At 43.2% G+C, this 115,343-nt stretch carries 81 protein-coding genes (1 of these 81 running past the window's edge); 32 read left to right on the top strand and 49 right to left on the bottom strand.

What is annotated here, in order from left to right; genetic code table 11:
- Nucleotides 1-584: 584 nt before the first annotated feature.
- Nucleotides 585-1,730, bottom strand: a complete 1,146-nt coding sequence (locus tag NBH14_RS16615; protein ID WP_250817664.1) for a DUF4934 domain-containing protein — start codon at nucleotides 1,728-1,730, stop codon at nucleotides 585-587.
- Nucleotides 1,731-1,880: 150 nt separating this feature from the next.
- Entirely contained in the window at nucleotides 1,881-3,572 is a 1,692-nt protein-coding gene (locus NBH14_RS16620; RefSeq protein WP_186960191.1) for a hypothetical protein, read from the bottom strand.
- Nucleotides 3,573-3,711: 139 nt separating this feature from the next.
- Here NBH14_RS16620 and NBH14_RS16625 point away from each other — a divergent pair, with 139 nt between their 5' ends.
- Nucleotides 3,712-5,001 carry a 3-keto-disaccharide hydrolase gene (locus NBH14_RS16625; protein WP_128135060.1) on the top strand — a complete coding sequence of 430 codons (1,290 nt, stop codon included), beginning with the start codon at nucleotides 3,712-3,714 and terminating at the stop codon, nucleotides 4,999-5,001.
- 62 nt (nucleotides 5,002-5,063) lie between these two features.
- Here NBH14_RS16625 and NBH14_RS16630 read toward each other — a convergent pair whose 3' ends face one another.
- The 9 genes from NBH14_RS16630 to NBH14_RS16670 form a co-directional block, all read right to left on the bottom strand.
- The gene (locus NBH14_RS16630; protein WP_186960192.1) at nucleotides 5,064-5,435 is read right to left on the bottom strand and encodes a Spy/CpxP family protein refolding chaperone; all 372 of its coding nucleotides are present in this window, start codon (nucleotides 5,433-5,435) and stop codon (nucleotides 5,064-5,066) included.
- Nucleotides 5,436-5,543: 108 nt separating this feature from the next.
- The gene (locus NBH14_RS16635) at nucleotides 5,544-7,139 is read right to left on the bottom strand and encodes a beta-N-acetylhexosaminidase (protein ID WP_186960193.1); all 1,596 of its coding nucleotides are present in this window, start codon (nucleotides 7,137-7,139) and stop codon (nucleotides 5,544-5,546) included.
- A gap of 175 nt (nucleotides 7,140-7,314) precedes the next feature.
- Nucleotides 7,315-8,169, bottom strand: coding sequence for a sugar phosphate isomerase/epimerase family protein (locus NBH14_RS16640; RefSeq protein ID WP_186960194.1), 855 nt, complete (start codon nucleotides 8,167-8,169; stop codon nucleotides 7,315-7,317).
- Between the two features lie 21 nt (nucleotides 8,170-8,190).
- Nucleotides 8,191-9,705 (bottom strand): glycoside 3-dehydrogenase, encoded by a 1,515-nt coding sequence (locus NBH14_RS16645; protein ID WP_186960195.1) that lies wholly within the window; start codon nucleotides 9,703-9,705, stop codon nucleotides 8,191-8,193.
- Nucleotides 9,706-9,748: 43 nt separating this feature from the next.
- Nucleotides 9,749-11,146, bottom strand: a complete 1,398-nt coding sequence (locus NBH14_RS16650; RefSeq protein WP_186960269.1) for a sugar porter family MFS transporter — start codon at nucleotides 11,144-11,146, stop codon at nucleotides 9,749-9,751.
- A gap of 7 nt (nucleotides 11,147-11,153) precedes the next feature.
- Nucleotides 11,154-13,133 (bottom strand): hypothetical protein, encoded by a 1,980-nt coding sequence (locus NBH14_RS16655; RefSeq protein WP_222622121.1) that lies wholly within the window; start codon nucleotides 13,131-13,133, stop codon nucleotides 11,154-11,156.
- Between the two features lie 248 nt (nucleotides 13,134-13,381).
- Nucleotides 13,382-15,115, bottom strand: a complete 1,734-nt coding sequence (locus tag NBH14_RS16660) for a RagB/SusD family nutrient uptake outer membrane protein (RefSeq protein ID WP_186960196.1) — start codon at nucleotides 15,113-15,115, stop codon at nucleotides 13,382-13,384.
- Between the two features lie 11 nt (nucleotides 15,116-15,126).
- Nucleotides 15,127-18,519: a TonB-dependent receptor gene (locus NBH14_RS16665; RefSeq protein ID WP_186960197.1), complete on the bottom strand. Its 3,393-nt coding sequence runs from the start codon at nucleotides 18,517-18,519 to the stop codon at nucleotides 15,127-15,129.
- 263 nt (nucleotides 18,520-18,782) lie between these two features.
- Nucleotides 18,783-19,838 (bottom strand): FecR family protein, encoded by a 1,056-nt coding sequence (locus NBH14_RS16670; RefSeq protein ID WP_186960198.1) that lies wholly within the window; start codon nucleotides 19,836-19,838, stop codon nucleotides 18,783-18,785.
- Nucleotides 19,839-20,204: 366 nt separating this feature from the next.
- Here NBH14_RS16670 and NBH14_RS16675 point away from each other — a divergent pair, with 366 nt between their 5' ends.
- Nucleotides 20,205-20,768, top strand: a complete 564-nt coding sequence (locus NBH14_RS16675) for an RNA polymerase sigma-70 factor (protein WP_186960199.1) — start codon at nucleotides 20,205-20,207, stop codon at nucleotides 20,766-20,768.
- A gap of 731 nt (nucleotides 20,769-21,499) precedes the next feature.
- Nucleotides 21,500-24,301, top strand: coding sequence for an outer membrane beta-barrel protein (locus tag NBH14_RS16680; protein WP_186960200.1), 2,802 nt, complete (start codon nucleotides 21,500-21,502; stop codon nucleotides 24,299-24,301).
- Nucleotides 24,302-24,391: 90 nt separating this feature from the next.
- Here the strand turns inward: NBH14_RS16680 and NBH14_RS16685 are convergent, their stop codons facing one another.
- Together NBH14_RS16685 and NBH14_RS16690 are read right to left on the bottom strand one after the other, a co-directional pair.
- Nucleotides 24,392-25,678: a Gfo/Idh/MocA family protein gene (locus NBH14_RS16685; RefSeq protein ID WP_048317262.1), complete on the bottom strand. Its 1,287-nt coding sequence runs from the start codon at nucleotides 25,676-25,678 to the stop codon at nucleotides 24,392-24,394.
- 107 nt (nucleotides 25,679-25,785) lie between these two features.
- Complete coding sequence (locus tag NBH14_RS16690) at nucleotides 25,786-26,379, bottom strand: rhomboid family intramembrane serine protease (RefSeq protein WP_186960201.1); 594 nt, start codon at nucleotides 26,377-26,379, stop codon at nucleotides 25,786-25,788.
- 96 nt (nucleotides 26,380-26,475) lie between these two features.
- On the opposite strand from NBH14_RS16690, the gene cls reads away from it, so the two are divergent.
- Complete coding sequence (gene cls / locus NBH14_RS16695) at nucleotides 26,476-27,915, top strand: cardiolipin synthase (protein ID WP_186960202.1); 1,440 nt, start codon at nucleotides 26,476-26,478, stop codon at nucleotides 27,913-27,915.
- Here cls and rsmD read toward each other — a convergent pair.
- From rsmD to NBH14_RS16710, 3 genes are read right to left on the bottom strand one after another with little or no spacing between them, the layout of a single operon-like run.
- Entirely contained in the window at nucleotides 27,912-28,460 is a 549-nt protein-coding gene (rsmD, locus tag NBH14_RS16700; RefSeq protein ID WP_009859705.1) for a 16S rRNA (guanine(966)-N(2))-methyltransferase RsmD, read from the bottom strand. The two genes, cls and rsmD, sit on opposite strands and share 4 nt — an antisense overlap.
- On the bottom strand, nucleotides 28,448-29,275 hold the full coding sequence (locus tag NBH14_RS16705; protein ID WP_186960203.1) for a DUF3822 family protein: 828 nt from the start codon (nucleotides 29,273-29,275) through the stop codon (nucleotides 28,448-28,450). The genes rsmD and NBH14_RS16705 overlap by 13 nt, the downstream gene beginning before the upstream one ends.
- A gap of 10 nt (nucleotides 29,276-29,285) precedes the next feature.
- On the bottom strand, nucleotides 29,286-29,912 hold the full coding sequence (locus NBH14_RS16710; RefSeq protein WP_186960204.1) for a hypothetical protein: 627 nt from the start codon (nucleotides 29,910-29,912) through the stop codon (nucleotides 29,286-29,288).
- A gap of 94 nt (nucleotides 29,913-30,006) precedes the next feature.
- Here NBH14_RS16710 and NBH14_RS16715 point away from each other — a divergent pair, with 94 nt between their 5' ends.
- From NBH14_RS16715 to NBH14_RS16740, 6 genes are all read left to right on the top strand, one after another.
- On the top strand, nucleotides 30,007-31,422 hold the full coding sequence (locus NBH14_RS16715; RefSeq protein WP_186960205.1) for an ATP-dependent DNA helicase: 1,416 nt from the start codon (nucleotides 30,007-30,009) through the stop codon (nucleotides 31,420-31,422).
- Between the two features lie 129 nt (nucleotides 31,423-31,551).
- Entirely contained in the window at nucleotides 31,552-32,370 is an 819-nt protein-coding gene (locus NBH14_RS16720; RefSeq protein ID WP_186960206.1) for a DUF8457 domain-containing protein, read from the top strand.
- Between the two features lie 13 nt (nucleotides 32,371-32,383).
- The gene (gene rsmI / locus NBH14_RS16725) at nucleotides 32,384-33,088 is read left to right on the top strand and encodes a 16S rRNA (cytidine(1402)-2'-O)-methyltransferase (RefSeq protein ID WP_009859710.1); all 705 of its coding nucleotides are present in this window, start codon (nucleotides 32,384-32,386) and stop codon (nucleotides 33,086-33,088) included.
- 19 nt (nucleotides 33,089-33,107) lie between these two features.
- Nucleotides 33,108-33,980 (top strand): Cbp1 family collagen-binding glycoprotein adhesin, encoded by an 873-nt coding sequence (locus tag NBH14_RS16730; protein WP_128135043.1) that lies wholly within the window; start codon nucleotides 33,108-33,110, stop codon nucleotides 33,978-33,980.
- Nucleotides 33,980-34,672 carry a YjjG family noncanonical pyrimidine nucleotidase gene (locus NBH14_RS16735; protein WP_186960207.1) on the top strand — a complete coding sequence of 231 codons (693 nt, stop codon included), beginning with the start codon at nucleotides 33,980-33,982 and terminating at the stop codon, nucleotides 34,670-34,672. The genes NBH14_RS16730 and NBH14_RS16735 overlap by 1 nt, the downstream gene beginning before the upstream one ends.
- Before the next feature lie 582 nt (nucleotides 34,673-35,254).
- Nucleotides 35,255-35,584: a hypothetical protein gene (locus NBH14_RS16740; RefSeq protein WP_186960208.1), complete on the top strand. Its 330-nt coding sequence runs from the start codon at nucleotides 35,255-35,257 to the stop codon at nucleotides 35,582-35,584.
- Nucleotides 35,585-35,651: 67 nt separating this feature from the next.
- On the opposite strand, the gene NBH14_RS16745 is transcribed toward NBH14_RS16740, so the two are convergent.
- From NBH14_RS16745 to NBH14_RS16760, 4 genes are all read right to left on the bottom strand, one after another.
- Entirely contained in the window at nucleotides 35,652-37,232 is a 1,581-nt protein-coding gene (locus tag NBH14_RS16745; RefSeq protein ID WP_186960209.1) for a peptide chain release factor 3, read from the bottom strand.
- Nucleotides 37,233-37,318: 86 nt separating this feature from the next.
- Complete coding sequence (rfbD, locus tag NBH14_RS16750) at nucleotides 37,319-38,179, bottom strand: dTDP-4-dehydrorhamnose reductase (RefSeq protein ID WP_186960210.1); 861 nt, start codon at nucleotides 38,177-38,179, stop codon at nucleotides 37,319-37,321.
- Between the two features lie 4 nt (nucleotides 38,180-38,183).
- Nucleotides 38,184-38,732 (bottom strand): DUF4924 family protein, encoded by a 549-nt coding sequence (locus NBH14_RS16755; protein WP_186960211.1) that lies wholly within the window; start codon nucleotides 38,730-38,732, stop codon nucleotides 38,184-38,186.
- The gene (locus NBH14_RS16760; RefSeq protein WP_046146539.1) at nucleotides 38,729-39,655 is read right to left on the bottom strand and encodes a Mur ligase family protein; all 927 of its coding nucleotides are present in this window, start codon (nucleotides 39,653-39,655) and stop codon (nucleotides 38,729-38,731) included. Before NBH14_RS16760 ends, NBH14_RS16755 begins: the two co-directional genes overlap by 4 nt.
- A gap of 95 nt (nucleotides 39,656-39,750) precedes the next feature.
- Here NBH14_RS16760 and NBH14_RS16765 point away from each other — a divergent pair, with 95 nt between their 5' ends.
- The 4 genes from NBH14_RS16765 to NBH14_RS16780 all read left to right on the top strand — a co-directional run bounded on the left by NBH14_RS16765 (nucleotide 39,751) and on the right by NBH14_RS16780 (nucleotide 47,574).
- Nucleotides 39,751-40,581 (top strand): MBL fold metallo-hydrolase, encoded by an 831-nt coding sequence (locus NBH14_RS16765; RefSeq protein ID WP_186960212.1) that lies wholly within the window; start codon nucleotides 39,751-39,753, stop codon nucleotides 40,579-40,581.
- 125 nt (nucleotides 40,582-40,706) lie between these two features.
- On the top strand, nucleotides 40,707-43,028 hold the full coding sequence (locus tag NBH14_RS16770; protein ID WP_186960213.1) for a glycoside hydrolase family 20 protein: 2,322 nt from the start codon (nucleotides 40,707-40,709) through the stop codon (nucleotides 43,026-43,028).
- A gap of 95 nt (nucleotides 43,029-43,123) precedes the next feature.
- Nucleotides 43,124-44,983 carry a sensor histidine kinase gene (locus tag NBH14_RS16775; RefSeq protein ID WP_186960214.1) on the top strand — a complete coding sequence of 620 codons (1,860 nt, stop codon included), beginning with the start codon at nucleotides 43,124-43,126 and terminating at the stop codon, nucleotides 44,981-44,983.
- A gap of 104 nt (nucleotides 44,984-45,087) precedes the next feature.
- The gene (locus NBH14_RS16780; RefSeq protein WP_250817666.1) at nucleotides 45,088-47,574 is read left to right on the top strand and encodes an alpha/beta hydrolase family protein; all 2,487 of its coding nucleotides are present in this window, start codon (nucleotides 45,088-45,090) and stop codon (nucleotides 47,572-47,574) included.
- A gap of 112 nt (nucleotides 47,575-47,686) precedes the next feature.
- Here the strand turns inward: NBH14_RS16780 and ahpF are convergent, their stop codons facing one another.
- The 3 genes from ahpF to NBH14_RS16795 all read right to left on the bottom strand — a co-directional run bounded on the left by ahpF (nucleotide 47,687) and on the right by NBH14_RS16795 (nucleotide 51,181).
- On the bottom strand, nucleotides 47,687-49,237 hold the full coding sequence (ahpF, locus tag NBH14_RS16785) for an alkyl hydroperoxide reductase subunit F (RefSeq protein WP_186960216.1): 1,551 nt from the start codon (nucleotides 49,235-49,237) through the stop codon (nucleotides 47,687-47,689).
- A 314-nt stretch (nucleotides 49,238-49,551) separates the two neighbouring features.
- A complete protein-coding gene (gene ahpC, locus NBH14_RS16790; RefSeq protein WP_009859723.1) occupies nucleotides 49,552-50,118 on the bottom strand; it encodes an alkyl hydroperoxide reductase subunit C in 567 nt (188 codons plus the stop codon).
- A 160-nt stretch (nucleotides 50,119-50,278) separates the two neighbouring features.
- Nucleotides 50,279-51,181, bottom strand: a complete 903-nt coding sequence (locus NBH14_RS16795; RefSeq protein ID WP_186960217.1) for a cation diffusion facilitator family transporter — start codon at nucleotides 51,179-51,181, stop codon at nucleotides 50,279-50,281.
- Nucleotides 51,182-51,285: 104 nt separating this feature from the next.
- Here NBH14_RS16795 and NBH14_RS16800 point away from each other — a divergent pair, with 104 nt between their 5' ends.
- On the top strand, nucleotides 51,286-51,588 hold the full coding sequence (locus NBH14_RS16800; RefSeq protein ID WP_128133855.1) for a DUF4884 domain-containing protein: 303 nt from the start codon (nucleotides 51,286-51,288) through the stop codon (nucleotides 51,586-51,588).
- Between the two features lie 2 nt (nucleotides 51,589-51,590).
- Here NBH14_RS16800 and pflA read toward each other — a convergent pair whose 3' ends face one another.
- The 5 genes from pflA to NBH14_RS16825 form a co-directional block, all read right to left on the bottom strand.
- Entirely contained in the window at nucleotides 51,591-52,319 is a 729-nt protein-coding gene (pflA, locus tag NBH14_RS16805; protein WP_186960218.1) for a pyruvate formate-lyase-activating protein, read from the bottom strand.
- Between the two features lie 7 nt (nucleotides 52,320-52,326).
- Nucleotides 52,327-54,567 (bottom strand): formate C-acetyltransferase, encoded by a 2,241-nt coding sequence (gene pflB, locus NBH14_RS16810; protein WP_186960219.1) that lies wholly within the window; start codon nucleotides 54,565-54,567, stop codon nucleotides 52,327-52,329.
- Nucleotides 54,568-54,850: 283 nt separating this feature from the next.
- Nucleotides 54,851-55,438 (bottom strand): ATPase, encoded by a 588-nt coding sequence (locus tag NBH14_RS16815; RefSeq protein WP_186960220.1) that lies wholly within the window; start codon nucleotides 55,436-55,438, stop codon nucleotides 54,851-54,853.
- Nucleotides 55,431-55,652 carry a hypothetical protein gene (locus NBH14_RS16820; RefSeq protein WP_128133852.1) on the bottom strand — a complete coding sequence of 74 codons (222 nt, stop codon included), beginning with the start codon at nucleotides 55,650-55,652 and terminating at the stop codon, nucleotides 55,431-55,433. Before NBH14_RS16820 ends, NBH14_RS16815 begins: the two co-directional genes overlap by 8 nt.
- Before the next feature lie 693 nt (nucleotides 55,653-56,345).
- On the bottom strand, nucleotides 56,346-56,975 hold the full coding sequence (locus NBH14_RS16825; RefSeq protein ID WP_186960221.1) for an HU family DNA-binding protein: 630 nt from the start codon (nucleotides 56,973-56,975) through the stop codon (nucleotides 56,346-56,348).
- Between the two features lie 412 nt (nucleotides 56,976-57,387).
- Between NBH14_RS16825 and NBH14_RS16830 the strand changes: the two genes are divergently transcribed.
- The 13 genes from NBH14_RS16830 (at nucleotide 57,388) to NBH14_RS16890 (ending at nucleotide 70,830) form a co-directional block, all read left to right on the top strand.
- Nucleotides 57,388-58,701, top strand: a complete 1,314-nt coding sequence (locus NBH14_RS16830) for a putative porin (protein ID WP_186960222.1) — start codon at nucleotides 57,388-57,390, stop codon at nucleotides 58,699-58,701.
- A 35-nt stretch (nucleotides 58,702-58,736) separates the two neighbouring features.
- Nucleotides 58,737-59,957, top strand: a complete 1,221-nt coding sequence (locus NBH14_RS16835) for an imelysin family protein (protein ID WP_186960223.1) — start codon at nucleotides 58,737-58,739, stop codon at nucleotides 59,955-59,957.
- Nucleotides 59,958-60,049: 92 nt separating this feature from the next.
- Nucleotides 60,050-61,456 (top strand): di-heme oxidoredictase family protein, encoded by a 1,407-nt coding sequence (locus tag NBH14_RS16840; protein WP_186960224.1) that lies wholly within the window; start codon nucleotides 60,050-60,052, stop codon nucleotides 61,454-61,456.
- A 19-nt stretch (nucleotides 61,457-61,475) separates the two neighbouring features.
- The gene (locus NBH14_RS16845; protein ID WP_186960225.1) at nucleotides 61,476-62,711 is read left to right on the top strand and encodes a porin; all 1,236 of its coding nucleotides are present in this window, start codon (nucleotides 61,476-61,478) and stop codon (nucleotides 62,709-62,711) included.
- A 14-nt stretch (nucleotides 62,712-62,725) separates the two neighbouring features.
- A complete protein-coding gene (locus NBH14_RS16850; protein WP_186960226.1) occupies nucleotides 62,726-63,433 on the top strand; it encodes a hypothetical protein in 708 nt (235 codons plus the stop codon).
- Between the two features lie 21 nt (nucleotides 63,434-63,454).
- Nucleotides 63,455-64,606, top strand: coding sequence for a Rid family hydrolase (locus NBH14_RS16855; protein ID WP_186960227.1), 1,152 nt, complete (start codon nucleotides 63,455-63,457; stop codon nucleotides 64,604-64,606).
- 25 nt (nucleotides 64,607-64,631) lie between these two features.
- A complete protein-coding gene (locus NBH14_RS16860; RefSeq protein ID WP_128133845.1) occupies nucleotides 64,632-65,324 on the top strand; it encodes a hemerythrin domain-containing protein in 693 nt (230 codons plus the stop codon).
- Nucleotides 65,325-65,334: 10 nt separating this feature from the next.
- On the top strand, nucleotides 65,335-65,943 hold the full coding sequence (locus NBH14_RS16865; RefSeq protein WP_186960228.1) for a response regulator transcription factor: 609 nt from the start codon (nucleotides 65,335-65,337) through the stop codon (nucleotides 65,941-65,943).
- A 103-nt stretch (nucleotides 65,944-66,046) separates the two neighbouring features.
- On the top strand, nucleotides 66,047-67,192 hold the full coding sequence (locus tag NBH14_RS16870; protein ID WP_186960229.1) for a Rid family hydrolase: 1,146 nt from the start codon (nucleotides 66,047-66,049) through the stop codon (nucleotides 67,190-67,192).
- A 142-nt stretch (nucleotides 67,193-67,334) separates the two neighbouring features.
- On the top strand, nucleotides 67,335-68,027 hold the full coding sequence (locus NBH14_RS16875) for a hemerythrin domain-containing protein (RefSeq protein ID WP_186960230.1): 693 nt from the start codon (nucleotides 67,335-67,337) through the stop codon (nucleotides 68,025-68,027).
- Nucleotides 68,028-68,033: 6 nt separating this feature from the next.
- Nucleotides 68,034-68,648 carry a LuxR C-terminal-related transcriptional regulator gene (locus NBH14_RS16880; RefSeq protein ID WP_186960231.1) on the top strand — a complete coding sequence of 205 codons (615 nt, stop codon included), beginning with the start codon at nucleotides 68,034-68,036 and terminating at the stop codon, nucleotides 68,646-68,648.
- A gap of 151 nt (nucleotides 68,649-68,799) precedes the next feature.
- Nucleotides 68,800-69,366, top strand: a complete 567-nt coding sequence (locus NBH14_RS16885) for a DUF3575 domain-containing protein (RefSeq protein WP_186960232.1) — start codon at nucleotides 68,800-68,802, stop codon at nucleotides 69,364-69,366.
- A gap of 15 nt (nucleotides 69,367-69,381) precedes the next feature.
- The gene (locus NBH14_RS16890; RefSeq protein WP_186960233.1) at nucleotides 69,382-70,830 is read left to right on the top strand and encodes a DUF3868 domain-containing protein; all 1,449 of its coding nucleotides are present in this window, start codon (nucleotides 69,382-69,384) and stop codon (nucleotides 70,828-70,830) included.
- A 78-nt stretch (nucleotides 70,831-70,908) separates the two neighbouring features.
- Here NBH14_RS16890 and NBH14_RS16895 read toward each other — a convergent pair whose 3' ends face one another.
- From NBH14_RS16895 to NBH14_RS16950, 12 genes are all read right to left on the bottom strand, one after another.
- Nucleotides 70,909-71,976 (bottom strand): NAD(P)H-dependent flavin oxidoreductase, encoded by a 1,068-nt coding sequence (locus NBH14_RS16895; protein ID WP_128133838.1) that lies wholly within the window; start codon nucleotides 71,974-71,976, stop codon nucleotides 70,909-70,911.
- A 142-nt stretch (nucleotides 71,977-72,118) separates the two neighbouring features.
- Nucleotides 72,119-72,937 carry a phosphate ABC transporter substrate-binding protein gene (locus NBH14_RS16900; protein ID WP_128133837.1) on the bottom strand — a complete coding sequence of 273 codons (819 nt, stop codon included), beginning with the start codon at nucleotides 72,935-72,937 and terminating at the stop codon, nucleotides 72,119-72,121.
- A 175-nt stretch (nucleotides 72,938-73,112) separates the two neighbouring features.
- Nucleotides 73,113-74,399, bottom strand: a complete 1,287-nt coding sequence (locus NBH14_RS16905; RefSeq protein ID WP_186960234.1) for a putative porin — start codon at nucleotides 74,397-74,399, stop codon at nucleotides 73,113-73,115.
- A 152-nt stretch (nucleotides 74,400-74,551) separates the two neighbouring features.
- Nucleotides 74,552-76,468 (bottom strand): beta-N-acetylhexosaminidase, encoded by a 1,917-nt coding sequence (locus NBH14_RS16910; protein WP_186960235.1) that lies wholly within the window; start codon nucleotides 76,466-76,468, stop codon nucleotides 74,552-74,554.
- Nucleotides 76,469-76,513: 45 nt separating this feature from the next.
- Nucleotides 76,514-78,397: an alpha-L-fucosidase gene (locus tag NBH14_RS16915; protein ID WP_186960236.1), complete on the bottom strand. Its 1,884-nt coding sequence runs from the start codon at nucleotides 78,395-78,397 to the stop codon at nucleotides 76,514-76,516.
- 24 nt (nucleotides 78,398-78,421) lie between these two features.
- The gene (locus NBH14_RS16920; protein WP_186960237.1) at nucleotides 78,422-79,921 is read right to left on the bottom strand and encodes a hypothetical protein; all 1,500 of its coding nucleotides are present in this window, start codon (nucleotides 79,919-79,921) and stop codon (nucleotides 78,422-78,424) included.
- 30 nt (nucleotides 79,922-79,951) lie between these two features.
- Complete coding sequence (locus NBH14_RS16925) at nucleotides 79,952-81,121, bottom strand: DUF4934 domain-containing protein (protein WP_186960238.1); 1,170 nt, start codon at nucleotides 81,119-81,121, stop codon at nucleotides 79,952-79,954.
- Nucleotides 81,122-81,194: 73 nt separating this feature from the next.
- Nucleotides 81,195-82,376 (bottom strand): DUF4934 domain-containing protein, encoded by a 1,182-nt coding sequence (locus NBH14_RS16930; protein ID WP_186960239.1) that lies wholly within the window; start codon nucleotides 82,374-82,376, stop codon nucleotides 81,195-81,197.
- Nucleotides 82,377-82,531: 155 nt separating this feature from the next.
- Nucleotides 82,532-83,299: a DNA-binding domain-containing protein gene (locus NBH14_RS16935; RefSeq protein WP_186960240.1), complete on the bottom strand. Its 768-nt coding sequence runs from the start codon at nucleotides 83,297-83,299 to the stop codon at nucleotides 82,532-82,534.
- Nucleotides 83,300-83,357: 58 nt separating this feature from the next.
- Nucleotides 83,358-84,221 (bottom strand): T9SS type A sorting domain-containing protein, encoded by an 864-nt coding sequence (locus tag NBH14_RS16940; protein WP_186960241.1) that lies wholly within the window; start codon nucleotides 84,219-84,221, stop codon nucleotides 83,358-83,360.
- Nucleotides 84,222-84,312: 91 nt separating this feature from the next.
- Nucleotides 84,313-85,977: a RagB/SusD family nutrient uptake outer membrane protein gene (locus tag NBH14_RS16945; protein ID WP_186960242.1), complete on the bottom strand. Its 1,665-nt coding sequence runs from the start codon at nucleotides 85,975-85,977 to the stop codon at nucleotides 84,313-84,315.
- Nucleotides 85,978-85,990: 13 nt separating this feature from the next.
- Nucleotides 85,991-89,068, bottom strand: coding sequence for a SusC/RagA family TonB-linked outer membrane protein (locus NBH14_RS16950; RefSeq protein WP_186960243.1), 3,078 nt, complete (start codon nucleotides 89,066-89,068; stop codon nucleotides 85,991-85,993).
- 621 nt (nucleotides 89,069-89,689) lie between these two features.
- Between NBH14_RS16950 and NBH14_RS16955 the strand changes: the two genes are divergently transcribed.
- Nucleotides 89,690-93,715, top strand: a complete 4,026-nt coding sequence (locus tag NBH14_RS16955) for a hybrid sensor histidine kinase/response regulator transcription factor (protein WP_250817675.1) — start codon at nucleotides 89,690-89,692, stop codon at nucleotides 93,713-93,715.
- A 39-nt stretch (nucleotides 93,716-93,754) separates the two neighbouring features.
- On the opposite strand, the gene NBH14_RS16960 is transcribed toward NBH14_RS16955, so the two are convergent.
- The 4 genes from NBH14_RS16960 to NBH14_RS16975 form a co-directional block, all read right to left on the bottom strand.
- Nucleotides 93,755-95,128, bottom strand: coding sequence for a Gfo/Idh/MocA family protein (locus NBH14_RS16960; protein WP_186960245.1), 1,374 nt, complete (start codon nucleotides 95,126-95,128; stop codon nucleotides 93,755-93,757).
- A gap of 82 nt (nucleotides 95,129-95,210) precedes the next feature.
- Complete coding sequence (locus tag NBH14_RS16965) at nucleotides 95,211-96,971, bottom strand: RagB/SusD family nutrient uptake outer membrane protein (RefSeq protein ID WP_186960246.1); 1,761 nt, start codon at nucleotides 96,969-96,971, stop codon at nucleotides 95,211-95,213.
- Nucleotides 96,972-97,003: 32 nt separating this feature from the next.
- Nucleotides 97,004-100,444 carry a TonB-dependent receptor gene (locus NBH14_RS16970; RefSeq protein ID WP_186960247.1) on the bottom strand — a complete coding sequence of 1,147 codons (3,441 nt, stop codon included), beginning with the start codon at nucleotides 100,442-100,444 and terminating at the stop codon, nucleotides 97,004-97,006.
- A gap of 121 nt (nucleotides 100,445-100,565) precedes the next feature.
- A complete protein-coding gene (locus NBH14_RS16975) occupies nucleotides 100,566-101,534 on the bottom strand; it encodes a FecR family protein (RefSeq protein WP_250817668.1) in 969 nt (322 codons plus the stop codon).
- 148 nt (nucleotides 101,535-101,682) lie between these two features.
- Between NBH14_RS16975 and NBH14_RS16980 the strand changes: the two genes are divergently transcribed.
- A complete protein-coding gene (locus NBH14_RS16980) occupies nucleotides 101,683-102,231 on the top strand; it encodes an RNA polymerase sigma-70 factor (RefSeq protein ID WP_186960249.1) in 549 nt (182 codons plus the stop codon).
- 4 nt (nucleotides 102,232-102,235) lie between these two features.
- Here the strand turns inward: NBH14_RS16980 and NBH14_RS16985 are convergent, their stop codons facing one another.
- Nucleotides 102,236-103,000 carry a glycerophosphodiester phosphodiesterase family protein gene (locus tag NBH14_RS16985; protein WP_010800688.1) on the bottom strand — a complete coding sequence of 255 codons (765 nt, stop codon included), beginning with the start codon at nucleotides 102,998-103,000 and terminating at the stop codon, nucleotides 102,236-102,238.
- Nucleotides 103,001-103,604: 604 nt separating this feature from the next.
- Between NBH14_RS16985 and NBH14_RS16990 the strand changes: the two genes are divergently transcribed.
- Nucleotides 103,605-106,601, top strand: a complete 2,997-nt coding sequence (locus NBH14_RS16990; RefSeq protein WP_250817669.1) for a SusC/RagA family TonB-linked outer membrane protein — start codon at nucleotides 103,605-103,607, stop codon at nucleotides 106,599-106,601.
- 18 nt (nucleotides 106,602-106,619) lie between these two features.
- The gene (locus tag NBH14_RS16995) at nucleotides 106,620-108,338 is read left to right on the top strand and encodes a RagB/SusD family nutrient uptake outer membrane protein (RefSeq protein ID WP_186960250.1); all 1,719 of its coding nucleotides are present in this window, start codon (nucleotides 106,620-106,622) and stop codon (nucleotides 108,336-108,338) included.
- A 151-nt stretch (nucleotides 108,339-108,489) separates the two neighbouring features.
- Here NBH14_RS16995 and purL read toward each other — a convergent pair whose 3' ends face one another.
- The 4 genes from purL to NBH14_RS17015 all read right to left on the bottom strand — a co-directional run.
- Nucleotides 108,490-112,176: a phosphoribosylformylglycinamidine synthase gene (purL, locus tag NBH14_RS17000; protein ID WP_186960251.1), complete on the bottom strand. Its 3,687-nt coding sequence runs from the start codon at nucleotides 112,174-112,176 to the stop codon at nucleotides 108,490-108,492.
- A 244-nt stretch (nucleotides 112,177-112,420) separates the two neighbouring features.
- Complete coding sequence (locus NBH14_RS17005) at nucleotides 112,421-113,632, bottom strand: DUF4934 domain-containing protein (RefSeq protein ID WP_186960252.1); 1,212 nt, start codon at nucleotides 113,630-113,632, stop codon at nucleotides 112,421-112,423.
- Between the two features lie 83 nt (nucleotides 113,633-113,715).
- Nucleotides 113,716-114,816 (bottom strand): DUF4934 domain-containing protein, encoded by a 1,101-nt coding sequence (locus NBH14_RS17010; protein ID WP_186960253.1) that lies wholly within the window; start codon nucleotides 114,814-114,816, stop codon nucleotides 113,716-113,718.
- A 341-nt stretch (nucleotides 114,817-115,157) separates the two neighbouring features.
- Nucleotides 115,158-115,343 carry the end of an RNA polymerase sigma-70 factor gene (locus tag NBH14_RS17015; RefSeq protein WP_186960254.1) on the bottom strand. It continues 414 nt past the right edge of the window, so 186 of the gene's 600 nt are visible here — the last part of the coding sequence; the start codon falls outside the window, past its right edge; the stop codon is at nucleotides 115,158-115,160.

Below are 115,343 nucleotides of genomic sequence, written 5' to 3' on the forward strand. Positions count from 1 at the left end.
GTACTACTTGTTGATATGTAAATCTTTCAAAGAACTTTCGCTTTCTTTTCGATTGCGGCTGCAAAGGTAAGGACTTTTTTTTAACTGCCAAATTTTTCAGAAGAAAAATTGAAAAGTTTTTTTGAGTCGCTGTGGCGGTTGGAATTTTGCTTAGAACATCTAACCTCATCCCCTTTCCTCAGGTTACCTCTTTCATCATGTTGGTGCGCCGTTCTCTCTCGAATGCGGGTGCAAAAGTAGTCGATTACTATATACGCTCCAAACTTTTTACCGATTATTTTTCATTTATTTTTTAACCGGAGACGCTGTAATATAATGTACGCACAAAGAAGCCTAAAAAATATTCCTCGCTAACCGGTACAACCCGCATCTTCCGATTCTACCATACGGTTACTTTAGGTTTTTGTCTACTTATTTCAGAACACGACTTCCCTTTCTTTTATTCATTCAATATATATCGAATGAATAATACACAATTATCAAATGAATGAAGCATATATGTGTTCTTTGCGTTTGATATATATCAAACGAATCACTTATACTGTAGCCGGACTGAGTTCGATACAGTTCTTAATGATTTTAAATCAGAAGTTTTTTATCTTAGCCAGCATAACCACAGGATTATCCTCTTCCCCTAAATGAGCAGCTATTTCTTTTAACTGACCTTTCAATTTACCTTTCCCTTCAATAAGTGATAAAGCATCCAAAGATACGGCGAAAGCAATCTCTTCATTTAAAGCACATACCGACAAATCTTCCTCACGATTATCAAAGTCTGCATTATGAATTATAGAATGATAAATCTTTTTTTCCTGCCTGTCATATATTAAATCAACAGTTGGCATTTTGTCATTCTTTTCGAAATCGCATTCCTTTTTCACCGTTTGCATAAAATAATAACGATCCGTCAAGACTCCCGGAAAAAGAAAGACTTCCGGCGTCATTGTCTGTACAGAAGGAGTCCTGACCATAAACGGACGAAGATCTCCGTTCGGCCGATGGGCATAGATAGTATCGGCTGAAGGTTCACTCAAAATCCAATCGCCCTGATAAGAAGATATAAAACTATTACCGGGAACACTTGCGTAAATCCCATCCACTGCACGCTTTACGATTACCGGAGAGATTCTCTTCCCGTATGGAAGCGCAATATCCGTCCAGCTTCCATCTTGTGTAGACAAAAGAAAGAACGTAGACGAAGAAGACTCGTTCTCAGGCGAATAAACATTCTGAGAAAGAAAATGATTTTCATCATAATCGTACAAGTTCGTGACAAGTGCACCCTGTTTATAAGGGATTGTCCTTTTATAATTGCCATCCAAATCATATACCTGGATTTTACTTGAAGGACCGTCATTCACAAACATCTCATCCTCTTCTTTATTCAAATGAACATTAAAAGGCAATATATACTCTTCCGGACCTTGACCTCTACGATTAATCTTCTTCAATCCTTTGCCAGTCGACCGGTCAAATATCAAAATTTCCCCCTGACGAACATTCGTCAATACCAAGATATCTTTACCGACATCCGTGATCTTGCCTTTGACAACAAATTCATCCGTCGTTTCCAACGGAATATATTCCACATCCATAAAATCCTGCAAAACCAGTTCTTTCTTTGGATAATTTGCCGTAACATCTACTGTGACAAGACTGTCTGATTTATCAACTCCGCATCCCATTAATATGAATAGAATAGCTCCCAACATAAGATTTCTACTTTTCATGTTTTCAGTTATATTAGTTATTAAACATAGACTATTTTATTTGGATTCGTAAAAGTAGAAACCGCCCCAAAGACCACCAAGGATTTGATGTCACAAAAATGTCACATTTTTAAGCATCTAATAAACAACATCATAGAGGAAATAAAAGTGTCAAAAGGTTTTGATGAACTTATCGAAATCCTGTGCGGATCCCTTCTCTTGAGTCAATTTTTCATACAAACGCTTACGTTTATTGGATATCGCCTGACTATTCACTGACAATAAAACAGCAATACGCCCTACCGGAATCTCCAATTTTACCAAATAACACACATTCAAATCCAACTCAGATATACGGGGATACAACATTCTTATCTTGCCAGTAAAATCTTTATACAATATATGATCTATCATTTTAATAACCTCCGCCCATTGTACTTCATCCAGTTTTTTCCATTCTGCGTACACTCCCCGATATAATTCGGATGTGAAAAATGGATGCGATGAATTTATCTTCTCCTGAACAGACGTTGTAAACCGGGAAGATTGTTCTGATAATTGGGCCATAACCGCTTCATACTGTTGTTCCAACTGCGTCACAACTGCATTTCGTTCTTCTAAATATTGTTGGCTGTTCAAGTATTGCTGTTCCTTACGACGCAAAGACTGGTTAAGCTGTTCCTCCTTCTTTTTCCTTTCTTTCCACAGATAAAAAATGATACAGACGACGAACAGCAGACAGCCAACGCCCCCCAAAGAGAGTTTATACAACTTGCCTGTCTTACGATCCGACTCTTGCCGATAATATTCCTTTTTCTTTTCAATCTCACGATAGTCATACAGTCGTTGTAACCTGGCAAGGGTCTCCATTTTGGTCAGGTTATCAATCGAATCACGAAATACGTTATATTGCTCCTGATAAAAAGCATAAGTCGGCCAATTATGCCGGGACTTTTCGAATTGCGCCAAATATAGATAGAGATCTTTTAAGGTATACGGATCTGTACTTTGACGACAGAAAGACAGATAATGATATGCCGAATCTTTCTTTCCCATTCTTAAATAAAGACTCCCCAACGCCAAGCTGACTAAACAGGAATCTTCAACAGTCTCTGCCCGATTATAAGCCATATGAGCGCAAGACACCCCTTTTTCATAATCTCCCATCCGTCCATACGTACCAGCCAATTCATTAAACATACAAAATTTATGTACATCCGAAGTATACTTCAATGCTTTTGTATAATTAGCGACCGCACTATCCAAACGATGCTCATTCAGATGAATCCGAGCCATATCCCTGAACACTAGCGATAGACGAACCATATCCCGGTTTTTCTCAAAATAGCTGACAGCTTTTTGCTGGAAATATGAAGCCTGGCTATACAATTCCTGATAAGTATACAATGTACCTAAATTAGCGCATATACGTCCTAAGAACACGTATCTTTCCAATTCAATTCCTAATTTATAAGCTCTCAAATAGTAATCCTGTGCCTGAATCGCATCGTTTAAATCTTGAAGAACAATTCCATAATAATAATATGCCTGCATCTTACGTTCAGGCAAATCATTCTTCTCATAATAACTCACTGCAATCTGTATCAAGGAATCTGAAGTATGTTTTATCTGCTTTCTATCTAGCACCGACGTATACAACAGACACCAAAGAGCTTGTTGCTGCTCTGATAATTCTTCCACCTGTTGAATACTATCCAACAATATCAACGTCTTGTCCGGTTCTTTCTCTATAGATTTTTCTACCACTCTCAACAAGGCAGTCACTTCACCCTTTTTGCTACCAAAAAACACAAAGCCGAGCAGAACCAATAGAAGGGAAAAATGTAGTATCCACTTATCCATAGGTATGATTTAAGGCATGCAAGATAAAACTTTATTTTCAGAAAGACAGTTACCCTCTTCGTGTATTTTTGCAGAATCTTTTAAATAACTTTTTTATCTTTGCAATTTATCATTATCATTAATTTAAACTTAATCTAAAATGGAATCAGTAGTGAAAAGAGTAACAGCCACAAGCTTATTGGCCTCTTGTGCAGTATCATTGGCCTTGTTTACCTCTTGTGCAGGTGTTGAGCAAAACACGCTTACTCCCGAAGAAGTTGCTGACGGATGGCAACTTCTTTTCGACGGAAAAACACTCAACGGGTGGAAAGACTATAACGGAACCACCCTGACACAACCCTGGCACGTAGTAGACGGATGTATCCAGGCTAAAGGTGACGGCAGCGATGCCAGCGGTTATATCGTAACCGACAAACAGTATGAAAATTTCGAATTGTCATGGGACTGGAAACTGTCTAAAGGCGGCAACAGCGGTATGCTTTATCATGTTGTTGAACGTCCGCAATTTGCCGTACCCTATGTAACAGGTCCGGAATATCAGTTGATCGACGAGCCTAACTTCCCGGAACCTCTGGAAGAATGGCAGAAACTAGGTGTCGATTATGCCATGCATTTGCCTGACAAATCCAAAATGAAGGTTAATCCACAAGGCGAATGGAACAATTCCAAGATTGTATTCGACAATGGCCATGTAGAACATTGGTTAAATGGACAAAAGATTGTGGAATTTGAAGCTTGGACAGATGATTGGTATGAAAAGAAAAACAGTGGAAAATGGGCAAATGCTCCTGAATACGGTTTGGCAAAGAAAGGTGTTCTTTGTTTACAGGATCATGGTTATCCCGCATCTTTCCGTAATCTAAAGATCAAAGAACTTCCCCGTAAAACAAAAGAAGTCAACCTCTTCAACGGTGTTGACCTGAAAGGCTGGGAAGCATACGGTACAGAATTATGGTATGTAAAAGACGGTTTACTGATTTGCGAAAGCGGTCCGGATAAAAAATATGGTTATCTGGCAACACGCGATTACTATGATGATTTCGACCTAACAGTAGAATTCAAACAGGAAGCCGACGGTAACTCTGGCGTATTTATCCGTTCTTTCATTGAAGAAGACGTAAAAGTAAACGGATGGCAGGTTGAAGTTGCTCCTAAAGGACACGATACTGGCGGTATCTACGAATCATACGGACGCGGATGGTTAGTCCAGATCCCGGATGAAAAAGAAACAATCCTGAAAGAAGGTGACTGGAACACCATGCGTATCAAAGTGCAGGGTGACAATGTACAGACCTGGTTGAATGGCGAAGAAATGGTTAACATCAATGATGAAAAAATCGGTGCCGGCCAGGGCCGCATCGCTTTACAGATCCACGACGGTGGTGGCATCAAAGTATTATGGCGTAACCTGAAACTGAAAACGTTATAATCAATTAATTACAAATAAAAAAATCCCCGGCGGAATGCTCTGCCGGGGATTTTTTATTTCTATCATCTGCGTCCATGTCCTTTTTTACGAGAGCTATCTGCTTTCTTCTGTTTTTCCTGATACAGTTTGTATTGTTCGTCTGTCAGGATCTTCTTAATCTGGGCCTCTTTTTCAGTACGCATAGTTGTCATCTTTTCCCGCATCTTTTCGCGGTCATCTTTTACAGCCTCACGTTCCTTATTCATTTGTTCCCGGAAATCAGCCTCAACCTTACGAAACTCCGCAGCTTGCTTATCATCGAGTTTCAATTCCTCGATCATTTTTTCACTACGTTGAGAGGGATCTCCCTTCTTTCCCTGACGATTACCACTTTGTGCAAAAACTGTTGCCGAACTAATCAGGATAACCAAAAACAATCCTATTACCTTCTTCATAAACTAATACTTATTACTAAATTAATATTTTCCTGTTTGTGAAGCGCTTCGATATAATAGACTTTGTTACATGGAAATAGTTTAATCGCTCTGCAAAAAAAATATTTTTTATTCAGTCGGCCCTATCACTATTCCTTCAGCAGCCCATTTATTCTTAAAGTAATCAAGAGATTTCAGGAAACGATTGTAATCTTTTTTATCCGAACCGCTCCATCCTGTTTCTGCATAAGCAGCAATACGCGGATAAGTCAACCGGTTCATGCTTTCAACCGTAGGAATAAATTCACCCCACATCTGACAACCAAGTCCCAACACTCTACTTTGTTCTTCAGGAGACAACCCTTCAGGAACCGGATTAAAAGCATAAGCCTTGGATAAAGGTATCGATTCATAATTGTAATCCACATAAGTATACTCATGGTAGGAATTTACCACATCATATCCTTTATCGATTGTTTTCTTGATAAGAGCCGGATCACCCTTCCAAAAATGAACGATCGTACCTTTTGCCAACTGCTGTTCTACTTCTTTTGTATCCTCTTCCGACTGATATTCATGCAGTTTATCTCCGGTAATCTCATTCCATCCCATCATTCGCTTACCTTTTGCCGCCAGCATATTGGAGATTTCATTTGTGAAATAGATCTGAAGTTCTGCCGGAGTCTTCAAACCTTTCTTTGCCATATAACTACGTATTGCCGGAGATGCTTTCCACTGATCGTATTTCACTTCATCCCCTCCGATATGGAATACCGGACTTGGGAACAACGCTATTACTTCATTGGTTACATCATCCAGAAATTGCAACACTTTAGGATCGGAAACATTCAGCACTTCATAATGCACTCCAAATTTTCCGGGAACTTTGATCTGCTTTCCGCTTGTGCCCAACCAGGGATAAGAAGCGATAGCCGCACTGGCATGTCCCGGCATACTTACTTCCGGAACAATGGTAATATGGCGTTTAGAGGCATAATCAACAATTTCTTTTATATCTTCCTGTGTATAAAATCCTCCATGCCGTTTCCCGTCATACACGTCACTACCAAAATGGTTGATTTCCGAAGAATCGCGGAAAGCACCGATTTCAGTCAGTTTCGGATATTTTTTAATTTCAATCCTCCAACCCTGGTCATTAGTAAGATGCCAATGGAACGTGTTCATTTTCAGTTGTGACATTTCATCCAAAAGTTTCAGTACAACATCTTTTCCTTTAAAGTAACGTCCTTCATCCAGCATAAAGGCACGCCAGGAAAAAGCCGGATAGTCAGAAACAGAAGCTTTCTGTATCATATATTTTCCATTTTTCTCCTTGATGATCTGCCGCAACGTCTGCACACCATTCAAAATACCGGCAGGAGTTCCGGCTTTTATCTCCACTTTTCCGGAAGATACTTCCAGTTGATATCCTTCCGGCTTATCCGGTAAAACTGCCGGATCAAGTATCAGGTTAATATCACCTTTACCTGTATCCTTTACAGTAGCACTAAGTGAAAAATCAGAAGAAAGAGCCTTTTGCAACAACCCTGCCTCATTATTCAAATCCCCGGAATAAGAAATAACCGGATGATTCCCCATTTTGAAAAACCCAGGTGTATAGGTAATTTCCTGAGGCTGCGGGATGATTGCATACTCTTCGACCGGTGGAGCCTGGCAGGCACAAAGGAATACTAAACAAAGAGAGACTAACAAGTTTGTTTTCATGGAATTAAATTTAAAATATGATAATAGCACAAACGCTTCAAAAATATGCTTTATTCAACAATTTTACAAAGATAAAAGATTAATATAAATCCTCAAAAACTAAAAACTGGAATATGAAGTATACATTCCAGTTTTTACACTATTCATAAGAAACAATTAACATATTCCTTTGGAGTTAAAATATCTCATTCGTTGCTTCATTAAAATAATTTACGCATTTCTTTATATCAGGAACAGAGTTTTCCCAGTTATATTCGTATTCAATCGAAAATACACCTTTAAAACCTTGTTTCTTCAATTCTTTCAACATTTCTTTTACATTTAATATACCTGTACCCCATATTACATCATGTTGCTCCTTCTCTCCTGCTTTTTCTGCAGCAATATCTTTAAAGTGAAGGGAAATTAGGCGTCCGTCCAATTCTTTCAAACAACCTATCTGATCGAGTCCTTCCCTGCGCCAATGTCCCACATCTGCACAAGAACCGAGTGACTGGCCACGATGAGAAATGGCTTTTAGCAGATTATCAGGATCCCAGTAATCGGAAGGTTTAGGATGATTATGTACTGATATTTTGATGTTATATTGCCCAGACAGTTTTTCTACCAGATCCCAGTCATCGAGTGCTGGTTCACAAGTGATAAATTCCAAATCCATTGCTTTGGCGAAATGAAACATCTTTTCCCAGTCAGAAGAATTTTCGGCAACATAAACTCCTATACCAACAATTTTGATGCCCTTTGAGGTTGCCAGTTCTTTCAGTTCTTTTTGCGTTAGGGTATCCAGATTGAAGTCGAAAACCCGGTCTCCCCATTTACCGCCCAACTTGTGCCCAGGATATACTTCTATATATTTCAAGCCGAGTTGCTGGGTTTTGTCGAGTGCTTCCGCTAAAGTAAACAAATGAAAAGTGTACGACTGTATACCCAGGCGCCAACCGTTTTTTTCCGCTTTAGTTTGTGCCTGCACCGATAATACAAGCAGGCCACAAGCTATTGAGAGTATGACACAGAATAATTGTTTTACCATAATAAAATTGTTTTAATCAGGTTATTCAGGCATATCCGGTAAAGAATATCCGTTATTGTAAGTGTGTCTGATCCATTCGTTGGCCATTTCTGCTGCATTGAATTCTGCAAAACGACGATCAAAACGGGGATCACCGTCAATCACTTTGAAATCGTCGACTGTCACGATCTTTATCATATCTGTCGGAGAGATATTCGTGAAACGCATGTTTTCACCATCCCATAGCAATTCTCGGTGCAGACCTTGCAGACCGGATAATCGTACGGCAAGCCCCCCCATTACAACCATTTCATTGAACGGTCCTGAAAATTGAAAATTAGAAGAGGCTTCCGTCCGGTTTTCGGCTGATTCCTTACAAGCACGTATCCAATCCTGTTCATGTGCATTCGTTGACCAGATATTACCATTCCCCCCCTTAACCCTCGGAATAGAAGGTTTAGGCTGGTTGAAATGTTCCATATCGGAGACAGGCAACAAGGTCGGATTCATTCCATAACAGCCTGTCATGATTTTTCCTTTTGTTCCAATAAAAATAATACCACCGTTTTCATCTCCCATCATCTGTCCGTCCTTCAGTTCTTCCGGCCGGGGAGGCATCAGACCACCGTCATACCAGTAAACTTTTACTTCCGGCATTTTAACGTTTTCTTTTGCCGGACGCTCCGGAAATGTGTAGGTCACAGCTTGGGCGTGAGGCGGAGAATATAAGTTACTCAAAGTAGAACTACCGATCACACTGACCGGATATTTCAGATCGAGTGCCCAATAAAGCGGGTCCATGATATGACAGGCCATATCACCTAAAGCTCCTGTTCCGAAATCCCACCAACCACGCCAGTTCCAAGGAGTGTAAACAGGGTTGTAAGGACGATTTTGAGCCGGACCAATAAATAGGTTCCAATCCAATGTTCTCGGACATTTGACTGTATATTTCGGATGCATTAGTCCCTGTGGCCAAATCGGACGGTCAGTCCAACAGTGCACTTCATAGACTTCACCGATAATACCAGTCTGTATCCATTCTGCGATCTGCCTGCACCAATCGAATGAGTTACCCTGGTTCCCCATTTGGGTGGCAACCCGATATTTTTTCGCTAGCCTGGTAAGCAGGCGCGATTCATAAACAGAATGGGTAAGCGGTTTCTGTGTATAACAATGTTTACCTAATGTGATGGCATGTGCAGTTACACCGGCATGCGTATGGTCAGGCGTTGCAACCATAACGGCATCGATTGATTTTCCCATCTCATCAAACATTACACGCCAGTCTTTAAAACGTCTGGCATCCGGATAATCTTTGAATGTTTTATCCGCATAATGCCAGTCGACATCACAAAGCGCAACTATATTTTCCGTATTCATATTTGCCAGGTTTCGACGTCCCATGCCACCAATACCGATACCGGCTATATTTAATTTATCACTTGGAGCCGTATATCCGAATGTTTTACCAAGTACAGAACCCGGAACAATTGTCAGACCGGCAGCTACAGTAGCTCCCGTCTTCAGAAAATTTCTTCTTGATATGTTTTTCATAACTATTAATATAATGCGAATCAGCAGTTGATTCTGATTTTTTTCATTTTATCCAATTTTGCTCTATTTCTTCCAAAGATTTACCTGTTGTTTCCGGGATTAGCTTCCATATTATTAATATGTAAGGTATGCACATAATCGCAAACAGAAAAAATGTACCTGACGGTGTCAAAGTCTGGAGCATCCAAGGCGTAAGCTGGCCTATCAGATAAGTACCGACCCACAAAGCAAAACCTGCGATAGACATAGCTAATCCCCTAATCTTTGCAGGATACATTTCCGAAAGAAGTACCCATACCACTGCACAGATGGAAACAGCACAACAAAAAATATAACATAAAAAAAATGCCAGTAAAAAAAGACTGGATATAGGTACTGAACTACTTAATATAAAATAGCCTCCTATAAGCAATAAGGAAACAATCATCCCTGACACTCCATAATATACCAGTTTTTTCCGCCCAACCCGATCTATTATAACAAGTGCGAAAATAGAGGTCAACATATTGACAACGCCTATCAGTACCTGGGAAAAAAGAGAGTCACCGCCGGAAAGTCCCGCACTCTCAAAAATAGAAGGTCCATAATATAGTACTGCATTTACTCCCATAAACTGTCCCAAAAGAGCTATGCAGACACCTATTAATACAATCCTCAGTATTGCTGGTTTAAAAAGCAAAGACCATTCAGATTTTGATTCACTTCGGATAACAGATAATGTATCCCTCAACTGTCTCTCTACTTCACCGGGATCACGATATATTCCGGAAAACACAGAAGAAGCCTCTGTCTCTTTTCCTTTCAGCAATAACCAACGAGGACTTTCTGGTATAAAGTAAATAACTACAAGGAAAAGCAAAGCCGGGAAAGTTTCCATCCCTAACATTCCCCTCCATACTTCCGAGACGAACAAACGATTTATCCAAGAGTTGACAAAAAAAATATCACCTTCCCCTAGTCGCAACAAGAAATAATTAGTTATGTAAGCACCCAGAAAGCCAACAGTAATTGCGACCTGATAAAGAGACACCAGTCGCCCCCGATAAGTTGCAACCGAAACTTCCGAAATATAGAGAGGCGAAACAATTGAGACTATGCCAATACCAACACCACCTATGATGCGATAAATAACCAATTGATTAAAATCGGCACTGAATGCACAACCAACAGCAGAGGCAGAAAATAAAACAGCGGAGAATATCATCGTCCGTTTCCTCCCCGACATATCACTCAGGATACCAGCTATAAATACCCCTGCTATAGAACCAACCAGTGCACATCCGACATACCATCCTTGCTGCATGGAATCTAATTGAAACAATTGAGTAACCTGAGCAATCGTTCCTGAAATAACAGCCGTGTCATATCCAAACAAGAAACCACCCAAAGCCGCTACCACGGAAAGAAAAACAAGATAGCCAAAATTTATTTTTGTCTCCATACTTATTTTATTTGTTTCCAAACATTATTTGCGTCGCTTCATCCATATAAGGTTCCACTGCAACATTCTTTGTCTTTTCCCAAAAACTAGTATCATCTTCTATCAAGACCTGAGTACTAATGATCCAACTCTGTATCCATCCAGTCAGGGTAGACCAGGCTCCCCAGCCATGATCGGCATTTGAAGCCCAATAATCCCACCGATTATAATCGAATGCACGATACCAGGCTCCATCCAAATGGGCATATTTCTCACTTTTTACCTGAATACGGATCAGAAAATCCGACAACTTATCTACAGCCTCTTTGTATTTAGGATTACTCGTTGCTCTAGCCGCTTCATTCAATGAGAAAAAAGCGAAATTAGATGTATACAACATATCTGCCACCGGATCACCATTATGTGAAATAAGCGGAGCTTCCGTTACACCATAATCTTTATTGGATTTAGCCTTTCCAAATGTACCAGTACTACTATTACCTAATTCTTCCCGAATTGCACCTGAAAATTGTTGATTTTCCAGCAAACGCCCTACAACCCGATCCAACCATTCTCGGTGCTCTGGAGTATCCTGCACCCGAACTAACCAGGCCAACGGCAATATCATTCGCGCCCGCTCCTGCTGAATACCATTTGTCCACTTCCAACCATCCGGATAATTTTCCATTGTAAGCCGAATAGCTTTTTCTGCCTTTTCCAACAGAGGTTGATAACCAGTTCTATCATAAAGCCATAAATAACAAGCCCACATCCAGGATTCAAAATGGGGATGAGGATTCATCAGTTCCGGACGCTTGGCATAATATTGCCAACCTTTTTCCAGAACCTGAGGTTCTTCCAAACGGCCACCATTACCAAAAAATCCATTTACATTACTTAAACGGAAATTAGCCAATATATTCTCTACAATTTCTTTATTCCATCGATCATAATCCATAAAAGCAGAAGCCCCGATCAAACCAAGTACCAAACGGGCATTATCATCCGCATAAAAGACATAAGGATGAGTATCGGACCAACCGATCAAACCATAAACGGAACTTGAAGGGTCAATTCTTTTACCCGTTCTGAATGATGAGTTTTTCAGCACATACTCCATCAGATTCTTTGAAACCTTTTCATAGGTCGGATTATTCAATAACTCCCCACCGGAAGCAAGAGCAAACGCAACTTCTCCCTGTACATCTGCTCTAAGCCAATAGCGAAAATCCTGTTCACCATCATAATATATATTAGATGCATGGCCTTCAAGAATACCCATTGAACCATTTCCTACTTTACTATCAGCCGGAAGTGCACGAGCAACAGGCATCAATCCATCTCCCTGCCGTGCTAGTTGCAATTCTTTCCATGAAGAATCAATAAAGAAACAACCATTGAAAAACCACTCCAAACCTCTACTTATCATATTCTTTCCAGCATTGGCCGGAAGAGATTGTTCACTCGTATACGTCGGTTTTACGTCAGATGGCCACTCAGTGGAAAAAACAAAATCAGAATCACCTGTTACAAATGAAATAATATATTCCCATACGGATTGCCAAGATGCCAATGGTTCGTAACGTCCTGTCCGAAAATTACTTAGTTTTGTAAAAGCGATCAACATACCGTCTTTCTCGCATAGCAATGGATAATTCTCAACATCATCTATTCCATATTCCGCCTGATCAAAACCTGCGACACGAGCCAAGACAATCAAGGGATCATCAATCTTTGCCACACGGGTATAACAATCATTGATTCCTATAATATCCATTGATTTCAGTTTTTTCAATTTATCACTGGTAATCACTCCACGCTCTAAAGATGCGTGAAAAGTTTCCTTTTCCATATTCACATTTGACAATTTATCCGGATATTCCAGATAAAGCCTGATCTTCTTCTGTTTGGCCAGTTCATATGTTTCCGGTGAAATTTCCAAAAGAGAGACTGGATAAGTATCACATATAATTACAGCTCCGGAACCGCCAGGTACTTGTTCTATCATTTTCTCTGGTGAGTCAAATCTCTCCAATTTAAAACCTTCGTTTTTTAATAACTGATAGACTTCACCCTGCTCACTACCACAAAAATATATTGTTCTATTTTCAACACAACTACACAACCAAAGGGAAAGACACCAAAACAATAGCACTCTTAACTTCATGTTTTTCATATATTACAATTTAAGATAAAAATTATCACGATCTATAGAGGAAGATAATGGAAATCCTCCTCTATAGATCGTGCAAAATATCAATATCCCGGATTTTGTTCTAAATTTGAGTTTAAAACTAACTCATTAGAAGGCAACGGTTTCAACCAATTCTTATTTTCATCAAACTGCCAACCGCTCTTTGCCGGACTATTCCAGTGAGGTGCAATATAACCTGCATCATTTACCGGTATTGCACCCGGATCAAGAACAGGTTTAAATTGATCTTTAATATCTGCAAACTGCTTCATCTTTGCACCGATCATCGGACGTTTAATCAGATTAACAGCCGCCCATCTCATTAAATCATCAAAACGATATCCCTCACAAGCAAACTCAACCCGTCGTTCACGACGTATTTCGTTCAGAAGCGGACTAAGTCCCGGAAAATCCCATTTCGGATCAACAAAACCTACATCAACTGTCATATGCGGCATATCCACCCGATCACGTAACTGATTCACCGAGATATCCAAATCATCCTGACTACATTCCCCCAACTCTGCCTTTGCCTCTGCATAATTACATAAAACCTCTGCATACCGGAAAATAATACTTGCTGTAATATATCCACCTTCATGTACAGCAGCCGGATCACATCCTTTATACAACTGATAACCGGTCGTATTTCTTAAACGCGAATCATATGTCATATCCGGCACAGTAAAAGAACCACTCACCTGTCCGTTCACAATCACACGAGGATCACCTTTCTGATAAATTGTTTGTCTTAAACGGGGATCTCTATTCTGTACTTCTTTCTCCACCAAATCATCTCCCTGGTAAAGAGGACTGATACTGATCGGTTTACCATCTGAACAAAGATAAGCCTCCACCATATACTTCGAGACTCCGGTGTTATTATCACTTACTCCCCAAATACTCTGACTGTTATTATAGACACCCAGTCCCATATCATATTTTTTCCAAAGTAAAACCTCCTTGTTTGCAGATAAATCAGTCTGATTAAATAAACTCCAGTAACCTTTATCTTTATCTCCGCCCACGGGTTCTATTGCATAGACATCTTTATCGATCACAGCCCGCGTTGCATTAACTGCAACCCGGAAGAAACGATCCGGATCCGCATTTACAACACCAAAGGGCGTTCCGTTATGATATTTTTCCCATGTGCCTTCATATAAAGCAACACGACTCTGGAACAATAAAGCGACATCTTTATGAATTCTTCCAGAAGTAGCCATACTTTTTTCCGGCAAAAGACTGATTGCCTTATCAAGATCAGCTATTATAGAATCTGCTATTACTGTCCGTGAAACTCTGGTATCAAATAACTCTTCCGAATCAGCATACAAAGCTTTCCCAATCCAGGGAAGATCACCAAACTGTTTCAGTTTGTCATAATAAAACCAGGCACGCCAAAAATAAATCTCACCAATATAAGGTGCTGTTTCAGAAATAGGGTCCTGTGATTTATGATAGTTATCAATGAAGAAATTCAAACCTCTGAGCATTGTCCAATCCCATCCGCCTCCGGAGGAAGGGACTGTAATCGTTCCGGATATTTGTGCATCATAAATATATGACCCGGAAACCAGATTGTCTGAAGCATTATCTTTCTCATACGGTCCGTAATCTGCTCCACCCAATACTGGGAAATTACCATAATATTTATTGGCATAGAGTTCCATTTCCTTTGCTGAAAATGTCATTTGCTGGTCAGTAATCTTATCCAAAGGGTCTCGATCGAGGAAATCTTCGCAAGAAGTAACGAATAATCCTAATAGTACGATAAATAAGCTATATTTTTTCATAACAATTCAATTTAAAAATCAACATTAAAACCAAAAGAGAATGTCTTCGACAAAGGATAAACCTTTCCGGCCCCCCAGCTTCCGTTCAAAAGCTCCGGATCAAAGTTTTTCTGTAACGAAGTGATTGTGAAGAGGTTTTCTCCACTGATAAACATACGTATACGTTCTAAACCGATCTTTGACATAATAATCTGTGGAATAGTATAGCCTAACTGAAAATTCTTCAGGCGTAAATAAGCAGCATTCTGCAAATAACGAGTTTGCGCCTGCTGGTTTTTATACACCTCAGATGAATTATATGGCTTCGGATAATATGCTCCTGAATTTTCCGGAGTCCAGAAATCAGAAGTTTCCTCATACATATTTGAACCAAATCCACCGGTGAACCCCCAAAAGAAAACACCACTGTTACCACCTGTAGGAGGACAGAAATCACGCTTTCCTACCCCTTGCAGAAAGATATTCAAATCGAAACCTTTCCACTGTGCACCCAAAGAAATACCATAACTAAAACGAGGAGTCGTATTACCGATAACAGCTAAATCTCCATGATCATCTTTTGTATTTTTACCTTTATCTATTTTACCGTCATTATTCAAATCCTTATATTCCACATCTCCAATCGTCCAGTTTCCATAGATATACGACTGATCCGGTATCTTTTTCAACTGCTCTTCCGACTGGATGATACCGGCTGTTTTATATCCCCAAATTTCTCCGATAGTCTGCCCTTCATAATAGGTTGATAAAATTTTTGTAGGATTATTATAAGTTGTAACCTTTGAAACATAGTCAGATAAAACAAGATTCACATTATATGAGAAATCTTTTCCTATCTGATCCCTCCAGCCTAAATTCAATTCGAAACCGGAAGTACGTAAATCGGCATTGTTTTCCTGTGGAACACTAGCTCCTAACACCGCTGGCAAGGCATTAGCAGGACCAAACATATCAGTTGTCGTACGACGATACCAGTCAAACGATAAATTTAATTGATTCGACAAAAATGAAGCATCTACTCCGACATCAATAGTCGAAACTGTTTCCCAAGTTAGATTACGACTAACCAAACCCGGTGCATCCAAATAATTCGGGCGTACACCATCTATCAGATAGCCATAATTATTACCCACGTTCACTGTACTCAGATACAAATAATCACCGACATTCTGATTACCCAATGAACCATAAGAGGCCCGTAATTTCAATGAGTTCACTATATGCTCAATGGTCCAGAAGTTTTCTCTGGCAATATTATAACCCACAGAGACCGAAGGGAAGAAACCAAAACGGTCACCACGCTGGAATTTGGACGAACCATCATAGCGGGCATTGAACTCAATCAGATACTTTTCTTTATAGTTATAATTAGCCCGGATAAAAGTACCCATATTAGCCCAATGCGTCAATGTCTGGGAATTTGTCTGTTCACCAATTGCTGTTGATAAAGAAGGTATATCCTGATTAATCAAATTACGACGCATAGCTGTTAAATAATCATATTTGCTCAGTTCTAACTGTTGCCCCACCATGACCGACATAAAATGATCTCCAAATAAATGTTCATAAGAAGTATAAGCATTGAAAGAACTATAATCCGTTTGAGCCTGCAAAGTCGAAAAGGCATCATGATTAGGAGCCATTACCGGGACCTCAGATACCGTATATTCCCAAATCACCGCCTTATCATGGGTGGACTCTTTTCTGGCCGTATTCCGGTAAGTATAATCTACATTTATTTTCCAGCCTTTGATCGGTTCAGCTTCTAAAGCACCTGTCGCACTAAAGACATTCGTATTATCAAGCGTACGTCCCCCATCTATTTGTTTGTACATATGAGAAGTAGAAGCCCAATGACCATTTGGGTCTTTCAAAGACCAGTTCGGATAGCGAGTCGTCGCCAAATGTACCCAGTTACCTATATCTCCATTATAAGCCTCTGATACCGTATTGTTTTTATCCCGGCTGAATTTTACCCTGACATCTCCCCGCAACCACTTATACGGTTCAAAATGCAAATTACTCGTCAGGTTAAAACGTTCGAATCGATCTTTTCCATATTGTAACAATCCATTTTCCTTATAATAACCTGCACCTACATAATAATTAGATTTTTCTGTACCGCCTTTTACACTCAAATCATGTTTATGATTCCATGATCCCGGTTTGAAAAATGCCCTGAACCAATCCACATTATCGTTATCCAATGTTGCATATGACCAATAATCCGTATTGTTAGGATTCGGTATATTTGACGGATAATGCCCCGGGTCTGCCATATAGGCTTTGATACGTTCTATATGTTCGTCGCTGAACATCGGAGACTGTCCCGAATTCAAAGATGCAATATTGTACGCATTTGCAAAATCCAATGAATTAACCTGATTCGGAATACATGTTGCGTGATTATATCCTACTACATTATTATAGGATACGGTTACCTTTTCATTTTTAGTACCTTTTTTAGTCGTCACCAAAATAACCCCATAAGCAGCACGTGCACCATAAATAGCAGCAGAAGCCGCATCTTTCAAAACAGTCAGTGTTTCCACATCCGCCGGATTGATATTATTGATATTATCTGCTGGAACTCCGTCAACAATAAATAAAGGAGAACCTCCGGAAAGACTGGTCGTACCGCGAACGTTATAATCCATCGTAGAACCGGGAGCTCCACCATTTCCGGAAACTGTCATATTCAGGTTTCCGACAACTCCCTGCAAAGCCTTACCAATATTTGTAACAGAACGATTCTCCATTGTTTTGTTATCAATTTGTGCAACTGCACCGGTCAGATTTACCTTCTTAGCCGTACCATAACCAACAACGACCACTTCTTCCAAAGCCTGACTATCTTCCAACAATGAAACAGAAACATCAGATTTATTTCCAACGACAATATCTTTGGTCGTATATCCGATATAAGAAAACTGAAGAACTGCATCATCATTAACCAACATCAAAGAATAAGAGCCATTCAGATCAGTTGTTGTCCCATTCGTTGTCCCTTTCTCAACAACATTCACACCAATAACAGGTTCTCCCTGATGATCGGTCACTTTACCGACAACCTTTCGACCTTCCTGATCTACTCCCACCACATCTGCGGTTGTCAGGATTACATCTTTTCCTATTACTTTATACCGGACATTCGACTCTTTGAACAAACGATTCAATATAGCAAAAACATCTTCATTCTGTACATTAATTGAAACCTTCCTGTTGACATCTATGATTTTGTTATTATAAAAAAATTGAAAATCAGTCTGCTGTTCAATCTCTTCCAGAACTTCTGCAACAGTTTTCTCTGTCCCTAGCACGGAGAGTTTCGTAGTTTGCGCATAAGACTGGGACGCAAATACCATACCAATAGACAAGCATAACAATAAACAGGTTAACTTCATGATTCTTGTTATTTTAGGTACTAATTTCAGAATACAAATTTCTCTATCCTGTTGGATATAATAATTCTTTACCATACTTTTGTAAATGATTTAAGATTAAAAAATAATTTCCTTAGTCTGTTTATAGACCGGCTATTGAATATTTCATACGGGAAGATGCTGGTAACATGTTTCCGTATGTTTTTTAATAATAGGGTCTTCAATAATTGTTTTTATTCCATAGGCTTTCTACTTTAACTATTATACAACATTATTCTATGTTTCTATTTTCGTTTGTTAGTTAATTCAACCACTGTATGTTTAATACCTTTACTATCATCTCCTGTGATTTGTCTGATTTTATAATCTATTCCTGAGGAAATCTTCAGATAATCTAAAATCTGTGACAATTGCTTCTCCATAAATGTCCCGGTAAAGTAATAGGATTTAATCAGAGGATCCTGTACTTCAAATTTCACATTATAAAAATAAGACAAATCACGCAATACCTCGGGTAAAGGAGAATTATAAAACATTAACTTTCCTTCTATCCAAGCTATTTCATATGCTGGATTGACTGTTTCCAGATTTATTTTTCCGGCAGAAAGATCATATGTGGCCTTCATCGAAGGAGACAACTCTTGTCTCACCACTGTTCCATTTTCCTTCTTTGCTTCAATATTAACCTTCCCAGAAACCAAAGTTGTCTTTATCAGTCCTTCCTCCCGATATGCCTGTAAATTAAATTCAGTCCCCAACACCTTTACTCTCATTTTTCCATCAGCAACACTTACGATAAAAGGCTTCTTCGAATCATGTGTCACCTTAAAATAGCCTTCACCATCCAATGTGACTGCTCTTTTATCTTTATCATACGGGACCGGATAAATTAGTGTTGACCCTGAATTCAAATAAGCCACCGTCCCATCCGGCAAATTACAACTGGTCCGCATCCCGGGATTTGAGCGGACAGTAACCATTTGCACATCCGCCTCACTGTCTGTTGTATTCCACCATGAAAGAAGAGTTGATAAAAAGAATCCAACAGCAATACAGGCAGCTACTGAAGAAAAACGATAAACATTTTTTTTCCATACATGTTGTCTAATCCGCTCTTGTACCTTCCCAAACGCTTTAAGAGAATCACGTTGCTCAATACGCCGATGTGTATATTGTGCATGGTAAATATGTGCAACCTGTAACAAAATTTGCTCATTATCTTCTTTGTCATGCAACCAGTTTTCAACAATGCTACGTTCTTCTTCCGAAGCACTTCCCCCGATATATGACAACAAGAATGAAGCATCCGGTTCTTCTATATATTTTCTTTGTTCTTCCATTTTTTCTGTTTCTATATATACGACAAAGCCACCTACACATTACCCTAAACGAGATTTCAACTTTTTCAAAAAAAGTAATTAGATTATTGTATAAAAAGTAAATAAATAGTTTCACATATAAAAGAAACCCTCTATATTTGCTTTTGAAATTTAGAAACAACGTAGAAGCGTTTATTATTATTCAGACTCAGGAATCTGGTAAATTCAATTATAAGATGAATAATAAGCACCAAGCGCTCGCGCCCTATAGGCGTGGGCTGTTGCTTATTTCTTATATAGCTTACCAGAGCTCCTGAGTTGATAAGCAAACAGTTCCACGCTTTTTCTTGAAAATTACCACAACAGTTTTAACAACATACAGGGCATATGGACGACGATCAAATTCTCAACTTGCTACAAAATGGCGACAAAAACGCTTATAAACAATTGTTTCTTAAATACTATTCCCCTTTATGCGAGTATGCCTCCCACTACATTTCCGACGAAGACTCGGAAGAGTTAGTGCAAGACTTGATGTTGTTCATGTGGGAAACCCGAAGAACACTGATCATCGGCACCTCTCTGAAATCCTATCTTTTCATTTCAACCAAACACCGTTGCCTGAATGCCATTAAGAAACAACTATATCACGAACGAATACATAACCATATATATGACAAACTTAAAGATCAGTTTGAAGATCCTGATTACTATTTTATAAATGAACTGACTGAACACATTAACAAAGCTATTAAAGAACTCCCTGACACCTACCGCGACACCTTCGCTTTAAGCCGTTTCGGGGAACTCACGAATACTCAGATAGCTACTAAACTCGGCGTATCCGTCAAAACCGTTGAATACAGAATCAGCCAAGCATTGAAAATACTTCGTGTCAGACTAAGGGATTATCTGCCACTGCTTTCTTTTTTATTCGGATTCCCTTCCTGAAAAAGATAAAAGAGATTTGACAAAAGAAGTCAAAACACAACCATATTGCGTCAATATGTTACACAAATAGATTTTATCATAACACGTAAATTCTTCAAATCTTATCTTCCACAGGACTTATTTTTACACTAATTAACAACAATCATTCTTACCATCCAGCTCTCAGTTCATTTTAAAGAAATTTCCATCTCGTTTAAAACGAGTTTTTTTTCGTTTTAAACGAGATGAAGATTTATTATAAGCAAAAAACAGTGCAAATAGATGTTAATTGACAATCTCAAAAGGACTTTTCAAGCTCCGAATTGTATGTTTACGAACAGTTTTTTTCTCCAGAACGATTCAAAAACAGTGCATAATTAAAATATCGTTATATCAAACAATCATCATTTATTTCAGAAAAAGGATTCATATATCCTTTTTAATTTCCTATTATGGCAGAATTACTTCACCATTAAGAGCATTATAACATCTTCAACCCCTCCGAGGTTTGTATAAAAAACAGCACCTCTTCCACCAGTCTTATACAGATCCTTCACCAGCCACTTGATATAGCATTTTGATATTCCGGCAGTTCGAGATTTTCATCTGTCAATTTGCTGACAAATGTTTTCGTTAATAAATCAAAATCATCACATATATTTTTAAACTTAATAACCTTCGTCGTGTCTATCTTCTCGTACCCGGAAACCAGTCCGGGAGAATGTTTGTTAGATACAGATAATACATTAGTTATGAAATTGGGAAGGTACTTATTATGGTTATTTTTTATCCTCTTTTCTTTGCCGGCATTTGCGCAGCAGGGTGGAGTTGACATCACCGGAACGGTGGTAGAAGACGGGAGCAATGAGCCAATCGAACAGGCGACAGTACGCTTGTTGAATGTAAAAGACAGCACGATGGTTGGCGGTGTAGCCAGTTCGCGCAATGGTAATTTTACACTGAAAGGTATTAAAGCCGGCAGTTATTTATTGCATGTCAGCTTTGTGGGATTCGATCCTTTATACCAACCCATCCGTATCACCGGAAAAACAAATCCTGTCAAATTAGGTAAATTAGCATTAAGCGACGGAGCTATCCAGCTGGGTGAAGCCGTCGTGATCGGCAAAGCTCCGGAAGTGGTCGTTCGCAACGACACGGTCGAATATAACGCCGACTCTTACAAGACAACCGAAGGGGCTGTCCTGGAAGACCTTCTGAAAAAGATGCCCGGCGTGGAAGTTGACAGCGAAGGAAAGATTACCGTCAATGGAAAAGAAGTCAAAAAAGTATTGATAGACGGAAAAGAATTCTTTTCCGACGACCCGAAAGTAGCTTCCAAAAACTTGCCTTCTAAAATGGTGGAAAAAGTACAGGTGTTGGACCGCCTGAGCGATATGGCACGGATGACCGGATTCGATGACGGGGATGAAGAAACCGTGATCAACCTGACTGTCAAGCCAGGAATGAAGCAAGGATGGTTCGGCAATGCCTTTGCCGGCTATGGAAGCGAAGATCGGTATGAAGGTAATTTCATGGTGAACCGGTTTATTAACAACGACCAGTTCACACTTATGGGAGGTATCAATAACACGAACAATATGGGATTCTCCGATATTGCCTCCAACATGTTCTCCGGTATGGGAGGACGACGGGGCGGACGGTCGGGAGGAGCCGGAAACGGTATCACCACCTCCGGAAACGTAGGTCTGAACTTTAGCAAAGAATTCAACTCTAAAATGACCCTGGGAGGTAATGTCCGTTATTCACATTCCGACAATGAAGCGAACAGTAAAATCAACCGGACAAATATTTTGCCGAACGACAGTTCTACTATTTACAATGAAATAAATAATAAAAACACGAAAAGCGATAACGTCGGTGCCGATTTCCGCATGGAATGGAAGCCGGATTCGGCAACCCAGATCATTTTCCAGCCTAGTTTCAGTTATAGCAACAGCCATAACCGGGAGTTCGGTTCGTTCAACACACTGACAAACCTGGGCGATACGGTCAACCTCGGAGAATCCGATTACGTATCCGACGGTGAAGGTTACAACCTTAATGCACGACTGGAGTTCAGCCGTAAGCTGAATGACGAAGGGCGTGTCTTCAGTGGTTCTTTAACCGGAGGACTCAGCGATTCCTACAACAAAGGACTGAATTATTCGAACACAGAATATTTCATGGGAAAAGACCAGGATGAACTGATCGACCAGCAATTCAAATATGATAACAAAGGGTTTAACTACCGCGTTTATTTATCATGGGTCGAGCCGATCGGGCATAACAACTTCATCCAGGCAACCTACAGTATCAGCCAGAATAAACAGGAATCCCTGAAAAACTCTTATGTTAGGGGAGAAGACAGCGAAGATTATAATGTACTGGACACTGCATACAGCAAAAGTTACCGCAATAACTTTATCAACCAGCAGGCAAGCCTGGCCTTTAAGGCTGTCCGGGAAAAATATGATTATACCATCGGCATGAACCTGGAGCCTTCGCACAGTGTAAGTGAGAATTTTGTAGGCGACACGACCCTTTCAAAGCTGACGCGCAACGTTGTCAACCTGTCACCGATGATCCGGTTCAACTACCGGTTCGATAAACGTACCAACCTGCGCATCAACTATCGCGGACGTACCAGCCAGCCGTCGATGACCCAGCTGCAACCCGTAGCCGACATCTCCGACCCGCTGAACACTATCACCGGTAATCCGGATTTGAAACCTACTTATTCAAATAACTTCTCTGCCCGTTACCAGAAATTTATTCCGGAAAAGCAGACAGCTCTCATGTTGATGTTGAATGCCAACTATGTTGTCAACGACATTGTTACCAAGTCTATTTATGTAGGAGAATCAGGAAAGAAGATGACGACTTATGAAAATGTCAACGGGAACTATAACGGTAATTTCCGCGTCATGTTCAACACGCCGCTGAAGAATAGAAAGTTCTCTGTTAACTCGATGACAATGGCCTCTTTTGCTAATGTAAACGGTTTCATCAACGAAGAAAAAAATACGAACAAGAATTATTCGGCCATGGAACGTGCCGGTATCGATTTTCGTTCGGATTATATCGACCTGGGAGTAAACGGAAACTTCCGTTATAGTGGGACTAAGAACTCTTTACAAAACCAGAACGACCAGAATATTTACAATTATGGCGTGGGAGGAACTACGACCATTTATCTTCCACTCGATTTCAAGATTGAAAGTGACATAACCTGGTCGGCCAACTCCGGTTACGCAGCCGGATACCAACAGAAAGAAGTTTTATGGAATGCATCGGCATCCAAATCTTTCCTGAAAGGGAACCAGGCGACATTGCGTTTCAAAATTTATGATATCCTGCAACAACGCAGTAATATCTCTCAGAGCGTAACAGCTGACTATACACAATATTCGGAATACAATACGTTGAGTAGTTACTTCATGGTTCACTTCATTTACCGGTTCAGCATCTTTAAAGGGGGAGCTTCTGCAAGCGATATGCGCGGACCGGGTGGTAGAGGCCATGGCGGACCGGGCGGCCCTCCTCCACGGTTCTAAACAAGGGCTGAATAAAAGAGATAGCGGCGGTAAAAGTCTTCATAAACTTTTATCGCCGCTATCGTTTCTCCTATACATTATTATATATAGCTACACTTTCAGGCTATACGGTTCGCGTATCGGATTTCCTCTCCGTCTGTTGGCTTCATCGTCAAAGAAAAATTCTTCTTTTTCCGGATTCCACACCAGTTTGCGGTCAAACTCGTAGCAAAGATTTACGATATGGCAAAGCGAAGCCGTACGATGTCCGATCTCAACGGTACTAAGCGGCTGTTTGCGAGTCTTCATTGCTGTGAGGAAATCATTGTAATGATCGTCACTCTTATACAATTTGATCTTGTCATCACCGATCACTTCATCCTGTAATTTAGCAGGTATCGTATCCAGGAAACTACGGCTGATATCGATCACACCGTCCGAACCGATAAAGCGGACTGCATTTCCATCCGCCTTACGGAAAGGCTCATGCGTCATTACAGTACCGTTGGCATAACGCATGCTAAGCGGTTTCAGTTCTCCTTCCTCAGGAGGGGTAAACTCAATCGGGCCGGAATCGTCCATGCCCAAAGCCCATTGGGCTATGTCAAACATGTGGGCACCCCAGTCACAGATCATACCACCACCGTATTCTCGGTAATTACGCCAGTTCGGGAACATATTCCGTTCCATAGGCGGAGCCAGTTCCTCATTATATACATTCATGGGAGCCGGCCCGATCCACATTTCCCAGTCCAGCGTCTTGGGAACCGGTTGCGCCGGAAGATCATATTTAACAGGAGGAGGTCCGATGGAAACTTTTACTTCTTTTATCTCACCGATATACCCATTACGGACCAGTTCACAGGCATGGCGGAAGTTTCGCCATGAACGTTGCATGTTGCCGACCTGCAATACCCGGTTATATTTCTCTACGGCATCGGCCATGGCACGTCCTTCCTCGATACTGTGCGACATGGGTTTCTCCACATACACATCTTTTCCGGCACGGCAGGCTTCAATAGTCTGTACCGCATGCCAGTGATCCGGTGTGGCAATAATCACGCCATCGATATCGCTGCGGTTCAGTAGTTCATGATAGTCGGCATACAATTTAAAACCTTTATAGGCCTGTCCTTTTGCCTTTTCGGTTTCTTTTTCGACAATTGCCTGCATGGCATTCAACTGCCGGGATTCACAGTCGGATGCTGCGATCAGATTCGCACGGCGGGCAAACTCGGGAGCTAACGTCCAGCGTCCCTGTGCCCCACAACCGATAATCCCGAGATTTATCTGATCGCTGGGAGCGACAAAATTCGTTCCACCTAAAATGTGACGGGGTAAAATAGTGAAGCCGGCAAGAGCCAATGCCCCACTCCTGATGAAGTTTCTTCTTTTCATTATGTCTGCATTATGGTATTAGAGAAATTGAGATATTTCCACAAATCTATAAATAATACCTTAAAATACAAACACTTGAACAGTATTATATTCTGAAAATCTTCCGTCTAAAAGTGAGACAGGAAGGCTTTTATCAATGAAGGATTAAGTAAAGCCGGGAACAGAAAACCATATACCGCCCCGTAAAAATGGGCATTGTGGTTGATATTGTCTCCCGCACGTTTAGCCATATATTGACAATAAGCCAGGTAAACTACTCCAAAGATAATTCCCGGTACAGGAATGATCGCAAACAGTAATATTTTACTCCAGGGGTCGAACAATATATAGGAAAACAGAACCGCCGATACGGCTCCCGATGCTCCAATGGAGACATAATAAGGATCATTGTGATGTTTCACCAGATCATAAATGGAAGCAAAGATCATCCCTCCGAAATAAAGTCCCAGAAATCCCCAGGTTCCGAAACCCAGATAACCGAAGACCGTTTCTATATAGGTTCCGAACGACCAGAACGTAAACATATTGACTAACAGGTGCGTCATATCCGCATGAACGAAACCATGCGTTATCAACCGGTACCATTCATTCTTCTTTACCGTGCGATAAGGGATCAACGCCAGCTTACGGAACAATTCCGCATTATTGAAACAGAGATAAGACACTAAAACGGTTATACCTATAATAATATATGTAATCATCTTCTTTTATTTGATATATCCGGCAAATGTAGTAAAGATTTGTTATTTACAAATTACCTTACTACCTTTATCAACCTGTAACAAAGTATAAAAAGAATGCTGGCAGCCATACACATACAATGGGTCGTTGGAGTAATATTCATTATATTATACTCCGTCACCATCCTGGGATTGGTTCTGGTTATTATAGCGGAAAACAGAAATCCGTTAAAAACCATTCCCTGGGTCATCGTATTGTTGCTGGCTCCGGGTATCGGCCTGCTGTTCTATTTCTTCTTCGGACAGGACAACCGAAAACAGCGTATCATCTCCCGAAGAACCTACAAACGTATTATGAAACGACCGCAGGAAGGCAAACTACCACAGGACGTCTGTACTGTCCCCGGTCCGTACCAACCGTTAGTCACGTTACTGAGTAACAACAATCAGTCTTCCCTGCTCTATGGCAGCGATATTAAAATATATACGAACGGAGCTGACAAATTCAAGGATTTACTGAATGATATACAAAAGGCAAAACATCATATCCACTTTCAATATTATATCTTTTGTGACGATGAAGTCGGGACACGGTTCAAAGATGCCCTGATTGCAAAGGCAAAAGAAGGGGTCCAGGTGCGGGTATTATACGATGACGTAGGCTGCTGGAACGTAAAAAACAGTTTCTTCGACGAAATGCAGGAAGCCGGAATTGAGGTATATGCCTTCCTGAAAGTAGCATTCCCGGTCTTCACCAGCAAAGTGAACTACCGGAATCACCGGAAGATTGTCGTTATAGACGGGCAGATCGGCTATATGGGCGGTATGAATATTGCCGATCGCTATGAGAAAGGTACGGAATGGGGTATCTGGCGCGATACTCATTTCAGGATAATAGGAAAAGGAGTACACGGCCTCCAGTCCGCTTTCCTGATCGACTGGTATGTTATCAGTAAGAAATTGCTGAACGACAAAATATATTATCCGCCGACTCCGATATACCATGACGACAATATTATGCAGATAGCTACCAGTGGTCCGGTCGGGCAATGGCGCACGCTGTTGCAGGCCTATATCTTTGCCATCGCTAATGCCAAAAAGTACATTTATATACAAACCCCTTATTTCCTTCCGACCGAAGGATTGAACCAGGCACTGCTGATCGCAGCGTTAGGAGGTATCGATGTACGCCTTATGTTACCCAAACGCTCGGATACCCGCAGCGCTAATATGGCGACACACTCTTTTATCGATGAGATGGTGAAGGCTGGTGTGAAAGTATATTTCTATGAGCCGGGATTCCTCCATTCCAAACTGATGATAACCGACGATGCGCTTGCCTGCATCGGATCAGCCAATATGGACTTCCGGAGCTTCGAACACAATTTCGAGATAAATGCATTCGTCTATCAACCATCTTTCGCCATACAGATGAAGCGGGTGTTCATGCACGATATGCACAGCTGCGAACGGCTGATTCCTTCACGCTGGCTAAAACGGCCAATCAAACAGCGCCTCGCCGAATCGTTCATGCGCCTGTTCTCGCCGCTCCTTTAAGCCTTTTCTTCTTTTATGAAAATACTGAAATTCACCGAACCGTATACACGTTGCTGGTCAAAATACGGTAGGTGGGAGAAATCATTCGTTTTCGGATGCTCCATCACGAAGATACCGCCGTCACGCAATAAGTCACGCTCAAAAACCAAGGCAGGGACCTCCGGCAGTTCCTTCAGCGCATAAGGGGGATCGGCAAAGATAAAATCAAAACCCTGTTTCGGTGCCGAATGAAGATAACGGAACACATCGCCACGGATCAGATGAAGTGAATCTGTCTTTAACTCTTTCGCTACCTTTGCGATGAAAGAGGCATGTGCATTGTTCTTCTCGACAGCCGTCACGCTTTTGCATTCTCTCGACAGTAGTTCGAAAGAGATACTCCCCGTTCCGGCAAACAGGTCCAGCGCATCGGCACCTTCCAGGTCGGTCAGGTTGTTGATCACATTAAAGAGATTCTCTTTCGCAAAGTCAGTAGTCGGCCGTGCACTGAAAGAAGACGGTACGTCAAAACGCCTCCGGCCATATATTCCGCTTATAATTCGCATACAGATAAAGCTATTAAATCCAACGGGGCCTGAACAACCTCGGCACCCAACAAATAAGCATCCGACGGTATCTCGGCCGGACTGATATATTGTATATAATTACGTAATGTAGTTGTTATGCTGTTACGCAGGGAGACACCTCCATAGATATGAAGCTGGTCCCTCTCCTGGTCCATACCGACCTGTTTCCATACATATAATATATAGTACAGGATATCATCCGGCTTATCATACTCAAAGGTATTTACAAAAAGTAGTTTCCCCTGTGCAAAACAAACCACGTCCATCATCTTCCGGTGCAGCACTACATACAATTGCCGGGGGATCAACATACGGCTCTGCTGTTTCCATAAAGCCAACTGGGGAGTAATATGGTGGATGAACGACGGATTGATCAACGAGCGGGAACAAAACTCATACACCTCTTCATTCATGCCGAACACGACCTCCGCCGCCTCACGTGTCAGCAAATTATGCAGACATTTATTCTCCGGGGCAGAAAACGTAAACGACAGCAGATCCATTTTCTGCTTGTCCGTAAAGACTTCCTCCGGCACCACCGTATACTGCGGCGTGACACAAACCAGGTTCGTCCGCCTATACGAATAAGTCATAAACTCGTGCTCAAAGAAAAACTCTTTCAGGGAAGAGACATAAGGCTTCGTCCGGTCGAACTCCACGTTTCTGTAAAAGAAAGTCTCGCTCTCCGAAGGGCTGTATCCTGAAAAAGAAAGTCCATCCGACCTAAGCCGGATGGACATTATGTATTTTCCAGAATTATCAGCAGTCAACGTATCAGGAATACTGATAGTCATAAGCAATTGATTATTCCCAGTTACCTGCGTTGTTATTAATTTCAGTCAGTGAACCAACACGTAAACCCGGATATTTTTCCAGCTTTTCAGCTTTGTCCTTCAGGTTTACAACCAACTGTTTGTCCAGGTCACCCAGATAATCGTCATACTTAACGCCTGCTTCAAATACTTTTACAGTATAACCGGAACCGGAAGTCAGTGTAGCTGTATCCATAGAGAACTTAACGCTTGTTCCCGGAACATTGGCCAGATCATCAGCATTGTAGCTGGTACCGAACAATGTATCTTTTGCCAGGACCCAGATAGTATCACGTTTGATCAAACCTTTCTTCACAGCTTCTTTCTCTGTCATACCTTTTTCCAGCTGCTCGTCAGTCAAAACACCTTCCTTGATCAAGAACGGAAGCTTATCTTCCTTCAGGAACTTAACCAAGTCATTGAAACTACCAGCATGAGTCTTATACACATTCTTGTACTCGATCTGAGCTTTACGAATATCGATCAGACGAGCTTTAATAAGACTTTCACGCGCATCTTTTTCTTCATTGAATTCGATCGGCGTCATGATGCTTCTGTAGCAAATGTAAACTAGCAGGAGAACTGCAGCAGCTAATAAAATCTTTAATGTAACTTTCATGGTTTGTATTGTTTTTTTGAATTTATTTCGTTCGGCAAATTTAAAAAAGAATATTTAATACACTACCTTTATCACCAAAATTATTGCAATCAAAATGATAAATAGTTATTTAAGCCGCCAAATTACGCAAAATTTCCCACATAATCCGACAGAAGACCAGTTTTCTGCATTAAAAACGCTCACGGATTTTCTGCTTTCGGTGGAATCGGACACACTCCTGTTGCTGAAAGGATACGCAGGAACCGGAAAAACGTCGTTGGTCGGTGCCTTGGTCAAAACCCTGAGCGAACTGCAACAAAAAACATTTCTGCTGGCTCCAACCGGCAGGGCTGCTAAGGTTTTTTCGAACTATTCGGGGCAAAAGGCTTATACGATCCATAAAAAGATTTACCGCCAGAAGGCATTCTCCAACGAGCCTACCGGGTTCATGCCTGCTGATAATTTACATAAAGATACGTTATTTATTGTTGATGAAGCGTCTATGATTTCCAATGACGGAATCGACTCGATTTCTTTCGGGACGGGACGGTTGCTCGACGACCTGATACAATATGTTTATTCGGGGGAGAACTGCCGCTTGATCCTGATGGGCGACGTAGCCCAGTTGCCGCCTGTCATGCAAACCGAAAGTCCGGCACTCAACCCGGAAATACTCAGAGGATACAACCTGCAAGTACAGGAAATCACCCTGACACAGGTCGTCAGGCAAAGCGGAGATTCGGGTATTCTGCTCAATGCAACCCGTTTGCGGGATGCGTTGCGGAATAACACCGTAGAAATCTATCCTAAACTTCAGTTGAAAGGTTTCACCGACTTCAGAAAGGTCAACGGGGATGAACTGATCGAGGAAATATCATCGGCCTACAGCCATGACGGGATCGAAGAAACAATGATCATCACGCGCTCCAACAAACGAGCCACCATCTACAATAACGGCATCCGCAACCGGATACTGTACCGGGAAGAAGAATTATCGGCCGGCGACCGCTTAATGGTTGCCAAAAACAATTATTACTGGACCAGCGACTGCAAGGAAATGGACTTCATCGCCAACGGCGAAATCGTACAGATACTCCGTGTCAGACGGACGACCGAGCTTTACGGCTTTCGCTTTGCCGATGTGACCGTCCGCTTTCAGGATTACGACCTGGAACTGGATATAAAGATACTGCTCGACACCCTACAGACCGACACCCCTGCCCTGCCGAAAGAGCTAAACGACAAGCTGTTCTTCACCATCCTGGAAGATTATGACGATATCCCCACCAAGGCCGGAAAAATGAAGAAGATGAAAGCCGATCCGCATTACAATGTAGTGCAGGTAAAATATGCCTATGCTATCACCTGCCATAAGGCACAGGGCGGACAATGGATGAATGTCTTCCTCGATATCGGATATATGACGGAAGAAATGCTGGGAGAAGATTTCTACCGGTGGCTGTATACCGCTTTCACCCGTGCCACCCATCGGCTGTATCTGGTTAATTTACCGGATGAATTTGTTGAGTGACAGCACACTTTTTCACATATTAAGTACGTTACATAAATAGAAATAGTTATTTTTGCTGCAATATAAGACAGAGAGGTCGCAAATAGTGCCTTTTGGGACACAACGCCTCTTGCAAATTAAAATAAAGGAATGGCAAATAAAGAAAAAATAGATTATCTGTTACTTGATATCAAGGAACTGGAGACGTTGATAGCCGGTATGCGCGACGCAGAAGTATATCCGGTCTCCTTCTTTAGCCAGACATTCAATCTGACGCATAAAATACTGAATGACCTGCATTCGCTGGAAACTGCACAGATTGAAATGTTACGTAAACAAATGGAAGCCCATCAGGCATTGATACAGTCACTTCCCAACCCGGTTGCCACCACAGCACCCGCTCCTGAAGAATACAAACCGGAAATAAAAGAACCGGAAGTAAAAGAAGAGCCGGTCGCAGAACCCGTAATCGTCCCGGAGCCAAAGGTGGAACCCGTACAGGAAGTTATCATCGAAAAGACGGAAATCGTTACCGAGGAAAAGGTTACCGTCCAACCGGAGCCGGTCCGTCAACCGGAAACAGTCAAAGAGGAAGTTATTATCCCGGAACCGGCCGTCGCCGTACAGCCCGAACCGGTACGCCCTATCGGACCGGTAGGACATAAAACTCAGCCCGAACCTCCCCATAAATCCGTCACTTCGGAAAAGCAAAGTGTTTTCCTGAGTGACATTCTGGAGAAGAAGAACCTGTCCGACTTCCGCAAGGCGTTCAGCCTGAACGATCGCTTCCGTTTCCGTCGCGAACTGTTCGGTGGCAATGAAGAGAAAATGAACAAGGCGATTACCGACCTCAACGAGATCCATTCGTATGAAGAATCGGTAACCTACCTGAATAACGAACTGAAATGGAACATAGAAGATGAAGCCGTAGCCGACTTCATCAAGCTATTGGAAAAACGATTCCTCTGAAGAATTGAAAATTATGGCAAAGTTAACAGTTGTACCGACTCCCGTAGGAAACCTGGAAGACATGACCTTCCGGGCCATCCGTGTGCTGAAGGAAGCCGACCTGATCCTGGCCGAAGACACCCGCACGACCGGTATTCTGCTGAAACATTTCGAGATACAGAACAAGATGCAGTCGCACCACAAGTTCAACGAACATAAGACTGTGGAGCAGATCGCTTCCCGCATCAAAGGCGGCGAAAACATCGCACTCGTATCCGACGCCGGGACACCGGCCATCTCCGACCCGGGCTTTATGCTTGTCAGGGAATGTGTGCGGCAGGGTGTCGACGTGGAATGTCTGCCGGGAGCAACCGCATTTGTTCCGGCCCTCGTGGCCTCCGGGCTACCGAACGAAAAGTTTTGTTTCGAAGGATTCCTTCCCCAGAAGAAAGGCCGTCAGACCCGCCTGAAGGAGTTGGCCGTCGAATACAGGACGATCATTTTTTACGAATCACCTTTCCGACTGGTAAAGACGCTAACCCAACTAGCCGAATTCTTCGGAACCGACCGACAAGTATCCGTGTCGCGCGAAATATCCAAGCTGCACGAAGAGACCGTCCGCGGAACCCTGGAAGAGGTTATAGCACATTTTACCGTGAACGATCCGAGAGGTGAGATTGTTATTGTATTAGCAGGCTTAAAAGATAAAAAGGAAAAAGAGACAGAAAAAGATGTTTAACTCAAAAAACAAAAAGAACATGAAGAAGTTATTATTAGCTTGTACCTGCGCGACATTGCTGGTTTCCTGCGGACAGAACTCAGCCGAATACAAAAAGCTGAAAGCCGAAAACGATTCTCTGAAGATCGAGAATACGAAAGCGACCAGCGAAATGAACGAGATCCTCACTACATTAAATGATGTAGAGGCAGACATACAGTCTATCCGCGATGCGGAAAACTATCTGAACCTTCAGCAGCAGACTGGCGGTGAATTCAGCAAAAGCAACCGCGAACAGATCAAGCAGAACATGCAACTGATCAGCGAAACACTGAAAAAGAACAAGGAAACGATCAGCCAGCTGGAAGACAAGCTGAAAAAGAGCGGTATCCAATCGGCAGCCCTGCGGAAAACAATCAGCCGCCTTTCTTCCGAACTGGACCAGAAAGCTACGATGATCGTCGCTTTGCAGGAAGACCTGGCAAAGAAAAATGTACGTATCCAGGAACTGGACGAAATGGTCTCTTCACTGAACGAAGATGTGGAAAACCTGGCTACAACAGCTGCCGCCCAATCTGAAAAGCTGGGCGAACAGGACAAAGCGCTCAACACGGCTTACTACTGCTTCGGCACGGCAAAAGAACTGAAAGACCAGAAAATCCTTTCCGGCGGTGGCCTTTTCTCCAAATCAAAAGTATTGCAGAGCGGTTTCAACAAGGATTACTTCATCTCTGTCGACGTTCGTGAAGTAAAGGAAATTCCTTTGTTTGCAGCAAAGGCAAAACTGAAATCCAACCATCCGGAAGGTTCTTACGAATTCGTGAAAGACGAAGACGGCAACCTGACACTGAACATCACAGACCCGAAAACATTCTGGAGCCTGGGCAAATACCTGGTGATCGAAGTAGGATGATGAAATACAAAAACCTCTTTATAGATCTGGACGATACCCTTTGGGATACGTACCATAATAATAAAGAATGCCTCGAAGAGCTTTATACCGATCACCACTTTGACCGGTATTATGCCTCCTTCGAGGCTTTCTTTGCTATCTATTGGCCGCACAACGAACTGCTTTGGAAGCAATACCGTGCGGGAGAGATCGACAGGCAGACGCTTATCATCGACCGCTTCCGTTATATGCTGCGCCCGATGGGCATCGAAGATACCCAGGCGGTACTGGCCGTCAACAATGATTTCCTCAGGCGCACGACCACCAAGACACGGCTGGTTCCCGGCGCGATCGAACTGCTGGAATATCTTCGTCCTTCCTACCGCCTGTATATCCTGTCGAACGGCTTCCGCGAAGTGCAGGACAAGAAACTGCGCAACTCCGGCCTGGCACCTTATTTCAAGCGGATGATCCTGTCGGAAGACGCCGGTATCCAGAAACCGCACAAGGGCATCTTCGACTTTGCCCTGATCAATACCAACTCCCGCCGCAACGAAACGCTGATGATCGGCGACTGCTTCGAGGCCGACATCTTCGGTGCCCGCCAATCGCGGATCGACCAACTCTGGTTCAACCCGCAGGGACTGCCGCCCCAGGAGTTTACCCCGACCTATACGGTCAGCAGCCTGGAAGAGATAAAAAATATTTTGTAAATAGAATACCCAAAGGGGAGGGAGAGTAGATAATCTAATTGCATTATCAAAATGAACTATCATACTATCATATTCTCTTTTAATACGCATGTAATAAGCATATTACACCATGACAGCTATCATTTTCAACTATCATTTAACTGTCATAATCCGTCATAACCTTGTCTTGAAATCTGATACACTACAGTCTTTTTCTACTAAGTATATTGCTTATTTTCAACAGTATAGTTATTTATGTTGCCTGACACCCAGGTCTCAACAACCTTTACACCCGGGTCTGAGCATCGTCGACATCCGGGTGTAAAACAAGTCGAAACGGGCATCTTAAAAACAAAAAGCAAGTATTCCCGGAGAATTAGTCTATTGTTTTAGAGAAATTATTAAGTAGGGAAGAGCAATATGAGATGCAGAATACTCTTCTTTACAGTGATTTTTCGGGAGGTAAAAGAGCAATGATTTTGTTAAATATGTATCATATGCCCGGATAAAATGAGGGTATGATAGGTGATATGATAGTTGTGGCTTTCAACTATCATACACTAATAGATTAGTAATAAACACATTACATCCATTTATGACAGTATGATGGTTGATTTGCAGAAAAACCTTATTGGAAAAGGTTCAAATATAGAAAAAACTGAACTATCTACGGTGTCTTTTAACGAGGCGAGCCTCGTGCCGCAGGCTCTATTTTGCCGTTGGTTTCAACCAACGGTTCTAAATACAGGAGGCAAAGCCTCTTCCTCTGTGGGATTTATCCCCTTTCATTATACATATCAGGAAAAGGGGTTGAAACCCACAGAGGAATCCGGTAAAACCGGAAGGTTTATCTATCCGTCAGTTGAAACTGACGGCAAAAGAGAGCCTGCGGCATGGGGCAAAGCCCCATTAAAGAAAATAGCTCAATTCTGATAAATTTTGAATGAATCCCAATCCCCCAATTTATGGTGAAAAGCGGCAAAGCCGGACACGTTCCTTATCAGAATTCCGAAGTAAAATGGAACCTGATATCCGGAAAATCCTGCTGTGCCATGGTCAGCACATAACCGGAATCGGCCAGATAGACGTCACGCCCTTCTTTGTCGAGCGCCATATACTGGGATTTACGTTTCTTGAAATTTTCTAAAGCAACAGGATTGTCACTCTCGATCCAGCAGGCTTTGTACAGGCTGATCGGTTCCCATTTACATTGTGCGCCATACTCATGCAGCAAGCGGTACTGGATAACCTCAAACTGCAACTGCCCTACCGTACCGATGATCTTACGGCCGTTGAACTGGTTGGTGAAAAGCTGTGCCACACCTTCGTCCATCAACTGTTCGATACCTTTGTTCAATTGCTTGGCTTTCATCGGGTCGGCATTTTCAATATATTTGAACATTTCCGGAGAAAAGCTGGGCAATCCCTTGAAATGAAGTTCTTCACCGGAAGTCAGCGTATCGCCGATCTTGAAATTCCCGGTATCCGGCAAACCGATAATATCACCGGCAAAAGCCTCGTCCACCGTCTCCTTCTTCTGTGCCATAAAAGCAGTCGGGCTACTGAAACGCACTTGTTTGCCGAAGCGGACATGTTTATAAGGAGCGTTACGCTCGAAACGACCGGAACAGATCTTCACGAAAGCGATACAACTGCGATGGTTCGGGTCCATATTGGCATGTATCTTAAAGATAAAGCCGGTAAAGCTATCCTCTTCCGGTTCAACCACACGTTCCACCGCCTGGATAGGACGGGGAGACGGAGCAATCTTGATAAAGCAATCCAGCAACTCCTTCACACCGAAGTTGTTCAGGGCAGAGCCGAAAAAGACAGGGGCGATATCCCCTTTCAGATACGTATCCACATCGAACTCCGGATAAACGCCTTCGATCAACTCGATGTCCGCACGCAGCTTTTCAGCCAGCGTATCGCCGATATGGTTTTCCAGCTCCGGGCTGTTGATATCGTTGAACTCGATCTTTTCCGTCACATACTGTTTGCTCGGCGTATAGAGGTCGAGTTTCTGTTCATATATATTATATACCCCTTTGAAACGCTGTCCCATATCGATCGGCCAGCTCAGAGGGCGTACCTTTATCTGCAATTCTTCTTCTATCTCATCCAGAAGGTCGAAAGGATCTTTACCGTCACGGTCCATCTTGTTGACAAACACGATCACCGGTGTCTTGCGCATACGGCAGACTTCCATCAACTTACGGGTCTGGGCTTCCACACCTTTGGCAATGTCGATTACAATAATTACACTGTCTACGGCTGTTAACGTACGGAAAGTATCTTCGGCAAAGTCCTGGTGGCCCGGGGTATCGAGGATATTTACTTTATGGTCGTCATAGTCGAAAGCCATCACAGAGGTTGCAACGGAGATTCCACGTTGTTTTTCTATTTCCATCCAGTCGGAGGTCGCTGTCTTTTTGATCTTGTTGGACTTAACAGCTCCTGCCACATGGATCGCGCCACCGAACAACAGTAGTTTTTCCGTCAATGTGGTCTTACCGGCATCCGGGTGGCTGACAATAGCAAACGTTCTTCTTCTTTTAATCTCTTCTGAATACTGACTCATTTTTATATCGTTTATTTTATTTCAAACAGGGTTATGAACAGGGTTTTCAACATACTTATCAACATATCAACAGGGTTATCAACAACCTACAGTTTCTCCATGCAAACGCGGAGACTCTCTTCCCAATGCGGGATGACAATGCCGTATGTTTCTCTTATCTTCTTCTTATTCAACACACTATAAGGAGGACGGACCGCCTTTGTCGGGTAATCTTTCGTTTCGATCGGACGGACACGGCATTCTATTCCGGCCACCTCAAGGATTTTCACCGTAAAATCATACCAGCTGCAAACACCTTCATTGGAAAAATGATAAATCCCCGGCACAAAGGCATCCCGCTCGCCAGAGTCAACCACCGTGAGAATGGCTGCTGCCAGGTCGCCTGCATAAGTCGGCGTCCCGATCTGGTCGAATACGAAACCGAGCTCATCCCGTTCTTTTCCCAGACGGAGCACGGTCTTCACGAAATTATTCCCGAACTCCGAATATAACCAGGCAGTACGGATAATCACCGCATCTGGACAAACTTCTTGTAAAATCTCTTCACCGGCCAATTTGGTCCGGCCGTAAGCCGAAACAGGACGGGTGGCATCGGTCTCCACATAAGGACGACAGTTTGTTCCGCTAAATACATAATCGGTAGAGACGTGAATCATTTTAGCTCCCGCCTCATGTGCCGCTTTACCCAGTACACCGACAGCAAAAGTATTGATGCGGCGGCACAGGGCCTCGTCGTCTTCCGCCTTATCGACAGCCGTATAGGCGGCACAGTTCAATATATAGTTCACCCCGTTGTCCTTTATCATCGCCCGCACAGCAGCAGGATCGGTAATGTCCAACGTGTCGACATCTGTAAACAGGAAATTATATCCGGAATATTTGCCGGCAAACAAACGAATCGAATTACCCAGTTGCCCATTGGCACCGGTTACCAGAATTGTTTTCATGTCATTAATCTTCTAATTTCAATTCTCCGTTCATATCTTCACGATACTTTTCGGCAAGGAGGGCCAGAAAAGAACTGATCTGTTTGATCGCTTCCTGCGTTTCCGGACTAACGGTCTTTCCCTGCATACGGAGAAGCAGATAGCCATAGATTGCATTAAAACAGGTCTCCAGTTCAGGTAAGTCCTCTCCTCCGGATTTTGCGCGGAGTTGTACTATATAAGGGAGCGTTTTATAGTAGGCCGCCCCGTAAACCATTTCTTTCGTAGATTTAAGCAGCCGCAGATGCAGGTCGGTCAGGGCAATGATGACATTCTTGTTCAACTGGATATGTCCTTTTTCCTTGACACCTTCGCTACGCATCATCTCAATCAGTTCCTCATACCATCCGGCTATTTCTTCCTTCACTTCGTCCGGCTGGTCGTATTGGGCGATCACCGTACGGCGGATCGAATCGAGGTCAAACTGGTTGGCACGTATCAGGTCTTCCACCTGCCACATGTATAACAAATACTCGGCTATATTTTCTTTTCTTTTTTGCTTCGCTACAATCATGGTTGCAAAGATACACTATATTCGGATATCGCCCGATAGAAATCAGCATCTTTAACACCTAACTGACGGCATGCCAGACGTGCAGCATTGAGGTTTGTCAGGAAATAACTGTCCGGGACATGTATCGGGAAATCCCCGTAACGGGTCTGGAGGAACGTCGCCCCGTCTTTCTCGATCACAGGATGTTCGCCGTAAGAGATAGCTGTAATATCCTCGCGCACTTCCTCTGCCAGTTGCTTCACAGCCGGGTCGCCTTCAAAATAGATCAGTTTGCCTTCACGTTCGATCAGGGTCGTGAAGTTTCTGAACGTATCATAATAAGCATCCGGAGTGGGATGGTCGGTATCCGGCGTCCATGACAGATTGGTCAATATCGCGATATGGGGACGGAAAAACTCCAGCTGAAAACGTTTCTCCAAAGCAGACGTAACATGTTCATCTCCTTCGATCAGGGCGATACGTGCTTCATAGCTCATATGTACACGGTTCGGCAACAAAGGAATCTCACTGGTCAGGGCATAGTCGAAGGCCAGCTTCTGCCGCTGAAGGGCACGAATAATCATCGAGATAATTGTTTTCTTTCCGCGGCTTCCCGCAACAACTACCCGTGTCTTCTCTTTAGTCCGCTGAAAAATAAATTCAGGTATAGAGAGAATTAATAACCCTAATTCCTTAGCTCTTATCAGTTCCGGATTATCCTGTTTGACAGTGGCACCCAGAACGACAAAATTATTATCCTTTGTTAATCTCTCCGGAAACCAACCGTTTCCATGACAAGTACAACCGGCAGCGTGCAGCTTTGCTATCACATCTTCTGTTATACCATTGCCGGAAACACTCACATCATATCCCTTCTCATGAATAGCCAAAGCCAGGTCAAGCACAAGAGGTTCGGTTACGGAGATTAAATGAACTTTTCGCATCACTTTGAATTTGTCGCAAATGTACACATTTTCATCAAGCATCAACGTATAAGGAATAGAAAAAACATGCTTATCTTTGACACAAAAAAAGTGAAATGGATATACAGATAATCGATACGGGCTACTTTTATGCAGACGGCGGCGCCATGTTCGGAGCGATTCCGAAAACTGCCTGGAGCCGGCGTTACCCCAGCAACGAAACAAACGGCTGCGTCCTGGCAATGAGGAGCCTGCTCATATCAACCGTTCCTGAAAAAGTGATCCTTATCGACAACGGAGCAGGCACGAAACATCTCCGGCAACTGAGCTATTATAATTTCTTCGACCTGGTCGATCTGGGGGAAGAATTACATAAGCGCGGCATCTCGCCCGGACAAGTGACGGACGTTGTCCTCACCCACCTGCATTTTGACCATTGCGGTTATTCAACCTTAAAAAATGAAGAGACGGGAGAAATCTATCCGGCTTTTCCCAACGCAACATACTGGGTCAGCCGCAGGCAATGGGAAAATTTCCTGCATCCGAACGCACTGGAAAAGGATTCTTACTTCATAGAAAACATGAAGGCGATAGCCGACAACGGGCAACTGCGCCTCATCGATGCCGACACGCAGCTTTGTCCGGACATCGACCTGCGCCTCTTCGACGGACATACGCCGGGGCAGATCGTACCTTATATTCAAACCGGCGGACAGACTTTCGTCTTTGCCGGAGACGTGATTCCCCTGGCAGCCAGTGTTTCGCCGGAGTGGATTTCGGCTTACGATACTTTCCCGGTCACTTCTTATCAGGAAAAAGTCCGCATGCTGGAAGAAGCCGCCAGGGAAAGCCAAGTCCTTATTTACTGTCATGATGCTTATACCAGATGCAGTACGGTAAAGAAAGTCAACGACTTTTTCAAGAAAGATAAAACAATAGAAATATAGTAAGTTTACCGATTACCATCCGGATTCATTTCAGAAATAAAATAAATCACTATCTTTGGAAACAATCTGTTACAGATCATAAAATACAGGAAAAAGACATTATCATTTATAACTTTTAATAACGCATGAATAAACTAAGCAAACTAACGCTGTTATGTGCAGCTTTTGCCGGAATGATGGCATGTTCCGATGGTAAAGTCGCGAAAGGCGATTACGGCATCATCCCTCTTCCGCAGGAAGTTTCCATGGTCAATGGAAGCTCTTTTGTGTTAACGCCTTCTACTTCTATCATTTACCCGGAAGGGAATGACTTACTGAAACAGGCTGGCGAGTTCCTGGCTTCTTATATTAAGGAAGCAACCGGCTATGCCCCGAAAGTGGGGACGGCAAAAAGTTCCAAGCCGATCCATTTGTCGGTCGACAAAAGTATCTCCAACCCTGAAGGTTACCGGCTGACCGTTACTCCGGAAGGAATCGAGATTGCTGGCGCGAGCGAAGCCGGCGTATTCTACGGCGTACAGACTTTACGCAAATCGATTCCCGCAGTGGCCGAGGGGATGAACATCGAACTCCCGGCCGTAACGATCAACGACTATCCCCGTTTCGCTTATCGCGGAATGCATCTGGATGTGTCGCGCCACTTCTTCCCGGCTGATTCTATTAAGAAATACATCGACATATTGGCATTGCACAATATGAACACGTTACATTGGCATCTGACAGACGACCAGGGATGGCGTATCGAGATCAAGAAATATCCGGAACTGACGAAAATCGGCTCCCAACGCAAACAAACCGTGATCGGGCATAACACCGGCGAATACGACGGCCAGCCTTACGGCGGCTTCTATACTCAGGACGAAATCCGCGACGTCATTGCCTACGCCAAAGAACGTTTTATCACGATCATTCCCGAAATCGACCTTCCCGGACACCAGCAGGCGGCATTGGCTACTTACCCGGAACTGGGTTGCACAGGCGGTCCGTACGATGTATGGCAGCAATGGGGTGTCTCCGAAGATGTGATCTGTGCCGGTAATCCTAAAGCGATGGAATTCCTGCAAGATGTACTGTCCGAAGTGATCGATCTGTTCCCATCCGAATATATCCATATCGGAGGTGACGAATGTCCGAAGGTACGCTGGGAAAAATGCCCGAAATGCCAGGCTCGTATCAAGGCAGAAGGCATCAAAGGCGATAAGAAACACAGTAAGGAAGAATATCTGCAAAGTTCCGTGATCTCACAGATGGAGAAATTCGTCGAAAGCAAAGGCCGCCATATCATCGGCTGGGACGAGATACTGGAAGGCGGACTGGCTCCGAATGCTACAGTTATGAGTTGGCGTGGTGTGGACGGCGGCATCGAAGCGGCTAAACAGCATCACAACGTGATCATGACTCCGAATACGTATCTTTATTTCGACTATTACCAGTCTACCGATACGGAAAATGAACCGATGGCTATCGGTGGTTACCTGCCGTTGGAACGGGTTTATTCACTGGAACCGACTGCCGGTATTCCTGACGAATATAAGAAATATGTGATCGGTGTACAGGCAAACCTCTGGACTGAATATATCCCGACGTTCTCACAGGTTGAATACATGGTTATGCCGCGTATGGCCGCCCTTGCCGAAGTGCAGTGGACCGACCCGAGCAAGAAAGAATACCAGAGTTTCCTGCCCCGCCTGGTCCGTATGACAAAACTGTATGACCACCTGGGTTACAACTATGCCAAGAATATCTTTGACATTCACGCAGAATTCACCACCGATACGGAGAACAGCGAAGTCGTTGTAAACCTGTCCACAATGGGTGACGGTGATATCTACTACACACTCGACGGCAGCGAACCGACAAGCGCAAGCAATAAATATGAAGCTCCCGTAAAGATCAAGGAAAACGCAACCATAAAAGCCGTTGTCGTTCGTCCGACAGGCAACAGCCGCGTATTCTCTGAAAAAATCAATTTCAGCAAATCGACGGCAAAACCTGTTACTTTGCGTGTAGCCCCGAGTAAAGGATACGAATTCAAAGGCGGTCCTGAAATGACGGACGGCCTGACCGGTGATACGAATTACAAAACCGGCCGTTGGCTGGGTTTCCAGGGAAAAGACCTGGATGCGGCAATCGACCTGAAACAGCCGGTTGAAATCAGCAAGGTGGCTTTCAATACCAATGTGGTCAAAGGCGACTGGATCATGGGCGCTGCCGGAGTTACCGTAAAGGTATCCGAAGACGGTAAGAACTTCAGGGAAGTGGTATCCCAAACAATCCCGTCCCTGAAACAAACCGATAAGGATGGCATCTATCCGCAGGAAATTACCTTCGATCCGGTAAAAGCCCGTTACGTGGAAGTGATCATCAAAAGCGACAAGCTGCCGGCATGGCATGGCGGCGCAGGTAATCCGGCCTATCTGTTCGTAGACGAAATTATTATTCAATAGGGTAAAACATCAACATAAAAGCCGTCTAAAAGACTTACCTCTTTCCGACAGTAAGTCTTTCAGGCGGCTTTTTTACTTCAAATTATACAGGCTTTATGCGAAAAGCAATCATCATGCTAAGCCTTTTCCTCTGCCATTTCACACTAGTATACGGTAATAATCAAGGCAAGCAGGAATACATCCTTGTTCTGAACTCCGTCAATTACGACGAAGTCTGGACAAATGGTATCTATCAATCTATCTACGAATCTTTTAACGGCTCTCAGTATGCTGTCCATACAGAAGAACTGATGGTTCCGACCATCGCAAATACAGACGAAGCCGGCATCAAAAGAAATTCATTACTGGAAAAATATCCTCTTCCCCCCAAAGCCGTTGTCTTTATCGGCGATCCCGGATGGTTGGTATGCCGTCCCTTATTCGACAAAGAATGGAAAGAAATCCCCGTTCTTATCTGTTACTCACGCAAATCAATGCCTTCCTGCATCGAAAACCTCCTTTCCCGGAACATATCGGACAAAGAGCTTGTCCCTGCCGCCCGGATGATGGAAGGCTATAACATAACAGCCATCCACCAGCCTTTTTATATCAAAGAAACCCTTGAACTCATGCAACGCATACAGCCGGAGATCAGGAATATCGCTTTCATCTCCGACAACCGGTATATCAGCCTCTGTGCACAGAAAGAAGTCGAGCAGGCGCTGGCCGGCTATTACCCGTCCCTGAAGTTACAGCTTCTCACCACAACCCGACTTTCCACAGAACAATTACTGGACACTATCTCCCGCTATAACCGGGAAACCGGAATCTTATATTATTCATGGTTCTCAAAACAGATGCAACAAAATAATTACCTGAACGACAACATACAGCGGATCGTTTACGGGTTTGCTCATTATCCGGTCTTTACCATTGCCGACCTGCAAGTGGAAAACGGGAATTTTGCCGGAGGACATTACATCTCACTATCCGACTTCAGCCAGGATGCCATTCACACTTTACAGAAGATTATAAATGGTACCCCGGCACGCGATATTCCGCCCCACACCGGAGGCGAACCACAAACCTACCTGAATTACCGGCATCTGAAACTGCATAATACCGACAGCAATCTCTATCCCGGCAATGCAATCTATTATCAACGTCCCCCGAATTTCTACGAAAGGAACAGGCTGGCTATCATTTGTATCATAGCCCTTTTCTGTGCCCTGATCATTATCCTCGTCATGCGATTTCGCTTCTACTGGCAGGTGAGACAGGAAATCCGCGAACGCGAAAAAGCCGAAGAAGCCAACCGTCTCAAATCGGCCTTCCTGGCAAACATGAGCCATGAGATACGTACCCCGTTGAATGCGATCGTCGGCTTCTCCACCCTGTTAGCCAATGAAGAAAACCTGGAAGAAAGGCAAGAATTCATCAAGATCATCGAGAACAACAATGAGTTATTGCTCCAATTGGTCAACGACATACTGGACCTCTCCAAAATAGAGGCCGGAACCCTGGAGTTCATCTATTCGGACGTAGACGTAAACGCTTTACTGACGGAGATAGAACAAAGCAGTCGTATCCGGAACCGGCATCCGGAAATTCAAATCTCTTTTGAAGAACGTCTGCCGCAATGTATCATCCATACGGAACGAAACCGCCTGACCCAGGTCATAAACAACCTGCTGACCAACTCAATGAAGTTTACAACCCGGGGAAGTATCCGCTTCGGTTATCGACAGGAAGGCAACAGGCTGCGTTTCTATGTAAAAGACACCGGGTGCGGCATTCCTGCGGATAAGATAGATTCAGTCTTCGGACGTTTCGTCAAACTGAACAACTTCCAGCAAGGGACCGGCCTCGGCCTCTCCATCTGCAAAACCATCGTAGAAAAGCTCGGCGGAGAGATGGGTGTGGAGTCGGAAGAAGGGGTAGGGACTTTATTCTGGTTCACTATTAAGGTTGAATAAAGTTCTTCTTTCATTTCTTACAATACATTTCAGGATTTCAAAAGTATAGGTTTCCCTGTGAAAAAAATAAATACCTTTGCAGGAAACATCAAATTTTATTCGCCATGAAAAGAAACCTATTACTTCTGGCAGCTATCTGTTCCTGCTATAATCTCTTTGCAGAGGAGGTCATAGTCAAACAATTCAGATATGCCGGCCCGTATGAAGTGAAAGAGCCGTTCCTGAAAGACAGCCTCGACGTAAACAGTAAGAAATTCACCGAAAAAGAATTATTGAAAACAGTCGTTCCGTTTAACAATGTGCGTCAAAGTACACAATTGCTGGAAACGAATGCCGACGGAGAAAGTACACTTCCCGCCGGCAACCAATCTGCTCATATCGGACTGGCCTCTTTCTATCTGAACAGCGACCGGTATGTAAAAGGGGCTTTGCAGGTTAAAGGCCCGGAAACATACGAGGTCTATGTAAATAACGAAAAACAAACAGCCCCCGACGGAAAGGTTTCCCTGTCACTGGAACCTCATCGTTACGAAATCGTTATCAAATATTTAGCCGAAAGCGATAAAGCCGGAACCCTGAAAGTTTCGTTCGATACGGAAAAAGAGGCTGTTATCACGGCTACCACCGATCCGGAAAAAAGATATACGATCAGCGACGTGTTCGACGGAACACGTTTCCGCTCCGTCAGCCTCTCCCCCAACGGAAAATATCTGCTTACCTCCTATCAGACTACTTATCCCGGCGGACAGACTGCATCTTTTCAGCAAATTACCGATAAAACCAACGGACAGGTACTGATGGAAAGCAGTACGAACAATTTCAGCTGGATGCCCCAAAGCAACCGTCTTTATTATACCCGTAAAGGATTACAGGGAAAAGAACTGGTGACTATCGATCCGGTGACAAAAGCCGAAACAATCCTCTCCCAGAATTTGCCCGATGGCTGGTTCAGTATCGCCCCGACAGAAGATTTTCTGATCTTCACGATCTCCGAGAAAGGACCGGAAAAAGACAAAGACATGGAAGAAATTCTCGTGCCCGACGACCGTCAGCCGGGATGGCGCAACCGTTCCTTCCTCCATAAATATGACCTGGCAACGGGTGTTCTCGAACGCCTCACTTACGGCCACAATTCCACTTCGCTTAACGACATTTCGAAAGATGGCCGTTATCTGCTGTTCACCAGCAGCCGGCGCGAACTGACGAAGCGTCCGTTCAGCACAAAAATCCTTTACCGGATGGATTTGCAGAACAGGCAGGTTGATACACTCCTGGAAGATCCGTTCATCAACTATGCTAGTTTTTCACCGGACGGAAAACAACTGGCTGTTTCCGGCTCGGGAGAGGCATTCAACAAGATTGGCTTGAATATTGCTCCGGGACAAACATCCAACCTGGCTGACGGACAGTTGTTCATCTACGACCTCTCCAATAAGCAGGCGACAGCCGTAAGCAAAGATTTTAATCCGTCTATCCAATCATTTACATGGAATACCGGAGATAAACAAATCTACCTGCAAGGAGAAGACAAAGACTGTGTCCGCCTGTATACGCTCAATCCCGCAAACGGAAAGATCAGTCCGGTTCCACTGAAAGAAGATATATTATCGGATTTCACAATTGCTGATAATGCCCCCGAACTTGTTTATTTCGGTGAAAGCGCCTCCAACTCACAACGACTCTACTCCATGAATCTGAAAAAGAAAGAGAAAGAGTCTGTTTGCCTGAAAGACTTGTCCAAAGACATTCTGAAAGATATTACCCTGGGCGAAGTACACGACTGGAATTTCCAGGCGGCTGCCGGAGATACAATCTACGGACGTTACTATCTGCCGCCGCATTTCGACCCGAGCAAGAAATATCCGCTGATCGTTAATTATTACGGCGGGACAAGTCCGACGGAACGCTCACTCGAAAACCGTTATCCGTCGCATACCTATGCTGCACTGGGATATGTGGTTTATATCATACAACCCAGCGGTGCCACCGGTTTCGGACAGGAGTTCTCCGCACGCCACGTCAATGCCTGGGGAAAACGTACGGGAGACGAGATCATCGAAGGAACAAAAAAGTTTTGTGAGGAACACAGTTTCGTGGATGCCAAAAAGATCGGCTGCATCGGCGCCTCTTACGGCGGCTTTATGACACAGCACCTGCAAACTAAAACCGATATCTTCGCCGCCGCTATCTCACACGCCGGCATCAGCGATATTACCAGTTATTGGGGAGAAGGTTACTGGGGATATTCTTACAGTGCACTGGCTACAGCCAACAGCTATCCCTGGAATGCACGGGATATCTATGTAGAACAAAGTCCCTTGCTCCATGCCGACAAGATCAACACGCCGATCCTGTTCCTGCACGGCTCCGTCGATACAAACGTACCTGTAGGAGAAAGTATCCAGATGTTCACCGCCCTGAAACTACTCGGCAAGCCGACAGCCTTCATACAGGTAAACGGACAAAACCATCAGATACTGGATTATAAGAAACGGGCGGAATGGAACAAAACCATCTATGCCTGGTTCGCCAAATATCTGAAAGAGCAGCCGGAATGGTGGGAAGCTCTCTATCCGCCCAAAAGTCTGTAAAAGAATTGTACTGATGCAAATGCAATACCCGGATAGAAACCGACATAGAAACGTTTCTGAATCGATTTATACCCGGGTATTATTTTTTATGCCTTCCGGAAAGTTCTGCGGCTTATAACATTCCCCGCATCCGGTCTTCGAAAGCTGTCAGGGCTGCTTTGGCCCCTTCACCCATCGAAATAATGATCTGTTTATAAGGGACAGTCGATACGTCGCCGGCCGCATAGATACCCGGAACGCTTGTACGACAATGACTATCGATCACGATTTCACCCTGACGGTTCGTGTCTACCACCTCACGGAACGGACCACTGTTGGCTGCCAGGCCGATCTGGACAAAGATGCCATCCAGTTCGATGTTGCGAACGTCCTCTGTCTTACGGTCCTTTATACGGATACCGGTCACTTTTTCACCGTTACCTAATACTTCCATCGTCTGGGAATGCATAAAGATCTCCACGTTCGGAAGACTTCTAGCCTTATCCTGCAAGACCTGATCCGCTTTCAACTCATCTGCAAATTCGAGAAGCGTCACTTTTGAACAGATACCTGCCAGATCGATAGCCGCTTCAACGCCTGAATTTCCGCCGCCAACAACAGCCACATGCTTGCCTTTATAGAACGGACCGTCGCAATGCGGACAGAAAGCGACACCGCGTCCGATATATTCGGACTCTCCGGGGACATTCAGTCTGCGCCAGCTGGCTCCGGTTGCTACGATAACGGCCGGGGCTATCAGTTTTTCACCGGTAGAAGTTGTCAAGAGCTTTTCGCGTCCTTCCACTTCCACCTTCTCGATGCGGCGGTGTTCAAGGATATCGATCGGATAATCTTTCATATGCGACATCAGGTCGAGAGCCAGTTGCTGCCCCGTCGTCTGCGAAACAGAAATCATATTCTCGATACCGACAGTTTCCTTCACCTGTCCGCCGATACGGTCGGCCACAACAGCCACCGCCAAACCTTTACGGGCAGTATAGATAGCTGCCGCACTTCCGGCAGGACCTCCGCCGACGATGATAACATCGTAGTTCTTTTCTACCACTGGCAGATCTTCCTCTTTCACGCCATACTGCGCTTCGAGTTTGCCAAGCAGTTCGCCAAAGTCTCCACGACCTACATGGATCAGTTTACCGTCGGCAAATACGGAAGGTACTCCCTGCACTTTCATGGCAGCAACCTCTTCCTGGTTGATCGCACCATCCACCATTTCGTGGGAGATTTCCGGGTTCAGCGTAGCCATGGCATTCAAAGCCTGTACAACGTCAGGACAGTTGGTACAGGTCAGAGAGACGTATGTAGTCAGTTTGACCGGACCGTTCAGGGCCTTCACACGGTTACAAATACTTTCGTCGGGAATATTTTTGCCTTTGCCGTCGCTGTTCAGGATAGCCAGCAGCAACGAAGTAAATTCGTGTCCATTGGGAACGCCCCGGAATTTAATACCGGTCTTTTCCCCGTTTTTCAGCAGAGAGAACTCCAGGCCTTCACCGTCTGCCACCTGTACGGTGACCTTATCGGAACAGGAAGCCACATCGTTCAGCAATTCCAATAATTCCTTCCTGCTTTCATGTTCAGGAGAAACTTGTATATCAAATATATATTCGTTCGTCAATCCGCTAAAGATACCGGATAACTGATTTCTCATTGATGAATCTAACATAGTTGAATCCTTTATTTTAATTATAAATAGCTTTTCCATTGTCAAAAGACTTAGCTATTACAGGTTCATTTGCCGTCTGCTTTAGCTGACGGACTTAATAATGGAATATATCTTTGGACTTTAGTCCCATTTTCTTATGTTTCAGGATATAAAAAAATGTGGCTAAAGCCAAAAGAGAGACAGCCTGTAATCCGTCAGCTAAAGCAGACGGCAAATGAACCTGTAATAATCAAGCCTTCCTACTTATAGAATGGCTTAAATCTTGCTAAACAAAAAAAGGCCGACAATGTGTTGCCGGCCCTCCTGTTTTACTATTAGATCTTACCGACCAGATCGATGCTCGGTTTCAATGTCTCGCCACCTTTTTTCCATTTGGCGGGGCAAACTTCGCTCGGGTGTTCAGCGATGAACTGGGCAGCTTCTACTTTACGAAGCAGTTCGTCGGCGTTACGGCCGATACCGTTATCGTTGATTTCTGCCAGTTTAATCTTTCCTTCCGGATTTACCAGGAATGTACCACGGTAAGCCATACCGTCTTCTTCGATCATTACACCGAATGCACGGCTCAATACGCCTGTCGGGTCTGCCAACATCGGGTATTTGATTTTACGAATCGTTTCAGAAGCATCGTGCCATGCTTTGTGTACGAAGTGTGAATCTGTACTTACAGAGTAAACTTCTACACCCATTGCCTGGAACTGGTCATATTTGTCAGCCATATCTACCAACTCGGTCGGACAAACAAATGTAAAGTCAGCCGGGTAGAAAAAGAAAATCGCCCATTTGCCTTTGATGTCGTCGCTGCTTACAGTTTTGAAACTACCGTTGTGGTATGCCTGAACTTTAAACTCGGGTGCTTGTGAATTGATAATAGGTTCCATAGAATTTTTATTTTAATCGTTATTACTATTTTGTTTTTGTTACTGGTGCAAAGATAAGTTGCCGATTCGAGGTAAGAACAAAAAATCCAATCGAAAGGTTTTATACAGTCATAGACAAAATCTTTGAGTATCAGTAAATCAGGTTTATAATATACCTGTTTTAGTCTGAGCAACAGCGCCCATCGCACTTGAATCCCGACGTTTCAAATTCGAGTGTAGCATGTTGGATTCCCACATGCTGAAGGTCGTGTTTTATCTCCTGTTTGATACGTTCCATTTCTGAAATATCCGCAACGGAAACATGGGCGGTAAGTGCCGTTTCGGTCGTACTGATCGCCCAGATATGGAGATGATGGACGCCTTCAACGCCTTCGACCGAATGTATCGTCTTTTCCACCTTATCGATGTCCGTTCCCGCCGGCACACCGTCCAGAGAGAGACGGATACTGTCGCGCAGAAGTCCCCAGGTAGAAACAATAATAACGATCGCAATCAACAATCCGATAATCGGGTCGATGATATACCATCCGGTATGGGCAATAACAATTCCGGAGACAACCACGCCGACCGATACCAGTGCATCGGCTGCCATATGCAAGTAAGCACCTTTTACATTCAGGTCTTTATCCTTATCCTTCATGAAAAGCCATGCCGTAAGTGCATTTATAACGACTCCGATACCTGCCACCCAAGCGATCGCATCACCCTCGACCGGACGCGGATGCAGCAGTTTTCCTATACTTTCAGCAATAATAATTCCGACGGCCACCAAGAGGATGACCGCATTCAGAAGAGATACGAGTACAGTGCTTTTCTTATATCCATAGGTATAGCTGCAAGTCGGGTGCACCTTAGCCAGCCGGAAAGCCAGCATAGCCAGTACCAGGCTGGCTACATCTCCCAGGTTATGCCCTGCGTCCGACAAAAGTCCTAATGAATTATACCAGAAGCCAGCCGTAAATTCGGCTACGACAAAAGCCAGGTTCAGGGAAATACCTATAATGAAAGCCTTGTTCAAAGAGGTTATTTCGTGGTGGTGATGATCGTGATGATGTTGTTCCATAATTTATTCCTGTTTTTATTTGAGTAACAATATAGAACAAAACTATGTTTTTTACAACAATAAAAAGTTACCTTTGGCCACAAACAGACTAAAAGAAAAAGAATATGAAAAGAACGAATTTTATTATACTCTCGACTGTGACATTACTGTCAGGTATCATATGTCTTCCTTCCTGTATTACTGAAAAGCCAATATCCAAAGTGGCTCCTGATAATAATCCCAGTTACAAGGTTGAATATTTATTCGAGCATGACGGTTGTAAAGTATATCGTTTCAAGGATGAAGGCCATTATGTCTATTTCACCAACTGTCAAGGAGATGTCAGCAGTGTCGAAAGCGATAGTGTACGCATTGTTAACAAAGTTCGCAGACAGCCGGTAAAGATCATTCGGGAGCCGTCAGAATAAGGTTACACCGTGATACCGTGCTTCTTAAATATTTCTTTGGCATTTGCCAGACGTTCGGCCGATAAAGGTTCTACCTCTTTCAGTTTGTAGTCGAGACCTTGTGCCTCGTATTTATATGTGCCCATCGTGTGATAAGGCAAGAGTTCCGCCTTCTGTACAACCGTATAATGGTTGATGTATTCGGCCAGTTTATCCAAGGCCTCGTCATTATCCGTCAGTCCGGGCACAATGACATGGCGTATCCAAACCGGAACACCGCGTTTTTCCAGTTCGTCCAGGAAACGTAGCGTATTATCCAGTTTCACGGCCGTTAGCCGGGGATGCAGTTCGGGATCGATGGTTTTTATATCCAACAAGACCAGGTCGGCATATTCCAGAACCGCCAGGGCTTTCGGTGTGCAGATATAGCCGGATGTATCGAGCGCCGTATGAATACCGGCTTCCCGGCAAAGACGGAAAAACTCCCTGAGAAATTCAGCCTGCAATAAAGGTTCTCCCCCGGTGACAGTCACGCCTCCCTTGGCGATAAAGTTCTTATATCGTAAAACCTCAGCCAATAATTCTTCGGGTGTCATCTGATATTTGGCAAGACCTTTGCTATCCCAGGTATCCGGATTGTGGCAATACAGGCAACGGAGCGGACACCCCTGCATAAAGACAACAAAACGAATTCCGGGACCATCAACGGTCCCGAAACTCTCTAGTGAATGTATGTTTCCTTTAACTTCCAACTTTCAATTACAAAGAATGATTGATTGTTCTTGAAATCACATCCAGCTGCTGTTCGCGTGTCAGTTTCACAAAGTTTACTGCATAACCCGATACACGGATTGTCAACTGCGGATAGTTTTCCGGATGCTCCATAGCATCGAGCAACAGCTCCTTGTCGAATACGTTCACATTCAGATGTTGTCCGCCGTCAGGAGTAAAGTAACCGTCTAACAGGCCGACCATATTGGCGATCTGAATATCACGTTCTTTTCCTAACGTTGCAGGAGAAACAGCGAATGTATAAGAGATACCGTCGTGCGCATGCTGGAACGGCAGCTTAGCGACAGAAGCCAGTGCAGCGATAGCCCCTTTGGTATCACGTCCGTTCATCGGATTGGCACCCGGAGCAAACGGCGTACCGCCTTCGCGACCGTCAGGAGTTGCACCTGTTTTCTTTCCGTATACGACATTAGACGTAATAGTCAGGATAGACTGTGTCGGAGTCGCATTACGGTATGTCTGGTGCTGACGCAGATATTCCATGAACTTTTCAGTGATATCGACAGCAATACTATCTGTACGGTCGTCATTGTTACCGAAAGGTACATAATCGCCTTCACGTTCGAAACCGACAGCCAGGCCACGTTCGTCACGGATCACTTTTACTTTCGTATCGCGGATAGCTGCCAATGAATCGGCAACGATAGAAAGGCCGGCAATACCTGTTGCGCGGATACGTTCTACCGAACCGTCATGCAAAGCCATCTCGAATGCTTCATACGCATATTTATCGTGCATATAATGGATAATCTTCAGTGCGTTCACATAGACTTTAGCCAGCCAGCGCATCATCTGTTCGTATTTCTCCATCACTTCGTTGTAATCCAGGTATTCGCTGGTGATCGGTTCAAACTTCGGAGCCACCTGTACACCTGATCTTTCGTCGCGTCCGCCGTTGATGGCATACAGCAAACATTTAGCCAGGTTGGCACGTGCACCGAAATACTGCATCTGCTTACCGATCTTCATCGGAGACACACAGCAGGCAATACCATAATCATCTCCATAATCCGGACGCATCAGGTCGTCGTTCTCATACTGGATAGCGGAAGTATCGATAGAAACCTTCGCACAGAAACGTTTCCAGTTTTCAGGAGCATTGTTGAACCACAGTACCGTTAAGTTGGGTTCCGGTGCCGGGCCGAGGTTATATAATGTATGCAGATAACGGTAAGACGTCTTCGTCACCAATGAACGGCCGTCGACACCCTGTCCGCCCAAAGACTCGGTTACCCAAACAGGGTCACCGGAGAACAGGTCGTTATATTCCGGAGTACGAAGGAAACGGACGATACGCAGTTTGATAATAAACTGGTCGATCAGCTCCTGAGCTTCTTCTTCCGTCAGCTTGCCTTCGCGGATATCTTTTTCAATATAAATATCGAGGAAAGTAGAAGTACGTCCCAGCGACATGGCGGCACCATCCTGGTCTTTCACCGCAGCCAGATAACCCAGATAGACAAACTGAACCGCTTCGCGTGCATCCTTAGCAGGTTTAGTCACGTCGAAACCATAACCGGCACACATCTTTTCGAAAGCCTTCAGCGCCTTGATCTGTTCGGATATTTCCTCACGGCTCTGGATGATCTCTTCGGTCAATTCCTGAATATCGAGTCTTTTCAGATAATGTTTCTTTTCAGCGATCAGGATTTCCGTACCGTAAAGTGCTACGCGACGGTAGTCACCGATAATACGTCCGCGTCCGTAAGCATCCGGCAGGCCGGTGATGATAGCGGAACGGCGTGCTGCAACCATTTCATCTGTATAAGCGGAGAATACGCCTTCGTTATGCGTCTTTCTGTATTTCGTGAAGATTTCTTTTGTCATCGGGTCCAGTTTGTAGCCATATGCTTCCAGACTGTTTTCCACCATGCGGGTACCACATTTCGGGTAAATACCGCGTTTCAGGGGGGCATCGGTTTGCAGGCCGACAATTACTTCGTTTTCTTTGTCAATATAACCTGGTCCGTAAGTATCTATACCTTGAGGATATTTTGTTTCAGCGTCGTAAACACCCTTCTCCCTTTCAACCTTAAACATTTCGGTCAATTTATCCCAAACTTTCTTCGTCTTGTCTGAGGAGTCTTTCAAGAAAGAGTCGTCCCCTTCGTAAGGTTTGTAGTTGTTCTGGATAAAATCCCTTACATTAATCTCTCTTTTCCAAATTTCGCCTTTGAACTGCGCCCAGTTCTCGTTTTCAAACTTCATACCTTATTTTGTTTTCTTCGGTTTTAATTTCGAGGCAAAGGTACGTTATTTATATGGCATGCGAAACAATCAACAAATACATCATGTATTCCCAACGGCCAAAATCCCTACAAATAGTTACTAAAACGATAGATATAGTGCAGCGTATCGCCTGATATAGGTATCAAACAGGAAGGATTATAAATAATATCAAAAAAAATAAAAAGAAGGCATGATCAATAATACAACTATCGGTTTTTTCTTGGTGGCATAGATATTCGATTACGTCACGTCGAGAATATATCTAAGTAAGAATTGAATTTGCCCAATTAGGTATTACATCAACGTATTGTTTCTCCAGTTTACCTTCGGTTAATCTGAATAGTAATTGAGCTTCATTGAAATCCTTTGAATTATCATAAACATAAGTACGATCTACAAATTTAGATGCAATAACACAATTCATAATCGATTTCTGATATCTGGATATAATCTTTGTAATTGGAACATCATGACCTCCGGCCAGAATTCTTCCCGCAATACGAGACGCATTAATGACAGGTGAACTTGTACAGACAAAAAATAGCCGGATAAAAAAACCAGCCTCTTTTGCACGCAAGATATAGTCTAACTTGTCATAAACAGATAACACAGTCTCAAAAATCAAACTTTTCCGTTCTTTCAGGCATTGTTCCCTTAGTTCCTCCGAGTATTTAGCTGCTTTCATTACAGCTTCAAATGAATTCCAGTCTCCAAACTTTTCCTGTGCTATATTATCAGGATTAATATATATGCTATCTTCCATCCAGTCATGTTTAATAATTTTCGACGTGATAGAAGTTTTACCGGATCCATTAGGCCCCGCTATAATTATTAATACCGGTTTATGCATTATTCAAGTTGATATTACGAGTAGCAAATTTTATTTTCTGTTCACGAATATACTCCTGCATTTTATGAAAAAATTCTGAATTAGCTTTGTCTGCTTTCTGTTTAGCCTCTTCAGCAACTTCTTTCATCAGCTGAGACAACTGTTCATCCGATGGTTCCGTTGTTATGTCGGTCAGGCTATATTTCATATCAACCTGTTGCTTTTCTGATGTCATAGTTTATATCTATTAAAACGTTTATACAAAGATACTAATCCATCTGAAATGTCTGATACATTTATTATTAATTAATGCAAGGCAGTAATATCTTTCTTTTCCCGCCGTCCGCAAATAAAAAAGGAACCATCCTTCACAGGAGAGTCCCTTTTTTATGTCGGAAACAACCAATAAAAAATTTCCGACACACGTTTAATCATCTTATATGCTTACATAATTAGCAAAAGGTTTTGATATAGCGATTATACTAATAGTGTTACTTTTTTTCTATGTTGCAAAGATAGAGCCGTCAAGGGGAGTACACAATACCTATTATATAGTAAAAAAAGAGCTTCCTACTACCTATTCTGTGTTATAATCGGGAAAATTGATCATTGGAATAAACAATATTTGCGAAAATTGCTTTCTTTGATAAACAAAAAAGAGCCATTCTTCACAGGATGGCTCAGTTTTATATATGAAAGGGACAACCAATAAAAAAACTCCCTTCCATGGGTATTTACCTTAAATAATAGGTGTACATAAAAATCAACAAATCGGATTTTGGTCAGGACGATTTATACTAATAGTAAAACTTAATTGATACGGCAAAGGTAACCCCCCGGAAAGGCATTGGCAATACCTATATATATGTAAAACGAGCTCATTTCTAACCATAAATAGGGATTACAGGGTAAAATATTACCTATATAATTATTCAACCTTCAGATTTTCCCCCGCAACATATACCACAGACCTGCCCGCCCCACGACGGCGAAGAACACCTTGGCTAATAAAATCGTTCAGTTCCTTCATAGCTTCATAAGGTGTCAATCCGGTCAGCCGGATATATTCCTTTCGAGTGATACAGATATCTATTTTAAGAAAAGACACCAGCCTTTTCTTTCTCTCTTCCACGGTAGAGGTAATTTTTTTCTGTTTTCGTGTAAGGGAATGCACGCGTTCGAACTTCATTGCATGTTTGATTCTTTTACGGAACTTGCTGCTGACTCTCAGATGCACATTTTGAAAGGTAACTGATTCCGCTCTGATTTTATCATTCTCGTCATCCGTCTCCTGAAGGCATTTCAATGAAGTGCTAAAGAATCCGAGGTCCCCCATTTCCACGGTGTACCCATCGGCAAGCAGATCACAAAGATCATCGATAATGGCAGTAAGTGCCCCGGCAATCTGATTCTTCGGCAGAAGTTGGAAGGCAGCCACATGTTTAATAAACTCATCCTGCGTATAGGTTTTTATCGGACAGACACGGGCATGCAGCGATTTCTTCCCCTCCCTCCCTTTGGGAGAAGGCGTTTCATACAGGTCATAGTATGCACTCATAGTATTAATTATTAGTCATTTGAATATTGCTTGTTTCTTTTTGACGAATTAATATGCTTCCCCAAAAATCTAATTCTTCGTCTTGAAAATTTATTCATTCGACAGACATTCTTTATTCATTCGACAATTGTAGAATAATTATTCGATATCTGTTAAATACATAAAGAACAATTATTGAATAAATAAATATTACAGACAAAGATATAAATATAATCAAAGGATAAAGATTTCCGGAGTGGTTTTATTTTTCGCGAACAAGAATCAGATAAAATACAATCTATATAACCGAAAGTAATGCCAGGTCAGTAAAGCAAATACCTACAACTAGGTAAGTTCAACCACTTTTTACCTACTATATGCGATTGCGTAGGCTTCCTACACAAGCTAATTTTGCCAAAAATTTTAAAAAGGCATGAAAAGATTAGTGAATTTCCTAACGTTAGCGATATGTGTTTGCTGCCCGGTTTTAGCTCAAGAAAGCGATATGAACTCTACCGTTAAAGCAAAAGAGGTCTACGATGATTATCAAAAGTTTCGTTTCGGAGGTTATGGGGAGATGGCTGCCAGTTACTTAGATTACGATTGGAATTGGACAACAGCCAACGGAACAGCAAAAAGAAACAGAGGAGAAATATCCATACCTCGTTTTATTTTAGCGTTTGACTACAAGTTTTCCCCAAAATGGGTGTTAAGTTCCGAAATCGAATTTGAATATGGAGGAACCGGAGCTGCCCGGGAAATCGAATGGAAAGAAGAAAATGGTGAATATGAAACCGAAATTGAAAAGGGCGGTGAAGTAGCTCTCGAACAATTTCATATTTCTTATTTAATGAATAAACATTTAAATTTCCGCTTCGGTCACATGATCGTTCCTGTCGGATTAACGAATACGCATCATGAACCATTGAATTTCTTCGGGGTATATCGTCCGGAGGGTGAAACGACCATCCTGCCTTCCACCTGGCATGAAACAGGCGTTGCGCTGTTTGGTGACTTAGGTAATTTCGACTATGAATTACAATTGGTTTCCGGTCTTGACCCGCAGGCTTTCCGCACAGAAAACTGGGCAGGAAAAGCGACTCAGGGCGCTTTCGAAATCAGCAATTTCACAAGCCCGGCATTTGTAGCACGCGTCAACTATAATGGAGTAAAGGCATTCCAGGGACTACGCGTCGGAGCCTCTTTCTATTACGACCAAATGGCTAAAAACGGAACCAAACCCACAAGAAACAGTAAGTATAAATTCCCGGTTACGATATTTTCGGCAGATGCCCAATACAAAAGCGTGAATAACAATTTGATTGCTCGCGCCAACATCATATATGGCAATCTGGAGGACAGTGATGCATTGACCAGTATAAACAATGGTTCTTCCAATGCTTCCGGTTACCCCAAATCAACCGTAGCCAAAAATGCCATAAGCTATGGAGGTGAAGTTGGCTATAACATTGGTTCTTTCTGTGGAAAAAAAGCACCTAAGATTTATCCGTTTGTACGTTACGAATTTTACAGTCCCATGTACAAAATGGAAAAAGGAGGCAATGTCAAAGTCGCAGACAAACGTCTGGAAAAGAGCCTTATAACGGCAGGTTTAAATTATTATGCACTCCCCAATCTGGTTATAAAAGCAGACTATACCCACAAAATTGTAGGTGGAGGCGATTACAACAGCCAGAACATGGCATCTATAGGCATTGCTTATATAGGCTGGTTCATAAAAAAATAAAAAGAGAAAATATAAATTTATAATAGAATTTGAAAATGAAAAAGAGTACATTATTTCCCATCTTATTAATGGGAGTTTCATTGAGTTTCTTTTCTTGCAGTGACGACGATCCCGATAACAATGCTCAGGGATGGACTTTTGACCTCTTGCCTAATGACACAGGTACAAAACCGACAGAAGCACAAATGAGTGCGACTGTTACGCAATACGTAGATCATGTTGTATTACCGACCTATAAGGATTTATTAGACAAAATGACTGCTTATACTGCTGCCGTAGACAAATTCGTAGCATCTAATAGTCAAAATGACCTCTCCGATGCATGTTCCGCCTGGCGTGCTGCCCGTGTGCCTTGGGAACAATCGGAAGCTTTTCTCTTCGGTGTTGCAGATTTAGGTATGTATGATCCGAGTTTGGATAGCTGGCCATTGGATAAAAATGGAATCGACGAGATCATAAAGTCCGGAGATTTTAGTAATGTAGATGGTGAAGTTAATGAGGATGAAGATGTACCTACAGCTCAGGCTCCTCAAAACCTTCGTGGCTTCCATACAGCAGAAAGAATGTTATTCGACAACGGTGATCCTCGTAAGATCGACCAATCACCTTTCAGCGACAATGAAAAGAAATATCTTCAAATTGTATCTAAACACATGCTGAAAGATGTAACAGCATTATACAATGGATGGGATAAAGGTTTAGGAGAGAGCCCCATAGCTACTTCTTATGGGGATGCGATGAAAAAACATGACGGTTCTACTTATACAGGCTTAAGTTCTGTTTACCAGGCTATTGAAACAATATTAAACGGAGATAACGGCATGGCTGGTATTTCCAACGAGGTAGGAACTCAAAAGATCCAGGACCCTGTTGATAAATGGAATGGCAGTAACAAAGATGCATCAGACCCGAACAACCCGGGAGTATTAGCCGTAGAATCATGGTATAGCTGGAATTCTATCGATGACTATGCAAACAATATTGTCAGCATCAAAAACTCATACTTCGGAGGCCGTGACCTGGATAAAGAGAATGCAAGTGCCAATAGTCTGCATGCGCTGGTCAAGGTTATAAACCCGACATTGGATAGCTTGATGGTTGTACAGATCGACAAAACAATTGAAGCGATAGAAGACATGCCACGTCCATTCCGTAACAATCTGGGAGCTGAAACAGAAATCAAGGCTGCGACGGATGCATGCAAGGAATTGACAAACGGATTAGGAAAAATCCGTGCCAAGCTTTCTGCCGAATAACACAAACATAATATAAGTATCGGGAAGGAACCTTATAACAAAAAGGTTCCTCCCCTCTTTTGCATTTAAGCTATATATCAATAACCAATAAAATGAAACAGAGATTACTCATATATTTCTCTATTATCGGATGTTTGCTTTGCAGTTGTGAAACGGAAGATATCGAGAACTGGCTAGTCAAAAAGCCGAATGGCCAGGTAGCATCCCCCGAAGAACTCTCTGCCGGTATCTCTACTATTTTTTCCAATGCGCCGGACGCCTATGACTCTCAGGCAGAGTGGGTGACAGGAGAACTGGAAAAACGTTTTAACAGCGGCGACGGATTATATGACGACGCACGTGGCGTAGAAAATGTATCCGGAGGTGGCTTAGGTCCGCTATATGCCGGATATTCCTGTGGAAGCTGCCACAAAAGTACCGGTAGAACACGTCCTGCCATAGCAGATGGCGGGTCAGGAGCCGGTTTTTCTTCGATGCTAATTTACATCTCCCGCAAAAGTGGGGGTTACTTCCCCGACTACGGGCGTGTCTTACACGACCAGGCCATTTATGGTACAAAGCCGGAAGGACGCCTCAAAATAACGACATCCGTACAAAAATACAAATTTCCTGATGGCGAAGAATACGAATTGATGACGCCTCACTATCAGGTCACAGAATGGTACGCCGACAGTATCCCGATGTCGGATATACGCATATCTGTCCGCCAACCCCTACGCCATGTTGGAATGGGACAAATGATGGCACTCGATCTGGATTTACTGAAACAAATTGCAGCAAAAAGTAATTATCCGGAATATGGTATTAGCGGACGACTCAATTATGTAACGGAAAAAGGGAAAAAACAGATCGGTCTTTCCGGAAACAAGGCGAACCATCAGGATCTGACTGTTGAACTCGGTTTTTCTTCAGACCTGGGTGTAACAAACGACCGTTTCCCGCATGAAGTAGGCGAAGGACAAAGTAATATGATGGGATTTGCCATGTCGGGAGTACAGGTATCGACTGAAGATATGGAAGATGTAGACTTATATTTGCAAACTTTAGGTGTACCGGCACGTCGCAACATTAATGACGCTACTGTAAAAAAAGGAGAGCAACTATTCTATCAGGCTAAATGCCACCTTTGCCATGTAACCACCCTAAAGACACGGCCACGAGGAACCGTCTTGCTCAACAATACAGAACTTCCTCAACTCGGCAATCAAATCATTCACCCCTATTCGGACTATTTGCTTCACGATATGGGAGTGGAACTGGGTGACGATTATCCAAGCGGAATAGCAAACGGCAACGAATGGCGTACTACACCGTTATGGGGACTGGGATTACAGGAAGTGGTCAACGGTCATAGCTATTTTCTGCACGACGGACGGGCACGCAACCTGACGGAAGCCATCATGTGGCATGGCGGCGAAGGAGCCGCATCCCGCACATTATTCGCCCGTATGAGTAAAGATGACCGTGAAGCTCTTATTAAATTTCTTCAAAGTTTATAAACAAGTCAAACAAATTGAAATGAAAAAATTATATATCGCGTTGACAGCAGCATTATTATCTGCAACAATTCAGATACAAGCACAAGATACTACTAAAAAAGAAATTGACGACAAATACGTAGAAAACGATGTGGTCTCTTTGGCTGGTAAAAAAGGGTTCTCTTTTTCCACAAAAGCTGGTGATTTCCTGTTCAAACCTTATGCCCTTGTACAGGCTAGTGCAACCTATAACCGATATGACGACCAAGGATTGGAAAGCCATTATGCTAAAAATGTGGCGAACTCTGGTTTTGCCATACCTAATGCCATCCTCGGTTTTACAGGGAAGGCATTCAACAAAGTTACTTTCAACTTATCATTGAATCCGGCCAAAAGTGGTGGTGCACTATTGCAGCAGGCATGGTTCGACATTGCTATAAAAGAATCTTTCCGTATCCGCGCCGGTAAATTCAAAACACCATTTATGCACGCTTATCTAAGCACATTGGGAGAAACGTTGTTTCCTGTATTACCTTATTCGGCCACTCAATCCATCTTACTTCCTTATGACCTCAATTACGTGATACCGAGTATGTCGACTGGTTTCGACCTGGGTGTTATGGTACACGGATTAGTCAATAATAAATGGGAATATCAAGTAGGTATATTCAACGGGACCGGCATCGATGTCAATACAGCGACAAAGACGAATTGCGATGATCACGAATGGTTACCATCCCTACTCTACTCCGGCCGTCTTGCCTTTATGCCGAAAGGAGAGATGCCGAACTCCCAAGGTTCACCGGAAAATCTGAATGATGATAAAATGTCTATCGCAGTTTCTGCCTCTTACAACGCTGAAGCCGAATTTCTTTCCGCCAGCGATGCCCGTGTAGGACTGGAATTTACCTGGATCAAAAACCGCTGGTATTTTGCTGCGGAAGGTTACTTCATGAATATGCATTTTACTAAAATCATGCAGAAACCTGATAAAAATTTCTGGGGAGCTTATGCACAGGCCGGTTACTTTATTACACCAAAACTACAGGGGGCATTGAGATATGACGTATTCGACCGCAATGCTACAGATGACGGTGGTTTGTTAAATATGCCGGCAGTAGGAATGAACTATTACTTTTTCAACAATAACCTGAAATTGCAGGTCATGTACCAGTATATGGGACGTACCGGACACGCCACCCAAGGTGACCGCGACGAAGACGGTATCGGTATCGCACGCCATTCGGCAACAGCAATGTTACAGTTTACGTTCTAATAAACTTATGTATTATGAAGAATAAATATACAGGACTCGTTTGCTCCTTTCTTCTAATGCTTTGCGGATGCGATGAAGGAACTATTTATCCGGACGAAACGATCGACTCGGGACGAACCGCTTCCGTAACAGTAACCTTCAAGGGTATTGATGCCTGGCCGAAAGAGAACTACTTATCTCTTGCAGCCTTTGGAACAAACACGCAAATACCCTTATTGACAAAACGCATCTCCAAACCGACAATCGACGGGAGAGAACGGACAGTCAAACTGAACAACCTGAGTCCTGATACAAAAAGCATAAATATTGCCATTATCAGCAATGGGAAGAAAGTGATCTATTCATACTGTAACCAGCCAGTTGAAAACAACGGAGAGAATATTGAAATTAATTTTGGAGAGTTAGAATTGGCAAGCTTCAAACGTATCCAGTCTCAAGTCTTTAAAACAAACTGTCTTTCCTGTCACGGAGAAAGTAGTTCGGGATTAGCCGGAAACCTCGATTTAAGGGAAAATATAGCTTATAAATCATTAGTCAACGTTAAAGCTCCTGTATCGGAAGAAGGAATGAACTATGTAACGCCCGGTGATCCTCATAATAGTTTTATACTCGAGATACTGGAAGAAAATCCTATCCATAAAGATATGTTCAACAGTACAGGTAAGCAAGAAATTCTTGCGCTTATAAAAACATGGATACAAGAAGGAGCTCCAAATAATTAATGAGGAATAACAAAACAGACAATGACATTCACAACAAAAACATACGAACAAAACACCATATACGCTCAAATTTGTTCTTTTGAAGGCAAGGGAGGGGTAACGGAATATCATATTATGTTTTCCGTTACCGACCCTTCACTTTCTTTCGGGGAACAGTTGGATTCTTTGCAAAGAGCATACGGCGCAGTAACTAAAAAAGAGGCTGGTAATGCCGTAGCCGTTTTCCGTCGCTACTTTCTGAGCGATGCGGCCAACCAGGCGGATATATTGATGGAACGGGAATGTGAAAACCCGTTCTGCGCCTTATCCATCGTGCAACAAGCACCCCTCAACGGCACCAAAATAGCCTTATGGGCCTGGCTGCAAAGCGGGATGGCGACAGAAACCTGCAACTCAGGAATGTTTGAAGCATCCCACAACGGGTATCGCCACCTATGGAACGGAGGTGCACACAATAAGGCAGCGACTTCCGAATACCAGACCCGGTTGCTGCTCAACGACTATGTGATGCAACTGACCGAACAACATTGTACCCTGGCTGCTGATTGTATCCGGACCTGGTTCTTCGTACAGAATGTAGACGTCAATTATGCCGGCGTAGTAAAAGCCCGCAAGGAAGTTTTCATCACGCAGAACCTGACGGAAAAGACACATTATATATCCAGCACCGGTATAGAAGGACGCCATGCCGATCCGGATGTATTGGTACAAATGGATGCCTACACGGTCGACGGCCTGCAACCGAAACAGATACAGTTCCTGTATGCCCCTACCCATCTCAACCCGACCTATGAATACGGGGTGACTTTTGAACGGGGTACCGCCGTCTCCTACGGCGACCGGAAGCATATTTTCCTGTCCGGTACAGCCAGTATCGACAATAAAGGCGAGATTGTCTATCCCGGCGACATATTGAAACAGACCGGTCGAATGATGGAAAACATCAGCGCCCTACTGGAAGAGGCCGGGGCTTCCATCGGCGACATCATGCAGGCCATCGTTTACCTGCGCGACCCGGCAGACTATGAGAATGTACAGAAATATATCAGTACCCATTATCCGGAATTGCCGCACCTTATCGTACTGGCACCGGTATGCCGTCCGGGATGGCTGATTGAAACGGAATGCGTGGCTATTATACCGGCCGACCTTCCGCAATACCCCTGTCTATAAACATAACATCCTAAAAATAACAACTATGTATAAACAAGGAAAATACACAGAGACAGATAAAATGAGCGACCTGATTTGCGAGAACTACCCAATGGTTCTCGTAATGAGCCGCTTCGGCATCGACTTGGGGTTCGGAGAGAAAAACATCGGCGACGTATGCCGGCAAAATGAAGTGGACAGCTGTACCTTCCTGACCGTTGTCAATTTCCTGACGGAAGAAACTCCCACTGTGATAAACGGCATCGACAACTGCCTCTCTGTCGGTTCACTGATTACCTATCTGCACAATGCGCACGATTATTTCCTGAACTTCCGCCTCCCGCATATCCGCCGCAAACTGACGGAAGCGATTACCGGCTGCCCGGGTGATATTGCCTTCGCCATCACCAAATTCTTCGACGATTATGTTTATGAAGTACATAAGCACATGTCGTACGAAGAAAAGATTGTCTTTCCTTATGTTCGCAATCTACAGGACGGTGTAAAGGACTCCAAATACAATATCAGTATTTTTCGCAAACGGCACGACCAGATAGAGATGAAAATCGTAGAGCTTAAAAATATCCTGCTCAAATACTATCCCGGGCCTGACAATTACCTGCTGAACAGTGTCCTGTTCGACATCTTTGCCACCGAACAGGATTTGGCTTCTCATAACCGGGTAGAAGATTACCTCTTCGTCCCCGCCGTACTGGCAATTGAAAAAACAATAAAATGACTACTGCTTTATGAGTCCTAACATCAAAATAGCTATTGCCGAACCGTCTGCCATTATCCGTTGCGGACTGGTTACTTTACTGAAACGACTGCCCGGACTTCACATCCAGCTCACAGAAATAGCGACCGCCGAATGTCTCATAGAAAGTCTCCGCATGCATCGCCCGGAGGTCTTGATGATTAACCCGGCATTACCCGGTTATTCCGGCATACAACGTTTAAAGGAGGAATGCGGATGTCCCGAAATGAAATGCCTGGCCCTTACGTATATGGCTGCCGACCATACCCAGCTCCGGTCGTACGATGACCAGATTAACATCTACGACAGCCCGGATGAGTTAAAGCATAAACTGGAACGGCTAAACGCAGAGGAAGCCTGCCCGGATACGGGAGAAGAGGAACAGCAGACACTCAGTTCGCGTGAAAAGGAGATTGTTATATGTGTTGTGAAAGGAATGACTAATCGCGAAATAGCTGACCGCCTCTATCTATCTACCCATACGGTAATCACACACCGCCGCAATATAGCCCGCAAACTGCAAGTACATAGTGCCAGCGGTTTAACCGTATATGCAATTGTAAATAAACTGATTGAATTGAACGACATAAAAAAAGCCTGATATATTTTTCTTACAGCTTTTGTTTTCTTTTCACACTCCAAAATTTGGGTTCATACTGATATGCTGTATCTTTGGGAAAAGAAACAAAACATATCAGGATACCATGAATCTAATTTCCAAACAATACGATAAGACAGAGGTACAAATCACCTCATTCGAGACTAAAAAGGGTATTACAGAATATCATCTTCTCTTCCAGCAAACAGATTGCATGGAAGATTACCCTACCCAACTACAGAATCTTCTGCAAGCCTATACGCAATGTGTAGAAGAACTTCCCGGAAACCCGACAGCCGTATTCCGCCGCTACTTCCTGAGCGATGTCACCAACCAGACAGCATCGCTGATGGAACAGGACCGCAGTAACCCGTATTGCGCTTTGTCCATCGTACAACAGGCACCGATGAACGGTACTAAAATAGCTCTTTGGGCATGGCTTCAGACCGGAGTACAGACGCAGGTTCTTCCCAGTAACCTGTTTGAAGCACGTCATGGCAACTACCGCCAACTATTCGGGGCTAACCTGTGCAACCGTGCTGCCAATTCGGAGTATCAGACACGACTCATCTTCCGCGATTATATCATGCAGCTGACGGCCGCCAACTGCACGTTGGCAAACAACTGTATCCGCACCTGGATATTTGTTCAGAACGTAGACGTGAATTATCCGGGAGTCGTCAAAGCCCGCAAAGATGTATTTGCAACACAGAACCTGACGGAAAACACTCATTTTATTGCCAGTACCGGCATTGAGGGACGCTATCAGGATACCAATGTTTTCGTGACAATGGACACGTATGCCGTATCGGGTATCGGACAGGAACAGATTCAATATCTCTATGCCCCCGACCACCTGAGCCGGACGTATGAATATGGCGTGACTTTTGAAAGGGGAACAGCCATCACATATGGCGACCGCCGCCATGTATTCGTTTCAGGTACCGCCAGCATCGACCGGTATGGTGAGATCGTACATCCGGGAGATGTCATCAAGCAATCGGAACGTATGATTGAAAACATCACCGCCTTGCTGAATGAAGCCGGAGCCGACCTGAACGACATCATGCAAGCTATCGTCTATATCCGTGACACCGGTGATTTCGCCCGCATTGAACAATACATGAAAGCGAATCATCCCAATATGCCTTACCTGATTGTCCGTGCCCCGGTATGCCGTTCCGGCTGGTTGGTCGAAATCGAATGCCTGGCCGTCGTTGCCGTAGACGAACCGGAGTATCCGCCGCTGTAATCAGTTATAATTGCTACAACGGTTCCTTATGGAAAGCAAACGTCCTCAACAAACGTGAAAGATTAATAACGTTCAAAGTCATTCAGAGAAAAAGGAGTACCTTTGGTGAATTAATAACACCAAAACAAGAAAGAAACAGCCTATGTATAAAAATGGGAAATACCGGGAAACCGACAAAATGAGCGACCTTATCTGCGAGAACTATCCGATGGTTCTTGTGATGAGCCGCTTTGGTATTGCCTTGGGATTCGGAGAAAAGAATATCGGAGAAGTATGCCGCCAGAACGGAGTAGACGCCTGTACTTTCCTGACAGTCGTCAATTTCCTGACGGAAGAGATTTCCGCTCCCGTCACCAACGTAAGCAATTGCCTCTCCATTGAAGCATTAATTACCTATCTGCATAACGCACACGATTATTTCCTGAATTTCCGTCTGCCGCATCTGAGAAGAAAACTTCTGGAAGCCATCGCAGAATGCCCGCAGGACGTAGCATTCGTCATCCAGCGCTTCTTCGATGAATATGCCGAGGAAGTCAATAAACACATGTCATACGAAGAAAAAGTCGTTTTCCCGTATGTCCGCGGCTTGCTGGAAGGGAAGAAAGACCCGAAATACAATATTTCAATCTTCCGCAAACGGCACGACCAGATAGAGATGAAGATTATCGAACTGAAGAATATCCTCATCAAATATTATCCGGGCCCCGGAAGCAACCTGCTGAACAGCGTGCTGTTCGACATCTTCGCAACGGAACAGGACCTTGCCTCCCACAACCATGTGGAAGACTACCTTTTCATGCCTGCTATACTTGCTTTAGAAAAAACAATAAAATGATGCCCCATGAGCACCAATCTGAAAATCGTTATTGCTGAGCCTTCCGCCATTGTCCGCTACGGGCTGGAGACCATGTTGAAACGTCTCCCCGGCCTGCGTATCCAGGTATCAGAAATAGCGACGATCGAATCGCTTACGGAGGACCTCCGGGCACACCAGCCGGACGTCCTCATCATCAACCCTTCCATCCCGGGTTACTTCACTATCCCTCATCTGAAGGAGATGACAGGCTGCCCGGATATGAAATGCCTGGCCCTGCTCTATTCCGTAGCCGAACATGCCGTTATCCGGTATTATGACGACCAAATCAGCATATTCGACAGTGCAGACGAAATGAAGCTCAAACTGGAGCGTCTGCATGCCAAAGGCAAAGACGGCGAAGGGGATGGCGATGAACAACAAACATTGAGTACCCGCGAAAAGGAAATCGTTGTCTGTGTCGTCAAAGGAATGACCAACCGCGAAATAGCCGACCGTCTCTTCCTTTCCACCCATACAGTCATTACACACCGGAGAAATATCGCCCGCAAATTGCAGGTACATAGTGCAAGCGCATTGACTGTATATGCCATTGTCAATAAGCTGGTAGAGCTGAGCGATATTCAAAAGCCACGGGAATAATCCGGTTCATACCGTATTAACATAACAAATACAAAAACCATCGTTTTTCTTATAATTAATCATAACCTTTCACCCTTTTTATCAAACAAACCAAACAATCACCGGAACCGCCCTGTTAAGAAGGAAGAGTATAACTAATATTGAATATCACATGAAGAAATTCTTTTTAATAGGGGCAACGTTATTATTTTCCCTCTATGCTAGTGCACAGCATGTCGCATTAAAAAATAATATCGTCTATGATGCCACTGCCACTCCAAACCTCGGTCTGGAAGTGGGATTAGGGAAAAAGGTTACAATGGACCTTTCTGCGGGTTATAACCCATTCGAGTTCAATAACGACAAACAAGCCAAACACTGGCTGGCCCATGCAGGCGTGCGCTTCTGGACCTGCGAGAAGTTCAACGGTACATTTATCGGTGTACACGCCTTGGGCGGACAGTACGACGTGGCCGGCTTCAAGCTGCCGTTCGACATGTTCAAAAAACTGCGCGACCATCGCTACGACGGTTATATGTATGGCGGCGGTATCAGTATCGGACATCAATGGATTCTGAGCAAACGCTGGGGTATTGAAGGCGAGATAGGTGCCGGTTATGCCCGTATGCACTACGACGAATACGCCAAAGGCAAAGACATGCCCAAACTACGCACCGGCAACCACAACTATTGGGGTGTAACAAAAGCCTCCATCTCATTTATCTATTTTATCCACTAAAAACGAACAAACAAAATGAAGAAGTTATTCTATATAGCAACCGTTTTATTATGCTCCGCCTATGGGAGCATACAGGCGCAGGTTGTCAGTCCCGACGGCATAGCATACAGCGACCTGCAAGTAAAAAAAGAGGGAAGCCAGGTGAGCCTGTCTACAACAGCCAACCTCAACAACATGCAACTGAAATCGCAGAACATGGTCATCATAACCCCGGTACTCCAATCGGCGGACAAGGCGCACACTATCAAATTCGACCCGTTCGTGATTACCGGAAAGAAACGTATGAAAGCACTCGACCGTGAGATGGGCTTCGGCGCAGAACCGTTCGAACAGACTCCGACAGTCATCTTCCGCCACAAAAAGAACGAGGCGGAATCTATCCCGATGACGCTGACCGTACCGTACGAAAGCTGGATGCGTAACGCCTCACTGGTCATGCAGGCCAATACGACCGGATGCGCTTCATGCGACGTAGCAAGCAATATCACTCCGCTGTCATCCCGTATCCTGCCGCCGGTTGTCGCACCGACCTACGAGCTGAGTTATGTGACACCTCCCGCAGAGCCGGTAAAACAACGTAGCGAAACGCACTCGGCCTACCTCAACTTCGAAGTGGGTAAGTCTGTCCTGCTGCATGACTTCAAAAACAATGCCGCCGAACTGAAAGAGGTAAGCAAGATCGTTAGCGAAGTACGCAACGACAAGAACCTGAAGTTTACGGAATTCAATATCACCGGATATGCTTCACCGGAAGGGGGCTACGATTATAATATGAAACTGTCGGAAAGCCGCGCCAAAGCATTCGCCGCTTATATGAAGGATAAGGAAGACATGCCGGCCTCCCTGATGAAGGTGAACTGGGAAGGTGAAGACTGGATAGGCTTACGCAACGCAGTCAAGGCATCCAACCTGTCCAACCGCGATGAAATCCTTAAAGTATTGGAAGTGTCCGATATCAATAAACGCAAAGCGCAACTGAAAGCGCTGAACGGCGGCAAGACTTACCGTATGTTACTGGATGATTATTATCCTGCCCTGCGCCGTATAGACTATACGCTGGCTTACATCGCCCGTCCGTTCGATGTGAACGAAGCCAAACAGGTGATCAAAACGAAACCGCAGTACCTGAGCCTGAACGAGATGTTCGTGGTAGCCAACACCTATCCGAAAGACAGCCCTGAATTCAAGGAAGTATTCGACATTGCCGTACGCCTCTACCCGACCGACCCGGTGGCACAACAGAACACAGCCGCCCTCGAGATAGAACGTGGAGCTGACGATGCAGGTATTGCCCGTCTGCAAAAAATCAATACACCGGAAGCATGGAACAACCTCGGTGTAGCTTACGCCAAGAAGAAAGAGTATCAGCAGGCGCTCGACTATTTCGGCAAAGCTGCCAACGCAGGCGTTAAGGCTGCCGCCCAGAACCGGGATGAACTGAGCAAATGGCTGGATGAACAATAAACATCAAAGATAACAAAGAAAGCCCCGATAGGCATCATGCTTACCGGGGCTTTTTGTATTCATATAAGTAGACAAAATTTATTCTTTTGCTTTCCACTCACTAATGAGTTCGTTGATTGTCTCCTTCACCGACATGATACGGCTGGTCCTCCAGGCATTGCTTCCGGCAAAGGCATATCCGTTTTCAAAGTTTCCTTTGAAAGCATTATACAGCGCCGTAACGATGCAGTATGGACTCTTCGAAATATCACACGTCTTGATGCAGTTGAACGGGCACGCTTTCGGTTGCTTGATGCCGGCCTTCACCTTCTCGAGGAAGTTGCAATGGATGGCACGCCCCGGCATTCCGACAGGACTCTTGATAATCTCGATGTCCTTTTCTTCCGCCTTGATATAGCTTTCTTTGAAAGCATCGCTGGCGTCGCACTCGGTAGTAGTGACGAAACGGGTTCCTAATTGAACGCCCGACGCTCCAAGGTCCATCACGCGTTTGATATCTTCACCCGTATAAATGCCTCCTGCTGCAATTACCGGGATTCTCTTGTTGTATTTCTGTTCGAAAACAGATACTTCCTGCACAACCTGCGGAAGTAATTCTTCCAGTGAGAAATGTTCGTCTTCCAACTGGTTTTCCTTATAACCGAGGTGACCGCCGGCCTTAGGGCCTTCCAGTACAACGGCATCGGGAAGATAGTCGTAGTTGTTCTTCCATTTCTCGCAGATGATACGTACGGCACGGGCGCTTGATACGATGGGCACCAGCTTCGTCACGCTGTCTTTCTTGAGGAACGACGGCAGGTCGAGCGGCAGTCCGGCACCGCTGAAGATGATATCTACCTTCTCGGCGATACTCGTCTTCACCAGTTCTGCGAAATCGGAAAGAGCCACCATTACGTTTACACCGATGATACCTTTTGCCTTTTCACGGGCTTTACGGATTTCTTCGGCCAGGCCCAGATTGCCTGCTTCTGTGTAATTGGGTGATAGCTTTTTATATAAAAGTCCGAGACCGGCGGCGGAGATAACGCCAATCCCACCTTCATTTGCTACGGCTGAGGCTAAGCCGGATAGAGAAATGCCTACGCCCATCCCACCTTGGATGATTGGGAAGCGAGGTTTCAAATCTCCGATTGTTAATGTCTTCATGAAATGTTTATATAGTTTATAAATGCGAGGCAAAGGTAGCACAATAAACCAAATGATGTGCAAAAAGGACCAACAATATTGCACAGGTGTAATACTTTTGTGCAACATTATCGGTCCATGGGAAAAAACGGGAGTTATTATCTTATTTTACGGGGATATATCCTACTTTTTTAACAGTCTCCTGGCCTTCGGCAGAGAGTACATAGTCGATGAAAGGTTTTACCCTACCTTCACTCTTTGCTTCATAGTAATAGAACAAAGGACGGACAATCGGATAAGTCTTATTTTTCGCATTGGCAAATGAAGGTTCAACGAAACTTTTGCCGGCATCATAAGACACATGCAGCGCCTTGACATCTTTGTTTACATAGGCCAGGCCGACGTAACCGATAGCGCCTTTTGTCTGGCTGACCGACTGGATAATGGCTCCGGTTGCAGGCATACTCAGGATACCGTTCATATAGTTCTTATTTTTCAATACGCTTTCCTTGAAGAACTCGTATGTACCGGATGAAGTCTCGCGCGAATAGGCTACAATCTTCATATCGGCTCCGCCTACTTCCTTCCAGTTCTTGATTTTTCCGGTGAAGATACCTTCCAGTTGTTCGCGGGTCAGGTTATCCACCTTATTGGAAGGGTGAATCACCACAGCCAGAGCGTCGTAGGCAATAACCACTTCCTTTGCATTCTTCTTTGCTTCCTGCAAACGGACTTTCTCGTCGAATTTCATTTTACGGGAAGACATGGCGATATCGGTTGTTCCTTCCATCAGGGCGGAGATGCCGACACCGGAACCACCGCCTGTCACAGTCACTTTGGTTCCTTTATTCTTATTCATAAAGTTTTCAGCTTCTGTCTGGCTGACCGGCAAACAGGTATCACTTCCTTTAATTTTCTGTGCAAATACATTCGTTGCAAACAAACAGGCTGCCATAGCTGCCAAAAGAATTGTCTTTTTCATTACTCTTATTTGAATTAATTTCCTGATGCAAAGGAACAACACAAGTATTTCAACTACATGAAACAGATATTACATTTCTATGAATAAAAAGGATACATGCTATACAAAAAAAGGGTGCATGCTCTTCGGGAAAAGCATGCACTCTTTTCAAAAAATGCCTGTCGGCTGTTTATTGTCAGAATTTGTATTGTAAACGAACCGTCAGCACATTATCCTTACGGTCTTTCTCATATCCTTTTACGAAGTCGCTCTTTTCATTGAAGTTGAATTCGTAGTAAGCCTGGACACGGATATGTTTGTTGAAACGGTATAAACCGCCGATACCGAATGTGCTTTGGGCCAAATCTGTTTTAGAAGTAAATGAGTTATCCGCACCTATCTCGTTTCCTTTCAGTTTCGTATTCGGGTCGTATACATCATATTTAAGTACGGCAGAGAATGGGGAAGTCCCGATGTCCTGTACCAGGTAGAAGAAATAACCGATAAAAGGACGTTTAAACAAGGCATTTTCGGGAAGATTCTCCGGACGTGTTCCGGTATTCGGACTTTTGCTGCTGGAGGCAATTCCCGGCTGTGTGCCTAAAAGACCTTCGGCACGTAAAGAGGTTGTTCCCCATGAACTCAAGAAACTGAACTGGGCATCCATACCGATATATTCACGTTTCATATACGTTCCGGTTTCACCTTTATCAACTTCGATAAAACGCTTGCCATCCATCTCATAGGCAGTTGTAGTCGGGTTGTAGACGCCGCCATTGTAATAAGAAATACCTGCTCCCCATTTACCCCAGTTGCCGATTTCCTTGTCAGCACCCAGACGGCCGATAAAGTCTTTGCGGTTATCGGTTTCGCGGTTGATACTGTTTCCGGCAAACAGACCGGCATCCAGACGGAGGAAAGCGAGAGGACTTTCTTTTTTGGTCCGCAACGTCAGCATAGCACCCAGGTCACGTTCGTCCGGGAAAAAATACTGGATAATCGTTGCACGTTCAGGCGATTCCAGGCCACTGGTAGAGTAACCTATCTCATGTCCGAAAGGACGGTTGAAGACACCGGCCATCAACTGGCTGCGTTTCGTCCAGGGGTCTTTGATACCGATATAAAGGTCACGGAAGCTGACGCCTTTGTCGTTGGCCTCAATCTGTACCGCTCCGGTTCCGATGCCGTCGTTATATTCAAACTTCAGTCGTCCGCGGCGGATACCGATACGGTTAAAACCTTTATCCTCATGTTCGTTCTTATCGCCGACTTTCAGGGTTGCATCCTCCTGTCCGTACTGAAATTGACCCTGGATATAGGCAGAAACTTTAAATTTACTTAGTTTCTGCACTATTTTATCCAGCGTTGCTGTCTCTTCCGCAAGCGAATCGATGCGGGCATCTATTTGTTCCGTGTTCTGAGCTTCCGCGAGAAAGGGAAGCAGCGCCAACAGGACAAGCGCCATTAATTTTGTTATCTTCATTCCTAACTTTGTTGGTTGCGGTGAAAAATATGTTACATCACTGTTTCCGGCAGCAAAGAAACAGCTTTTCTGTTTCACACATATTTCAACCTTATTACAAAGATAAAACCAAGTTGTTACAAATATGTTACAAATAACTCGTTAAAAGACTGTTACTCAACAGTCAGATTCCCGTGACCGGTTCTTTTGTCGGACTCGGCACGCTTTGCCAGTTCCTTTGTTGTCAGGGTGATTACCTTGCCGACCGGTTTACCGTCGCGATAGGTCACGATACGCAACCAGGTTGCATTTTTCGGTATGCTCAACGGCTCGGTATATTTCGGAGTATGGCTATCCGGATCTGTATTATCGAATGTATAGTAGATATCCGTACCGGCAATCTCACTGCCCAGTTCCACCTGCAAAACGCCATCCTGCAAGTACGGGCTCACAATTGCATTGTACATACTGCGGGCATAGTTTATATCTGCCTGATCGGCACGGACAAAATGTTTTTCGACACGCGGCCAGAATTTCTCCCAATCCGTTTTAGCCGGCCCGCTCCATAATACTTCCGACAAGGCCCATCCGCGCGGCCAGGTCATGTATTCGACATGACGGAAAGTAGGAAGCGATTCAGCCCACAGGTTTCCTTGTCCGCCCAGCACCATTTCGGCCGGAACGCCTTCCGGTACGGGATTGAAACTGTATGAATCTTTCAGACGGCACATAGAATAGGTATCCGGTTCAACAGAAGGTTCCCCTTGCCATAAATCCAGGTAACAATGTTCCGTCGGAGTCATAATCACATGATGGCCGGCTTTAGCCGCTTTGATACCGCCTTCCATACCACGCCAGCTCATTACGTTCGCATCGGGAGCCAGACCGCCTTCCAGGATTTCATCCCAGCCGACCAGTTTCTTTCCTTTCGACTTCAGCAAATCGCCCATCCGGTGGATGAAATAACTTTGCAGTTCTTCTTCATTCTTCAGGTTCTCTGCCTTCATGCGGGCCTGGCAACGAGGACATTTATGCCAGAAGCCTTTAAAACATTCGTCACCTCCGATATGTACATATTCATCCGGGAAAAGGGCGGCAACTTCCGTCAGTACCTTATCCATGAACTCGAATGTATAATCCTTTCCGATACAAAGGGTATTTTCATCTTCTCCGTAGAACTTATTTCCGACATTCACGGCATCCGGAGCTTTCATACAGGACAGTTCCGGATAAGCGACCAACGCTGCGACGCTATGTCCGGGCACGTCTATTTCAGGAATAACACGTACATAACGTTTTGCTGCATAGGCCAGCACTTCTTTCACATCTTCCTGGGTGTAGAAACCGCCATAAGTAGTTTCCTCTCCCGGTTGCTGACGTTCACGCTGCCACCATTGGCCCACACGGGGAGCACGCCAGGCACCAACTTCCGTCAGTTTCGGCAAGGACTTTATTTCCAGGCGCCATCCCTGGTCGTCCGTCAGGTGCCAGTGGAAGACATTCATCTTGTATTCGGCCAGTTCATCAATATACTTCAAAACTTCTTCCTTGGTAAACCAGTGGCGGCTAACATCGAGCATCAACCCGCGCCAGGGGAACTGGGGTTTGTCAGTGATTTCAGCACAAGGAATAGTCCATTTCTTATCTTTAGGCTGCACAGTCTTGCTTTTAATCTCCGCCGGAAACATCTGTAACAGTGTTTGTACACCATAAAAGATACCCGCAGGCTTATTGGCTGTAATAAGGATATCCGAATGTTTCACTTTCAGCTGATAACCTTCATCCCCTAAAGACGCATCCTCCACCAGCTTGAATTCTATTTTCCCATGCTTTTCTACCGAAAGTTCAAATCCTGTAGCAGGTGAAATTTTCTCATTCAAATATTCGGCAATTCCCACCAATGCCTGATTCGACTGATCGAGCGTAATCGCAGCATTACGGGTAAGCGTAAAAGAATCAGAGTTTACTTTCATTTCCTGCGGAACAGGAATCAAGGCAAGCGTATCACGCTCACTTACAGACTGACGGGAACAAGAAATACTTATACAGACTATTCCCGTCATTAAAAATGCATGTAATGACTTCTTCATTCTATTTCAAACATATTTACAATTAGTGCCCGAAGATAAGAATAGTTATTCAATTACCACATCTAATTCTGCACATTCAATCGTAGGAGCGTCATTTACAACACTTCTCGCCGAAAGTTTTACATAACGCGCTTGCACCGATTCAAAAGAAACTGTCTGCAAAACAGGGTTGTTTTGAATATTCGAGAACTCGCCTTCTTTCACAGCCTGCCACTCTTTTCCATCCTCCGATACTTCAAACTTATATTCGAATATCAACCCATCCGAGCCTATTTCGGTATTGGGCAAATATTGAAAACCTTTTACCCCCAACTTATTCGTCAAATCGACAACAATCGAACGTTCAGCCTGGCGATAAACCGTCTGGTAATTTCCATCCAATAAATAATCGCTTGGAGTAATCCCTTTCGACAAGACCTTCCATTCTGATTTTTCCTGTCCCGAATGAAGAGTAGCCTGTTCCTCCGAAGTTTTTATATTCTTTTCTTCTCCCCGATAAATTTCGACGTTCGATAATAAGGGGCAAGCCTTTGCATCATTAATCGTGAAACGAAGTTTTTGTGTTTCCACTGTTGGGAAACGCAAGATTCGCTTATATCCGATTGTCGAGCCTGTCGCCACAACCTGCCATTCATCACCGACAAAGGCTTCCAAAGTAAACGCTTTTACACGCTGTCCCAAGCGAATATATTCCTGCACCAGGAATTGATTGATCGCGGTAGGAACTTTAAAATCAAACTCCACAGAAGCAGAAGTCACCTCGTCATCCGTTGCCCAATAAGAATCTTTGTTTCCATCGATTAAATGAGCAGCAGCAAAATCTTTCCCCCTCACATTCGAAGCCCTGACCTCTGCTTGTAGTGCTAAGTTTTCTTTGAAGTTATTCTGTAAGATCTTTGCAACTTCCATTAGGACGGCAGAATCGGTCGGGTGAACCAACCCACGTTTGTCGATCGGAATATTCAAATTCCAAGTAGCATTACGACCGACCGAATGATAATACACATCAAGTAACTGATCGACAGTCTTCACCTGTTCATCCTGATCTTCATGATAGAACCACCCCGGACGAATAGAGACATTCACTTCTGCCGGTACCCAGTACGAACCATCTTCATGTCCATTCTGCAATTGCTGATAATGAGGCCATCCCGGCCAGACTTCTTCTCTTCGAAGCGTACTCCAATTTGTCTCGCCTACCCATCCGGCCTCGTTTCCACACCAACGGACATCAGGACCTGCATCACTAAAAATTACAGCATCCGGCTGTAATTTTTTTACCAATTGATTGGTACCGGGCCAGTCATAATAGGTCTTACGATCTACGCTACGTGTTTCATCCGCCCCGCCATAATAACCGGAACCGCCATTTGCACCATCAAACCAAACTTCAAAAATATCTCCGTAATTCGTCAACAGCTCATTCAGTTGATTTCTGAAATAGGTGATATAAGCTTCCGTTCCATATTCTTTATGATTTCTATCCCAAGGAGAAAGGTAAATACCCAACTTCAATCCATATTCTTTACAGGCGTCAGCCAGTTCACGCACTAAATCCCCATTACCATTCCTCCACGGAGATTGTTTCACACCATAATCCGTATAAGCCGAAGGCCACAAACAAAAACCATCATGATGTTTTGCCGTCAGAATAACCCCCTTCATTCCAGCGTCCTTAAATAACCGACACCACTGCCTGCAATCCAGTTCCGACGGATTAAATAATTGGGGATCTTTATCACCATATCCCCATTCCATATCGGTAAACGTATTCATACTGAAATGAATAAAAGCATAACGCTCCAGTTCCTGCCATTTAAGTTGGGCTTCCGTCGGAACTGGTCCGTATGCCTCCGGCGCTTTCGGCTGCTCACAACCTGTTAAATTAAATAATGCGATCAAAACCAATAATAAACAATCTTTTTTCATCTTCCCTTTCTTTTATTAATCTGCTTATTCTACCATAAATAAAGCTCCGCTTCCTCCCTGCAAATCCACTTGAAAATAGGTCGTATCATCTTCTTTGCCTATAGCCTCCAGTGATTCTTTTTTTCCTGTCTCCGGATTAATCCAATAACAGTTTGTGGCACCGGCTTCAGCTAAGTCTATACCCAACCGGACACGCTGTGTCAAAGGAGCAGCCTCTTCCTCCAACTTCGAAGCATACCCGTTGGTGACCATGAAAAACGTCTTTTCGCCTTCCTTGAAGAAGCCCGGGTCACCCTGCTCTTCCTTCGGTATGACATCAAAGAAACCTACATACAAATCGGCACCTTCCTCCAGCTCCGATACGATCCTGCCCTCAGCCTTTTTCAAGAACGAAGCCTCCGGATTAAGAACGGAAATCATCCCCGGTTTGCCTTCCGTATATTTGGTGGTACCCGGCACATAACAGACATCGGTTGTTTTCAAACGCACCAAATAATCGCCAATATACAGGCTCTCGCGATTGCAACGGTTCACCCAATCCATGTGTTTGGTCGGATGCCCGGGCATCCCCTGTTCCAGCAATAGCGACCAGTCGGTCGGTGCCGTTTGTCCTCCATAACCATCCCCTTGTAAGAAACGGAACCAGTTCAGCCACTTCCCGCCGAACGTCCAGGTCATATAATAATACAGGCGCAATTGCGATTCAGTCAGTTTGTAGGTGCCTTCGTTTACAAATCCCAGCGAATATTGTCCAAACGCCATATAATCTTTCTTGTTGCCTTCCCATCCGCCTAACGCCAGATCGCGGTATTCGGCCAGATGCCCGGCCATGTCTTTGGCTCCTATATAATTATCCTTATCCCATGTATGGAAATAATACCAATCGTAGGTCAACAAATCCGGCTTGGCAAGTTTGATGTAAGTAAGCATGTCTGTCCGGCTCCACTGCCCGGCGAATTGATTGTTATGCAACAAGGCGTCCGGATACAAACAGCGCGCCACGTCATACCACTTTTTCAGTATCTTCGCCACGTCAAACGAGTAGTTTTCTTCGTCACCGAAACAGATCGTAGTAAGCTTGTCCAGGTACTTCAACTGATCTTCCGAAAGGAACCCGTTCTTCTCTTCATAATCCGTCGGTTCTTTCTTCAACTGATCGGCATGGGGTGCTTTGGCTATTGCCCACTGGCTATCGGGAAATTCCTTGAAATAAGAGGTATTAATCAAGGGCGGTCCGTAAAAAGTAGGCCCAGTAAACCCCGTCAGCTTCCAATCCGGAATCGACAGGTTATAGGCTGGCTGCCCGGCTTTTCCACCCAATTCATAATTATCGGTAGCCACCCAACACTGCAACTGCAACCCATGTTTGATCAACATACGGTTTGCACGATATGGTTCCGGTTCAACCACTTCTATTCCCGGTTCATCCGGTTCGTCCGTTCCCGGTTCCTCTTTTATCGGATCGTTATCGTCCGAACAAGACAGCATGAACAATGCTGCCAGTAACATCCAATGTTTCTTCATACACTTTCTATTTGATTACTGAATATGTTTTTATTTTAAATAATGAATTAACAAAAACGGATTACCCTCCTCATCTATCGAATCAAACTTTTCCTGTAACCGCTTGACCTGTTCCGGGTACTTCGCCTCAAAATCATCATATTCATTCCGCCCCATCCAAAGATCTTTCAAATACCAGGCGAGTACCAACGAATATATAGCCGTAGCGTCCATCCCGATCACCTCACCGAAACTGATCAAATACTCATCCGTATACATATCCAAAGAAACGACACGGCTTTTACCCTCCTTTTTGTCGTAAACGCCCATGACCTGTTGCCCGTCAAGGATGAAAGGAGCCAACAAGTAATGTTCCGTTTCCTGAAACCCTCTGAAACCAACCACATATTTACAAACCGGATTACTCCTCCGCAGTTCTTCGTATGGTTGAGCTTCTTTGGCATCTTCGGGCCAACTCCTGTCGCCCAAATCAAACCGATATTTAGGGAAGAAACTGCCATCCGCTTCATCCATTTGATAAACCGTATAATCCAATGTTTTTGTATAATAAAAATCCGATTGAAAGGAAGAAAACGGATACCGGCTACCCAAGTCGAAACTATTCCATGAGGCGGGAATCGTGAAAGCCTTCTGCTTCGTCTCCATCTTTTCAGACAGAACCCACACGTTATACGGATTTTCACAATCCTGGATATAATTTCCCATATACCCGACATAACGATCCTTGAACTTTGTAAGCCGGGTAAAAGCCTTAGGGGTACCGATCACTTTCCGAAGCTGTTTGCCATCCAAATCAAACTTCATGATTTTCCGGTCGATCCGTGTAACCACATTCAAACTGGCATCTGTCGGATCGATATATAAATCAGCCAATTGCAAATACTCATCCGGTCCTTGCCCATACTTTGAAATCTTATTTATATACTTTCCGGAAAGATCATAAATATAGACAGTGCGTGTCTTATTCGCATCCATCAAATAAATCCGGTCTTTATATCTGACAATCCTGTCTATATCCCCGAAAAGAGCCTCCTCACTATCCAGCCGGACAATCTCCAATCGATCCAATACGCCCCAGTCATGAATACTGGAAAGCTGGTTGCAATCGAGAGCTATAACAGGCAGGTCGGCCTTTTCTTTTTTATGGCTGCACCCCCCCAGTATGCAGAGCACCAAACCTAATACAAGACTTTTTCTCATGACGAACTACTGAAATGCTCTATATGTTGAAAAAACTTCATCCCTGTATTCCTTCCATTTTTATAATTCTCGTTCACTTAAAAAGTTTCCCATAATCCAACACCCCTATCACCGGATTACTATCCTCTGTCAACCGACCATATAATTCATGGAACTCTGGATGGTTATTGTCTTTTAAATCCTCTTTGATAAATTCCATAACTTCCACTGAAAGACAACGGATCAAAGATGTATTAGTCGTTGAGGTAGCTCCAAAAGAGAACGTAGATAAAATAGTAGCTTTCTCCGGCCGTAGCATGCGTTTTTCACCTTGTTCCCAATCTACAAACAAGGTCATATCTTTACTTGGATATTCCAAACACCAATAACGGTCGGTTGCATATAATTCTTGTACCCCCATAGAATATCCATCCTCACGTGCCAAACGAATCCCGACAGCTGTCGCACAATCGTGTGGCGTTTTCTCCATCAATGCCTCTGCCGTAATATGTTTTAGGCCCCCTTCAACAAGGAAAGCCGGTTGCAAACGGTTTTCTTTCCATTGATATATCGTGTCAGAATTCATGGCCAACGCAAGAGAACTTGCTCCCGCATTATGTGCCAACAACATGGAATTGCTGCACCCGTCCTCGCCTAATATCCGGAACGGAATCTGATAAGAGATTAAAGAAAAATCCGACTCGTCATAAGCGGCATAATTGTATTTTTCTTGTTTTGAATTAGAAGATAATAACAGGACAGTCTCGCCATTATTCACCGTAACGACTCCCGTACAAACCAAATCGAACTCAAAACGGATCTGGTCTATAAACTTATTATCCAATGTATACCGGAACACTCTGTTACTAGTCAAATCCAATATACCAATATGCCCTTTCGACTCATTCACATAAAACTTGTTCGCATGTGAATATTCTTCCGGTCCTGGTCCTTGTGTTCCTATTCTTCCTACATATTTTCCGTCTGTGTCAAATACCCACAATTTATCTTTATCATCCAGTATAAATATTCTTTCTTCTGTCACTTCTACTCCTACCACATTACCGACCAGACAACTGTCAGTTGTCTCTAACGGTACAAAATGATGAGCATGCACAAAATCTTTATAAGCGATTGCATGCTCATCAAAATCGTTTACATGGATCTCTTCTATCGATACATTCGTATCCAAATCTTTATTTTTCTGTTGACAAGCCCCCAATCCCAACAATAAAAACAAGAAAAACACACGCAGACTAATTATAAATGTATTCATGGCATTCAATTATTATAAGAAATCACATAGTCAACTAAATTCGTTAAACTACAAGTCACACTCCACGTTACCGTCAACCGAACAGACGTACGCCTGTCGATCAAACAGAAGCGCCTCTGTCAGTCGAACAGGTGTACGTCTGTCGATCGAACAAATTATTCGATTTCCGGACGGTCGCTACCTCCAGCGTTGCCAATGCGCAAAGCATGCTCGTATTCAATCACACGCGGAGACTTCAATAAGGTATTGCTATTGGAATACTGCGTGACAATACGGAGCGTATACGTGCCTTCGGCCAATTCTGCCGGCACACGGGCAATCACCGTCTTCGGATCATTCTGTGTCAAGCGACGGGTCACAGCCGTCTCCACGCCTTTCGAATCGATAAAGAATACACCGACACCTTCAACTTCTCCAGCAACCCGGATCTTTTCGCCGGAGATCAAGATATCGTCGCCCGGTGTCATCGAACCGTCGGTCAAACCGGTAGCCGTATCAGTCACCAAACCGATACGCGCGGTACTGTCTTTCACGCCCAGCACTTCCAAGCCAACTACCGAAAGAGCTTTCCGCAGCTCGGCAGAAGGACTTATACTGACTGAAACCTTATGTTTCTCAGGATTATACTTCTCAGTAGAACTATTCCATACTCCCCCCACACTCGGTGAATAGAGGGCAACCCCGGTCAACACGCTGGTGCCGTTTTGTAACAATTCGCGGATAATGCGGTCGTGCTGGTTGAAGACAGACAATAAAGTATCATACTTTATCTCAGAACCTTCCTCGATAATCTGTTTCGCGATGTCTTCGTTGCGTGATGTTTTCCCTACAGTAGATACTTCTGCTGTGTAATCGTTCTCTACGTCTTTGGTAAGCAGGTTTAAATTCAACCATACTTTCCAAAATTTTGTGAATGCACTCATGATATTATAAATTTAAGACACAGCGACGGAGCTGTGTCTGATTATTTCTTTAATGTAACTAATTTATAAGGATCTTTCGAGTTTGAATATTTTTCTCATCCAAATATAACTTCAACACATATATTCCTTTGGAAAGATTTTCAAAGTTTAAAACTCCGGCTTTAGATTCAACCATACCTTTTCGCATTAAAGAGCCTCTTGCCTGGTCGTACAACTCATACTTTACCGGAGCGGAAAGTGTTGTTTCTTGATCAACATTCAGCATAAAGCTATTGGATGAGGTTCGGGAGAGTTGGAATTCGTTAGTCTGAGGTATATTTGATATGCTTACATTATTTCTTAAAGCAAGAATCCATACCTGCGATTGAACATTGGCTTGAATATATTCATAAGAAGAGGTATTTTCTTTGGTTGTATATACCACTTTGGAAGTTCCTTGCCCTGACACGATCTTCAATCCATCAGACACAAGCCAAGTTATTGATACGTCTTCCTTTGGAAGATTTAATACTTCAACTGTTTCCTCCTGCCCATAAAACAAAAGTGTACTAGTATTTGTCAAATAGGGATCGGATATTTCAACAGTTTTTGAAATACCCCCGACACTAATCTTGCATGTTCCAGCCTTTAAAAAGTGACCTTTGAATTTATTTTTAACAAAAGGAACTTCTTGCATAACATGAAAATCACCTGACCATTCCCCCATTGAAACTACAGGGCAATAATATGAGGGACCGTTTTTATTTATCAATTCTATATCACAAAAATCCAATGTACTAATGTGGGAAGGATCTGAAATGCCTTTACAATATACAATAATTTGCAAATCGTCTTCATAACCATAATATTGTGCATTAACTGCCTGCGCCATAAAAAATAGGCAATAGGATAAAAAAGGAAGTATAAATTTTATATTTTTCATGTTCGTGAGTTTTTAAGTTGAAATTATTAGATTTAATAGAAGTGTATCAAAACCCCATAAACGGAATTTTGATACACTGTTTTGAGTTTATTTACCAACCTGTCGGCTGATCAATATTCGGATTAGCCGTTTCCTCTGCTTGAGGGATAGGCCATGCATTGTATTTCGGAAATGTGCAAGCACGATTTTCAACCTGAACATACGTATTGGTTGTCGGATTCCAAGCACCCAAAGCTGCTCCATTCATGGTTTCATTACCAATGCCCCAACGACGGATATCGAAGTAACGTTTACCTTCGAAAGCAAGCTCAACACGACGTTCGCGACGATACAGTTCACGTACCTTTTCCTGAGTATTATAAACCGCTTTGTTCATATTCGGCATACCAGCGCGGTTACGAATCATGTTGATGTATTTTTCAACATCCGGATTCTGCCAATCGCCTGTTTCTACCAAACACTCTACATAGCTCAACAATACTTCAGCATAACGATACAGCGGGAAATACAAGCTACCGCTACCGCTGGCTCTGTCTTGTTCGTCCAAGAATTTCTTAGCCCAGTAACCGGTACGAGAAGCCCCCACTTTACCTACCTGGTCGGCACCACCGTCTTTGAATGGCTCATATACATAATTTAGGAAAGAGGTATTATCACCCGGCATCACTACTGTTGCATACAGACGCGGGTCGCGTGCTACCTCTAATGGGTTCTTTTCCAATTTTTCCCGTTCTGCAGCAGGCAGGTTTTTCAAAGCGACACCATCTGCGGTTTCATATTCATCCACCAACGATCTCAAAACACTGGCAGCCCCTTGTCCGCTCAGGCTCTGCGGAGCATTACGGAACCAAGCTTCCGAACAACCACTACCTATATACATGATACGTTCTTTATTATCCTGACCTTTATAACGGAACATATCGCGATAGTGCTTACCCGGATCATCATCCGTTTCTTCGCTGTAATACAAAGAAAAATTATTATCCGAATTATCAATAATCGCCTTAGCAGCGGCCTTGGCTACATCATAGCGTTTGAACTGTAAATTCACATCCATTTTCAATACCAATGCATATGCTTTACACATACGATCGCGACGGTCTCTATCCCACACAAACGGGAAAACTTTCCCCTCAGGATCCTGGATAGCAATCACCGCATCCAATTCGCTATTGATAAAGTCTAAACATTCATCAATCGTATTGCGGCTTTTATAAATTTCATCGCCATTCAACACTTTATCCTGAATTGGAATACCATCGTTCATTCCATAATACATCAACAACTGGATATGATACCAGGCACGCCAAACACGCACATCGGCAATCATTCTCTCCCGCTCTTTTTCGTCTACAAAATAGGCAGCATCCACATGTTCCAAGAAACGGTTGCAACGACGTATACGCAAATAGTATTGCGTCCACAAATCATTCATATACCCACCCGTAGTGGTAGTAGCCGACCCATTTCCCAAGTTGGCAATTTCACCCTTGAAGTTACCCGACCAATACATATTGTCGGTAGCCCCTTCCAAGTGAACCAGCGAAAAATAGGGAGCATCGTAATGATAGGTACCTCGTGGCCAATATTTACATTGTCCAAATGCTGCATTACACTCATTAACCGTACCCCAAAAATCGTCATCGGTAATTGCAGTCGGATGGTCGCGTGTCAAGAAATCTTCGCATCCGCAAAACAAGATGGATGCAGAAAGCAAGGTCAAAACCTTTTTACTGAAAATATTTTTTAATTCCATGATACAATCTAGTTTAGAAATTCAAATTAACACCAAACGAGTAGGTCTTCACCAACGGATAAGAAGCCAACTGGCCTCTACTTTCCGGATCCACCAAGTCATCCTTCGCAAAAGTAAACGGATTCTGAGCATTCACATACAAACGGATACTGGAAACACCTAGCTTCTTTAATCCCAGTTGGTCGAACGTATACCCTAACTGGATATATTTCACACGGCAATAACCGGCATCGAAGAACCAGAAATCAGACTGGTATGCATTGTTCCCATACGTAGCATTCGGAGCCAAACGCGGATAACGTGCATCCGTATTGGTCGGTGTCCAATAATCGGTTTGTTCCTTCAAGGGTACCAAACCATCTCCCGTGATATCCAAACCAACCGAATAAGGTTGTGAATAATAAGCATCCACACCTGTCACACCCTGGAATAAAACTTCCAGATTCCACTTCTTCCAATCCAATGATATATTGGCAAAATAGTTCAACGAAGGCTGTTCGTCTCCACGAATCACACGGTCGTCAGCTGTAATCTTTCCATCCTTATTTTGGTCTATGTAATGGATATCACCAGGTTGCTGACCGTCCCAAATAACAACACCTTCTTTAGGAATCCACTTACCACCTGCATCTTTCGTAAAATCGCTTTCTTGCAACAAACCGGCAGTTGGATAAACCAGATAACTCTTCAAAGCATATCCTTTTTGATGAATAGTAATTTTATCATCATTATAATACGGTCCACCGAACAATTCTTCGATTTCATTCTCGTTGTGACTTAAACCGCCATGGATGTTAAAACCGAAATCTTTAGTCAATTGCTTACCGTAATTCAAGTCAATTTCCCAACCTTTATTTCTCAACTGACCGGAGTTCAAGAAAACTTTTTGAGTACCTCCGATGAAAGAAACAGGCGGTTCAAGAATCAAATCCTTGGTCAATTTGTTATAATAATCGATCGTGATATCCAAATCTTTGAACAAACGGATGTCCGCACCAACATTGAACATCTGAACCGTTTCCCAAGTCAGGTTCGGGTTACCGAATATCGTCTCATTACCGTTACCCGCATCAATCAAATTCTGATATTTATATAACTTATCAATGTTCTCATTACCCAAAGTACCAAAAGATCCTCTGATCTTAAAGTTGTTGACAAACTTCAGGTTGTTTTTCACGAAATTCTCTTCATGCAAGTTCCATCCCAAACCGATAGAGGGGAATACACCAAACTTGTGCCCTTTACCAAAGCGAGAAGAACCATCACGACGAACAGTACCTTCCACCAGATAACGGTCGTTGAATGTATAGTTGGCCTTCGCAAATATAGAAATCATGGACCATTGATCCCAGTTACCGCTATTGGTCAACTCCTGGTTGTAACCACCGATCGCGAACAAACGGTGTTTATCCTTTTCAAACGTATATTCAGCAGTTCCACCAATATAATAATAGCTAGTACGTCCTTGTCCAGCTTCATTGATAGCACCCCAAGTTTGCAAGAAACCGTCTGTTTCATAATCGAAGAAGTTGTAAGAACGTCTCTTACGATTGTTAGCCGTACTACTGATACGGTATGAATACTGTCCACGCAAAATCAATTTCGGGATCACTTCCCAACGGGGAGCCAAGTTGATACTGATATTGTCTTCCAAAGCTTTATATTCACCACCACGATCTAACATGGCGGCTGGGTTACGTTGTTCCGGACGGTTACCGTAATAAACGATATCACTACCTTCTTTCATCGGATATCTCCCCATGATTGTCGGCGGAGTCATGTAAGAATATCGTATAATTTCTGAGGTATAAGCCTCATCCCTATACATCGGTTCATACTTGTTGGTACGATACGAGTTAAAGTCCATATCAACAGAAAGATTATCCAATAAGTTGACAGTCGTGTTGGCACGGATGTTCAAACGGTCGAACTTAGACTTTTCCACCAAACCTTCGTTGTTCAAATAGTTTACGGTCAGCGCAAAACGAGCCAAGTTGCTACCACCGGAAATACCGACAGAGTGGCTATGGATCAAACCATTTTTAAAGATATAATCCATCCAGTCTGTATTCGGGTATTTGATCGGGTCAAGACCCTGACGAGTGGCATCGATCGCTTCCTGTGAATAAGTTGGGTCACCACCAATATTTTGATTGGCAATGTTTGACATTTCCATGAAAGTAGCGGCATCCACCATTTCCGGCAGATAAGTAGCCTGCTGAACACCAACATAACCATTGTAAGAAATATTCACCTTACCCGGCATACCACGTTTAGTTTTTACCACGATTACACCATTGGCTGCACGTGCACCATAAATAGCAGAAGCGGCAGCATCCTTCAATACGGTCACACTCTCAATTGTATTTGGATCCAACTGGTTCATATCCATCGGGATACCATCCACCAACACCAACGGATCGTTGTTGGTCAACAAAGAAGATATACCACGAATCTTGATAACAGCTGCATCGGCACCCGGTAGACCGGAACTTTGCGATACGTTCAAACCGGTAATACCTCCCTGCAAAGATTGTGATAAAGAAGTGATAGGTTTCGTCGCCATGTTCTTCGTAACGTCTAGTGTAGACACAGCGGAAACAGAGTTCATTCTCTTTTCCGACGAGAAACCGGTTACGATGATTTCATCAATTTCTTCCGAGTCGGAACTCAAAGAAACTGTCAAGTTACTGATAGCACGTGAAACGACATGTTCATAATCTTTAAAACCGATGTATTTGAATACCAATATGTCACCTCGTTTGGCTTTAATACTGAAATATCCATTAATGTCGGTCACCGTACCTATGGTTGTTCCTTTGATCACAACATTCACACCTGCCAATGGTACTGGTGGTTCTACATTTTCTACAACCTGTCCCTGGATAGTCCATTCCCTATCATCAGCGAGAAGATCTACCCCCGGCTGTTTAGCGGCATACTTTTCTACGACCAGATTGTCGTTTTCAGGTGAACCGGCAGCCCATAAACTGGGTCCTCCTCCCATCAAAGCACTGCTCAGCGAAACAAATAAAAGCGAACGCTTTAAAACTTTTTGATTAGATAACAGATAAAAACCTGTGTTCTTCATAATGTTATTATTAATAGTTGATTAAATTCATTTTCTGTTTGTAGCAAAGGGTCATAATTTATCTGATGATTAACAACTGTTCTTATAACCCTGTTTGAACTGTGATAATTTTTACTTTCTCCTAATAGCCCTCCTTTCTTTAATTTAGATTAACATTACTGAGGGCGAAATTACAGTTACCACAAAATTCAATAGGAGCAAATCAGATTTAACAGAAGATAATATTGTACTTGAAGGGAAAAAAATTGGTTTTTATAGGGATAAGATTATATCAACACAAACGCAAACGTCTAATTAACAGCATATTAAATAAAAATAATAATAATACTATAGTTCTAGGAGAACTATGTTAATATGGGCAAATATAACGTATTTTTATTCATTTTTCTAATAATATCCCATAGTTCTACCTAAAAGAAGAGAAATAAATATGTTATAGATTGTATATATTACATAACATATATACACAAATCAGCTTTAAGTTAAATCTGGACCTGTTATAAAGAAAAACAAGCCTTTTCTTGGCCGACTATCCATAGAAATAAACCTATTGACTAGTCTGAAAAATGAATTTTAATAACATAGTTCTCCTAGTACTAAGGCTCAAAAATTATAAAGATGATGCGAATTAGAAATTTGATAATATTATCAATCCTTTTCTTTGTTTTTCAGGTAAGCGGGAAAAACTTTCCAGATTTCTGGTTTGAACACATAACAATAGCCGATGGATTATCCCAAAACTATATTACAGATATTAAACAGGATAAGGACAGACTCATTTGGATCGGCACTAAAAATGGACTCAATAAATACGATGGCTACGAAATGACCATATATAATCATATACAAAATGATTCGACATCAATTCCCAATAACTATATATCCTACATATATCAAGACTCAAAAGATAATCTTTGGATCGGAACAAATACAGGCTTGTGCAAATACATTCCGGAAAAAAACTGTTTCGAACAATTCAACTTCGGAACCACGGATAGTCCACATTCCAACTACAACATCTCCTCTCTTTTCGAAGACAAAAATAATATTTTGTGGATCGGAACAGAAGAAGGGTGTCTGATTTCATTCGACCTAAACACAGAAGGAGTCAAAATATATAGAGCTTCTCAGGGAATCAAGGCTATTGAGCAGGACAAAAGTTCTTTACTGATAGGAGGAAGAAATAAAGGTATCATGCACTTCGATCCTATCGAAGAAGCCTTTTATCAAACTGCAATCGACTCAACATTCAATTCTGAGACAGTCACAACCATTGCTACTGACCCAAAAGGAGATTTTTGGATAGGTACACAAAGTCACGGAATTTATCTATACGGGAAAAATCTTAACAAACTATCCGGACAGACCATCCTGGACATTCATTTTTATAAAGATTCTTTTGCCTTGTTAGGAACCGAAGAAGATGGTCTTGCTTGCTACAATATAGATACTGACGAATTTCAATATATAAACAATACACACGAAAATGTAAATCTCAATTCGGAAGGAATCACTTCATTATATATAGATACCACACAAACAATATGGATAGGAACGATCAACGGCGGAATAAATAAATTTGATCCGAACCGGAACAGGTTTGTACACTTGTCACTTTCGCCCAAGTATAATACGCCATCTACAATCCATTGTGTTTTTGCTCTGGAGACATTGGATAATAAATCAATTTTAGCCGGATTAAATACAAAAGGAGTCTATTCGCTGAATAGCAAGACTTATGAAATTGACAATACTGCTATAAACCGAATAGCCCCTCAACTAAGCGAAACAACAATCAATACCATTCTGAAAGATAGCCGGGGTTTATTGTGGCTGGGAACTTACAAAAAATCGCTAATCATATCCGGTCCCAGAAACTTAACCGAACCAATAAAAAAACTAATAAAAAAAAGTTTATCCCCGTCAAGCTCAATTAAATATCTGTATGAAGATTCTCAATGCAGAATATGGATAGGAACAGATAACAGCGGACTGTTCTGCTACGATCCGAAGTTACATACTCTCCCCGGGAATACGAAAGAACTAAAAAAATACATTTATCCCGATCTGATAACCTCGGTTATCGAAGACGACAACCACCAACTCTGGGTAGCAACAAACTGTGGACTATATTTATACGATCCGGAAGAGGATTCTTTTACAAGAAATTTTCTCGCCAACCAAGAACAACCCTATTCACTGGCAAACACAATTATCCCGATCTGCCCAATCCAAGATACGCTTTGGCTTGGAACACGGCAAGGACTCATCAAATATTCACACAAAGAACAAAAACATCGAATATTTCAGGTAGAAGACGGACTGCCGAGCGAAAGTATCAAAGGCTTATTGTATGACGAACCGAATAATAAACTCTGGATATCGACCGATCGCGGACTCAGTTGCCTGAATCTGTCTTCTTACCAATTCATAAACTTCGGACTAAAAGATGGAATTGTCGGAACTGAATTCAATGATATGAGTTTCGAAAAAGGTACCGACGGGACTTTCTTCTTTGGTTGTGTAGACGGAATATACTGTTTCCGTCCGGATCAAATAAAAATGAATCCTTATGCCCCTGGGGTTATCATTACTCACTACCGGTTATATGATGATTCCCCCCAAAATAAAACAAATGGGGATATATCACGTATCCCTGTCCCTTCAAACAAAGAGATAACAATCCCGTTTAAACAGTCTATTTTCAGCATAGACTTCATTGCACTCAACTATACAAACACACCTAAAAACCAATACGCCTATAAATTAGAAAATTACGACAATAACTGGCACTATGTCGGGACACAACACATGGCAACCTATACGAATTTAAATCCCGGCACTTATCTGTTCCGGGTTAAAGCCTCCAACAACGACGGCGTCTGGAACGAAAAAGGAGCCTCTCTGAAAATAACGATACTTCCTCCCTGGTGGCGAACAACATGGGCTTATTTTATCTATACAATAATAATCGGCGGCATTATTTTTATTTCAATCAGAATTTATACTAATCGGTTGAAAATACAAAATCAGCTTAACAGGGAACAGTTCGAACGGGCACAACTCGAAAAATTAAACCAGTTAAAATCACAGTTCTTTTCCAATATCACCCACGAATTCAGAACTCCATTAACGCTTATTATCAGCCCTTTGGAAGCCATAAGTAATACTAAAGGCAGAGTTTCCCTCCGGGAGAATTATCTCACTACGATAAAAAATAATGCTTATAAACTACTGGACTTGGTGAACAGGCTTCTGGATTTTTCAAAAGTAGAGTCCGGTTGCTTCACCTTTAATCCGATTAATATAGACATTATATCTTCCATTAAACACGGTGTTGCATACTTCCAGCCTTTAGCCGGAGAGAAAAATATTACACTCATCTTTCATGCCGACAAAGAGAATTTTGTCTGTTCTATCGATCCCAATATTATAGAAAAAATACTATACAATTTAATTTCAAACGCCATAAAATACACTCCTGAAAATGGGACAGTAGAAGTTTGTGTTACACTGGAAAAAGGTAATTTATTAAGCCTTTCGGTAAAAGACACAGGAAAAGGAATTCCCGTTAATAAACAAAAACTTATATTCGATCGTTTCTACCAGTTAGAGGGAGATATACCTAATGGTACCGGCATCGGCCTGTCATTAGTGAAGAGTCTGGTAGAGTTGCATCATGGAAGTATCGATATGGAAAGCGAAGTAAATAAAGGTACAATATTCACCATTCACATCCCTTATAAAGATGCAACAACAAATGAAACAATAATTATCCCGACAAGTGAAAAGAACAATCAACCTAATAAAGAAAAAGACCGGGCATATCTAACGAAAATGCTGAACGAACAGGATATTCAGGAAACCAATTCAAGTTCCCCAACCATATTGATAGCAGAAGACAACCATGATCTCCGGGAATTTATTAAGAGTATTCTGAATAATAAGTATAACGTAATAGAAGCGGAAAATGGAGCCATAGCACTGGATATAGCGCGAAAAGACAGTCCGGATATTATTATTTCCGACATTCTGATGCCAGAAATGGATGGAAAGCAACTTTGTGTACAAATCAAACAAGACATACAAACCTGCCACATCCCTTTCATTATGATAACAGCTTTGAGTTCAGAAACCGATCAGATAGAAGGCCTAACAGTCGGTGCTGATGATTATATCACCAAACCGTTCAATCCGGAAATTTTAAAAACAAAGATCAAGAACGTATTAAAAAGTCGAGAACTTATATCTCGCCGCTATGCAACATTGTCCGCTCTAGAACCGGAAGAATTTGTGACAGAAGATAAAGATGCAACCTTTCTACTGGAAATCATCGAATTCATAAAAGCAAATGTATCCAATCCTGATTTAAAAGTAGATGACCTATCTAAAAATGCAGGCATGAGCCGAAGTCCATTTTTCAAAAAACTAAAAAATCTTACCGGAAAAACTCCAAACGATTTCATTCGTGACATCCGTTTAAACCAAGCAGCCAAACTTTTATTAAAAAGTGATTTAAACATCACTGAAATTGCTTATCAAACAGGATTCACTTCTCCGAAGTATTTCAGGGAATGTTTCAAAAAACAATTTGGAGAATCCCCCAGCCAATATATTGAGAATCAAAAAAGTCTCCCCGGGAAATAACCTGGGAGACTTTCTCTGATATTGATTTTAAATCCGTAACTATTCAGCAAACCACAACCCTTTCAGCTTATCCCATGCACCACGGGTAAAATCGGGGATTTCGACTGGGGCACCTCCATTCTTCACGGATGTTTCCGTCAGCTCGGTCAGGCAGGACCATTCGGCTGCATCATATACATCCTGATCCAATGGCAAGCCGTTACGCAGACAGTAAATAAGGCGATAATCCATAATAAAGTCCATACCGCCATGGCCTCCTACTTTCCGGGCTTTTTCTCCAACCTCTTTAGTTATCGGATGTTCATACAAAGCCATGATAGAATCCATTTGCGCCTTATTCAGGAATTCATGTGCTTCAGGCTCCAGCGCAATACCTTCTACGGGATATTTCTGAGCAAAACCTTTCGTTCCGCTAACAACATGATGGCGGTCGTACGGACGTGGACTGGTTACATCATGCTGAATCAAAATAGTTTTTCCTTTCTCCGTCTGAATCAATGTGGTATTCATGTCACCTACTTTATAGGTCTGTTTGGCTTCTTTCGAATCGGTGCCAAAAGTTTCTTTGGCATATTCAGTCATCCCTACCTGTTTAGTGGACATGGATACCAGATAATTCATTTTATCCCCTCTGTGAATATTCATAATCTGACAGATCGGCCCCAATCCATGGGTCGGATACGGATTTCCGGTATGTTCCTCGTTGTATTTCAAACGCCACATTCCCTGATAACCGCCCTTTTCACTCGGGTAGAAATTCAATGAACGCAGGTCGTGGATGTAAGCCCCCTCCCCATGGATCACCTCACCGAATACACCCTGTTGAGCCATATTCAAGGTGGCCATTTCAAAGAAATCATAACAGCAGTTTTCAAGCATCATACAGTGCTTACGAGTCTTTTCTGCCGTATTAACCAACTGCCAGCATTCATCGATCGACATGGCAGCAGGAACTTCCACAGCCACATGTTTACCATGCTCCATCGCATAAACAGCCATAGGAGTATGTTTCAACCAGTCTGTACAAATATAAACCAAGTCGATGTCATCCCGTTCACAGATCTTTTTCCAGTCTTCCGAACCGGTATATTCATCGGCAGCAGGTAGTTTTTTATCCGTCAACGTTTTTTGCGCACTTTTCACGTAATCACTATTCAGATCACAAAGAGCTTTCACCTCTACCCCTTCCAGGAAAGTAGAACGATAAACAGCTCCGCTTCCACGCATACCCAAACCAATATACGCAATACGTACTGTCGGGATAGGATCGCAAGCCAGGTTCAAAACATCTGCCTGTCCGGCAGGACGTTCAGGAGCTGATGTCGGGATCATTTTTACCTGTGCCACCGACTGATTACAGGTAAAACCGGCTAAAACAGCCAGTAAAAACAATGAATAAACAATTCTTCTCATAAGTATTTTAAATATATAAAGTGCGAATAAGTTAAGAAAGGCGGGCCATCCTTCATACCGGACAGCCCGGAACTAAGGTTAATTAATACCCTGGATTCTGATCATCTTTCAGAAGCGGGTTCAAGTCCATTGCATTTTGAGGTATAGGCATCAGAAGGATACGGTCGTTCCATTTCTTTTCGATCAGCTTATATCCGTTCGGAGCATATGTAATTCCACTCATAGCCTTCTGCCCATAGGCCGAACCATAGCGACGGATATCATCATAACGATGTCCTTCGCCGGCCAGTTCTATACGGCGTTCATTACGTACAAATTCCAAAGCAGCGTCTTTTGAAGGCATGGTAGCCGGCACATTCGGCATTCCGCAACGGTCACGCAGATCGTTCAATGCAGCCTGCACTTCACCGTCCCAACCAGAATTGGCAATACGGGCTTCAGCGAAAGTAAGCAGCACTTCGGCATAACGGATGACAGGATAATCATCAGAACTGTTATAATCGTTATATGGACTCAATGCCACCATTTTACGATAGCTATATCCACTCCATGACTCATTTCCGTCCAGTCCGGCTTTAGTCGGATCCCATCTGTAATAAAACGTGCCGCCTTTAAAGTCTGTTTCGTGCCAGCCCTTGAACGGGAACTGGATAGAAGCATACAAACGGCTGTCACGGTTACGGAACTCCTGCATATAAGCAAATTTTGTAAGATCCATAGTCGGAACCTTTGCTATATAGGCTGCCTGGTCCAGGCCATCCACCTCAGCATTAATCGCCTCGAAATTTGTTTTACGGGTTTCCATCGGGATCAACGAACGGATTGTCTTGCCGTCGATATCCCAATAAGCATCCACCAAGTCCTGCATCGGTTCGAATGAAGAGTATCCTGATCCCATCTGGCTGGGACGGATATACGTATAACGCGCCCAGTCATTGTTATTATCGTCATTCATGTATTCGCGGGTCTGGATATACTCAGGATTGGAAGGAGAAGCATTGTCATGATGCCAAAGAGCTTCATAGCTGAACAGTCCTTTTGCGAATTTGTCCTTATCTATGCCCTTTGCTTCAAAATCAATGAACTGACCTAATTCTTCCGCTTCTTTTCGCTGTGCTTCATTCAAAGACGTCACACGGAACAATGAATGGTGTCCTTCTTTAATAATGGTGTTTGCCGAAGCCTCGGCCTCCGTGTAATTACCGAAATACAGTGCGGCACGTGCACGCAAAGCCAAAGCGGCGGCACGTGTGATACGCCCGGTTTCCTCTGTATAACCACCATTGTATTTGTCCGGCAGGACAGCAGCGATAGCAGCCAGTTCATCCAGGATAAAAGCCTGCACTTTATCGACCGGGTCACGCGGAACGTTCGGAGCATCATATTCCATCACCGTTGTTACGATTGGCACTTTTCCGAATTTAGTTGTCAGATCCAGATAAGCCTGAGCACGGAAAAAACGAGATTCCGCCTTCATCCTTTCTTTCAGGGTTTCGTCCATTTCACAGTTATCCACCTTCTCCAGGAAGTTATTCACAATACGAACCGTGCTGAAACTATATCCACGGTCTTCCGCCGTATTCAGTTCACTTTGCTGGATAGATTCGTATGGGCCTTCCCAGGGTTTATGGCTATGGGCATTATCCGTACACATCTCATCCCAGATGTCAAAACCGTTACCTTGTGCATAACAAGCATTCAAACCATACCATGCATCTTTCTCCGATGTCCAGAAACTTTCTGCCGATATATCGGATGGCGGAATCACGTCCAAATCACAAGCTGTAAAAGAGGCAGTTATCAAGCCAAACACTGCCCATTTCTTTATATTTAGATTTACCATTACTCTTACTTAATTTTAAATTATTGAATCGATTAAAAAGATACGTTCACGCCGAAAGCAACCGACTTGGTTCCTAACGAACCGATACCACGTCCGGAAGAGGCTTCAGGATCGAAATCTTTCATCACATGATCGGCACGCAATGTAAACAGGTTTTCACCGGTCAGGAAAAATTTCAAAGAAGACATTCCCCATTTGGAAATGAGATTAGACGGAACACGATAACCCAGAGAAATAGTCTTGATACGGAAATAGTCTGCATCAAATAATTGGTAATCTGAGAAATACTGATTATAATCATCCAGACTGTGTCCGCCATAGATACGGGGATAAACAGCACGCGGATTCGGATTCTCCTCCGTCCAGCGTCCCAGATGGAACTTACGCGGGTTTGAGTTCAACATAAAAGCAGAAACCTGTTCAGATTCAAAACCGGCCATTGTTCCGGATACACCTTGTCCGAAAATAGAAAGTTCGAAGTCTTTATATTGCAGATTCAAATTAATACCATATGTAAAGTCAGGCACATCTTTACCGATAATCGTGCGGTCTTCTCCGTTAATGGCACTCCCCCATTCTACATTTTCGCGTTGCGGAACATACTTGATATCACCGGCTTTCGGTTTACGACCGTAGGTATAATAATGACCGGCATCGATCTCTTCCTGTGTATACAACCCGTCTGTTTTCAATCCGAAGAAAGAACCGATCGACTCGCCTTCACGCAGGATATAACGTATCTTGTCACCTCCACTCTGGATAATATCGTCAGATTCGCCCATGTCTTTGATCTCATTATGGTTGGTTGCGATATTGGCACTTACCATATAAGAAAAATCACCGAACGATTTGCGATGCGTCAAAGCCAACTCAAAACCACTATTACGCACCTTGGCAATATTTTGCGAAGGGTTAGACCAGATACCCGTTTCCAACGGCACATTGTAACTCAGCAAGATATCACTGGTGTTCTTCACATAGTAATCAGCAGTTAAGCTCAGTAATCCGTTGAAGATATCGAAGTCGACACCTATATCGGTCAGGGCAACCGTTTCCCAGCCTAATTTCTCGTTTGCCGGTTTCGATTCCAATACCCCCTTTACTGCTTCATTGTCGAAGTTATAATCCGAACCATTATTATACAGCTGGAAATAATCGTAATTACCTACGTTATTAATATTACCCAACGTACCCCATGAAGCACGGACTTTCAGGTTATTGATCCAATCGATCTGTTGCATGAAATCTTCCTGGTTGATACGCCATCCGGCAGAGAAAGACGGGAAGATCCCCCAACGGTTATCTTTATGGAAACGGGAGGAAGCATCCGCACGCAGGTTGGCTTCAAACAGATAACGATCCAGCAGGCTATAATTCAAACGACCGAAATAAGAAAGGATTTTATATTCTCTCAGCGGCGTACCATACGAATTCTGGTCCGGTTGATCTTTGCTGATCTCTCCACCGGTCGTCATATCTTCCAGATCATCCGTTACAAAATCTTTCCATTTTGCATAAAGACGTTCATATTTATAATGTTCGTACGAGGTACCGGCCAGTATGCCGATATTATGTACCTTATTCGACCAGTCGTAGCGGGCAGTCAACGTATACATGGTCCGGTTTTCACTCTGCCAGAACATATTCATTTCATTTGTATACACACCGGTTCCAGGGATTTCAGCACCTGTTTCAAAATTCTTTACGTTATCCTGCAAAGCGGTATACCCTCTTGATTTACTTTCCCATCCTTTGAATGCACCTTGTCCGGAGATCACCAAGCCTTTGACAGGTTTTAGATCGAATCCCAGATCGATCATTGTATTGTCGGTCTTACCGTCCGACCAGTTATTCTTGCTCAGAGCACGCAACGGGTTACCGTTCATAAACGACTGGGTAGCTGCCTTTCCGCCGGCAATGGACCCCCATTCACCGTTCGACTGCTGCGCAACCATCGTAGAAGGTACCATCAGGAAATTTCCGATCGAGGCAACTCCATGTTCCGTTTTATTAGTACTACGGATAAACTTCACGCCCGATTTCAATGTCAGCCATTTTGTTACATCGGCTGCCACATTGATATCCAGATTATAACGCTGCGAACTTTGTCCCGGCATGAACTTATCATCATACAGATACCCCAATCCTGAGAAGAAACGTACTTTATCGCTACCACCGCTAAAATTCAATGAATGCTGTGTGGTAACCACCGGATTATCGAGTACCAGGTCCGCCCATTTCGTATTCGGGTAATAATCCGATTTCGAACCGTCCCGGAACCACTTGATCTCATCTTCCGAATAAGCGGCATTTTTACCATTGCTTGCATCGCGATTATAGAATGCTTCGTTCAACAAGGTCGCATAATCCCATGAATCGAGTACATCCGGCAAGTAAGTCGGCATTTTCAATCCGACATAGCCGCTGTAAGAAACATTCATCTTTTCTTTCTGACCACGCTTGGTTGTAACCAATACTACACCATAAGCGGCACGTGAACCGTAAATTGCAGAAGAAGAAGCATCTTTCAGGAAAGAGATTGTCTCAATACTGTTCGGATCCAGGTTCGAAAACAAGTCGGCATCAGCAATCGCACCATCGATCACATATAAAGGAGAAGAAGTACCCAGGTTACCGCGACCACGGAAATTGATTGAAGGTGTCGAACCCGGACGGGAAATAACCGTTACGCCGGGAACCGTACCCTGGACAGCGGCCAGTACATTTGTCTGTACACGGTCTTTGATTTCTTCCGAACTAATCGCAGCGACCGAGCCGGTCAGATTCACTTTCTTTTGTGTACCGTAACCTACAACCACTACTTCATCCAGTAATTCAGAATCTTCTTCTAAAATAACATTAATCGAAGTCTGACCATCTTTCAACGCAATATTTTTTGTTGTATAGCCAATATAAGAGATAAGCACGTGCTTATCTCTCCCTGACACTGTCAGGGCAAAATTACCTTCAAAATCAGTTACAGTTCCGTTTGTCGTACCGGCTTCCACCACGCTGGCACCGATAACGGGCTCACCATGCGCATCTTTCACGACACCTTTGACCATGACACTCTTCTGCTGCTGCGTCGTATTCACAGACGATGTACGTGTAATCCCCCCTTCGGATGATTTTGAAACCACGATCTGATTATTTACAATACGGTAAACGTATCCTGTATTCTTGAACATATGGTTCAATACAACATCCAGAGAAGCATCGGTAACATTGATTGAAATCTTCTTGCCCAGATTAATCTGGTCATCATTATAAAAGAAAGTATAGCCGCTCTCTTTCTCTATCTCTGCAATCACAGACGACAAAGATGCGTTACTTTTCTTCATGGTAATTTGATAGACTTGTGCAAAAGCCGAAATAGGAACCAGGCCTATCGCACCTACCAGAAACAATTGTGTGATCTGTTTTTTGAATTGTTTACAGAACACATCTTTCAACAAAATAACTCGTTTGTTCATATTAATAATTAGATAAAATAAATATGCGTTTTTTCTTTCTCTTTATCAGCCAGTATTCCTACCGTCTCTCATTATCCGGTTTGCTTGTTTTTCATATATTCCTGATTTAAGTTTAACATAATTATTTATTGACTTTCTCATACAAGACAAAGCTGTCTCCTTTTTTACGATAGGCAACCGGAGAACTCTTGGATATGATATCCAGCAAAAGTTCCAACGATTCATCATGAATAGAAAAGGTAAAACTATATTTACCGGCCAGTTCAGCCGGACATTTTATACTTATGCCATACCAGCTTTCCAGACGGGGAAGGATCATTCCTAACTTTTCATTTTTGAAATTTGGCCTCCCTTCCCGGCGCCAGGATGAATACTGATCGGCATTTACTCGCATGATTTCAGCTTTTCCGCCCATCACATAAGCCAGTTTTTCATCAGGCTTGACCAGTAAGACATCACCTTTCTCCCGCTCTTTCTTTGTGCTTACCTCAACCGCCCCCTCTGTCAGAATCATTTCCGCATAAAAAAGGGAGTCAACACAGAACACTTCGAAAGCAGTCCCCAATGCCTTTATATCCATACTTTTTGTTTTCACGATAAAAGGATGTTCCGGATCATGATGTACCGCGAAGAAAGCCTGCCCGGATAAGGACACTTCCCTTTTTTCTCCGTCAAACGACTCCGGATAAGTTAATCTTCCGCCGGCATTCAACGACACATGGCTGCCATCCGGCAGATAGAACGACTCCATCGACTGCCGGCCGGCACTTACTACATAAATAGTCTTCTCTTTTGCCCCGTTTTGTCCTATCAGCCAGGAGCCAACTGAAATAAGCAGAGCCAGAGAGGCTGCTACCGCATATTTCATCCAATAGTCCCGACGGGTATTATAAGGATGTATCTTCCGCATAACCCGGCCCAGTACCCGTTCTTTAGCCACAGGGCTAAGAAACGAATCTCCCGGTTCATTCCACTGTTCTTTCAAATGACGTAAAACAGGCTCCCGACCGGCCAAAAATTCTTTTTCCTTATCAGTTAGTCCGCTTGTCAAAGCCTTTTTTATAATATCTTCTTCTTTCATTTCCTTCATATCTAACACTAAATACTCCAAATTCAGAGTTATCCCCCAGAAGAATATCAAACTTTTTTTATTTTAACAAAACCTACCATCTTTCTAAGAGACTTTTGCTATTCTTCAATTCTTTTCTATCTTTGCAATAATCAATAAAGAAGCTAAATTGGATAATCAAACACTAATACTGGCATTAAAAAACGGTAGCGAGGAGGCCTTTACTTCTTTGTATCACAAATATTGCGACAAAGTCTACAAGTTTTGCAGACTCTATTACACAAACGATTCTACCACCGAGGAAGTAGTACAGGAAGTTTTTATCAAATTATGGGATATACGCAGTTATGTAAATGAAAATGAAAATCTGGAAGGCTTACTGTTCATCATCACCCGGAATATGATTTTCAGTAATTCAAAGAAAAATTTCAACGAAACTTTCTATAAAATGTCTATCCTTGCGGCTTACGACAAGGCTTATGATATAGAAGAAGAGTTACAGGCAAAAGATCTACAGATTTATATTGAACGGTTGGTAAACGAATTGCCGCCCAGGCAAAAAGAAGTTTTTTACCTGAGCCGCCATGAACAACTTAGCTATAAAGAAATTGCCGAAAGGCTCGACATTACCCCAAAGACAGTGGAAAGACACATCAATGAGGCTTTGAAATATCTGAAAAAGAATATTTACTTCCTGCAATTATTCCTTGCAGTATAGCAGGTTACTTTCCAATCATCTCCTTCAGCTGTACCGGTTTGTCCGTTGTAATAAAATCGACATTCTTTGCAATGAATGACTCCATCACTGCCGGGTCGTCCACTGTCCACACATTGATCGTCAGGCCGGCATCCTTGGCTTCCTGAATCCATTCGGGATGTTTGTCAAATACTTTATAATGATAATCCAGGCCGGAAAAACCTAATGTCTTCAGATCTGCCGGTGAAACTTCTCCACGAAGATAGGAAACCTGGGCACTCGGAGCACGGCGAATCAACTCCTTACAAATATTCATACTGAAAGAGATGTATTCCACCTGATCTTCCATCTGGTATTTCTGCACCAGATAAAGAATAGTTGCAACCGCTTTATCTTCATTCACAACTCGTTTATGAGGTTTGATCTCGAGAATAAGCTGAGTTCCCTGATTTTTCTTTCCTTGTATCAGGTATTCTTCCAAAGTCGGTAACGTTTCTCCGTTTTTCAACTTCAGGTCTTTCAGTTGTTCATAGAGAGAAGTTTCTATACAAAAACCCTGAATACTGTCATCATGATTGACAACCGGAATGCCATCTGCCGTTATAGAGACATCGAATTCAGAGCCATACGCTCCAACCTCATGAGCCTTGTTCAAAGCCGTAACCGAGTTCTGAGCAGAACCTTCACAATCCCAATAACCCCGGTGGGCAATCACTTTTGTCTGGGAATAAACGCTACTTGCACATAAAAACAAGACAAGCAGCATAGTAAACATTGATCTTTTCTTCATCTTCTTTTTTGTATTAGAATCCGTTACAAAATATTGAGCATGTAAACTTACAGATTTTATCCGATATTCGGGAGCATCCGCGGAAGATTTCTAACTCCGGCTAAAACTGCCGGTAATCAATGCGAGTATAAAAAATGATAGTCTTACATTATCTTAACGGGAATAGAGGATATCGGACATAGTTCTTCAGGAACTATGGAAAACAAATCAAATTGAGAATAACACTGGGCAAAAATAATAAAAAAATTAATATAATATCATAACACATTGACTTTAAAATCAGACAAAGTAAATAATAAGCTAATATTTTATTATAAAAACACAGAGTATGATGTCTTACCCGACTTACTTCTCCTGCTCAAGAACATTTTTTGCAAAACTGCCCAATAAAAAGACTGTCTCCTCTCTCAATCAAATCCATAAAGTAATTAGTTCCTGAAGAACTATTGATTGAATTTCAATGCGAGTACTAAATCAACTTTAATTCTAATCTAAAAAAATAAGGCCTATGACGTAGAAAAAACAACAGTTCAGACAATACGTATAAGATACGTATCACTTACCTATTAAAATTATTAATTCTAACTAGTATTAATTCACAATTATGAAGAAAACATTTAATCACATCTCTTTCAACGAGATAGCAAAAATGTTGGCATTCTGTTTTCTATTCTATGCCTTTCCTGTAAATGCATCTGATATAAAACGATCGACAACAGAAAATTCACCGGTAACAAGTATTACCCAGCAAAGCAAAACAATAACAGGCACCATTACCGATACAAAAGGGATGGCTGTTATCGGAGCCAATGTAATAGTAAAAGGAACAACCAATGGGAGCATTACGGACCTCGACGGAAATTTCACGCTGAACAATGTACCTGCAAATGCAACGCTACAAATATCTTATATCGGTTACAAATCACAGGAGATACCGGTAGGCAACCAGTTAAAAATAGAAGTCACACTGGAAGAAGATACCGAAAATCTGCAGGAAGTAGTTGTTGTCGGTTATGGTAGTACGGTGAAAAAAGACCTGACAACTGCCGTGACAAGTGTAAAAAGTAAAGACTTCCTGCAAGGAGCTTCCAATAGTCCGTTACAGATGATCGACGGTAAAGTAGCCGGTGTATCCGTATCCAATACGGCAGCCGCCGATCCGAATGCCAGTCCGAGTATCCAGGTACGCGGAGCCTCTTCTTTGAAAGCTGGAAACGGCCCGTTGATCGTTATCGACGGGATGCCAGGCGGTGACCTGCGGAATCTTGCCCAGCAAGACATCGAATCTATTACTGTATTGAAGGATGGTTCCGCCGCTGCCATCTACGGTTCCCGCGGAGCGAACGGAGTTATCCTGGTTCAGACGAAGCAGGGAAAAGCCGGTAAAGTATCCATTACATACGATGGTTATGCCGAACATGATTTCGTTGCTGCACGACCGGAAATACTAAGCCCGGAAGAGTTTGTGGCCAACAATATCGGAAAGGATTACGGTTCCCGTACGAATTGGTACAACGAGTTGCTCAACAAAAACAACTTCGGACAGAACCACAACCTGGCCCTCTCCGGTGGTAGCGAATCCAGCATTTTCCGTATCTCGGCAAACTACCGTTCGAAAGAGGGGCTTGACATTGCAACAGACCGTAAAGAATATGGTTTACGTGCCAGCTTCAAACAAATCACTTTAGAAGGTTTATTGGAAGTGACAGGAAACATATCCTATCGTTACGCCGATGAAGATTACACCGATTACGGAAGTTTCAAACAAGCAGTCGAACTGAACCCGACCTATTCGAAGGATGAAATGGATGCATTTCGGAATAACTTCGATAGTTACAACCCGATCTTCAACCTGACAAGACGTGAAAACGGAGCTACACAGGAATACCTGACTACCGACTTCAACATCAAACTCAACATCCTGAAGAACCTGAATACCGAATTAAAACTCGGCCGCCAGGGACATGACAAGAAGCAACGCGAGTATTATTTCAAAGACCATCGCGAGTCGATCAACAACAGCCGTAACGGACGTGCCCGCCTGGAAAATGAGAAATGGGTGGACTATACGTTAGAATGGTTAGGCAATTATTCGCTGGATATAGATCGGCACCACCTGAAAGTAATGGGCGGTTACTCCTATCAGGAATTCAACTGGGAAAAGTTCAATGCCGAAAACATGAACTTCCCGACAGACGCTTTCCTGTACAACAACCTGGGAGCCGGAGACTACAACAAGGCCGACGGACGTCTGGGCATGGAATCCGATAAAAACAAAGAAAAGACGATCGCCTTCCTGGGACGTGTCAACTATGATTTCGATAATACTTTCCTGTTCACGGGTTCTATCCGTTACGAAGGAAATACCAAATTCGGTACGGATCATAAATGGGGTGCTTTCCCTGCTGCTTCTGCCGCATGGCGTGTTTCCCGTCTTTCCTTCTTCGAAGATTCTCAGACCGTGAATGACCTGAAACTCCGTTTCTCTTACGGACAGACCGGACGCTCGGGCTTCGATAAATATATTTCTCTGGCGAAATATACCGGTTACGGATGGATGCCGAACAGTGAAGGTAAATGGGTTCAGGTATACGGCCCGGGAAACAATCCTAACAAAGACCTGTCCTGGGAAAAACAAATATCCTACAACCTGGGTATCGATTATACCTTGTTCAATTCGCGCCTATCCGGAAGTTTAGACCTTTTCATCCGCGAAGGGAAAGATGTAATCGGTGAATATCAGGTTCCGGTTCCTCCCTATTTGCACGAAAAGATCATGACTAATGTAGGTACAACCAATTCCAAAGGTTTTGAATTGCAGGTAAACTGGGATGCCGTACAAAACGACAAGTTCACCTATTCAACCAATGCCACGCTTGCCTATACCAAATCGAAGCTGAAATCATTCTCCAACGAGAAATATGAGTTGGGTTATATGGAAGGCGACGGTCTGCCTTCACCCGGAAACCCCGGCCCGTGCCAGCGTTTGCAGGATGGTGTTGAAATCGGTTCATTCTACGGATACCGCTACGCCGGTGTCGACGAAGATGGAAATATTATGGTTTTCAAAGATGGTATCAAAGGAGGCGAAACCGTACGGGGACGTGACGCCAGCGAAGCGGACAGAACCTATATCGGTAACGGTACGCCCAAATGGGAAATGGCCTGGGGAAACACATTTACTTATAAAGGATTCGACCTGTCCCTTTATTTCCGCGGACGTTTCGACTACCAGATTCTGAATCAATACCAGATGTATTATGGTTTGCAAGGAGTAACAGGTATTAACAAGCTGACATCCGCCTATAAGGAAAATGCCCATATCAAAGGAGAAAAGATCATGTGCGACTACTTCCTCGAAAACGGTAATTACCTGAAACTGGATAACATCACGCTGGGATGGACACCTAAACTGAATACGAAATGGATCTCCAACCTGCGTATTTATGCAACCATGAAGAACGTGTTCACCATCACGAAGTATTCAGGCGGCATGGACCCGTCAAGTGTCGACGTCACTGGCTTATGGGCCGGTAGAGGTAGTATGGACTTATATCCGACAGCCCGCAACGTATCATTCGGAGTTCAAATCAGTTACTAAACTAAAAGTATATACAGCATGAAAAATATAAAATCACTTTGTGCAGTCAGCCTGATGGCTACAACCATGGCTTTCACTTCCTGTACGGATCTGACGGAAGAGCCATTCAATATATTGACAAGCGACAACTACTTCACAGACAAAGCGTCTGTCGAAGCAACCGTACTCCGTCCCTACGAACACGCCCAATGGTGTGGTTGGGACGGCGACCGCTGGCAGTTGCAAGAGCTTACCGGCGACCATTTCGTCTGGACACAGAAAGGACGCCACGGCTACGACGACGGACAATGGGTTCGCCTGCACGAGCATAAATGGAATTATGATATGAACCAGATCAATGGAGGTTGGGTCGGTCCGTACCAAGGTATCCAACAGATCAATTCACTCCTTCGCGACTTCAACGTTCTGGACTTCCAGGCCATGGGGATCACGGATGAAGAGAAAAACAACTACATCGGCGAATTACGTACTTTGCGTGCCTGGTTCTATATCTTCCTGATCGACTTCTACCGGAATGTGCCTATCTTCACAGAAAAGGATGCACCGGACGAACTGCTCGCTCAGGCTACACCCGAAGAAGTATTCAGCTATATCGAGAGCGAACTGAAAGATGTATTGCCTCAACTGAAAAAAGAGAATATCGTCGGTCGTTTCACCCAGGCTCCAGCTGCGGCATTACTGGCCCGTATCTATTTCAATTCGCAGGTGTGGCTCAATGTCGACCGTTCGGCAGACTGTAAAACATTCTGCGAAGATATCATTGCCGGTAAATACGGGGAATATCATATCAACCAGAACGATTACCGCGATCCGTTCCGCTCCGGCATCAAAGGATACAGGTCACCTGAATTGTTGTTCGAATTCCCCCACAAACGCAATGTGTACCAGTTCGGCGGTTTCCATGATTCTTTCCTGCATTACACTTCCGGCCAGGCTTTGGGTAATCCCGACGGTGGCAACAATGGTATTCACATGACACCTTCACGGGATTTCGATGGCAACGTGTATAGTTTCGCCAGCCAACTGGGAACCCCGTATGAAAAGTATGCAGACTGCGATTACCGTAAACAACCGTTCCAAATCACCAGTGCTAACGGCGATTACGAAGGTTTCTTTATGATCGGAACCCAGTATAAGTTCGACTATACAAAAGGATATGGCTACACGAACGAAACAGTAAAAGGAACGGAAGAATACAAAGGTGAACCGTTGATCTACGTAGATCAGGTCGGCCGTTTCTCCGAAGGTCTCAGCACGGCTAAAGAAAAAGGTTCGCGCGTAACGACAGGAGAAGAAAATTCAGGCGTACGTTTCAATAAGTTCCCTTATTTGCAGGAAGGCGACGGACTATATATGTGCCAATCCGCACCGGAGATCCGTCTAACAGAAATCTATTATATGCTGGCAGAGACCAATTACAGAAGCGGCAACAAAGCTAAGGCTGCCGAACTGCTCGATTTTACCCGTGTCAGAAACTATCCGGCAGACGAATGGGGTAAATACAGCTATGTACAAAATCCGGCCTTGCTGACCGACCAGGAGTTTGTCGACGAATGGGGACGCGAGTTTATCGGCGAACGCCGCCGCCGTTCGGACCTGATCCGTTGGGGACGTTTCGGTAATGCCTGGTGGGATAAAGATGTCGATCCGTCGGATAAAGAATACACGATCTTCCCGATCCCCAAACGTCAGCTGGATGCCAATCCGTTGTTAAAGCAAACAACTAAAGGTTGGTAATCACCCGATGAAACTACTATGAATAAGTGGCTGCATTAACTAACAATTTCGCACTTAATAATAATATTTCCAGGCTGCTTATTCATAGAAAAAAGGTTGCAATGCTCAGAACATTGCAACCTTTACTTTTATAAAGATATATCTCTCTTTCTTATTTCTTGTTTTCTTCAATCCACTTGCGTGCATTTACGAAACCTTCAATCCACGGAGTTACTTCGTCATTACGGTCAGCAGGATAATAACCGCACTGCCAAGGGAACAAAGCACGTTCCAGGTGAGGCATCATAGCCATATGGCGTCCATCGTGTGAGCAGACGCCGGCAACCGACCAGGGCGAACCGTTCGGGTTGGCAGGATAGCCTTCGTAGTTATATTTAAGAGCAATATGATATTCTTTCTCTTCGTACGGGAAGCTGAACTTTCCTTCTCCGTGTGTGATCCAGATACCCAGTTTCTGTCCGCTCATCGGACCGAACATCACTGAATGGTTCTTCGGGATCTCTACAGAGATAAAGTTAGACTCCAGTTTGTGAGAGTCGTTATGCAACATCTTATGTTTCTTTTCGTGTTCCGGATAAACCACACCCAGTTCAGCCATCAACTGGCAACCGTTACAGATACCCAGACTCAGTGTATCAGGACGTGCATAGAAGTTATCCAATGCTTTCTTAGCCTTTTCGTTGTATAAGAAACCGCCGGCCCATCCTTTGGCAGAACCCAACACGTCAGAGTTGGAGAAACCACCACAGAACACGATCATATTCACATCTTCCAATGTTTCGCGTCCCGAAGCCAGGTCGGTCATGTGAACGTCTTTCACATCGAAACCAGCCAGATACAACGCGTAAGAAGTCTCACGTTCACACTGGCAACCTTTTTCACGAATAACGGCAGCACGGATTCCGCTCTTTCCTTTACGGTCAGGAGTCAGACCATAATCGGCGAGCTTACCGGTAAAGTTCTTGTTGTATTTGAATTCCAGCGGCTGCATCTTATAGTTTTCAAAACGGTTTCCGGCACATACGCTACCGCTCTGCTTAATATCCAGTTTATAAGAAGACTCGTACCATACATCACGCATATAATCGATACCGAAATGATACTGAACACCTTCTTTTTCCACCAGGATATGACGTTCGTCGGTCGGCTTGGCAATGACTGCGCAACCAACACCGGCTTCTTCCATCAGCTTTTCGAACGCCTTCTTGTCTTTCACCTGTACCAGGATACCCGGATTTTCAGCGAACAGGATCTTCACAATGTCTGTTTCAGACAGCTTATCCAGATTGACTTCCAGACCGCCTTCTACGTTTGCGAAACACATTTCAAGCAAGGTAGTGATCATACCACCGGCAGAAATATCATGTCCGGCAAGGATCAGGCCCTTTTCAATGGCATCCTGAACTGCATTGAAAGCATCAGCGAAATATTCGCTGTCCTTTACAGTCGGCACTTCATCACCCAGCTTGTTCAAAGTCTGTGCAAAAGCGGAACCGCCCAGCTTCATCGTATCGAACGAGAAGTCTATATAATATATGTAAGAGTTCTTTTCGTGAGCCAATACCGGAGAAACGATCTTACGGATATCGCTTACCTCAGCACCGGCAGAAATAATTACCGTACCCGGAGCAATCACCTTATCGTCACCATATTTCTGTGTCATCGACAAAGAGTCCTTACCTGTCGGGATATTGATACCCAGTTCGCAAGCAAAATCGGAAGCGGCCTGAACAGCGGTATACAGACGGGCATCTTCCCCTTCGTTGCGGCACGGCCACATCCAGTTGGCACTCAAAGAAACACCTGTCAGCTTATCTGCCAACGGAGCAAAAACGATGTTCGTCAACGACTCGGCAATAGCCATAACAGAACCGGCAGCCGGATCAATCATTGCCACCTGCGGAGCATGACCGATAGAAGTAGCGATACCAGCTTTTCCACGGTAATCCAATGCTACGGCACCCAGGTCACTCAACGGCAACTGTAATTCACCCTGACACTGCTGACGAGCGATTTTACCTGTTACGGAACGGTCCACCTTATTGGTCAACCAGTCCTTACATGCCACAGCTTCCAGCTGAAGTACGTTTTCCAGATAATGATGCAGTTCCGATTCTTTGTAAACGACCGGAGCATATGTTTCTTCCACCGTATGATCCTTCATGATCGTTCTGGGCGGTTTACCGAACATATATTCCAGCTTGATATCGATAGGCTTTACACCGTCAGCTTGCTCGAATACAAATTTCATATCGTTGGTCGTTTCACCAACCACATACATCGGAGAACGTTCACGGTCGGCGATACGTCTTACGCGGGCTACATCTTCTTCTTTCATCAACAAGCCCATACGTTCCTGGCTTTCGTTACCAACTATTTCTTTGGCAGAAAGCGTCGGGTCACCGACAGGCAACTGGCTCATATCGATATGTCCGCCTGTAGCTTCCACCAATTCCGACAGACAGTTCAGGTGACCGCCTGCACCATGGTCATGGATAGAAACAACCGGGTTATTATCCGATTCGGCAATAGCACGGATCACATTCGATACACGTTTCTGCATTTCAGGATTAGCACGCTGCACGGCATTCAGTTCGATACCGCTGGTATACTGCCCTGTGTTTACAGAGGATACAGCACCACCGCCCATACCGATACGATAGTTGTCACCACCCAGCAACACCACCTTTTCACCCGGTTGAGGATCACCCTTTAGCGCATCACGCATATTAGCGTAACCGACACCACCGGCCAACATGATTACCTTATCGTAAGCATATTTCTTATTATTTTCTTCATGCTCAAAAGTCAGCACCGAACCGCAGATCAGCGGCTGACCGAACTTGTTTCCAAAATCGGAAGCTCCGTTTGAAGCCTTGATCAGAATCTGTTCCGGCGTCTGATACAACCAGGGACGCGGATCAAGCACCTTTTCCCATTCACGGGCACCTTCCGTACGCGGATAAGCGGTCATGTAGACGGCTGTACCGGCAATAGGCAAAGAAGCCTTACCACCACCCAGACGGTCACGGATCTCACCACCTGATCCGGTTGCTGCCCCGTTGAACGGTTCAACCGTTGTCGGGAAGTTGTGTGTTTCAGCTTTCAGCGAGATAACCGATTTGATTTCTTTTACCTCATAAAAGTCAGGTTTGTCACCGCTTGCCGGAGCAAACTGTTCGATCATCGGACCTTCATTGAAAGCCACATTATCTTTATAAGCAGAAACCAGCTTGTTCGGATTTTCTGCCGAAGTTTTCTTAATCAGATTAAAAAGAGAACTTTCTTTCTCTTCTCCGTCGATAACGAATGTACCGCCGAAGATTTTATGACGGCAGTGTTCCGAGTTTACCTGTGCAAAACCGTACACTTCACTGTCGGTCAGCTTACGTTCCAGCTTCTGGCTTACTTCATTGAGGTAGGAAACCTCTTCGTCGCTCAAAGCCAATCCTTCTTTTTTGTTGTAAGCTGCAATATCCTCGATATAAACAATCGGATCCGGTTGTTTACTGATTGTGAAGATATCCTGGTTCAAGCCGTTGTAGATGCGTTGCAACATCGGGTCATGATCAGCCTCACCGGAAGAAACTGGGAAGTATTCTTCGATACGTGAGATACCGCTCAAACCCATGTTCTGAGTGATTTCCACAGCATTGGTACTCCACGGGGTAATCATTTCCCGGCGCGGACCAACATACCATCCATCCAATGTTTCGGATTGGAGTGGAGCGGCTTCACTAAACAACCAAACGAGCTTTTGAACATCTTCAGGAGAGAAAGCATGTGCCGCCTCAACAGCCAGCACCGTCTTTGTTGGAGATTGAAAGAATAGAATCATATCGTCGATTTATTAAGATATTCCAATAACAGACTGCAAAGATAGTAAATATGTAGCAGATAAGAATATCCATCTTTACATTTTAGATTTAAAGTCCTTCTTTCAGAATCTTTTTCAGAGGCTGGAAAAAGCGTTGTAACGGAACAATACCTGCCCTATCCAACTTTCGCCGGATCCCATAACCAGCAAATAACCGACTTTTCTCAGTCCCAGATAATTTTAAAATTGACTACTTTTCTATTAATCAATTACATTTATATATAATAACGAGAGGATTACTATCTTCGTTCATATCACGATAGACAGCTGGAGCTTGTTCATTAAAATAGTTCAAATCTTTCAAATCTTGAATTTCTCCTCCTGATAAAGTCTGAACATATATATTCTCTTTCGCATAATGGTATAATGGCCAAATAGGAACTCCATTATCAATATCATTTTTAACACCTAAAACTCTTGTTATTTTTGGTGCATAACTATTTGTTTGTTTTCTACTTTTATTATACCGCAAAACGGTACCGCCTCTATCACTTGCATATCTCAAATATAAACAAGAGTCTGTTTCAAAAAAGCCTTCTCTATTAATAAATATATAATTCAGATTATTCCCATCAAGAGAATTTGTATACTCTTTAGAAGAGTAAGCCAATTGATAAATTTCTCCTCTGATAGGATTTTTTAAATCCAAATAATAAGCAGGAACAATTGTATCTCGCATTGCCCTATAAAGGATATTAATACCCCCGATTTTGTATAACACACTGTTTTTATGAGAAAAAAAGAACACACGTCCTAATCTGCAATTTTCAAGATCGCATTGTTTTACATACGATTTTCTTGAATAATACTTTTTTCCCAAAATATCAAACATACCAGAAACATAATTCAAGGAATCAGTCAAAGGAATTATAGATTCCCTAAAAGTAAAAAAGACTTCATCACTTAAAGGTAACATGACTCTTATTTTATCGAACGGATATTCCAAGTTTCCTAAAAACTTTCCTTCAAAAGAAAAAACGGCTATACTATGTTTTCTTCTAAACTGCATTACATAGACCTTCTCTCTATATTCATCTACAAATATATGATGTGGATTAACTTGTTCAGGACCTTCACCAACCCTGGCGATTACTTTAATAAAATTACCTTTCCGGTCATATTTCATTATTCCGCCATCATGAGAGAGCATTAAAAACATATAATCCTTTGTAAAAGCTATATCTATTATCTTTCCGATTATTTTTTTATTGTCAATACGAACATATTCTATACTCTTAAATTCATTCTTTATCGATATATCATCATTATTATGCTGTGTATCACGAACTTTCACCACATCAGTTACGGTTGCCAGTTCTGCCGGATCCTCTATTATCATTTCCATACCTCTTTTATTCCCTTGTTCATGGCAGGATAATAACGCAATAACTAATATGTATATCCATCTATTCGTCATAAGGCTTTTGTAATTTATATATCGATTAAGATAGATTTGGTTCACGCAAAGCGTAACGATCAGCTATGTCACCAGACCTAATTTTAGTTCTCCATAAACACCACTACCGGATTGTCATCCGGTGAAATCAATTTCAGGAAATTGAGATTCGGATTGGAAGATATTCCATTTTTATCTATATAATCACAAATATCAGGAGCATACAAAAGCCCCATACAAGTTCCATCATCACAAATCGTAGATATCCAAACAGGCATAAACCCGTTGATATCATCAATCGGACCATTTTCACATAAATAGTAAGAACTTTCTCCTGCTTGTTTATTATAAACACATAGTTGCCCTACTCCATTCATATGATAACGAAAAGCTATATTTACATCATTTTCATATATAAAATAAGGTGATATCGCTTCCTTATGTCTGTCATAACGCTCTTTATAAGGCACAGAACGAGATGTTATATTTAAAATATATTCTGCCTTCAACTGATTTTTACTAACTTGATAAACCGTATCTATAAACATTTCTTTAAAATAAAGATTACCTTTATATCTATACGTAAGCCCATCACCCGAATCAATAATATACATTTTTGTTTCTACAAAATGATGGTTAGGAAACTCTTTTTTTACATTTCCGTTATGATCAAATAAAACTATTCTTTTCTTCTCCCGTCCACTTCTATTCGCAAAAAAAGCACAAAAAGTCGTTAAGTCCAATGGTACTACAAATTGAGGAGAGACACCTGTCGACAACGGGACTTTCATTTTACCTATATATTTACCATCCAGCCCATACTTAACCCGAATTCCTTCAACACCCTGAAAATAAAGAAGTCCATCATACGGATTATAGAAATTCTCATAAAATGAATATACAGCTTCCGGATCATCGCCTTTATGCCCTATTCTCCGTATAAATTTTCCATCTTTAGCACTAAACAAACAACAGCTATCGTAATCCCAGGCTAGTATATAATCTTGTATCTTCTGCACATGGATATAAGAAAGTAAACAATCATCTGTCGTTTCCAGAGGAACATACCTTACTTTACGGAACAATTTACTCATTTGCGCAGTCTGTTTAGGAGTGTGGACCGGTAAATCAATCTTTGGTATTTTTTCATTACTAAATGAACAAAGTACCACAACTGTCAACAAAAAGAGTTTCACGTATTTCATAATTAATCAAGATTTAAGCGACAGAAACGTGTAGTTTCAAAGTTTCGAAGGCAATTTACAGAAAAGATTTCACATAACAATTGTCATTCTATCAAATATCAAAAAAATAATTCCAATCACATATGAATTTACTGCCTTTGCATTAAACAACTTATTGCTTATTTTACTATATTGGCTCCTATTCAAATCAGCGGCCGATAATTGTCAGCCGTTTGGTTGATAATTATAAACCAATCGGCCGATAATTATGAACCATACGGCCGAAGGTTATCAACCATTGATTTCCCGGCATACTAATTCTAATTAGTACGTATAGTAATCAGAAAGACATTGGTAAGAAATCAATTCTGGTTTAGCAAGAAACAAATCAGCCCGGATATCAGTCCGGTTTCTGTCAGGTGGGTACGGATATCGGATAAGGCTTTGGTTATATGCTTTTCTACTGCTTTCTCACTGATATTCAAACGAAGTGCGATTTCTTTGTTCTTTAGATTTTCTTCGCGGCTCAACAGAAAAACTCTTCTACG

This window comes from Parabacteroides caecihominis (assembly GCF_023656785.1).
Lineage (GTDB): Bacteria > Bacteroidota > Bacteroidia > Bacteroidales > Tannerellaceae > Parabacteroides > Parabacteroides segnis.

Bases quoted from the DNA above. Each gene is read 5' to 3' on its own strand.
- NBH14_RS16650 (WP_186960269.1), bottom strand. From the start codon at position 11,146: ATGGAGACAAAAATAAATTTTGGCTATCTTGTTTTTCTTTCCGTGGTA.
- NBH14_RS16925 (WP_186960238.1), bottom strand. From the start codon at position 81,121: ATGAGAAAAAGTCTTGTATTAGGTTTGGTGCTCTGCATACTGGGGGGG.
- NBH14_RS16965 (WP_186960246.1), bottom strand. From the start codon at position 96,971: ATGGTAAATCTAAATATAAAGAAATGGGCAGTGTTTGGCTTGATAACT.
- NBH14_RS17005 (WP_186960252.1), bottom strand. From the start codon at position 113,632: ATGACGAATAGATGGATATACATATTAGTTATTGCGTTATTATCCTGC.
- NBH14_RS16635 (WP_186960193.1), bottom strand. From the start codon at position 7,139: ATGAAAACAAACTTGTTAGTCTCTCTTTGTTTAGTATTCCTTTGTGCC.
- NBH14_RS16890 (WP_186960233.1), top strand. From the start codon at position 69,382: ATGAAGAAGTTATTCTATATAGCAACCGTTTTATTATGCTCCGCCTAT.
- NBH14_RS16930 (WP_186960239.1), bottom strand. From the start codon at position 82,376: ATGAATACATTTATAATTAGTCTGCGTGTGTTTTTCTTGTTTTTATTG.
- NBH14_RS16845 (WP_186960225.1), top strand. From the start codon at position 61,476: ATGAAAAAATTATATATCGCGTTGACAGCAGCATTATTATCTGCAACA.
- NBH14_RS16640 (WP_186960194.1), bottom strand. From the start codon at position 8,169: ATGGTAAAACAATTATTCTGTGTCATACTCTCAATAGCTTGTGGCCTG.
- NBH14_RS16675 (WP_186960199.1), top strand. From the start codon at position 20,205: ATGGACGACGATCAAATTCTCAACTTGCTACAAAATGGCGACAAAAAC.
- NBH14_RS16780 (WP_250817666.1), top strand. From the start codon at position 45,088: ATGAAAAGAAACCTATTACTTCTGGCAGCTATCTGTTCCTGCTATAAT.
- rfbD (WP_186960210.1), bottom strand. From the start codon at position 38,179: ATGAAAACAATTCTGGTAACCGGTGCCAATGGGCAACTGGGTAATTCG.
- NBH14_RS16865 (WP_186960228.1), top strand. From the start codon at position 65,335: ATGAGTCCTAACATCAAAATAGCTATTGCCGAACCGTCTGCCATTATC.
- NBH14_RS16630 (WP_186960192.1), bottom strand. From the start codon at position 5,435: ATGAAGAAGGTAATAGGATTGTTTTTGGTTATCCTGATTAGTTCGGCA.
- NBH14_RS16795 (WP_186960217.1), bottom strand. From the start codon at position 51,181: ATGGAACAACATCATCACGATCATCACCACCACGAAATAACCTCTTTG.
- NBH14_RS16655 (WP_222622121.1), bottom strand. From the start codon at position 13,133: ATGATAGAACAAGTACCTGGCGGTTCCGGAGCTGTAATTATATGTGAT.
- NBH14_RS16895 (WP_128133838.1), bottom strand. From the start codon at position 71,976: ATGAAGACATTAACAATCGGAGATTTGAAACCTCGCTTCCCAATCATC.
- ahpC (WP_009859723.1), bottom strand. From the start codon at position 50,118: ATGGAACCTATTATCAATTCACAAGCACCCGAGTTTAAAGTTCAGGCA.
- pflB (WP_186960219.1), bottom strand. From the start codon at position 54,567: ATGAAGTTTGAAAACGAGAACTGGGCGCAGTTCAAAGGCGAAATTTGG.
- NBH14_RS16915 (WP_186960236.1), bottom strand. From the start codon at position 78,397: ATGAAAAAAGATTGTTTATTATTGGTTTTGATCGCATTATTTAATTTA.
- NBH14_RS16670 (WP_186960198.1), bottom strand. From the start codon at position 19,838: ATGGAAGAACAAAGAAAATATATAGAAGAACCGGATGCTTCATTCTTG.
- NBH14_RS16875 (WP_186960230.1), top strand. From the start codon at position 67,335: ATGTATAAAAATGGGAAATACCGGGAAACCGACAAAATGAGCGACCTT.
- NBH14_RS16730 (WP_128135043.1), top strand. From the start codon at position 33,108: ATGAAGAAGTTATTATTAGCTTGTACCTGCGCGACATTGCTGGTTTCC.
- NBH14_RS16955 (WP_250817675.1), top strand. From the start codon at position 89,690: ATGCGAATTAGAAATTTGATAATATTATCAATCCTTTTCTTTGTTTTT.
- NBH14_RS16740 (WP_186960208.1), top strand. From the start codon at position 35,255: ATGATGGTTGATTTGCAGAAAAACCTTATTGGAAAAGGTTCAAATATA.
- NBH14_RS16950 (WP_186960243.1), bottom strand. From the start codon at position 89,068: ATGAAGAACACAGGTTTTTATCTGTTATCTAATCAAAAAGTTTTAAAG.
- NBH14_RS16940 (WP_186960241.1), bottom strand. From the start codon at position 84,221: ATGAAAAATATAAAATTTATACTTCCTTTTTTATCCTATTGCCTATTT.
- NBH14_RS16920 (WP_186960237.1), bottom strand. From the start codon at position 79,921: ATGAAGAAACATTGGATGTTACTGGCAGCATTGTTCATGCTGTCTTGT.
- purL (WP_186960251.1), bottom strand. From the start codon at position 112,176: ATGATTCTATTCTTTCAATCTCCAACAAAGACGGTGCTGGCTGTTGAG.
- NBH14_RS16775 (WP_186960214.1), top strand. From the start codon at position 43,124: ATGCGAAAAGCAATCATCATGCTAAGCCTTTTCCTCTGCCATTTCACA.
- NBH14_RS16735 (WP_186960207.1), top strand. From the start codon at position 33,980: ATGAAATACAAAAACCTCTTTATAGATCTGGACGATACCCTTTGGGAT.
- NBH14_RS16720 (WP_186960206.1), top strand. From the start codon at position 31,552: ATGGCAAATAAAGAAAAAATAGATTATCTGTTACTTGATATCAAGGAA.
- NBH14_RS16830 (WP_186960222.1), top strand. From the start codon at position 57,388: ATGAAAAGATTAGTGAATTTCCTAACGTTAGCGATATGTGTTTGCTGC.
- NBH14_RS16755 (WP_186960211.1), bottom strand. From the start codon at position 38,732: ATGATTGTAGCGAAGCAAAAAAGAAAAGAAAATATAGCCGAGTATTTG.
- NBH14_RS16840 (WP_186960224.1), top strand. From the start codon at position 60,050: ATGAAACAGAGATTACTCATATATTTCTCTATTATCGGATGTTTGCTT.
- NBH14_RS16760 (WP_046146539.1), bottom strand. From the start codon at position 39,655: ATGCGAAAAGTTCATTTAATCTCCGTAACCGAACCTCTTGTGCTTGAC.
- NBH14_RS16850 (WP_186960226.1), top strand. From the start codon at position 62,726: ATGAAGAATAAATATACAGGACTCGTTTGCTCCTTTCTTCTAATGCTT.
- rsmI (WP_009859710.1), top strand. From the start codon at position 32,384: ATGGCAAAGTTAACAGTTGTACCGACTCCCGTAGGAAACCTGGAAGAC.
- NBH14_RS16960 (WP_186960245.1), bottom strand. From the start codon at position 95,128: ATGAGAAGAATTGTTTATTCATTGTTTTTACTGGCTGTTTTAGCCGGT.
- NBH14_RS16715 (WP_186960205.1), top strand. From the start codon at position 30,007: ATGATAAATAGTTATTTAAGCCGCCAAATTACGCAAAATTTCCCACAT.
- NBH14_RS16770 (WP_186960213.1), top strand. From the start codon at position 40,707: ATGAATAAACTAAGCAAACTAACGCTGTTATGTGCAGCTTTTGCCGGA.
- NBH14_RS16835 (WP_186960223.1), top strand. From the start codon at position 58,737: ATGAAAAAGAGTACATTATTTCCCATCTTATTAATGGGAGTTTCATTG.
- NBH14_RS16900 (WP_128133837.1), bottom strand. From the start codon at position 72,937: ATGAAAAAGACAATTCTTTTGGCAGCTATGGCAGCCTGTTTGTTTGCA.
- NBH14_RS16985 (WP_010800688.1), bottom strand. From the start codon at position 103,000: ATGAAGAAAAGATCAATGTTTACTATGCTGCTTGTCTTGTTTTTATGT.
- NBH14_RS16685 (WP_048317262.1), bottom strand. From the start codon at position 25,678: ATGAAAAGAAGAAACTTCATCAGGAGTGGGGCATTGGCTCTTGCCGGC.
- NBH14_RS16855 (WP_186960227.1), top strand. From the start codon at position 63,455: ATGACATTCACAACAAAAACATACGAACAAAACACCATATACGCTCAA.
- NBH14_RS16910 (WP_186960235.1), bottom strand. From the start codon at position 76,468: ATGAAGAAGTCATTACATGCATTTTTAATGACGGGAATAGTCTGTATA.
- NBH14_RS16615 (WP_250817664.1), bottom strand. From the start codon at position 1,730: ATGAAAAGTAGAAATCTTATGTTGGGAGCTATTCTATTCATATTAATG.
- cls (WP_186960202.1), top strand. From the start codon at position 26,476: ATGCTGGCAGCCATACACATACAATGGGTCGTTGGAGTAATATTCATT.
- NBH14_RS16935 (WP_186960240.1), bottom strand. From the start codon at position 83,299: ATGAGTGCATTCACAAAATTTTGGAAAGTATGGTTGAATTTAAACCTG.
- NBH14_RS16945 (WP_186960242.1), bottom strand. From the start codon at position 85,977: ATGGAATTAAAAAATATTTTCAGTAAAAAGGTTTTGACCTTGCTTTCT.
- NBH14_RS16870 (WP_186960229.1), top strand. From the start codon at position 66,047: ATGAATCTAATTTCCAAACAATACGATAAGACAGAGGTACAAATCACC.
- NBH14_RS16820 (WP_128133852.1), bottom strand. From the start codon at position 55,652: ATGACATCAGAAAAGCAACAGGTTGATATGAAATATAGCCTGACCGAC.
- NBH14_RS16765 (WP_186960212.1), top strand. From the start codon at position 39,751: ATGGATATACAGATAATCGATACGGGCTACTTTTATGCAGACGGCGGC.
- NBH14_RS16880 (WP_186960231.1), top strand. From the start codon at position 68,034: ATGAGCACCAATCTGAAAATCGTTATTGCTGAGCCTTCCGCCATTGTC.
- NBH14_RS16620 (WP_186960191.1), bottom strand. From the start codon at position 3,572: ATGGATAAGTGGATACTACATTTTTCCCTTCTATTGGTTCTGCTCGGC.
- NBH14_RS16660 (WP_186960196.1), bottom strand. From the start codon at position 15,115: ATGAAAAAATATAGCTTATTTATCGTACTATTAGGATTATTCGTTACT.
- NBH14_RS16990 (WP_250817669.1), top strand. From the start codon at position 103,605: ATGAAGAAAACATTTAATCACATCTCTTTCAACGAGATAGCAAAAATG.
- NBH14_RS16860 (WP_128133845.1), top strand. From the start codon at position 64,632: ATGTATAAACAAGGAAAATACACAGAGACAGATAAAATGAGCGACCTG.
- NBH14_RS16815 (WP_186960220.1), bottom strand. From the start codon at position 55,438: ATGCATAAACCGGTATTAATAATTATAGCGGGGCCTAATGGATCCGGT.
- NBH14_RS16970 (WP_186960247.1), bottom strand. From the start codon at position 100,444: ATGAACAAACGAGTTATTTTGTTGAAAGATGTGTTCTGTAAACAATTC.
- NBH14_RS17010 (WP_186960253.1), bottom strand. From the start codon at position 114,816: ATGAAATACGTGAAACTCTTTTTGTTGACAGTTGTGGTACTTTGTTCA.
- NBH14_RS16975 (WP_250817668.1), bottom strand. From the start codon at position 101,534: ATGAAGGAAATGAAAGAAGAAGATATTATAAAAAAGGCTTTGACAAGC.
- NBH14_RS16645 (WP_186960195.1), bottom strand. From the start codon at position 9,705: ATGAAAAACATATCAAGAAGAAATTTTCTGAAGACGGGAGCTACTGTA.
- NBH14_RS16825 (WP_186960221.1), bottom strand. From the start codon at position 56,975: ATGAGTGCATACTATGACCTGTATGAAACGCCTTCTCCCAAAGGGAGG.
- NBH14_RS16705 (WP_186960203.1), bottom strand. From the start codon at position 29,275: ATGACTATCAGTATTCCTGATACGTTGACTGCTGATAATTCTGGAAAA.
- rsmD (WP_009859705.1), bottom strand. From the start codon at position 28,460: ATGCGAATTATAAGCGGAATATATGGCCGGAGGCGTTTTGACGTACCG.
- NBH14_RS16665 (WP_186960197.1), bottom strand. From the start codon at position 18,519: ATGAAGTTAACCTGTTTATTGTTATGCTTGTCTATTGGTATGGTATTT.
- NBH14_RS16745 (WP_186960209.1), bottom strand. From the start codon at position 37,232: ATGAGTCAGTATTCAGAAGAGATTAAAAGAAGAAGAACGTTTGCTATT.
- NBH14_RS16680 (WP_186960200.1), top strand. From the start codon at position 21,500: ATGAAATTGGGAAGGTACTTATTATGGTTATTTTTTATCCTCTTTTCT.
- NBH14_RS16710 (WP_186960204.1), bottom strand. From the start codon at position 29,912: ATGAAAGTTACATTAAAGATTTTATTAGCTGCTGCAGTTCTCCTGCTA.
- NBH14_RS16625 (WP_128135060.1), top strand. From the start codon at position 3,712: ATGGAATCAGTAGTGAAAAGAGTAACAGCCACAAGCTTATTGGCCTCT.
- ahpF (WP_186960216.1), bottom strand. From the start codon at position 49,237: ATGTTAGATTCATCAATGAGAAATCAGTTATCCGGTATCTTTAGCGGA.
- NBH14_RS16905 (WP_186960234.1), bottom strand. From the start codon at position 74,399: ATGAAGATAACAAAATTAATGGCGCTTGTCCTGTTGGCGCTGCTTCCC.
- NBH14_RS16690 (WP_186960201.1), bottom strand. From the start codon at position 26,379: ATGATTACATATATTATTATAGGTATAACCGTTTTAGTGTCTTATCTC.
- NBH14_RS16800 (WP_128133855.1), top strand. From the start codon at position 51,286: ATGAAAAGAACGAATTTTATTATACTCTCGACTGTGACATTACTGTCA.
- NBH14_RS16885 (WP_186960232.1), top strand. From the start codon at position 68,800: ATGAAGAAATTCTTTTTAATAGGGGCAACGTTATTATTTTCCCTCTAT.
- NBH14_RS16995 (WP_186960250.1), top strand. From the start codon at position 106,620: ATGAAAAATATAAAATCACTTTGTGCAGTCAGCCTGATGGCTACAACC.